Origin of the sequence: Burkholderia territorii (assembly GCF_902833055.1) — a bacterium.
GTDB lineage: Bacteria > Pseudomonadota > Gammaproteobacteria > Burkholderiales > Burkholderiaceae > Burkholderia > Burkholderia territorii.
Window position 1 is genome coordinate 112,987 of the sequence record NZ_CADFEJ010000004.1, and the last position, 114,018, is coordinate 227,004.

Here is a 114,018-nt window from a genome sequence, read left to right on the forward strand (position 1 = left end):
GCGACCTGCACGGTCGCGCCTGCCTTCGTCAGCAGCCGGGTGAGCTCGGCGATCTTGTAGCAGGCGATGCCGCCCGTCAGGCCGAGAACGAGGTGTTTTCCTGCGAGTTCTGCGTGTGCCAACTCAGGCCTCCAAGGGTCAAACGGAACGGCCGGCGCGAAGCCGGCCGTCGACACCGAGTATGCGCGCTCAGCGCGAGCCGCGCACGCGACGCAGTTCGTCGTAGATCAGCAGCACCGCACCGATCGTGATCGCGGAATCGGCGAGGTTGAACGCCGGGAAGTGCCAGGCGCCGAGGTGGAAATCGAGAAAGTCGATCACGTGGCCGTAGATCAGCCGGTCGATCACGTTGCCGAGCGCGCCGCCGAGGATCAGCGCGAGCGACAGGCTGAACAGCCGTTGATGGCCGTGGCGGCGCAGCAGGAAGCAGATCACGAGCGTCGCGCCGACGCCGAGCGCGGTGAACGCCCAGCGCTGCCAGCCGCTCGCGGTCGACAGGAAGCCGAACGCGGCGCCGCGGTTGTACACCAGCACGAGGTTGAAGAACGACGTCAGCGCATGCTGCGCGCCGTACGCGAACGTTTTCAGGATCGCGATCTTCGACAGCTGGTCGAACAGGATCACGATCAGCGAAATGCCGAGCCAGGGCGCGAGCGCGCCGCTGGCCGGTTTCGACACAGTCTTCGCCATATTCAAGCAGCGCTCCGGTTTTCGCCGTTTTCAAACAGGTTCGAGAAGCAGCGGCCGCACAGCGTCGGATGATCGGCGTGCGCGCCGACGTCCTCGCGATAGTGCCAGCAGCGTTCGCACTTCTGGTACTTCGACGCCGCGACGTCGACGCTTTCCTGCGCTTCGTCGTCGACCTTCACGACCGTTGCCGCCGACGTGATCAGCACGAACTTCAGGTCGTCGCCGAGGCTCGCGAGTGCGTCGTAGCGCGCGCCGCTCGCATGCACGGCCACTTCGGCCTGCAGCGACGAACCGATGCGGTTCGCGGTGCGTGCCTCCTCGAGCGCTTTCGTCACGTTGCCGCGCACTTCGCGCAGCAGCGCCCACTTGTCGATCAGCGCGGCCGCGCCGGCGACTTCCGGATACGTGTAGTAGGTTTCCGTGAACACGGTGTCGCTGGCCGGCTGGAACACCTTCCACGCTTCTTCCGCGGTGAACGACAGGAACGGCGCGAGCACGCGCAGCAGCCCTTGCGTCAGGTGGTACAGCGCCGTCTGCGCGGAGCGGCGTGCGCGCGAGTCGGGCGCGCTCGTGTACAGGCGGTCCTTCAGCACGTCGAGGTAGAAGCCGCCGAGATCTTCCGAGCAGTACGTCTGCAGCTTCGCGACGACCGGATGGAACTCGTACTTCTCGTAGTGGCCCAGCAGTTCCGCCTGCAGTTGCGTGGAAAACGCGACCGCGTAACGGTCGATCTCGAGCCATTCGTCGACCGGCACCGCGTGCTGCGAGAAGTCGAAGTCCGACAGGTTCGCGAGCAGGAAGCGCAGCGTGTTGCGGATGCGGCGATAGCCTTCCGTCACGCGCTTCAGGATTTCCTCGGAGATCGCCAGTTCGCCCGAATAGTCGGTCGACGCGATCCACAGGCGGATGATTTCCGCGCCGAGACGGTTCGCGACTTCATGCGGGTCGATGCCGTTGCCGAGCGACTTGCTCATCTTGCGGCCTTCGCCATCGACCGTGAAGCCGTGCGTGAGCAGGCCCTTGTACGGCGCGCGGCCGTCGATCATCGACGCGGTCAGCAGCGACGAGTGGAACCAGCCGCGGTGCTGGTCCGAGCCTTCGAGGTACAGGTCGGCCGGGAACTGCAGCTGATCCTTGTGCGAGCCGCGCAGCACGTGCCAGTGCGTCGTGCCCGAGTCGAACCACACGTCGAGCGTGTCGCGGTTCTTTTCGTACAGGTTCGCGTCGTCGCCGATCAGCTCGCGCGGGTCGAGCGTCTGCCACGCCTCGATGCCCGACTGCTCGACGCGTTTCGCGACTTCCTCGAGCAGCTCGAGCGTGCGCGGGTGCAGCTCGCCGGTTTCCTTGTGCACGAAGAACGCCATCGGCACGCCCCACTGGCGCTGGCGCGACAGCGTCCAGTCCGGGCGGTTCGCGATCATGCTGAACAGGCGCTGCTTGCCCCACGACGGGTAGAACGCGGTCGCCTCGATGCCTTCGAGCGCGGTTTCGCGCAGCGTCTTGCCGCCTTCGCGCGGCGTCACGTCCATGCCGGCGAACCACTGCGACGTCGCGCGGTAGATGATCGGCGTCTTGTGGCGCCAGCAGTGCATGTAGCTGTGCTTGTAGTGCTCGCTGCGCAGCAGCGAGCCGGCCTCGCGCAGCGCGTCGACGACCTTCGGGTTCGCGTCCCAGATCGACAGGCCGCCGAACAGCGGCAGCGATTCGATGTAGCGGCCGTCGCCCATCACCGGGTTGATGATGTCCGAGTCGGTCATCCCGTGCGCCTTGCACGACTGGAAGTCCTCGATGCCGTAGGCGGGCGACGAGTGCACGACGCCGGTACCGGTGTCGGTCGTCACGTAGTCGCCGAGGTAGACGGGCGCGGTGCGCTTGTAGCCGGGGTGGGCCGACGCGAGCGGGTGGTGGAAGCGCAGGTTCGCGAGCTTCACGCCCGGCGTGGTCGCGATGACGCGGCCCGTCAGCTTGAAGTCGGTCATGCAGGCTTCGACGCGTTCTTCCGCGATGATCAGCAGCCCGCGCTCGGTGTCGACCAGCGCGTAGACGATTTCCGGATGGAGGTTCAGCGCCTGGTTGGCGGGGATCGTCCACGGCGTGGTGGTCCAGATCACGATGCCGCCGTCGGCGCGCGGCAGCGCCGGCAGGCCGAACGCCTGCGCGGTCTTTTCCGGTTCCGCGAACGCGAACATCACGTCGATCGTCGGGTCGGTACGGTCCTTGTACTCGACTTCCGCCTCGGCGAGCGCCGAGCCGCAGTCGAAGCACCAGTTCACCGGCTTCAGCCCGCGATACACGTAGCCCTTCTCGATGATCTTGCCGAGCGCGCGGATCTCTTCCGCCTCGTTCACGAAGTTCATCGTCTTGTACGGGTTCGCCCAGTCGCCGAGCACGCCGAGGCGCTTGAAGCCGACCTTCTGCTTCTCGATCTGCTCGGTCGCGTATGCGCGCGCCTTGCTCATCACTTCGGCCGCCGGCAGCGACTTGCCGAACTGCTTCTCGATCTGGATCTCGATCGGCATCCCGTGGCAATCCCAGCCCGGCACGTACGGCGCGTCGAAGCCGGCCATGTTGCGCGACTTGACGACGATGTCCTTCAGGATCTTGTTGACCGCGTGACCGAGGTGGATGTCGCCGTTCGCATACGGGGGGCCGTCGTGCAGGATGAACTTCGGCCGGCCCTTGCTGGCTGCGCGGACCTTCTCGTAGATGCCGCGCTCTTCCCATTCCTTGACCCACTGCGGCTCGCGCTTGGGCAGGTCGCCGCGCATCGGGAACGGCGTGTCGAGCAGGTTGACCGGATACTTGGCCTGCGGTTTCGAATCGGCTTTCTTGTTGCTCATGATGGGATCGCTATCTAAATCGGGGGACGCTCGTGCGTCGTGAATCGGGGATGCGCGCGTGTGGGCGGCGCGACGGGGCGGCGCGCGGCGCCGCCGGCCGGATCAGCTAATTCGGTCGGTCGCCGACGTCGAGAAGCCGGTCGCGCGGCTGCCCGGCGCGCGCTCGCGCTCGATGAAGTACGCGCGCGCGTTCGCGACGTCCAGCGCGATCGCGCGCGACAGCGCCTCGAGATCGTCGAACTTCGCCTCGTCGCGCAGCTTCTTCAGGAATTCGACGCGGATGAGCTTGCCGTACGCGTTGCCGTGCCAGTCGAGCAGATGGACTTCGAGCAGCACGCGGCCGGAATCGTCGACGGTCGGGCGCAGCCCGAGGCTCGCGACGCCCGGCAGCGGGGCAGGGCCGAGGCCGTGCACCTGCACGACGAAGATGCCCTTGAGCGCCGGCCGCTTGTGCGCGATCGGCAGGTTCAGGGTCGGGAAGCCGAGGTCGCGGCCGAGCTTGAGCCCGTGTGCGACGTGGCCGCTGATCGCGTAGCCGTGGCCGAGCGCCTGCGCGGCCGCGTCGAGATCGCCCGCGGTGAGCGCGGCGCGCACGCCGGAGCTGGAGATGCGCGTGCCGTCGCTGCCGGCGACCGTGCCCATCTGCTCGACCTCGAAGCCGTATTGCTCGCCGGCCGCCTTCAGCGTGTCGAAGGTGCCCGCGCGCTTCGCGCCGTAGCAGAAATCGTCGCCGACCATCATCCAGCGCGTGTGCAGCCCGCCGACCAGCGTGCGTTCGACGAACGCCTGCGGCGACTGGCTCGCGAACGTGTGGTTGAAGTGCTCGACGACGACGCGGTCGACCCCGTGTTCGCGCAGCGCCTCCAGCTTGTCGCGCAGCATCGCGATGCGCGGCGGCGCGCCGGCCGGGTTGAAGAATTCACGCGGATGCGGCTCGAAGGTCATCACGCACACGGGCAGGCCGCGCGCGTCCGCTGCCGCGCGCACGCGCGCGAGCAGGGCCTGGTGGCCGCGATGGACACCGTCGAAGTTGCCGATCGTCAGCGCGCACGGCGCGCGGCTCTCGGCGTTGGGCAGGCCGCGGAAGACTTTCACGATAGCGGATGCAGCGTCGGGGAATGGGCGGTGGGATGCCGCAAAGCAGAAGATTATAAACGTTCGGGCGGCCCGGCGGCCGAGAAGGCGGGAAACGCGGGGGCGAATGGTAAAATTCGCGGATGAAAAAACTCGTGATCCTGATTTCCGGTCGCGGCAGCAACATGGAGGCCATCGTCCGCGCGTGCGCGCAGGAACGCTGGCCGGCCGAGGTCGCCGCCGTGATCGCCAACCGGCCCGACGCGGCCGGCCTGGCCTTTGCCGCATCGCACGGGGTGGCGACCGCGGTGGTCGACCATCGGTCGTTCGACAGCCGCGACAGCTTCGACGCGGCGCTCGCCGCCGAGATCGACCGCTTCGCGCCCGATCTCGTCGTGCTCGCCGGCTTCATGCGCATCCTCACGCCCGAATTCGTCAGACGATACGAGGGCCGGCTGCTGAACATCCACCCGTCGCTGCTGCCGAGCTTCAAGGGCATCCACACGCACCAGCAGGCGCTGGATGCCGGCGTCGCGCTGCATGGCGCGAGCGTGCATTTCGTGATTCCCGAACTCGACAGCGGTGCGATCGTCGCGCAGGGCGCCGTGCCCGTGCGTGCCGGCGATGACGCGGCCGCGCTTGCGCAGCGCGTGCTGACGGTCGAGCACGTGCTGTATCCGCGTGCGGTGCGGTGGTTCGTCGAGGGGCGCCTGCGCCTCGAGAACGGCCGGGCAGTGGTGGCGCCGGAAGAGGCGCGCTGGATTTTCGCGGATCAACCGCATACCGAAACGAGCGAGGGCGTATGAAGCTGCACGGATTCCTGATTGGCCAGACCGAGACCTTGCTCGCCGAGGTGCTGAAGTTCGCGGGCCCCGCCGACGCGACGACGAGCCGGTTCTTCCGCGCGCATCCGAAGCTCGGCCATGCCGAGCGCGGCGTGATCGCCGAGGCGGTGTTCGCGGTGCTGCGCCGGAAGATGGAGTTTTCGCACCTTGCCGAAAGCGGCACGGGCAGCCCCGCACGGCGCCTGACGCTGCTCGGCCTGATGCAGACGCTCGGCCGCAATGCGCTGAAGCCGTTCGTGTCCGACACCGAGGCCGCGTGGCTCGAGCACGTGTCGAAGATCGATCCGGCGAGCCTGCCGGTGCGCGTGCGCACGAACCTGCCTGACTGGATCTACCAGGCGCTGTCGGCCCGTTTCGACGCCGAGGAGCTCGCGCAGCTCGCCGCGGCGCTGAACTATCCGGCGCCGCTCGACCTGCGCGCCAACGTGCAGAAGGCGACGCGCGAGCAGGTGATCGATGCGCTGCGCGCGAACGGCATCGATGCGGGCGAGACGCCGTTCGCGCCGCACGGCGTGCGCGTGGTCGGCAAGCCGGCGCTCACGCGCCTGAAGTTGTTCGAGGAAGGCCAGATCGAGGTGCAGGACGAAGGCAGCCAGCTGCTGTGCTCGCTGGTCGCGCCGCGTCGCGGCGAGATGGTCGTCGATTTCTGCGCGGGGGCCGGCGGCAAGACGCTCGCGCTCGGCGCGATGATGCGCTCGACCGGGCGCCTGTATGCGTTCGACGTGTCGGAAAAGCGTCTCGCGAAGCTGAAGCCGCGCCTCGCGCGCAGCGGGCTGTCGAACGTGAATCCGGTGCTGATCGACAGCGAGCACGACGCGAAGATCAAGCGGCTCGCCGGCAAGATCGACCGCGTGCTGGTCGACGCGCCGTGCAGCGGGCTCGGCACGCTGCGCCGCAACCCCGATCTCAAGTGGCGCCAGACGCGCACGTCGATCGAGGAGCTCACGCCGAAGCAGGCGTCGATCCTTGCGAGCGCCGCGCGTCTCGTGAAGAAGGGCGGCCGGCTCGTCTACGCGACCTGCAGCGTGCTCGACGCGGAGAACGAAGCGATCGTCGAGCAGTTCCTGGCCGACCATCCGGACTTCGCGCTGGTGCCGGCGCAGAAGGTGCTGGCCGACCAGCGCATCGCGCTCGAGACCGGCGACTACCTGTCGCTGTGGCCGCACCGCCATGCGACCGACGGCTTCTTCGCCGCGGTCCTCGAACGGCGCGCGCAGTAACGGCAGCCGGGACCAACGATGGAGAATTTGCAGAGCCGCCTGCTGTCGCACCGGCTGGCGTCGGTGATCCGGGATTTCCACCAGCCCGTGATGATCTGGCAGGCGGCGATCCTGGTCGGCGCATTGTGCTTCGCATGGGTTGCCGCGCGCTTCGTTCATGGCCGCATCGATGCGCGGCGCCGGGCGGCCGGCCGCGCGCCCGGCGCAGGCGCGCAAAGCCTGAAGCGTGCGTTGTTTCCGCTGTTCGGCGGCGTCTTCGTGGGGATCGCGCAGCTCGCGTTCGATCCGTTCATGTCGACGTCGCTGCTGTCGCTCGCGCTCGTGCCGCTGTTCGGCATCGGGCTCATCTACGTGCTGTTCTTTTTCGCGCGGCGCGTATTCGCGCGCGACGGGCACACGCATGCGTGGCTGTCGATCGTCGAGAAGATCGTGTCGACCGTCGTGTGGGTCGCGATGGTGCTGACCGTGCTCGGTATCCAGCGCGACGTGCTCGGCTGGCTCGACAGCGTGCAATTCCGCGTCGCGAATGCCCACCTGACTTTGCTGTCGGTGATTTCGGGCGCGCTGTGGGTATGCGTGACGCTGATGGTCGCGATGTGGCTCGGCTCGGTCCTCGAGGATCGCCTCACGCGCGCGACCACGCTCGACGCGAACCTGAAGGTCGTGCTGTCGCGGGTCGGCCGCGCGCTGCTCGTGTTCGCGGCGATCCTGATCGGGCTGTCGCTCGTCGGCATCGATGTGACGGTGCTCGGCGTGTTCGGCGGCGCGGTGGGCGTCGGCCTCGGCTTCGGGCTGCAGAAGATCGCCAGCAACTACGTATCGGGCTTCATCATCCTGCTCGACCGCTCGCTGCGGCTCGGCGACGCGATCAGCGTCGGCGGGCTGCAGGGCGTCGTCACGCAGATTCGCACGCGTTATACGGTCGTGCGCGGCCTCGACGGCAACGAGACGCTGATCCCGAACGAGAAACTGATCACCGACGTCGTGCAGAACCAGTCGTCGTACCTCACGCGCGGCTACGCGAAGGTGGCCGTGCAGGTTGCCTATACGAGCGACGTCGAGCAGGCGCTGGCGGTGCTCGCGGAAGCCGCGAACGGCGTGCCGCGCGTGCTCGCGGAGCCGGCGCCGACCCCGTACCTGGTCGGCTTCGGCGCGGACGGGATCGATCTGGAGCTCGGCTTCTGGATCGAGGATGCGGCGAAAGGCACGTCGGGCGTGCGTTCGTCGGTGAACCGCAACATCTGGCGGCTGTTCGCCGAACATGGAATTTCCATTCCGTTCCCGCAGCGCGAGGTGCGCGTGGTCGGCCTGCCGGACGGCCTGGCCGCGACCGGCGCGGTGGCCGGCGGCGTGCCCGTGGCGGCGGGCGGCGATGCGATGGACGGGCGCGCGTCGGCCGCGTAGATGCAACCTGGACGAAGCGGGCGGCCGAAACCGGATCGACAGGCCTTCCCGGTCCGCCGATGGACTGTCCGCGTTGCGTCAAGACAAGAAAATATTCATTTTTTACAAAGACTTGGAACGGTTGAAGTAAAATTCCGGTCTACACGCGGTATGCTTTCATTTTTATGACGTCGGCCTGCGCCGGCATCGCTCTCACCACAGGTAACTGCCTTGTTGAATTCCCTGCTCGATTTTCTTTCCCACGGGCTCCTGCGTTTTTCGTGGTGGCAGGTCGCGTTGTTCGCGCTCGCCGTCACGCACGTCACGATCATCGGCGTGACGGTCTACCTGCACCGCTGCCAGGCGCACCGCGCGCTGGAGCTGCATCCGATCGCAAGTCATTTCTTCCGTGCCTGGTTGTGGATGACGACCGGCATGCTGACCGGCCAGTGGGCCGCGATCCATCGCAAGCACCACGCGAAGTGCGAAACCGAGGAAGATCCGCACAGTCCGCAGACGCGCGGCATCTGGAAGGTGTTCCTCGAAGGCGCCGAGCTGTATCGCGCGGAGGCGAGGAACGAGGAAACGATGCGCAAGTTCAGTCACGGCACGCCGAATGACTGGATCGAGCGCAATCTCTACTCGAAGTACCCGATCCTCGGCGTGAGCCTGATGATGGTGATCGACGTCGCGCTGTTCGGCGTGCTCGGCCTGACCGTGTGGGCCGTGCAGATGGTCTGGATTCCGTTCTGGGCAGCGGGTGTCGTGAACGGTTTCGGCCACTTCTGGGGCTACCGCAACTTCAACTCGGCCGACGCGAGCACGAACCTGTTTCCGTGGGGCATCGTGATCGGCGGCGAAGAGCTGCACAACAACCATCACACGTTCGCGACGTCGGCGAAGCTGTCGAACAAGTGGTACGAATTCGACATCGGCTGGATGTACATCCGCATCATGTCGGCATTCGGTCTCGCGAAGGTGAAGAAGGTCGCGCCGACGCCGCGTCTGAACAAGCCGAAGACGGTGCTCGACCAGGAAACGCTGCAGGCCGTGCTGTCGAACCGCTACGAAGTGATGGCGCGCTACGGCAAGGCCGTGAAGCGCGCGTATCGCCAGGAGCTCGCGCACCTGAAGGAACTCGGTTCGAGCGAGAAGTACCAGCTGATGCGCAGCGCGCGCAAGTGGTTCCACAAGGACGCAGACGGCCTCGACGAGCCGCAGAAGAAGCTGCTGCCCGAGATCTTCGCGAACAGCCAGAAGCTGCATACGTACTTCCAGCTGCGCCAGGATCTGGCCGCGATCTGGGATCGTTCGACCGCGTCGCGCGAACAGCTGCTCGCGCAATTGCAGGATTGGTGCCACCGCGCGGAACAAAGCGGCATCAAGGCGCTACAGGAATTTGCGACACGCCTGCGTCGCTACGCCTGATTCGAAATCGATTAGAATCTCAGGACGTCACAAACCCCGCGTTGGCGGGGTTTTTTCATTTGGGCGGCCGGTTTTCCAGAGACAACCGGACGCGCCGGAATTCGTGTGAGGTTTGGGGCCGCGCCGACGTGGCGCCCCGGGCAAGCGGAGAGGATCGGCCCGAGCATGCGCTGGAGCGATGATTCCGGGCTACCGCGAAGCATGGGACCAGAGTAAGTGGTAAAGCGCTAACTCTGGGCTACCGCGAAGCATGGGACCAGAGTAAGTGGTAAAGCGCTAACTCTGGGCTACCGCGAAGCATGGGACCAGAGTAACCGCTAAAGCGCTAACTCTGGTCGACCGCGAAGCATGGGACCAGAGTAAGCGCTGAAGCGCTAACTCTGGTCGACAGGAGATATGGAGATGCAATCGACGATCAAATCCGTCGAGTACGACCGGCCAGTCTCGGCCGGGACCGTCTGCGGCGTGGGCCAGGCATGGGCCAAGGTGCCCGAAGCACCGTCCGCCGAAGAACGCGCCGCGCTGAAGGCACGCATCAAGGCGCTGCTCGCGCGTGAAAAGGCCGTGCTCGTCGCTCACTACTACGTGGATGCCGAGCTGCAGGAGCTGGCCGACGAAACCGGCGGCTGCGTCGCCGATTCGCTCGAAATGGCCCGCTTCGGCCGCGACCACGACGCGCAGACGCTCGTCGTCGCCGGCGTGCGCTTCATGGGCGAAACCGCGAAGATCCTGAGCCCCGGCAAACGCGTTCTGATGCCCGATCTCGACGCGACCTGCTCGCTCGATCTCGGCTGCCCGGTCGACGAATTCTCCGCGTTCTGCGATGCGCATCCCGACCGCACCGTCGTCGTCTATGCGAACACCAGCGCCGCCGTGAAGGCGCGCGCCGACTGGATGGTCACGTCGTCGATCGGCCTCGAGATCGTCGCCGACCTGCACGCGCGCGGCGAGAAGATCATCTGGGCACCCGATCGCCATCTCGGCAGCTACATCCAGAAGAAAACCGGCGCCGACATGCTGCTGTGGCAGGGCTCGTGCCTCGTCCACGACGAATTCAAGGGCATCGAGCTCGACCTGCTGCGCGCCGAGTATCCGGACGCGAAGGTGCTCGTGCATCCCGAGTCGCCGGAAAGCGTCGTCGCGCAGGCGGACGTCGTCGGCTCGACGACGCAGCTGATCGACGCCGCCGTGAAGTTCGACGCGACGCACTTCATCGTCGCGACCGACCTCGGCATCCTGCACAAGATGCAGCTCGCCGCACCCGGCAAGACCTTCATCGCCGCGCCGACGGCCGGCAACAGCGCGACCTGCAAGAGCTGCGCCCATTGCCCGTGGATGGCGATGAACGGCCTCGCGAACCTCGCCGACGTGCTCGAGCGCGGTCACAACGAGATCTTCGTCGATCCCGCGATCGGCGTGCGCGCGCGCGTGCCGATCGACCGGATGCTGGATTTCGCAGCGGCGCACAAGAAGCGCGTGCAGGCGAGCGGCGATCTGCAGCGGGATCAGCAACTGTTCGCGAACGTGGGGGCGGCATGACAAGCGCAGTCTCTCCGCTGTTCGAAGCCGTGCGCGCCCAATACGGCGCGGCATTCGACGAAGCGATCGCGCGCAACGTCGCCGATGCGATCGCCGAAGACGTCGGCACCGGCGATCAGACCGGGCGGCTCGTGCCGGCCGGCGAGCGGCGCCGTGCGCGCATCATCGTGCGAGAGGAAGCGGTGTTGTGCGGCGTGCCGTGGTTCGAGGCCGTCGTCGCGCGCATCGATCCGTCGATCGTCGTGCAGTGGCGGTATCGCGAAGGCGACCGGATGACACCGGATTCGACGGTCTGCGAGCTCGAAGGGCCGGCGCGTGCACTGCTGACGGCCGAGCGCAACGGGCTGAATTTCCTGCAACTGCTGTCGGGTGTCGCGAGCGCGACGCGTCGTTACGTCGATCGCGTCGAAGGCACGCGCGCGAAGATCCTCGATACGCGCAAGACACTGCCGGGCTTGCGGCTCGCGCAGAAGTACGCGGTGCGGGTCGGCGGCGGCGAGAACCAGCGTCTCGCGCTGTACGACGGCATCCTGATCAAGGAAAACCATATCGCGGCGGCCGGCGGTGTCGGCGAAGCGCTCGATGCGGCGTTCGCGCTCGGTGCCGGCGTGCCGGTGCAGATCGAAGTCGAGACGCTCGCGCAGCTCGACACGGCGCTCGCGCACGGCGCGCAGTCGGTGCTGCTCGACAACTTCACGCTCGACATGATGCGCGAAGCGGTGCGCGTCGCTTCCGGCAAGGCCGTGCTGGAAGTGTCGGGCGGCGTCAATTTCGATACGGTACGCACGTTCGCGGAGACGGGCGTGGACCGCATTTCGATCGGCGCGCTGACGAAGGACGTGCGCGCGACCGACTATTCGATGCGGATCATCGACTGACCGGGCGATAGGCCGTTTGACGAGAAAAGCCGCTGGCGCGCAAACGCCAGCGGCTTTTTCGTGGGCCGCAACCCCGGAAGGGCGCGCCGCTCAGCGGCGCGAGCGCGGTGTGAGCACGCTCGGCAGCGCCTTCGGCAGCGTGTGCGGCCAGTCGCGGCTGTAGTGCAGCCCGCGGCTTTCGCGGCGCGAGTACGCGCTCTTCACGATTAGCGTCGCGACGTCGACGAGATTGCGCAGTTCGAGCAGGTCGCGCGTCACGCGGAAGTTCGCGTAGTACTCGTGGATCTCGTCGCGCAGCAGCGACAACCGGTGCTTCGCGCGCTCAAGGCGCTTGTCGGTACGCACGATGCCGACGTAGTTCCACATCAGCCGGCGCAGTTCGTCCCAGTTGTGCGCGACGACGACTTCCTCGTCCGCATCCGACACACGGCTTTCGTCCCATGCGGGTAGCGTGCCCGGCGTTTCTGCGTCGAAGCCGGCCGCCTCGATTGCCTCGGCCGCCGCACGGCCGATCACGAGGCATTCGAGCAGCGAGTTGCTCGCGAGCCGGTTCGCGCCGTGCAGCCCCGTGTACGACGTTTCGCCGACCGCATACAGTCCCGCGAGGTCGGTGCGCCCCGCGAGGTCGGTGACGACGCCGCCGCACGTGTAGTGCGCGGCCGGCACGACCGGGATCGGCTGCTTCGCGATGTCGATGCCGAATTCGAGGCAGCGCGCGTGGATCGTCGGGAAGTGCTCGCGCAGGAATGCTTCCGGCTGGTGGCTGATGTCGAGATATACGCAATCGATCCCGTGCTTCTTGATTTCGAAGTCGATCGCGCGCGCGACGATGTCGCGGGGCGCGAGTTCCGCGCGCGGGTCGTGCGCGGGCATGAAGCGCGTGCCGTCCGGTAGCTTTAGCAGGCCGCCTTCGCCGCGCACGGCTTCCGAAATCAGGAACGATTTCGCGTACGGATGGAACAGGCAGGTCGGATGGAACTGGATGAATTCCATGTTCGACACGCGGCACCCCGCGCGCCACGCCATCGCGATGCCGTCACCGGTCGCGGTGTCGGGGTTGGTCGTGTAGAGGTAGACCTTGCCGGCGCCGCCGGTCGCGAGCACCGTGTGCGGCGCCTCGATCGTGATCGTTCGATCGTTGTCGACGTCGAGCGCATACAGGCCGTGGCAGCGGCGGCCGGGCAGTCCGAGCCGGTCCGACGTGATCAGGTCGATCGCATGATGGTTTTCGAAGAACGTGATGTTCGGATGCTGGCGCGCGCGATCGGACAGCGTCGCGAGCACCGCATGGCCGGTCGCGTCGGCCGCGTGGATGATGCGGCGGTGACTGTGGCCGCCTTCGCGCGTCAGATGGAAACCGAGCTCGGCCGCGTCGTCCTTCGTGAACGGCACGCCCTGCGAGATCAGCCATTCGATCGCTTCGCGCCCATGCTCGACGATGTAGCGCGTCGCGCCTTCGTCGCACAGCCCGCCGCCGGCGACCAGCGTGTCACCGACGTGGTTCTCGATGCTGTCCGCCGAATCGAGGACGGCCGCGATGCCGCCTTGCGCGTAATCGCTTGCCCCCTCCATCATCGAACGTTTCGCGATCAGCGCGACACGTCGCGTGCTGGCCAGGTTCAGTGCGACCGACAGCCCTGCCAGGCCGCTGCCGACGATCGCCACGTCGAATTTCATGCTGCATCTCCATCGTTACGCTTTGGTTCTTGTGCGTTCCGTCGGCCGTGGCCGCGGAAAGGGGAGAGCATACCGCGTCGGGCCCGTGCGTGCGCGCAAAACAAAAAGCCCCGCATGTGCGGGGCTTTTCGGTCGCCGTCAGGCTTGCAGAAACCGGAGATTACTTGATCTTGGTTTCTTTGTATTCCACATGCTTGCGGACGACGGGATCGAACTTCTTGATCGCCATCTTTTCCGGCATGTTGCGCTTGTTCTTCGTGGTCGTGTAGAAGTGACCCGTACCAGCGGTCGACTCGAGCTTGATCTTGTCGCGTGCGCCTTTTGCCATGATTGTGCTCCTTGGGCTTAGGCTTCGCCGCGTGCGCGCAGGTCAGCGAGCACGGAATCGATGCCGTTCTTGTCGATCAGGCGCAGGCCGGCGTTCGAGACGCGCAGGCGCACCCAGCGGTTTTCGCTCTCCACCCAGAACCGGCGGTTTTGCAGGTTCGGCAGGAAGCGGCGCTTCGTCTTGTTGTTTGCGTGGGAAACGTTGTTGCCGCTCATCGGCGCTTTCCCAGTTACTTGGCATACGCGTGCCATGAGAGCACTCCTAATACGCTAAATTCGGGGTTCGATCGCCGATGAAGGTTCCATCGTACCGCCACGTGATCCATGGCCGCACTCAGAACGCCAAAGCCTGTACAGACAAGGCCCTTCGATGGCTAGAACTGGTTGGAAAAAAGACAGACGACGATTCTAGCAGAAAAAGTTCAGAAAAATCAAACCCAATTTCGCCTCGTCGTTGCGGCGCACCCGGGGCGGGTCGCCGGGCCACAGTCTACAGCCAACCGGCGCGTGCGAACGAAAATGTATCGTCGCTGCCGACGACGACGTGATCGAGCAGCTTCGCGTCGACGAGCGTAAGCGCTTCGTGCAGCATGCGTGTCAGGCGGCGATCCTCCGCGCTCGGCTGCACCGCGCCGGACGGATGATTGTGCGCGATGATCAGCGCCGCGGCATTGAGCATGAGCGCGCGCCGCACGATTTCGCGCGGGTAGACGACCATCCGCGTCAGCGAGCCGCGCGCGCTCTCTTCCACGTCGATCAGGCCGTGACGGGCATCCAGGTACAGCGTGACGAAAACCTCGTGCGCCCGTGTGCCGATCCTGAGCCGCAGATAATCCTCGACCGCGCCTGGCGAGCCGATCTGCATTCGCTTGCGGGCTTTCTCGGCCAGCGCGCGCCGCACGATCTCGGTCACCGCGATCAGCACCGCCGAGCGGGCGGGGCCGATGCCCGGATGCATGGCGAACGCGTCGGGCTGCGCGTCGAGCATGTCGCGCAGCGAATCGCCGAAACGTGCGAGCAGCGCGCGGGCGCTGGCGAACACGTCGTGGCCGCCGCCGCCCGTGCCGAGCAGCAACGCGACGAGTTCCGCGTCGGTGAGCGCGGCCGGGCCGCGCTCCAGCAACCGCTCGCGCGGCAGATGGGATTTCCAGTTTCGCGGGCGGCGCTTGCGCGACGGCCCGGCTGCGTCTATGCGGCGGGCCGCGGCAACCGTTGCATCGGCCGTGTCGCGACATTCGGTCGCCGCGGCGGCGGGACAGGGGGACAGCATGATCCAGAACTCCATTGGCGGCGGGCATGAGCGCGATGTCGTCGCACTTTCAGCCTTGCGCGCTCAGGTGACTTACAATATTGGCTTTGCGCCGGGCCTTTCGGCCAGTTCGGGCGCCGACGAACACGAGTCATTCATGAGCATCATCGATCTATCCGAAGTGAAGCCCGGTTCCCATGTGACGCTGCATTACCGGCTTGCACTGGCCGACGGCGCCGACATCGTCAACACCTTCTCCGACAAGCCCGCCACGCTGCTGCTCGGCGCCGGCCAACTGGCGCCCTCGCTGGAACAGATTCTGATCGGGCTCAAGGTGGGTGACCATTCGACTTATCAGCTAACGCCCGAGCAAGGGTTCGGTCCCCGCAATCCCGACATGCTCCAGCGCGTGACGTTGTCGACGCTGCGCGAGAACGGGATGCTCGGCGAGGATTTCACGCCGGGCGACCTGATCGAATTCAACGCGCCGGACGGCGGCCGCTATGCAGGGGTGCTGAAGGAAGTCAGCGAAACCTCGGCGCTGTTCGACTTCAATCATCCGCTCGCGGGCCAAGCGCTCACGTTCGAAGTGAAAATCATCGGAATCCTGTAATCATGAGCACCACCGATACGCTGTCCGGGCAGACCGTCGCCGCCGATGCCGAAATCCTGCTGGCCCAGCCGCGTGGCTTCTGCGCGGGCGTCGATCGCGCGATCGAGATCGTCGAGCGCGCAATCGCGATGCACGGGGCGCCGATCTACGTGCGCCACGAGATCGTCCACAACAAGTACGTGGTCGAGGACCTGAAGAAGAAAGGCGCGATCTTCGTCGAGGAACTCGAGGAAGTACCGGCCGGCAACACCGTGATCTTCAGTGCGCACGGCGTGTCGAAGGCCGTGCGCGACGAGGCCGACGTGCGCGGGTTGCGCATTTACGACGCAACCTGCCCGCTCGTCACGAAGGTACACGTCGAAGTGGCGAAGATGCGCCAGGACGGCGTCGACATCGTGATGATCGGCCACAAGGGCCACCCGGAAGTCGAAGGCACGATGGGGCAGGTCGAGCGCGGCATGCATCTCGTCGAAAGCGTCGAGGACGTGCAGAAGCTCGAGCTCGCCGATCCCGAGCGCATCGCGCTCGTCACGCAGACGACGCTGTCCGTCGACGACGCCGCCGAGATCATCGGCGCGCTGAAGGCGAAGTATCCGAAGATTCGCGAACCGAAGAAGCAGGACATCTGCTACGCGACGCAAAACCGCCAGGACGCGGTGAAGTTCATGGCGCCGCAGTGCGACGTCGTGATCGTCGTCGGCAGCCCGAACAGCTCGAATTCGAGCCGTCTGCGCGAAGTGGCGGAGAAGCGCGGCGTGGCCGCATACATGGTCGATGCACCCGAGCAGATCGATCCGGCATGGGTCGCCGGCAAGCGCCGCATCGGCGTGACGGCCGGCGCATCGGCGCCGGAAGTGCTCGCCCAGGCCGTGATCGCGCGGCTGCGTGAGCTCGGCGTGCGCAACGTCCGCGCACTCGACGGCATCGAGGAAAACGTGTCGTTTCCGCTGCCGCGCGGGCTGAACCTGCCGCCTGCCGCCTGATTGCCGCATCGCACCCGAGGTACTCCAAAGCGCGCCGCTTGGCGCGCTTTTTTTTGCGCTGCGAAAATGACATCGCAACCATTGTTCACATCAATGGTGCAACCGGGTTGCTATCGATGCGCGCAGCCGTTTCTCAAAATTGGTTGCAATGCAGGAAAACCCCATCGAATCAGGATTATTGGCGTCCTATAAATGGAGTTACAATGCGCCCGTTTTCAGGCCGGAATGGCTTTGAAATCGGGTTTTGGCAAGGCGCGGGAGACCTACTCGATGCATGTGAAGTTGGCTTACGCCATGTCCGTCACCGCACCGGTTGCAATGCTTGCCGGCTGCAGCAAAAAGAGCGACGACGAGGCGGGCAGGGACGCTGCGGCACGCGCGGTACCGGCAGTCAGCAACATGCGTGCTGCCGGAACCGGTCGTGCGGCGCCGTCGGTGTGCCGCATTGCGCAATGGGACTGTGACAAGGACAACGGGGCACGTTTGACGATCGAGGAATTCAACGCGCAGGGCTCGAAGATCGGCATGCATTCCGCACGGCGCGCAGCACATGCCGGCGGCGCTGCCATCGACCGGGCGACGGGCACGCCGATTGCCCGGCAGCGAGCCGCGCAACGTGATGCGGCAATGACGGGGCGCGCCGAGCGACGGACGCCCGGATTTCGGGGCAACGCGGGCGACGTGCAGATGTCGGCGACCCTTCATTTCGATTCGACGAAACAGCGTATCGCCGCGACCCATCGCGTCGCGGCAGGCGGCCTGCTTCGTTTCGATGATTCCGATGCAGTCCTGACGAAAGTCGGGCGCAGCCTGCGCGATGCCGGTTCGGGCGCCGCGCGGGTGGCGACGCACGGCCCGCTTGCCGCGCAGGCGACGGCGTCCGGCATCGGAGCACAAATCCTTGGCGACAACGGCATGTGCGCCGCCAAGGTGGTCGAGCCCGCGGGCGACGCGGCGCGGAACCTGATCTGCCCGGAGGCGGGGTTCGCCCCGGCCCGGACGGAAAAAGGCATGGCGTTCGGGAAACCGGACACCGGCCGTTGCGGCACGCTGCCCTACGACTTCAAGGAGGCCAAGTACACCGTCCTCGATGTCGTGACGATTTAGCGACGGGACTCACGATGGCACCGGAACAGTGCGGTGCCGTTTCTGTATCCGCTCCGGCGGCAGGTCCGGCCGTACAGGCCGGGCGGCGCGCGCCGGGACGATCCACCCTTACCGGTATCGACTAGTACCCGCAGTGTCGCCGAGAAGGCGCGATTCCTCGCTTACCCGCGGGGCGCAACGTCCTCCGGCAGCATGGGCCAAGGAGCTTTAAATGGATATTTTCATCCAGCAGATCCTCAACGGGCTGGTGCTCGGCAGTGTGTACGCCATCATCGCGTTGGGTTACACGATGGTGTACGGCATTCTCGGCATCATCAACTTCGCGCACGGCGACGTGCTGATGATCGGCGCGATGGTCGCCCTGTCGGCGATCACCGTGCTGCAGAACCATTTCCCCGAACTCGGCAACGTCGCGACGCTGACGATCGGTCTTGGCATCGCGGCGGTCGTCTGCGCGTGCGTGGGCTACACGATCGAGCGGGTCGCGTACCGGCCGCTGCGCCGCGCGCCGCGTCTCGCCCCGCTGATCACCGCGATCGGCGTGTCGATCCTGCTGCAGACGGCCGCGATGATCATCTGGTCGCGCAACCCGCTGCCGTTCCCGCAACTGCTGCCGACCGATCCGATCAACGTGATCAAGGCGACCGACACGACGCCCGGCGCCGTGATCTCGGTGACTGAAATCGTGATCATCGCGGTGGCGTTCATCGTGATGGCCGGCCTCCTGCTGCTCGTGCACAAGACCAAGCTCGGCCGTGCAATGCGTGCGATCGCCGAAAGCCCGAACACCGCGAGCCTGATGGGCGTGAACCCGAACTTCGTGATTTCGGCGACGTTCATGATCGGCTCCGCGCTCGCCGCGCTGGCCGGCGTGATGATCGCGTCCGAATACGGCAACGTGCACTTCTACATGGGCTTCATCCCCGGCATGAAGGCGTTCACGGCGGCGGTGCTCGGCGGGATCGGCAACCTCGGCGGCGCGATGGTCGGCGGCGTGGTGCTCGGCCTGATCGAGCAGCTCGGCGCGGGCTACATCGGCAACCTCACGGGCGGCGTATTCGGCAGTAACTACCAGGACGTGTTCGCATTCATCGTGCTGATCATCGTGCTGGTGTTCCGTCCGTCGGGCCTGCTGGGCGAACGTGTCGCGGACCGCGCGTAACGGAAGGGGAGCAAACAACATGACATCCATTCAACCGATCGAATCCTCGACGTCGCTCGTCGAAGAGCGCAACACGACCAAGACGGTCATCATCGGCATCCTGACCGCGGCGTTCGTGATCGCGGCGCCGATCATCATCGGCTCGGCGGGCGGCAACTACTGGGTCCGCGTGCTCGACTTCGCGATGCTGTACGTGATGCTCGCGCTCGGCCTGAACGTGGTGGTCGGCTTCGCCGGCCTGCTCGACCTCGGCTACATCGCGTTTTACGCGGTGGGCGCGTACACGGCGGCACTGCTGAGCTCGCCGCACCTGACCTCGCAGTTCGAGTGGATCGCGGCGCTCGCGCCGAACGGCCTGCACATCCCGTTCCTGATCATCGTGCCGATCGCGATGGCGCTCGCGGCGACCTTCGGGATTCTGCTGGGCGCGCCGACGCTGCGCCTGCGCGGCGACTACCTGGCGATCGTGACGCTCGGCTTTGGTGAAATCGTCCGGATCTTCATGAACAACCTCGACCGTCCGGTGAACATCACCAACGGCCCGAAGGGGATCACGGGCATCGATCCGGTGCACGTCGGCGGCTTCAACCTGTCGCAGACGCATTCGATCTTCGGCTTCCAGCTGCCGTCGGTGTACATGTACTACTACCTGTTCGTGCTCTGCGCGCTGCTGGTGATCTGGGTCTGTACGCGCCTGCAGCACTCGCGTATCGGCCGTGCATGGGCCGCGATCCGCGAAGACGAAATCGCCGCGAAGGCGATGGGCATCAACACCCGTAACGTGAAGCTGCTCGCGTTCGCGATGGGCGCGTCGTTCGGCGGCCTGTCGGGTGCGATGTTCGGTGCGTTCCAGGGCTTCGTGTCGCCCGAGTCGTTCACGTTCTGGGAATCGATCGTCGTGCTCGCGTGCGTGGTGCTCGGCGGCATGGGCCACATCCCCGGCGTGATCCTCGGCGCGGTGCTGCTCGCGATCTTCCCGGAATTCCTGCGCTCGACGATGAGCCCGCTGCAGCACGCGCTGTTCGGCCATGACATCGTCGATACCGAAGTGATCCGTCAGGCGCTGTACGGCCTCGCGATGGTGATCATCATGCTGTATCGCTCGGAAGGCCTGTGGCCGGCGCCGAAGCATGAGGACAAGATCGCGAAACTGGCGAAGCGCAACAGCAAGAAGCCGGTGCGCGCTTAACCAACGGACAAGGGGATATCACACATGAGCGACAAGCAAATCCGACTGTCCGTCAAAGGCGTGAACAAGCGCTTCGGCGGCTTGCAGGCACTGTCCGACGTCGGCCTCGAGATCAAGGAAGGCGAGATCTACGGCCTGATCGGCCCGAACGGCGCCGGCAAGACGACGTTCTTCAACGTGATCACGGGCCTTTACACGCCGGACTCCGGCGAGTTCAAGCTCGACGGCACGGAATACAAGCCGACCGCGGTGCACCAGGTTGCGAAGACGGGCATCGCGCGCACGTTCCAGAACATTCGCCTGTTCGGCGGGATGACCGCACTCGAAAACGTGATGGTGGGCCGCCACGTGCGCACCAAGCACGGGCTGCTGGGCGCGGTGTTCCAGACGCCGGCCGAACGCCAGGAAGAGCGCGAGATCAAGGAACGCGCGATCGAGCTGCTCGAATACGTCGGCGTGCTGCAGTACGCGGACTACACGTCGCGCAACCTGTCGTACGGTCACCAGCGCCGGCTGGAAATCGCCCGGGCGCTTGCGACCGACCCGAAGCTGCTCGCGCTCGACGAGCCGGCGGCCGGGATGAACGCGACCGAGAAGGTCGAACTCACGCGCCTGCTCGACAAGATCCGCTCGGACGGCCGCACGATCCTGCTGATCGAGCACGACGTGAAGCTCGTGATGGGATTGTGCAACCGGATGACGGTGCTCGATTACGGCAAGGTGATCGCCGAGGGTCTGCCGCAGGACGTGCAGAAGAATCCGAAGGTGATTGAGGCATATCTCGGCGCAGGGGTGCACTGATGGCAGCGGCAATGTTGAAAATCAAGGGCTTGCAGGTCAACTACGGCGGCATTCAGGCCGTCAAGGGTGTTGACATGGAAGTCCGTCAGGGCGAACTCGTGACGCTGATCGGCGCGAACGGTGCCGGCAAGACCACGACGATGAAGGCGATCACCGGCCTGAAGCCGTACTCGGCGGGCGACATCGAGTACGACGGCAAGTCGATCAAAGGCATCCCGCCGCACGAGCTGCTCAAGCGCGGCCTCGCGATGGTGCCGGAAGGCCGCGGGATCTTCGCGCGGATGTCGATCGTCGAGAACATGCAGATGGGCGCGTACCTGCGCAGCGACAAGGAGCAGATCAAGAAGGACGTCGACCGGATGTTCGGCTTCTTCCCACGCCTGAAGGAGCGTGCGACGCAGCTCGCGGGCACGCTGTCGGGCGGCGAGCAGCAGATGCTGGCGATGTCGCGCGCGATTCTGTCGAAGCCGAAGTTGCTGCTGCTCGACGAGCCGTCGATGGGCCTGTCGCCGATCATGGTCGAGAAGATCTTCGAAGTGGTGCGCGAGATCTCGAAGGAGGGCATCACGGTGCTGCTGGTCGAGCAGAACGCGCGCCTCGCGCTGCAGGCGGCCGACCGCGGTTACGTGATGGACTCGGGCACGGTCACGATGGAAGGTGACGCGAAGCAGATGCTCGACGATCCGAAGGTGCGGGCCGCGTATCTGGGCGAATGAGCGGGCCGGCGCGGCGCGGCGGCGGATGCCGGCGTGCCGCGCAAGGGCTTTCGAAAAGCTGTCACGGGATGCCGTGGCAGCTTTTTTTTCGTGCGGCGCGCGCGGCGACGAACTGTGCGTGCGGATGCGACTCCATGCATTCAGCGGTGACGCCGACCATGCGGCGCGGGACCCGGGAGCGGAGCGTCCGAAACCGGCCGTCCGCGACCGGCCGTCCGAAACCGGCCGTCCGCAACCGCTCGTCCGCAAACCGACACGCGGGCTGCGTAGCATGGTCGATCCATCGGGACACGGAGGGCACGAATGAGTCTGGACTACGGTTTCGTGAAGGCGAAGGTGACGTCGGTGGCGCGGCTGAAGGGCTCCCCGCACGGCAGCGAAATCCAGTATCACATCCACCTGACGCTCGCATTGCCGACCGGCGACTGGGACGTCGCGATCAACGTCGGCACCAACGACGCGGACGACCTGCTCAACTACAAGCTCGTCTACGATTTCCATCATCCCATCACGGCGACGCTCGCGGCCGCGGCCGAAGGCTACACCGATCTCACCGGACACACCGCGCTGCCCGCGCTCGACTATCTGCGCAGCGACATCCTGAACGAGACGGGCGCATGGCGCGCCAGCGCGGTGATGGACGGCACCGAGAACGCGGAGCCGATTCCGTCGCTGCTGCGGCTCGTCAACGCCGCGCAGTCGCAGGGGCTCGACGTCGTCGTGTTCGGCCGCACGTATTCGGAAGGCAACGGCATCCACGACACGCACATGAACCAGGGCTCGACGGGCCCGAACTACCTGCACCGCGCGGGCGACGACCACAACGATCACAACGACGTCTGGCAGGACGGCGCGCTGATCGTGCGCGTGAGCGACACGCAGTGGGCCGCGTATTTCGCGGCGTTCGAGCAGCAGGCCGTGCCGACCGACGCGCTCGGCAATCCGCTGCCGGACGCGGGGCCGATCACGCGCTGATGGAGGGTGCTGCCGGCGGCGTCAGGCGGCCGGCAGCGTCTTGCCGAACGAGATGCGTTCCTCGACGCGATAGCCGAGTGCCGCATAGAAGCGGCATGCGTCGTCGTTGCCGGGCAGCACCTGCAGATTGACTTTCAGGCAGCCGCGCGCGGCGAGCGCGCGTTCCGCATGCGCGATCAGCGCGCGGCCGATGCCGAGTCGCCGTGCATCGTTCGACACGCCGAACGAGTAGAGCCAGCCGCGATGTCCGTCGAAACCCGCCATCAGCGTGCCGACGACCCGCGCGCCGCTGGTCGCGACGAAGAACAGCTCCGGCTGCGTCGCGAGCTTCAGCTCGATCGATCGCAACGGATCGCGGTGCGGCGGCGCGCCGGGCTCGTCGTACTGCGGGAACGCGTCGCGCCAGACCGCGAGCACGGCATCGGTGTCGGCCCGTTCGAACGGGCGGATAGCGACAGCATCGGCGGCGGCGTCCATCGCGGCGGTCTCCTTAGAGCGTGTCGAGAACCGACCGCAGCATCGCCATCATCTGGTCGATTTCCTCGGTCGTGACGTTCAGCGCGGGCATGAAGCGCAGCAGGTTCGGGCGCGCCGCGTTCAGCAGCAGGCCGTCGGGCTGCATGTCGCGCGCCTTCTCGACGATCTGCGGGCCGATGTCCTTGCCGAGCAGCAGCGCGCGCAGCAACCCTTCGCCGCGCTCGCCTTCGAAGCCGCGCTCCTCCGACAGTTCGAGCAACCTGCGCTTCAGGTATTCGCCACGCGCACGCACCCCTTCGAGGAAACCGGGCGCGACGAGTTGCGAGATCACCGAATGGCCGACTGCCGTCATCAGCGGGTTGCCGTTGTACGTGCCGCCCTGGTCGCCGGCCTCGAACACCGCGACGTCTGCCTTCGACAGCAGCGCGCCGAGCGGTGCGCCGCCGCCGATGCCCTTCGCGAGCGTCATGATGTCCGGTTCGATGCCGGACAGCTCATACGCGAACAGCGTGCCCGCCCGGCCGCAGCCGCTCTGCACTTCGTCGACGATCAGCAGCAGGTCGTGCTGCTTCGTCAGCGCGCGCAGCGCCTGCATGAACTCGCGCGTTGCCGGAATCACGCCGCCTTCGCCCTGGATCGGCTCGAGCATCACCGCGACGGTCTTGTCGGTGATCAGTTTCTCCACCGAGTTGATGTCGTTCAGCTCGGCCTTCGGGAATCCCGGCACCTGCGGTGCGTAGAGCGTGTCCCAGCCCGGCTTGCCGCTGGCCGACATCGTCGCGAGCGTGCGGCCGTGGAAGCTGTGGTCGAACGTGATGATCTCGTACGCGCCGTTCTTGAACTTGCGGCCCCACTTGCGCGCGAGCTTGATCGCGCCTTCGTTCGCTTCCGCGCCGCTGTTCGTGAAGAACACCTTGTCGAACACGCTGTGCTGCGTGAGCAGGCCCGCGAGCTTCGCCATCGGTTCGTTGTAGAACGCGGGCGACGGGTTCAGCAGCTTCTCGGCCTGCGTCTTCAGCGCTTCGACGATGCCGTCGTTGCAGTGGCCGAGGCTGTTGACGGCCCAGCCCTGGATGAAGTCCAGATAGCGCTTGCCCGTGTGATCGTAGAGCCACGAACCCTTGCCGTGCGTAAACACGATGTCGGGGCGGTTCGTGATGTACATCAGCGAGTCGATCGGGTAATCGTTCATGGGCATGGCAGCAGACTCCAGCGGGCGGTGAAAGGGAAACGGGCAATAAAAAAGCCACGGAAGGCCGTGGCTGGTAGGTCGAACAGCTTGTGCGTAACCGGTGAAGCGGAGGAGGGTTACGCGCGAGTCCGTGACGAGCCGGCGGCATCCGGGCGGAGCGGCGAGCGGCGACGTCGGAGAGCGGACAGGAAGCGGTTCATGTGCGCAAGCATAAGGCATCCCGCGTCCCACTGTAAACCGCCGCGATGCCACGGATGTGACACGGCGGCGCGCAGCAGCGGACGCGGGCGCGCCCGGTGCTCAGACCGGATGGGCGAGATCCGCGGCGCTCGTAAACGAGTCCGCGTAGAACTCGTCTGCGGGCAGCGCGTGGTGCTGCGTGAAGTCGCGCTGCGCGGATTCGACCATCACCGGCGCGCCGCATGCGTATACCTGGTAGCCCGACAGGTCGGGCAGGTCCTCGATCACCGCGCGATGGACGAAGCCGGTGCGGCCCGTCCACTGGTCGGCGTCGTCCGGCTCGGACAACACCGGCACGTACTTGAAGTTCGGAATCTCGCGCGCCCATTGCTCGGCGAGCTCGCCGAGATAGATGTCCTTCTTGCGGCGCGCGCCCCAGTAGAGCGTCATCGGTCGCGTGATGCCCGTGTGCTTCACGTGTTCGATGATCGCCTTGATCGGTGCGAAGCCGGTGCCCGATGCGAGCAGCACGATCGGCTTGTCGGACTCCTCGCGCAGGAAGAACGTGCCGAGCGGGCCTTCGAAGCGCAGGATGTCGCGCTCCTTCATCGCGCCGAACACGTGGTCGGTGAACTTGCCGCCCGGCATGTGGCGGATGTGCAGCTCGATCGGACCTTCCTCGTGCGGCGCGTTCGCCATCGAGTAGCTGCGGCGTGAACCGTCCTTCAGGATGAACTCGACGTACTGGCCCGCGAGGTATTGCAGGCGTTCGTTGGCGGGCAACTGCAACTTCACGACCATCACGTCGTCCGCCTTGCGTTCGAGCGCAGCGATCCGGCACGGCAGCTTCTTCACCTGCACGCCGTCGACGCCGGCGATCTCACGCACGTCGATCTCGAGGTCGCATTGCGCCTTCGAGCAGCAAAGCAGCGCGAGGCCGCGCGTGCGTTCGTCGTTGGACAGTGCCGACGCGGCGTGCGGGCCCTGTTCGATCTGGCCCGATACGATCTGGCCCTTGCAGGAGCCGCACGCGCCGTTCTTGCATCCATACGGCAGATGGACGTTCTGGCGCAGCGCCGCCGCCAGCACGGTTTCGTCCGATTCGACCTGGAACTGCCGGCCGCTTTGCTTGAGAGTAACGTTGAATGCCATAGAACCAAATAGAACAAAATGTGGGGACCGTGCATGTCGGCACGGCAGCTACAATGCAAACCCGTTGCGCGCCGCGCAACGGTGGCTACTGATTTCGCAACCAACATGATCGCGACTCGAATCCTGCGCCGGCCGCGCGCACTGATCGTCGGCTGCGGCGACGTCGGCCTGCGCTGCGTCGCGCAATGGCGCGCCGCCCGCGGCAACCTGCGCATCGTCGCGCTGACGAGCCACCCGGGCCGCTGCGACGAATTGCGCGCGGCAGGCGCGACGCCGATCGTCGGCGACCTCGATCGCCGCGCGACGCTCGGACGTATCGCGGGGCTCGCCCGGACGATCCTGCATCTCGCGCCGCCGCAATCCGCCGGCCGCGACGATCGCCGCACCCGCGCGCTGATCGCCGCATTGTCCGTGCCTGCACGGCGGCCATTCGCGCCGCCGGTGTCGTCGGTCGGCCGCCTGCGCGCGCTGCGTGCCGCGACCCGACAGGCCGGCGTGCCGGCGCGGGCAGCTATTGTACCCGACGCCCCTCGCGTGCCGACGCTCGTCTACGCGAGCACGACGGGCGTCTACGGCGATTGCGGCGGGACGCGCATCGCCGAAACGCAGCCGCTGCGCCCCGCGAACGAGCGCGCATTCCGGCGCGTGTCGGCCGAGCGTCAGCTGCGCGCGGCGACGGCGCGCGGCGTGCTGTCCGCGCGCATCGTGCGCATTCCCGGCATCTATGCGGCGAACCGGCTGCCGCTCGCGCGGCTCGAGCGCGGCACGCCGGCGCTCGACGCGGCCGACGACGTCTACACGAACCATATCCATGCGGACGACCTCGCGGCGATCCTGCGGTGCGCGGCCGTACGCGGCAAGCCGGCGCGCGCCGTGCACGCGTCGGACGACAGCGAACTGCGGATGGGAGAATATTTCGACCGGGTCGCGCAGGCGTTCGGCCTGCCGTTGCCGCCGCGGATCAGCCGCGTGGACGCCGAGCGTCGGCTCGAGCCGACGCTTCTGTCGTTCATGCGCGAGTCGCGCCGCCTGTCCAATGCGCGGCTCAAGGCCGAATTGTGCGTGACGTTGCGCTATCCGACCGTAGACGAATTCCTTCAAACGCTCGCGCCGCCCGGCGCGTCAGGTGAGCGCCGGTAACGCCTCGATCAGCAGGAAGCACAGCAACGCGCCGATCAGCGCACCGATCAGGTTCGGATGATATTTGTGCTTCATGTGCATCGTGGCCAGCAGGGCGCCGATCACGATCGCACCCATGATCGCGAAGGCGATTATCACGTACGACAGTTCGAAAGAATGGTTGATGTTCATGATGTCTCCCCTGCATCGCTGCTCGTACAGCTTGTGATTTCAGTATAGCGGGGGATCGTGCGGCCGCGACGCGGTCCGGCACCGAACGATCGTGCGGATTTTCCCTTACAGGGTTTTGACGGGATTGCGCAGCGCTGAAAGGTCGTCTTCCCCGAGCCAGCGCCACGCACCGGGCGCCAGGTCGTCCGGCAGCGCGAAACCGCCGATGCTTTCGCGGTGCAGCGCCTCGACGCGGTTGCTGGCCGCGGCGACCATGCGTTTCACCTGATGATATTTGCCCTCGAGGACGGTCAGCGCGAGCATGTGCGTGTCGCGCGCGTCGGCGCCGACCGCCGCGATCGGCTTCGGCTCGCCGTGCAGCTGCACGCCTGCGCGCAGTGCGTTCAGTTGGGCGTCGTCGAGCGGGTGGCGCACGGTCGCGATGTACGTCTTCGGCACCTTGCGCTTCGGCGACGCGTACGCGTGCACGAACTGGCCGTCGTCGGACAGCAGCAGCAGGCCCGTCGTGTCCTGGTCGAGGCGGCCGACGCACTGCACGCCGCGCGCGACGAGCGGCGCGGGCAGCAGGCTGAACACGCTCGCGTGGTGTTGCGGCTCGCGCGAGCATTCGTAACCCGCCGGTTTGTTGAGTGCGAGATACGCGCGGGCGTGGAACGGCCACGCGGTGTCGTCGACCGTGAACACGAGGCCGTCGGTGTCGAACGACGCGTCGGGGTCGGTCGCGCGCGCGCCCGCGACGGTGACGCGGCCCGTTTCGATCAGGCCGCGGCACTGGCGGCGCGAGCCGAAGCCCTGCGTATAGAGAATGCTTTCGAGGTCCATAGCGCGCGCATTCTATCAAGCGGCGCGCCGGCATCGGCACGAACCCGTCCGCGCTGGTAAGCTGCAGGGCGCCGCGCACGACGCGGCGCACGTTCCGGCTTCACGGAAAAGGCGGTGTCAGCGTGAAGTTGCGCCACGGCGGCGGCAGGTCCGTGCAACGGCTGCCGCCGTTTCCTTCCGACACGGAGTTTGCCGCATGAGTCCGACGACGCTCGATGCACTCGCCGATTTTCCCCGCCAGCTCGAAGCCCATTTCGCCGCCGTGCCGGACGGCTATGCGCGCTGGACCCCCGCCGACTGGACCGGCATACCGAGCGAGCACTTCTCGCCGCTCGGACAACTCTGCCACGTGCGCGACATCGAGATCGACGGCTACCACGTGCGGTTGAGGCGGATGCTCGGTGAGAATCATCCGCTGCTCGAGTCGGTCGATGGCGATGCGCTCGCGATCAAGCGCCGCTACGACGACGCGCACGCGTCCGATGTGCTGGCGGCGATTCGCGACGCGCGGCGCCAGACGCTCGACGTCGTATCGCGCCTGACGCACGAGCAATATGCGCGCACCGCCGAATTCGAAGGCTATGGCGTGCTGACCGTGCGCGGGCTCCTGCATTATCTGTGCAGCCACGACCAGCAGCATCTGGCCGGCATGCAGTGGCTGCTCGGCAAGATCGACGCGGCGCTTTACGCACGCTGATCCGCGCGCATGCAGCGGCGGCGCGACGTGCCGCGTCGAGCAGATTTCGCCGCCCGCGTCGGTGCGGCATCCGACCATTCCCGATGCCTGATTGGATCGCTTTTCTGGATAATCCATCCAGCCCCGCGCGGCTGACCGGAGCGTGCCGCGTGCCTACACTCCTAGCTTCATTCAACGCAAAAAGGAGTCAACCGTGGCTACTCACACGCTCGCAGACAAGGTCGTCCTGATCGCAGGCGGCGCCAAGAATCTCGGCGGGCTGATCGCCCGGGATCTGGCCGGCCACGGCGCGAAGGCGGTGGCGATCCACTACAACAGCGCGGCATCGCAGGCGCAGGCGGAGGAGACGGCCGCCGCCGTGCGCGCGGCCGGCGCGCAAGCCGCGACGTTCCAGGCCGACCTGACGACGGCTGCCGCGGTCGAGAAGCTGTTCGGCGACGCGAAGCAGCGCTTCGGCAAGATCGACATTGCGATCAATACCGTCGGCAAGGTGTTGAAGAAGCCGTTCACCGAAATCTCCGAAGCCGAATACGACGAAATGTTCGCGGTGAACAGCAAGTCGGCATTTTTCTTCATCAAGGAAGCGGGGCGGCACCTCGAGGATCACGGCAAGCTCGTCACGCTCGTGACGTCGCTGCTCGGCGCGTTCACGCCGTTCTATGCGGCCTACGAAGGATCGAAGGCACCGGTCGAGCACTTCACGCGCGCGGCGTCGAAGGAATACGGCGCGCGCGGCATCTCGGTGACGGCGGTCGGGCCGGGCCCGATGGACACGCCGTTCTTCTATCCGGCCGAAGGCGCCGATGCTGTCGCATACCACAAGACGGCGGCGGCGCTCTCGCCGTTCAGCAAGACCGGCCTCACCGACATCGAGGACGTCGTGCCGTTCATCCGCCATCTCGTGACCGACGGCTGGTGGATCACCGGCCAGACGATCCTGATCAACGGCGGCTATACGACCAAGTAACACGCTGTCCGGACGGTCGTCGAGCACGCGCGGCGCTCGCAATGGCGCGTTTGCATGGACAATGGGCGGGTGCGCGGATACAACGCCGCGCGCCCGTTTTCCTTGTGCCGCCGGGCCGGCCGCGACGTGCGGCGCTTGCCGGTGACGATCGTTCGAACCCACGTTTTCCGCCCGCCGATGGACAAGCTGGACCAGGTCAGAATCTTCCTTCAGGTAGCCGAGATGGGCAGCTTCATCAAGGCTGCGCATGCGCTCGACGTGCCGCGCGCGACCGTGTCGGCGGCCGTCCAGCAACTGGAGGCCGCGCTCGGCGCGCGGCTGCTGCATCGCACGACCCGGCAGGTGCAGCTGACGGCCGACGGCGCGCTGCTGCTCGAGCGCGGCCGGCGGCTGCTCGCGGAGGCCGACGACCTCGATCGCCTGTTCCGCCGGCGCGAGCGCGACGTGATCGGGCGCCTGAGTGTCGACGTGCCGAGCCGGATCGCGCGACGCGTGATCGCGCCCGCGTTGCCGTCGCTGTTCCGCCGCTACCCGAAGCTCCAGCTGTCGCTTGGCTCGACGGACCGCTCGATCGATCTCGTGCAGGAGGGTGTCGACTGCGCGATCCGCGTCGGGCGGCTCGCGGACAGCAGCCTCGTGGTCAGGCCCCTTGGCCGGTTCGCGCTGATCAACTGCGCGAGCCCCGACTATCTGCGCGAATGCGGCGTGCCCGACCATCCGGATGCGCTCGCGCACGGGCACTGGGCGATCGGCTATGCGTCGCCGACGACGGGGCGCGAACTCGCATGGGAATACTGCATGGACGGCGACCGGCACGTGCTGACGCTGCCGAGCCGCGTGATCGTGAACAACGCGGAGACCTATATCGCGAGCTGCATCGCCGGGCTGGGCCTAATCCAGATTCCGCGCTTCGATGTCCAGCATCTGCTCGACGGCGGCGCGCTCGTCGAGGTGATGCCTGGCTACCGCGCCGCGCCGATGGACGTGTCGGCCGTGTATCCGCATCGTCGGCACCGGTCGCGGCGGCTCAACGCGTTCGTCGACTGGTTCGGCGAGTTGATGGCGGAAGCGTTGAACGACGTCGGCGGCGCGGCCGGCAGCGGCGACTGAAAGCGGCGTCGTTTCCCAGCCCTCAAATCGTTCGCCATTCGCCCGCCGGTGACTCCGAGCGATCGGCATAGGTGCGACGCGGCAGGCGCGGCACGTCCGCTGCGCGCGGCCATCGCGCCGCGCGTTCAGGCGGCGAACCGGCGCGTGCGCCCGGTCGCGCGCACCGCGTCGATCAGCGCGGCGCCGGCGCCGCCGGGTTTCGACGCGAATGCGTAGAAGCGCGCGGCCGGCAGCGTCGGCAGTCCGTCTTGCACGCCGCATTCGCGCAGGCCGTCGCGCAACTGGCTGCGTGCGAGCGCCGTCACCGCGAAGCCGGCGAGCGCGGCCGACACGCAGCCGGCCATGCTGCCGCTTTCGAACAGCACGCGAAACGGCCGCAGCGCGGCGGCGAGCGCGGCCACCGCGGCTTCCCGATACACGCACGGCTCCGGAAACAGCGCGAGCGGCACGCCGCCGTCGGCGTCGAGGGCCGTATCCGCCGCGAAAGCCCACACCAGCGGTTCCTCCCACAGCGGTTCGCCGGGCGTGTCGACCAGCCGGCATTGCTTGCCGAACACGACATCGAGCCGGCCCAGCGCTTGCTCCCGCAGCAGCGACGCGGTGATGCCGACCTTCAGTTCGATCGACGTGCGCGGATGGCTGTCGCGGAACGCGCGCAGCACCTGCGGCAGCCACGTGCCGGCGAAATCCTCCGACGCGCCGACGCGCAGCGGGCCGTGCGCCGGCGCGCCGCGCAGCCGGGCGCGCACTTCGCGCTCCATGTCGACGATGTTGCGTGCGTACGCATACAGCGTGTCGCCGGCCGGCGTGAGCGCGACGCGGCGCGTGGTGCGCGCGAGCAGCAGCGTGCCGGCCGCCTGCTCGAGCCGCTTGATGTGGCCGCTGACCGCAGATGGCGTCAGCGCGAGACGTTCGGCGGCCGGCGCGAAGCCGTGGCGATCGACCACCTCGAGGAAGGTGCGGAGCAGCGTGATGTCGAGCGCGGTCGACGCGGGATCGGTCGGCGGTTCCATCGATGCATTCAACGTGATATTCGAACAATGAATCATGATACTCCGCGAATCGTGATGAGATCGGGATCTACCATCGATCTCAGGACTGAACCTGGAGGAGGGCACGATGACTGTTTATCGGCATGCGATGACCGCGTCGCTCGACGTCGCCTATCTGGAATGGAATCCGCGAGGCGAGCGGGTGGCCGTGTTGCTGCACGGCTGGCCGGACAGCCCGGCCGGGTGGGAAGCCGTGGCGCAAACGCTGAGCCTGCGCGGCTATCGCGTGCTGGCGCCGGCATTGCGCGGCTTTGCGCCGACCCGTTTTCGCGATCCGGCGACCCCGCGTAGCGGCCGGCTCGCGGCGCTCGGCCGCGACCTGCTCGAGTTCGTCGACGCGCTCGGCGTCGAGCGGCCGGTCCTGGTCGGGCATGACTGGGGCGCCCGCGCGGTAGCGAACGCGTGTGGCTTGCGCGACGGGGCGGCGTCGCATCTGGTGATGCTGTCGGTCGGGTACGGCACGAACGATCCGGCTCAGCCGCTGTCGCTGCAGCAGGCGCGCAACTACTGGTACCACTGGTATATGGCGACGCCGCGCGGCGAGCAGGCGTTGCGCGACGATCGCCGCGCGTTCGCGCGCCTGATGTGGGACACATGGTCGCCGGCCGGCTGGTACGACGAACGTGACTTCGACGCGGCCGCCGACGCGTTCGACGGGCCTGACTGGATCGACGTGGTGCTGCATTCGTATCGTTATCGTTGGGGATTCGTCGACGGTGGGGCCGCGTATGCGGAAGACGAAGCGAAACTGACGCCGGCGCCGGTGCTGTCGCTTCCGACGCTGGTGCTGCACGGCGCCGCGGACGCCTGCAATGGGCCCGAGACTTCCGCCGGGCGCGAGCGATTCTTTACCGGCCGCTACGAGCGCGCCGTGCTCGACGGCGTCGGGCATTTTCCGCAGCGCGAGGCGCCGCGAGCGGTCGCGGATGCGATCCTGCAGTTCTGCGAGCATGGCTGAGCGCGCGGCGCGTACATTGGGGCGGGGTGGTCGAATCGATCACTCGGTGCGGTGCGGAACGTTGTCCGGGAACGGGTAGGGCGCATGCGGCCCGGGCCAGTCAGGCACGGGCGGCTGACGGAGCAGGTCGCATCCGCCCAGCATGATCGACAGCAATGCGACCAGCATGCCTCGGCCAATCCGGCTCGAAATGACGCGCGTGGACATGGGCGGCCTCCGTGCTTGCGTGTCCCGATGCTTGGACCGCTGGCGGAGGGCAGGCGTTGCGCTGCGCGATGCGCACGGAAAACGGCGCGGGAAAAACAAAAAACCCGCGAAGCGGCGAGCTTGCGCGGGTTTCGACAGATGCAGCGCATGACGCTGCGAAATACTGGTGCCAGGGCCGGAATGGAAAAGCTCTTGCAATCGTACACAGGTGGCCGATCTGTCATTCAATCACGCGCTAGATACCACCAAAAATACCACCGGACATAGATCGCTGATGTTGGGCCGTCCCCACTGGAGTCTCGACGAGATGGAAAGATGGTGCCAGAGCGTGGTACGAAATTCCAAGGCGGTTTGGCCAACACCAGACTCAGCTATTTTGTTGATATGAGGGGGGGCAAAATGGCTCGAAATGTGGCAATCATATGCTGGCTCGATCGATAACGAGGCTTGGTTCTATGGCGTAAAAATACACTAGATCGTGCCTGGAACGACCGGCAAATGACCGGATGATGTTCGGGGCTTTGCCGCTAATCCAAAGGATCGATAGGAGACGACTGCCAAGGAGATAGCTCTCTGTGCTGTCATTGACCGCAGCTAGACCAGCAACGGACCGGATCGATTTGACTACTGCGTACTTCGGCGCGTGCTCAGCCAGATCGGCATCACGAGCACGAGGATCGGTGTTCTTGAACACCGAGGCGGTGGTTTTGCCGAAGCCCTATCCATTCGACCAGCAGAACAGTGCCATGTCCCAGCTAATCTGGCAATCGCACTGGCGGAATATTTGCTGGAATGTCGTCGATAAGCTGAGACGGTAGCGGGGCGTGGTGGGGCGATCGCCTGTTCTTCAGCGTAATCGGAATAACTCTTCTCGAACTCGCTGCAGCGTGTTCCCACGCTCGATCTGAATGCGTACGGGAATGACGAGTTCGGTGCACGCGGGCAGGTTGGACGCATGCGCCGAAAACCGAATAGCGCCGCTAGCAGTGTCTCCGGTTGTGGTATCGAGGCGGACGATGATCTCGAGGATATGAGGTTCATGCTGATGCCGAAACGCGTCACACTCAAGCCCCCATTCTTTAGATTCGCTAATTGGACGGGGAAACGTGCACGGGAATGACGAATTCGGTACGACCCGGCAAGTTCGAGGCGTGCGTCGAGCAACGAATGGCGCAGCGTGAGGGCTGCGCAGGTGTAAAATGCGACTGCACCTCATTTAGAAAAGTGGAAGCGTCGCGCACGGGGTAAGGCGGGGCATGAGACTTCCGTCATTGGCTGGATAGAATTGCATTGAAAACGAGAAAACGACTAATGAACCGTATCCACGGTCTTCCTGATAGATTTTCCCTGACCAAGCTATCGGGATTCAACTTTGGTGAGCCGGACGGCAAGGATGACCCCCCTGCTCGAGGCTTGTATGCTCCCAATAACTCCAGTCGTCGAATTTCTTGAGGAGAGCAAATCCATCGTGGTTGGCGACAGGGGAACCGGAAAGACAGCTCTGTTCCGACTTCTTACGGCACGGAAGCTCGAGTTCAAGTCAACAGGAAAGTTCGCGCAATTCTACGTTCCAATCGATGAAGAGCTTGCATACAAGACGCTGAAGGAGCATGTCACGTCTCACGTGCGCGACCCCGTCAACACGCTCGACGCTCCACATCGCATTGTTTGGGAGATATTCCTTCTGAGCAGATGCTTGGAGGCCCTCAGCACTCATTTTTCTGATGATAAGGACTTCCTCTCGATAAGGGATGGTTTCTTTCGGACCCTCGGGAAAAACTCCGAACAGAAGCTGGGCATCCTTGATCTATTCAAGAACACCAAGAAGACGGTAGGGGTGAAGCTCGAGGGCGGCCATTTGGGCCTGGTTATCCCGAATTTCTATACGAGCATTGAGCCGACAACCAGCCCATTCAGCAATGAAATTGATGAGAATCAATTAATTGATGTTCCGTCGATCAAGTCTGAACTTAATGTATTTCTTAAGCAAAAGAAATGCATCGCCTATCTTCTTGTTGATAAAATAGATGAGTTTGTTGCTGGTGACGAATATAAGACGCAAAAGGCTATCTTGCAAGCCCTTCTGCATTGCTGGCGCGACTACCAGTCCTATCCGCAGTTGAGGCCGAAACTTTTCTTGAGGCGAGATTTGTTCGAGCGCCTGGATTTTTCTGCAATTGGTCGAGACAAAATAGATCCGAAAAAGATTGAGCTGAAATGGTCCCAAGAAGATATTCGTCAGTTTATGGCGGTGCGTATACTTCATAATTTGGCCGAAGCCCTCGGTCGTCGAAACCTTAAATTCCAGTATGACGCTGAATCTCTTCGTCTAGATAAGAGGCTCCTCAGCTCTCTAGACGCTAACTGTGATCACGATGAGAGTGCCTCCACCCTCATGCGAAGTCTCAGAATGCTCGTTTTGAATATTCGCATGAAATTAAATTTGAGTAGGCGAGACGAATATGATGCACATAATACGAGTATGTATGATGCGGCTTTCAAGGCTTTGATTGCGGCCATCTTTCCCAGAAAGGTCACGCATCTGATGAAGGGTGGAAAATCATCAACCATTGATTTGACGGACTATCTTTCGACGCACTTTCATTTTTCTGGTGGGCACGCAACGCCTCGTGTGATGCTTCAATTTCTGAATTCGTGTGTTGCGAAGGTGCGTGAGTATTATCGTAATAATCCAGATCAATCGATCACGTTAACCGAAAAGGGTGAATATCCGCTTGTTTTGCGTGAGCATGTTTCTGCGGCATACGAAGAAACGGGAGGAATTTGTTTAAATGCGCTGATTGGTTTGAGCGATGATTTTAAGCGTCCTGCTATGCTATTGATGCAAGCGGTGTCGCGATCGAGGGGCTCTACTCGATTTAGTTCGGGGGATGTCCGGCGGCATATCGGAAAAGCGTTGGCGGCAAAAGGTGATCTTGATGAGCGGCTGGGACACTTTCTCGCGTTTTACGAGCATGCTGGATTATTTCGATGTGTCAATCGAGCACAAGTGCTGTCTCAGCGGGTCTACGAACTCCCGATTATATTTCAGCAGATTCGACCCCTCGAAATTTGAGGGTGAGTGGAGATTACCGGAATAGCCGGGTTTGCGAACTTGCATGAGCTGTGTGAGGCGGTTTGGGAAGGTGATTCTATCGGAAGGAAACGACGCGCTGGATGAGGAAAATTGCTCCATTGCAGATGGAGCATGATCGTTATGCTTGGGGTTGCTGGAGGACGTGCAGGACGAGGTGAGGTGTCTGAAGAGTAGCTTCCGTATTCCGGGTAAACTCTACTCGCCGAGATCGAAATAATCGTCATACATTGACCGCGTAGTAAAAATTGACCATCTTCTAGGAGAGGTGTTGATGACTACGGGTAAAAAAGACGCATCGTTGGCAAGTAAGCAGCTTGCCAACAAAAAAAGTACGCCTGCTCAGAAGTCTGTTGCAGGCTCCGATCTGGCTCAGGCGAAAAAACCACCGGCACCTAAATCGAAACCGAAGGGTAAATAGGTATTGCTGGAACCCAGACCCGCTTCGGCGGGTTTTCTATGTGCCTCGGACATCTGTGATTGTGCGATGGTGAGTTCAAGCACATCGCTGGCCATCTAATCAATCGCATCGACGAGCTGATGCCGTGGAACGTGGCGCCGTCACTGCTGTTACATGTCGCTCCTCAAGACCGAGTAATCCGATCAAGCTCGCGTGGGCCACTACGGCTTCGATGCCTGTCGCTCGGACGAGGTTTCCTAGAGATGGGCGATACGCGCAACATAGCGTGACCATAGTGCCTCGAATACTTCAAACGAAATCTTTGCGCCTCGAACTCCGGATCGGCGTTGATCTCGATCAATGAAGGCATTGGAACTGTTCCCAGTTCCGTTTCTGGCGAGGAGCCTGTTTCGTCGGCAAATCCCACACTGCCATCACGGAAGAATTCGAGCTTACGTACCTCGTAACGGTCCCCGTCAAGCGCGGAGACGAGCCTGATCGGCTCATCTTTGTGGGTATGCTTCCGCGCGACGTCGATAGCAACCAGCGCATTTTCCATGGGCTTTTCTGCACAAGCGTTAAAGTAGCTGTTTTCAGTGTTCGGCTGCGGGATCTGCCGTCGAGCAATCACTCCTTGATCAGAAAACGATCTCGATTCTTTGCGTCCTTGATCCATGCAGGCGCGCGACCTCGGCCGGACCATGTTGCGCCAGTCTTTGGATCGAGATACTTCGCTTCCGCCGTCGATTTGGCCGTCTGGATGCGATGCCTACCGAAAATGTCTTTCTCGGTGATGCCGTACTCGGCGACCTTCGCGCGAACTTCTTCGAGGACTGCTTGAAATTCAGCAAGTCGTGCGGCCTCAGCTTTCTCCGCTAGTGCCGCAGCCTGTGCTTTCAATTCCTTGTATGTCGCCATATTTTCCTCCGCTGGTTATCGTCGACGTAGGATAGCTGCTTTGATTGGAGAGCGGAGGCACACCAGTTTATAGTCGACGATCCAGGTGGCACTTTCGGCTACGTTGCGATGGGGAAAACTCAAAGCGTCGAGATCATGGGCATTGCATTGATCATGGGAAACGTCTTTGTAATAGAGCCGTCTGAACCTGCTTGATCTTGGTAATTTTTGACATCGTTGGCACTTCGTTTGTTTAGACTGGGTTTTTTTGCTTAAACCATCTCTTGCTTTCTGGGGTTAGCAATAGTGCTAGGGCAGCTATAAAGAGAGAGTCTACGATGCCAAATCTAAATTGAACAGTGTGGGTGAAAATCGATAGCAGCCGAAAAAATAGGTCGACTGATAGCAAGCCCAGTGTCCATTTCATTGCCCATTTTTTTTGGTGATATAGGTTGAATATGAGTGCCGCTCCAATCACCGGAAATAGTGATAGAAATATAGTGGATGCTGCGATGAGCGAGTGCGATTCTATCTTTCCGTGAATTGTGAGTGTTGGGTGGTCGATCGTGTATAATATATCTCTAAATATTCCAAAAAATATAAGACACCAGGCGGAAAAAAGTGCAATCAGTACCCCAATTACTGATTTTGGGGTTCCATCTAAAAAGAATGCAGATTTTCTATTGGTTTGGTTTTTTTTCATTGCCAACGCTCCTGGGTGCGGGGTGGAATGTTGCGATGGGGGCCGAGGCGAATATATCCCAGATGCTACTTGTCAAGGGAAATCGGTTGCGGAGTTCGCCAATATTTATATTCACCCGAGGACCTATATATCGTTGCCAGATGCTGGCTTCCTAAAGGGAGGCTAGATCTTCGGAAGAAACTTGTAAAGGGGGTGTTGGCTAGTGCTATCATTCAAAAAATTACAAAAAGCATTCTTTGGCATAACAAATTCCATTCGGTTGATCCAAGATTTCTTGATCTTGACTTCATCGATGGTGTGCATTTCCCTGCGACTCGTCGGCTAGCAGGCCGTTGAAATACCCATCGACCGGATTCAGATCACTCTCGCAAATGACATGAATTCGCTCAACGGCTCGGCAATTTTGTTGCGTCACGCCGGGTTCAGCGGCAGAGCCCGGCCGGCGAAGGTATTTCCTGCCAGATTTCCTGCATTACGCGCCCTGCGGACGCACGAATCCCAACGTTCTCAGCCGCGTCAGGTTGTAGGCCGCCATCGTCAGCGTGAGCAACTGATCAACTTTCTCCAAGCCTCTCACCATCACCTGCCGGATCGGCCCGATCCGTTTGCCCCAGCCGAAGCACTGTTCGATGCATTTCCATTTGCGCTGGCTCAGCGCGTAACCGAGATGCCGCGTCGTCCGACCATCGATTGCACTTCCGCCGGTGCGCTTCGTGTTGCGTGCGACGTGCGGCGTCACGTTGTATTCGCGGCCGGCCTTCACAAATCCACGCGTGTCGTACGCCTTGTCTGCGCCCACCGTAATACGCACGTCCGAACCCGACACATCGCGCAGCATGTCCGTCGCCACTTTGCGTTCCGCTCGGCCATTCGCCTGGCTGGCCTGAACGTTCACGACCAGACCGTGCCGGTTATCCGTCAGCACATGGCCCAGGTAACTCCGCAAGGCTGGCGCGGCATTGCTCTTGCGATAGAGCCGGCTCTCACCGTCGCTCTTAGATTCGTGCGTTTCATTACTGCGCGATTCGCCATGCCAATTGTCAGGCGGACGATCATCGTCCCCGCCATCCTTGCGCCGGATGCTCTTGTGGCTGGCCCACGCATGGATCAAGGTGCCGTCCACACTGAAGTGCTCGCCCGACAGCAAGCCGCGTTTATGCGCCGTTTCCACCGTCGCGTTGAACAGGTCAGTCACTGCGTCGAACTCGATCAGTCGATCCCGGTTCTTGCTGAACACCGAGTGATTCCACACCGCGTCTTCGATCGACAGGCCGACGAACCAACGGAACAAAAGGTTGTACGAGATCTGCTCGACCAGTTGCCGCTCGTTGCGAATGCTGTATAGCACCTGAAGTAGCATCGCCCGCATCAGCTTCTCCGGCGCAATGCTCGGCCGACCGCCTTTGATGTCCGCTTCGTACATCGCCGAGAATTTGGCATCCATATTCGACAGCGCCTCGTTCATCCAAGTCCGGATCGGGCGCAGCGGATGCGTTTGCGGTACGAACTCCTCCAGTCTGACTGTACTGAACAGGGATTCGTTGTAGCTGTCGGTGCCTCGCATGCTGCCTTCGTGCTTTGGGATCGGGTGCGCTACATCGTGACGGATCGGCGGGGGTATTTCAACGGCCTGCTAGTATGGATTTCTCTACGGTAAATTTCATTTGACATACTTAACATTACTAAATGTAATAAAAAATATATTGACAAGGTGTGGGCGCTGGTCATAGATTTTCAGGGCATTTTTTACAAAACATACGAAAGAGAGTTGCCGAGGGAAAATGAAAATTACTGAAATATCGGGGATCGTCGTCACCTACCGAGCGACGTTATGGTGTATGTGCACTATAAGAAACTCGGGGTCTGCCCAATTCAAACTGAGCTGCCCGCCTCATTGATAACGCCTCTCCTTGAGGCTCCTCCCGAATTTTTTTGATGCCGGTGCCTGATTGGCTACTGGCAGCGATTCATTCTGTCGCGCCAGTGGATTCCGATAGGAATTTGCATGAGGCTATCGCGACGGTCAAGTATCTGACGGAATCCAACCTGTTTCGGCATCTCTCGAAGTTGCCAGTCGCGAGATTGCGGCATGGTGTTCCGAGCGATCTCAATATTGTTAGCAATCTCTTGTTCGTGGGGGTGTGGAATGGCTTTCAAACCCATATTTAACGACGTGATGACGCTTATCAGAGATACCGAGGGGTTGATCGGTCACGTCGGCGATCTTCCGAACTTACCACCAGGTACGCTGCAGCAAGATGGCGGACAGGTGGTAGTGGACTTGACGACGGTTGTTGGGGATATGCTGACGGCAGTACCTGGATCTGCAGTGGCTGCGGCAATGATTGCGGGTGCGACTCAGTCGGCGACAGGTGATGTGCAAAGTGCGACTGATGCATACAATCACCTGGTCGAAGATGCGCAGTCGGAACAATGGGAACTTGATCCTGCTCAGATACAGGACTTGACAAATACGGACTTGCGCCAATTCGAGGCGGCAGCAGGTCAACTGATTATGATGGCTGGCATTACGGCGACTGCTACTGGTTTCCCGGAGGCCGGGTTGCCACTCGTAGCTATCGGCGCGTTAATCAAGTACATGGGAAGCCGTGATTTCATCGACGTAGACACTGCGATGGCCGCGATAAAACAGTGGCTTGACGGTAACGGCGATGATCCTCCGGGTGGGGCTTCTGGCGCTACTGGTGATGCTGAACGCCAACTTAGGATGGCAAACGGGGAAGTCGATCCTGTTGTGCTCGACTTGTCAGGTACGGGATTGAACCTTACATCACTCACTGGCTCCACGACGTATTTCGATTTTAGTGATGACGGATTTGCTCAACGCACATCTTGGGTTGGAGAAGGGACAGGTATTCTGTGTTTGGTGAATCCAGGGGGAACTGTTCAGAACGGTAGCGATCTGATCGAGTCGTTTGGTGAACTCCAGAAATTGGCTGGTGGTGTTCAAATACTGGATGCGTCTAATTCGCTTTACAGTCAGCTTCGAGTATGGGTCTCTGCCGGGGCAACAGGGAATGTCAAGGGCTCTGGAAAGCTGTTGACCTTGAGTGAGTTAGGTATCACATCGATCAATCTTGGGGCGAGTGCAGTTGATCAAGCTATCGCTGGCAACCATGTGACGGCGATCACAAGCTACACGCTCTCTGATGGTTCAACACGCGAAATCGCATCTGTTACACTAAACCAGAATACCGCAGATACAGTTCCCGATGTGGCTGTAGTAATTCCCGACAGCATTGCTGCTTTGCCGCAAGTAGAAGGTAGCGGGACCATTCGTGACCTAAGGTCGGCGATGGCAGGGAATACAACGCTAGCCAGTCTTGTTCAGCAGTTCGTTGCGCTGTCCGCTACAGCAGATGCCACAACGATCGGAGAGGACATTCGATCGATTATGTACGAATGGGCTGGTGCGACAAACATTAATCCGACTTCACGAGGTGGTAACGTTGACGCTCGGCAGCTAGCCTTTGTTGAGGCCTATCTGGGTCAGCATTATCAGAATGAACAGTACGGAAGCAATCCAATTTACCACGCTGGACCAGGCGTCAACGCAGCATGGAACGATCTGTATTCGAGTGTCTTTGCTCAGTTGGTTCTGCAATCTCCCAACCTGGCATCAGAGGTTTCAGAGTTTCAATGGCTGGATGGGAGTGTGGTGTCATTGCAAGGATTTGATGCTATCAAGGCAGCCTATAGTCGTCTAGGTGATCTGACTGCTCAAAATCTAGACGAGTGGGAAACATTTCTGCGTATCGCAGACGCTTTCCGTTTGGAAAGTGGGATGTCATTGGATTGGTTCGAACGAATTGTCGCAATGCAAAGCAGCGACACGATTGGATCTCTAGGCAACGCGATCGCTGCCAACCTCAAAGTCACTTTCGACGCTAACGGTATCTCGGAAATTGGTACCCCGTTGAACGACGTTTTCTACGCAGGCAAGGGTGTATCCCTGCTGGTCGGGAACGGGGGCGGGGCCAGCTATGATGATTTGTCTGGACAATACGATACGTTCGTTTATAACAAAGGGGATGGGTCGGTCGAAATCCAGGAGCTTGACTATATCGGGCTCAACCCAACGAATACCCTGAAGCTAGGGGCCGGTATTGATCCGTCTTCGGTACGCGTTTCATCTAGCAACGACGACATCATCTTGACGTTGTCTTCAGGCGATACGATTCGACTTGACTCAATGGTTGGTAAGGTCAATAACGGCGTTCAGTACGTTGTGTTTGAAGACGGCACGCAATGGACACGCAACGCCATTATCGAACTTTCGAAGGGGGCGTTGGGAGCAATCCCGATCCTTGGTACGACTGGAGCAGACAGGTTGGATGCCGGGGCGGGGAATCACTACGCAATCGGCCTTGGTGGCAACGATACGTTCGTTTTCGACGCGGGTTACGGGAAACTTGAAATTGACGAATCCGACTCATCGGCCGCGCGTCAGAATTCGTTGCAACTATTGGGGGAAATTGCACCAGACGACGTGAAGGTTACGTCGAACAAGTCTGGTGATGTGATCTTGACGATTGGTTCTGGTGGGGATCTTGTCAAGGTGGATGGCATGTTGGCGACTGCCGGAGCCGGCGTCCAGCAAATTCAGTTCAGCTCAGGGGTGACGTGGGACATCCACGATGTGATTGCACACGAAATTGAAAGCGCTAGTACAGGTGGCGATAACCTTTACGGCTCCCGCTCTGCAGAGATGTTTGACGGGAAAGGAGGTAGCGACTTCGTGACCGGAGGTGGTGGCGGAGATACGTTCGTTTTCAACGCGGGTTATGGTTCTCTCGAGATCGGCGAAACAGAAACGAGCGGCAGTATCAACGTCTTGAGGCTAGGCACCGGGATAAGCTTGTCGTCTCTATCCGTTCAGGCGGACAGCCTTGGCGACATCATTTTGTCCGATGGTGTTTCCGGTGATCACATTCAGCTCGATGGCATGTTTTCGAGCAATGGGATGGGTGTTCAACGTGTCGAGTTTGCAGATGGAACCTCGCTGACGCGACAGCAGCTTATACAAGCTGAAGCGTCCGGCTCAACCGGATCTGATACCTTGTACGGGACATCGGGTGCTGATGTTTTCGACGGAAAAGGGGGAGGCGATTTTGTGTCCGGTGGGGGCGGTGCAGATACCTTCGTCTATAACTCGGGCTACGGCCGACTTGAGATCGATGAATCCAATTACGGAAGCGTCGAAAGCGTTTTGAAGTTGGGTGCGGGTATCGATGAAACGTCGACAACAGTTCGTTCGAACGGAAGCGATCTTGAAATTTCCGACGGCATTGCCGGAGATGTGGTTACGATTGATAGAGGGCTGCTTGGCAAAGCGTACGGTGTTGGGGTAGTGCAGTTTGCCGACGGCACAACTTGGACGTATGAGCAACTCATTCAGCGACAAGGAATTGGCACCACTGGAGCCGACAAGTTGTATGGAACGAATACGGTACAACTCTTCGACGGCAATGGAGGAGACGATTATGTATCCGGTGGTGGAGGGGCGGATACCTTCATCTACAACAGCGGGTACGGCAACCTGGAGATCACGGAATATGACCTTACGGGCAGTGATCGCAGTGTCCTGAGGTTGGGTCCTGGAATCTCTGAGTCATCAATTGTCGTGCGTTCGAATGGCAGTGATCTGGAGATAAGCGATGGCGTTGCCGGTGACAAGATTACGCTCGACGATGCATTGTATTCGAGGCGAAGCGGTGTCAGCTCCGTTGAGTTCTCGGATGGCGTCGTATGGTCACGCGAGCAGTTGATTCAGGCCGAAGGGATCGGTTCAGTTGGATCAGACACGCTATATGGAGCAAGCGGGGCAGAATTCTTCGATGGGAAGGGAGGGGGCGACTACATTGTCGGCGGCGGAGCAGATACATTCGTGTTCAATCAAGGGTACGGCTCCCTCACGATCAATGAGTTCGATATCGCGAGCACCCCATCTAGCATTTTGAGACTTGGCGCGGGTATCGACGAGTCATCGGTTCGCGTCCGATCGGACAGCTACGAGCTTGAAATTACCGATGGAGTGGATGGTGATGCCATCCATCTCCTCAGCATGGGGTATGAATCCCATAGCGGAGTGCAAAGTATCCAGTTCGCAGATGGAGTGACTTGGTCGCGGGAGCAGATATTGCAGGCGTCTGTGACCGGGGGGGCGGGCGCGGACACTGTATATGGGGTGGAAGGTCAGCCTGACTATATTGACGGCAAAGGCGGCGGCGACCTTGAGTATGGCCGTGGCGGGAACGACACTTTCGTTTATAACGCCGGATATGGACTGCTTGAGATAAACGAAACGGCAAGTACGTCAGCAGACGTCAACGTACTTGAGTTCGGTGCCGGTATCGACCCGTCCTCAATCTCGGTCCGACAAGCGGCTTGGGGATTGATCTTGACGGATGGTGTTGCCGGAGACCAGATAACGCTGGATCTCATGCTGAACGATCAATCCAAGGGGGTGCAGGAAGTTCGCTTCTCCGACGGTACGAAGTGGACGCGCCAGCAACTTATCCGGATGGCGACCACCGGGACATCGGGTGCGGATACGATTTGGGGGACGTCCGGGGCGGATCTTATCGATGGTAAAGGGGGGGGCGATGAAGAAATTGGTGCTGGCGGAAATGACACATTTGTGTTCAACCAGGGCTATGGTCAACTTCTTATTGATGGGGTGCTGGGAAAACCGAGTGACGTCACCGTGCTCCAGCTTGGTCCGGGCATCGTTCCAGCGGGTGTGAAGGTCAAAGCAGGCAATGGGGAGCTGATTTTGACCGATGGTGTTTCAGGCGATGGTATTACCCTTTGGGGAGAGCTTTCCGGCTTTGGAGTAAGTGAGGTTCATTTTGCCGACGGCACAGTTTGGTCCCGTCAGGACCTGATTCTGATGGTGACGTCAGCCGGAACTACCGGTAACGATTCGCTATACGGCTCAGCTGGTGCTGATCGCATAGACGGAAAGGGCGGAAACGACTACATCTCAGGTGGCGGCGGAAACGACACCTTCGTCTTTAACGCGGGCTACGGTCAGCTGGAGATCAGCGAGGTTGACTGGGGCACATCTCCGGCTAACATTCTTGAGTTGGGAGGCATTGATCTCGCATCAATAAAAGTTAGTGCCAGTCAGGATGGTGGCGATCTAGTGCTTACGGATGGAATCGCAGGAGACAAAATCACGCTCGACAGCATGCTTGGCTCGCGATCGTCCCAGTCTGGGGTTCAAGAAGTGCGCTTCTCGGATGGTGCGACGCTAACGGCACAGCAGTTGATTCAGATGTCACTTGCTGGCACGACGGGTAGCGACTCAATGTATGGCGGATCCGGGGCCGAGGTTTTCGACGGCAAAGGGGGAAGTGACTACGAAGTTGGGAATGGAGGATCTGACACCTTTATTTTTGCGTCAGGGTACGGAAAACTCGAGATTAGCGAATCGATAAAGAAAGGTGACTTATCTACGCTACGAATTAAGGGAATTAAAGAATCCGACATTGTTGTCGGAAGCAATAGCGGTCATAGTCTCGTTCTGACCGATGGCGTCAACGGTGATCAGGTAACGGTTGATGCAATGCTCGGGCAATATGGAACATCGGGGCAAGGTGTTGCACAGATCCAATTTGATGACGGCGCCATTTGGACGTGGGACCAATTGATAAAGATGGCTGCCATCGGGACAAGTGGAAACGATTCGATATATGGGGGCGCCGAGCCCGTCATATATGACGGAAAAGGGGGGAGTGACTATATCGCCTCGTATGGGGATTCTGACACTTTCAACTTTAATCTGGGCTACGGTCGCCTTGAGATAAACGAATGGAATACCTATGGTTTTGGCCGGAATGTATTGCAGTTTGGTGCGGGTATCGATCCGACATCAATCAAGGTGACGGCGTCACGGTCCGGGGCATTGATTCTGACAAACACCGTAAACGGAGATTCTGTTGTTGTTGACTCAGAAGTTGTTAATATTAATTCTGGAGTCGACAGGGTGAATTTTTCAGATGGAACCGTATGGACGCGCGATGATATTCTACAGAAAGTTTACGCAATTCCAGCGACCACCGGAAGCGATGTTTTGTTCAGAGCCTCGCCATCGGAATTAATTGATGGTCTCGGGGGTGATGATTACATTCATGGTACTGGTGGAGCGGATACTTTCATGTTTAATTCCGGATATGGGAATCTGGAAGTGTCTGAGTCTGGATCATCGGCGACGTTGAAGTTGGGTGTCGGAATAAGTGCTTCGTCGATTAAGGTGTTTCATAACAACAATGGAATTGTTTTGACAGATGGGGTAGTAGGAGATCGTATTACTCTAGATGGTCAGAACCAGTGGTCGAATACTGGCGTGCAGACGATCCAATTTTCGGATGGCACGACATGGGGTGCACAGGATATCGTTTCTAGGGTCGGCGGTGTAGTTGGAACCTCTGGGAACGATCAAATCTTTAGCCTGGGTACGCCGCATCAAGTCTATGATGGTGAGGGTGGAAACGATACGCTATATGGATCTGGCGGAGGTGATACTTTCATTTTCAATGCGGGATATGGTCATCTCGAGATCTCTGAGTATGAGCCTGCTTCTGCAGTCAATGTGTTGCGACTGGGCGTCGGCATTAATGCAGACTCCGTCAACGTATCGGTTAATGCGAATGGTGGATTGACACTGACAGACGGAGTCGCAGGGGATCAAATTGATCTTGATGTGGCGTACACCATGACGCAGTTCGGTGTTCAACAGGTACAGTTCGCCGATGGTTCGACGTGGTCGGCCGAGCAGTTGAGGCAAAAGATAGGTTCCGCACCTGCAACGCCGGGCGACGACACGATAACGCGCGGTGCGGGGCCAGATCTGATCGATGGCCTGGGCGGTAACGATTACGTGACTGGAGGCGGTGGAGGAGATACGTTCATATTCAATGCCGGTTACGGGCATTTGCAGATTCACGAACTCGAGTCAGGAACGGCGACCAACGTCCTGAAGTTAGGGGTGGGTATTGATGCGTCGTCCGTTAAGGTCAGCGGTGCGCAATCGGTTTCAGGCCTTACGTTGACAGATGGCATTGCTGGAGATCAGATCATCCTTGATTGGACACTACTTTCGCCAATTGCTGGAGTACAGCAGGTGCAGTTCTCTGACGGAACGACGTGGACGCGCGATCAAATGCTCCAAATGGCAGCAACAGGCAGTGCTGGCGACGATACGTTGTCCGGGTCGAGCGGAAATGACGTGCTTGATGGCAAGGGCGGCAACGATGTCGCCTACGGTCTCGCGGGTGACGATACCTATGTGCTGCAGCCAGGATATGGCGCGCTGACGATTGTCAACGGATACGCTCCGAACGGACCCGTTGGTGACCTAGCTATCGGCGATGTGAATCCTGAAAACATCTGGCTGGAACAAGTCGGAAATGATCTGCATGTAGACATTATGGGCACGTCGACCGAGGCGACCATTCAGAATTGGTTTGGCGCGAGTGCTGATCCTTTACGCGAACTCTCATTGAATGGCGGCTCGGGAGGGGGGCGAGTTCTTGATGGTCAAATCAACCAGTTGATTCAAGCGATGGCGGCTTTTTCGGCAAATCATCCAGGATTCGATCCGACCTCGACAGTGAATCCCTCAATCACCGACGCACCGTTGCTGTCCGTGGTCAATAGCAGCTGGCATCAATAACGAAAGAAGCGTGACAGCAGACCGGCGATGCTGGTCTGCCTGATGTTGCGCGCATGAGATTTACTACGGGTGACCAAGAAGTGACTGCACCATCTGATGAGTTCACCGCCGATCCTGGGCTTGCGGCGCTCGTCCTAATTGCCCGTATGCATGGTGTTGCTGCTGATGCCAGTCAGTTACGACATACCGCTGGGTTGCCGTCAGGGAGACTCGGTGAGAACGAGTTGATCCTGTTGGCACGAACGCTCGGACTTAAAGTGCGCAAGGTACACGCTTCCGCACAGAGACTTGCCAAAACGCCACTTCCTGCACTTCTTCTCGATCAATCCGGCCAGCACTGTGTGCTGGCCGGTTGTGATGCAAGTCGGGCAATGATATTGGAGTGCGGCGCCGCTACCCCGACCATCTGTACACCTTCCGACGTTATGCAGCGCAGCGGTGGCTGTTTGCTGTTGTTTGCGTCGAGAGCGTCACTTGCTGGGGAGCTTTCGCGATTCGACTTCTCGTGGTTTGTGCCAGCGATTGTGAAATATCGTCGCTTGCTCGCGGAGGTCCTGCTTGTTTCTGTAATCTTGCAGCTCTTCGGCTTAGTCTCGCCGTTGATGTTCCAGGTTGTGATGGACAAAGTTCTCGTCAACCGCGCTTACAGCACTTTGAACGTCGTTTGCGTTGCACTTCTTGTGAGTTCGGTGTTCGAGGTATTGCTATCAGGATTGCGAAACTACGTGTTCTCCCACACGACCAATCGTATCGACGTGGAGCTAGGGGCGAAGCTTTTCAGGCACTTGATGACGCTTCCACTTGCATACTTCGAAGCGAGGCGGGTCGGCGATACGGTAGCTCGCGTGCGCGAACTGGAGAACATTCGCAATTTCTTGACCGGTCAAGCGTTGACTGCCGCAATAGACTTTGTGTTCTCGGTGATCTTCCTTGGCGTAATGTGCATCTACAGTGTGCGCCTTACGCTTATCGTAGCGCTCTCCTTACCGCTGTACGCAGCCGTGTCGTTTCTGGTCAACCCGGCACTCCGTGAGCGACTCAACTACAAATTTGCGCGCGGCGCAGACAATCAGGCATTTCTCGTGGAGGCTGTATCGGGAGTGCAGACCGTCAAGGCAATGGCGGTCGAGCCGCAATTCACAAGACACTGGGACAATCAGTTGGCGGGGTACGTCAACGCAAGTTTCGGTGTCGGTCAACTTGGAAACATTGGCCAGCAACTGATTCAGGCGATCGGCAAGTTCGTGTCAGTAGCAACGCTGTTCGTCGGTGCGAGACTTGTTATCGACGGCCGACTTACGGTCGGCGAACTTGTCGCATTCAACATGATGTCGCAACGAGTCGCCGGGCCGGTGTTGCGTCTGGCTCAGCTCTGGCAGGATTTTCAGCAAATCGGCATTTCGATGCAACGTCTCGGCGACATTCTGAACACACGAGGAGAAGCGCAGCAACAGAAGCAGGCGTTGCCCCCTATCAAGGGCGATGTCAGTTTCGAGAGTGTCCGGTTTCGGTATCGCGCCGATGGTCCTTTGGTTCTGAGCGGAGTCGATCTCTCGATCGCTGCGGGTACGGTTATTGGGATCGTCGGTCGATCGGGGTCGGGGAAAAGCACCTTAACGAAGCTCCTTCAGAGGCTGTACATACCAGAGCAAGGGCGCGTCCGTATTGATGGAGTCGATCTTGCGCTTGCCGATCCTGCATGGCTGAGGCGTCAGATCGGTGTCGTTCTTCAGGAAAATCTGCTATTCAACCGGTCGATTCGGGACAACATCGCAGTGACTGATCCTGGCGCGCCGCTCGAACGAATTGTGCATGCAGCAAAACTTGCAGGCGCGCATGAGTTCATCAGCGAGTTTCCAGAGGGTTACGACACGGTTGTCGGAGAACACGGTTCGACGTTGTCCGGTGGGCAACGTCAGCGCATTGCGATTGCACGAGCGTTGATCACGAATCCACGAATTCTGATTTTCGATGAAGCAACGAGCGCATTGGACTTCGAGACGGAGCGAATCATTCAGAGAAATATGCGAGCCATGTGTGACGGGCGAACCGTTGTAATCATTGCACACAGACTGACTGCCGTCAGACACGCTGACCAGATCATCGCCATGGATAAAGGGCAGGTTGTCGAACGAGGTAGTCACGATCAACTGCTTGCCAACGGTGGCTACTACGCCCACCTCGTTGCACTGCAGAACGGTTGAGCGATGATCACAATGAAAATTCAGGCACTCGGCGATCTGCTGCGGCGCTATCGGTCCGTATTCGGTGCTGCATGGGCCGTGCGAGCTCAAATGGACGGTGAGCATCGCAGCAAGCAAGAGCTCGCGTTTTTGCCGGCCAGCCTCGAGTTGATCGAAACGCCGTGTCACCCTGCGCCACGCTGGACCTTGCGCATCATCATGGTGCTCGCGCTCCTTGCATTACTTATTGCGATTTTCGGTCGACTCGATATCGTCGTCAGTGCGAAGGGAAAGTTGATACCCGGTGAGCGCGTGAAGATCATCCAGCCAGCGGTAACAGGTGTAGTGAGAAGAATATTTGTCAACGATGGCGAGCGGGTCAACGCTGGGCAACCTCTTATTGTGCTCGATGCTACTCAAGCTGCGGCAGATGCAGACAAGGCTCGCTCGAGCAGGGTTGATGCGGCGCTCTCGCGGGCGCGCGCACAAGCCCTTTTGGGGGCTCTGACGTCGGGGCGATCACCCGTGTTGTACGCTGTGCCGGATGTTCCGTTGGACCAGCAGCAACAGGCACAGCGCTTCGCGGACGGAATCTATCTTGAGTATCGCAACAAACTGGAAGGCGCGGAAGCCGAACAGCTTAAGCGCGTGGCCGAATTGGCTACGACCCGGAGGGAAATCGACAAGCTTCGAGCAACTGCGCCGTTGGCGCGTGATGAGGCTAATGCATACCGCTCGCTCGCAGGCGATCGCTATGTCGCGCAGTACGACTATTTGCGCAAAGAACAGACGGCGATTGAACAGGAGCATGATCTTGCTGCTCAGCAAAGCCATGCACGCGAGATCGCGGCAGCAATAGCTGAGCAACGTGCAATGGTTGGGCAGATCACCGCGCAGTTCAAGCGGGAGCAACTAGATGCACTCGACAAGGCCAACCAGCAATTCGCGCAGAGCAGCGATGAAGAGACCAAGGCCGTGACGCGGCAGAAGCTGCTGACGTTGACCGCGCCGGTCGCTGGTACGGTCCAACAACTGAGCGCGCATACGCTGGGTGGCGTTGTGACGGCGGCTCAAGCGGTCATGGAGATCGTCCCCGACGATGCGGTGGAGGTCGAAGCCTACGTTGAGAACAAGGATGTTGGCTTCGTCGATGCTGGCCAGGACGTCACTGTCAAAGTTGAGGCGTTTCCCTATACGCGCTACGGATACGTGAAAGGGACCATTGAGTCCGTATCCAATGACGCCGTTCAGGATCGTAAGCGCGGACTGACATTCATGGCTCGTGTCAAACTCGAACACAGCAGAATGAGAATCGAAAACAAGTGGATTGATCTTACCCCTGGCATGGAAGTGACCGCCGAGGTAAAGACAGGGCGCCGCAGTGTCGCGGGGTATTTTCTCGATCCTCTGATCCGGACAGCATCGGAGAGCCTGCATGAACGATAAGGCTGCGATGCAGGCGATTCAACGGGGGATGTATGGACGCGGTTTCCGAGCCGGTTATGCGCTCGTCGTTGCGATGTTCGGTATTTTTTCGAACGTTGCCTTTGCGTTCGATATATTTCGAACACAAGCAGATGTCTCTGAAACATCCGCCACGTCATCCTTGACGGCAGCGCGTGGAGTGCCGTGTCGGTTCGGTACATCCGACTTGTCCGCATCGAGTCGGCTGCATCTGGACGAAGCAATCGATCGAGCGCTGTGCAACAACCCGAAGACGCGCGAAGCGTGGGCAAACGTGAAGGTCGAGGCTGCGAATGTCGGTGCAGCGAAAGCGGCGTATCTTCCGAGCGTGACTGCGAATTGGCAACGCATCAAGGACAATTCCGTCACCGACATTACCGGACACCCTGCGCTCAGCTCGGCTTACCGTTCGACGGTCGGTGCCGAGTCTGTCTCTCTCAACTGGGTGTTGTATGACTTTGGCGGTCGTCGAGCAGCACTGGCTAGTGCGCGTGCCCTGCTCACCGCTGCGCGTGCGAATCAGGACAGCCAGCTGGAGGCGGTCTTTGAAAAAACAGCAACTGATTACTATGCCGCACAAGCAGCTGTCGGCAAGAAGGACACGGCAGTCGAGAGCGAGCGTGCAGCGCGAGATTCGTTTGATGTTGCGCAAACACGAGTGAATCGTGGGATCGCGGCAATCTCCGATCAGCTCCAAGCGCAGACCTCTTACGCCCAAGCGACCTTCAACCGCGTTAAGGCTGAGAGTGACTTGGCCGTTGCGCTTGGAACTCTTGCGACTGACATGGGCATTCGGCCTGATCAGCAACTCATTCTTCCCGATGTCGAGGACGGTATGCAGCCGGATACTGAATTTAACGAGTCTGTCGCGGCGCTGATAGACGATGTAGAGCGTCAGCACCCCAGTGTTAGGGCTGCACGTGCGCAACGAGATGCAGCGCTGGAGAAGGTGAAGCAGGTCCGTTCGCAGGGGTTGCCGAATCTCAACTTCGTGGCGAAGTACAGCAGAAACAATCAGCCTGTTAGTCTGGGACTAGGTGAGCCGCAGTTTCCGGCGACCGGACATGACTGGTATTTCGGCATTCAGGTACAGATTCCGTTGTTTGAAGGATTTGGCCGGAGTTACCAGGTCAGCGCTGCAAAAGCACAGGCGGAAGCTCAACAGTACGCACTTGACGAGGCTGTACAGAAAGTCGGTTTAGACGTCTGGACGACCTATCAGACCTTGATAGCGAATGGTCGAAATGTAGGCAATACGGTGTCTATCCTGGATGTCGCGCAGCGATCGTTCGATGCGGCGCTCAAGCGATACCGGGTCGGGGTCGGAAGCATCGTTGAATTGCTCAATGCACAGTCGGCACTCGCGGATGCGCGCAAGCAGCGTGTGCAGGCGCTGACCGATTGGCGAGCAGCGCGGCTTCAGCTCGCTGCAAGAATGGGAAGATTGGACTCTCGGGATGCTATCTTCGAAACAAACGGGATGTCTGGTGGCGACGAGGAGGGGCGGCCATGAACATCGTTTTCATCCACCAGAATATCCCTGCACAGTTCCGATATTTGCTGTTTCATTTCGGACGCGATCCCAATTTCAATGTTATTGCAATTGCAGATCACACCCGACTTCGCGCCAACCTGAAACAACCGATCCCTGGTGTTCGCTTTGTTGGGTATGACTTTACTCCCACGCCCCGCGATCGAGTGTCTCGCGATCTATGGTCGATCGACAACGCGTTGAGACGTGGGCGTGAAGTCGCGAAATGCTTGAAAGGCTTGGAACGCGCTGGTTTTCGACCAGATCTGGTGTACGGTCATCCTGGATGGGGCGAGATGCTCCATGTTCGAGACGTGTTTCCAGATGCGCGGGTCGTTCAATATTGTGAGTTCTACTTCAATCGAGAGGGACAGGATTTCGGTTTCGATCCGGAGTTCCCCGATGTCGAGCCAGAAGGCTTGAGACTCCGCTCGGAAAATATGACTCAGCTTGCGAGTCTTGTAGACGCCCACGCAGGTATCAGTCCGACCGAGTGGCAGCGTTCACGTTACCCGGCGTCAATTCGAGAAAAGATTTCGGTTTGCCACGACGGCATCGACCTTGAGATCGTCAGGCCGGATCCATCAGTGCGAATGCATTTGCCCAGTCGATCTCTTACCTTGTCGTTCGGGCAACAAATCATTACCTACGTCGCCCGAAATCTAGAGCCGTACCGTGGATTCCACAGATTTATGCGGGCGCTGCCGGAGATCCAACGTCGCCTACCCGACGCACACGTGGTCATTGTCGGAGGTGATGATGTTTCGTACGGACGCCCGACAAGCAGTGGTTCCTATCGCGCTCGGTATCTCGCGGAAGTTGGGTCGCGATTGGATCCTTCACGCATACACTTTCTTGGCCGTCTTTCGTATCTCGATTACTTGCGCGTTTTGAGGTTGTCGACCGCCCATGTGTACTTGACGTATCCATTCGTGCTTTCGTGGTCGATGCTGGAAGCAATGGCGACAGGGGCTTTGGTGATCGGTTCAGCTACCGCTCCGGTTGAGGAGGTGATCGAAGATGGGCGAAATGGTCTTCTTGTCGACTTTTTTTCTACCGACGCAATTGTCGACGCGGTGGTGCGTGGATGCACCGAAAACGTTGCCCGGGCGGAGATGCGCAAGACAGGGATCGAAACAGTCCGAGAGAGATTCAGTTTGCGAGATCAATGTTTGCCGGGGATCGTTCGTTTGTTGACGGAGGGCTGGTAAACAATTGTGGATTGAATTATAAATCGGAGGCGCGCGATGAGGCGGATTGAAGATGAAAAAATAAGCAAAATTGCTAAGGCCTATTTTTCTAGGAATGAAAAATGGATCTTATTTTTAGGTCTTTATGCCATTTTGGTCGTGTCGAGTAATTCTGGCCCATCGTTGCCGATTGGGGTTAGGTTGATCAGTGGTGTTGTGGCTGCGTTTATTTTATTGAAAGTGTGCTGGGGAGCTGCGCGGACTTCGACCATTTCTGCTACGGTCGTTGTTGGGGTAATTGTGGCAACGCTAACATGGTTGTTTTATGAATATGGAATTGGAGCACTATTTTTGCTGCCGTATCCGTTCGGTGGCGGGCATATTGGAGCGATTTAATTTTAGAGAGTGGAGGGGCGTGAGGTCTAGATCCTTTGTGTCAGCGCCGACTTGATAGGTCGAGTCTTAGTCATTGGCGGGACGCGGAACTGGCACCGCCGTGAATATTTGCTAATGTATGGCTGCAACGAGAAATGGACCGGCCAGAGTTTCATAGACACTCACGAGCCGTTTAACGCGTAGCGCCGCTCGAACTCAATCGGTGAAAGATCGCCGGCGGAACCATGCCGACGAATCGGGTTATAAAACATTTCGATGTAATCGAACAGGTCCGAGGTCGCCGCCGCCCGACTCGGATAGATGCGCCGCTTGATTCGCTCCTTTTTTAGGGCGCTGAAGAAGCTCTCGGCCACGGCATTGTCGTGGCAATTACCGCGCCGACTCATGCTTGGCACCATATGGTGTGCCTTCAGGAATGACTGCCAGTCATCGCTCTTGAATTGACTGCCCTGGTCGGAATGCACCATGACACCGGGTCCCGGTTTGCGTTTCCAAACCGCAGCCAACAGCGCCTGTAAAACCAGATCGCTGGTCATCGTCGAGCGCGTAGCCCAACCGACGATCTGGCGCGAGTACAGATCCATAACAGCCGCCAGATACAGCCAGCCCTCGTAGGTCCGGATGTACGTGATGTCCGTTACCCAGACCCGGTTCGGTGCGGTTGGCGCGAACTCACGGTTCAACACGTTGGCGATTACGCCGACCGGACCACCCCGATAGCGGGGCTTGCTGCCATAGCCCACTTCTGCCCGCAGACCTTCGCCTCTCATGAGGCGATGGACGCGGTGACGGCTGCACGTTTCGCCCGATTCACGCAAATCCATCGTGACCTTGCGGTAGCCATAGACGCCGCCGCTGGTCAGCCACGCATGCTTGATCAGACCGAGCAATCGCTCATCCTCACGCTTGCGGGCCCCGACTGTCTGCCGCTGCCCGACGTAATAGCCGCTACGATGCACGCCAAGGACCCGGCACATCGAGTACAGGCGGAACTCGCCGAGATGGGCTCGCATGAACGCGTACCTTGCCGCTATCCCTTTGCAAAGTACGCGGCGGCTTTTTTTAGAATGTCGCGCTCCTCGGTCACGCGTTTGAGCTCGGCCTTCAGTCGCCGAACCTCGGCGCTCTGATCCAGCTTCGCTTGCCGCACGACGTCGGGCCTGCCGAACTTCAGTTTCCAGGCGTAAAGGCTGTGGGTCGTGATGCCCAGCCGCTGCGCCACATCCGCCACCGAATGACCCCGTTCGGTTACCTGTTTGACTGCCTCGATCTTGAACTCATCCGTGTACCGCTTGCCGCTCATCCTGACCTCCTCGGTTGCCATAAATTATGGCTCGAAGATGTCTACGAAAGGCTGGCCGGTCCAGACTGACGCAACTAGGAAGCCGCTTGAGGGCGTCACCTCAGTTCATATACAGGCTGCGTCGCTCGCATGTACTCATGCACGTAGCGGCCTCCTCGAATTTCGTACACCGGCTGCGAGGCAGACATGTACTTGTGAATGTAGTCACCTCGAATTTCGTACACGGGCTGAGACGCGCTCATATACTTGTAGATGTAGCTTCCCCGCACCTCAAATTCTGCCTGCGCGGCAGACATGTACTTGTGCAGCTTCTTACCGTTGTATGACATTGCTCACCCCGTAAGTCTTGTTGTTACCGGCTATCGGCTGCCGTCTGATGCAGCGCCTTACCTAACCACTCGCGCTTGATGGGGAGGCTATACCCCTTGCCGTACCCCGCAGCTTCGCCCTTGGTCGCCCACCCGCCAATCGAGTGGCGAACCTCCGTAGGGCAGCCAACATCACGTAGACGGTCAGCCATCGTATGCCGGAACTCATGTGCCGTGTGCTCCCATTTGTTTGCCCGTAGCCAGCCCGCAACGGTGGCCGATGCGCTGTCAGCGTTGCAGCCTTTGGCGTCTGACGTGTAACGCGGAAAGGCGAACTTCTGCCCAGGCTTTGCTGATGCCTTCACCCGCTGAGCCGCCCAGAGCGAATGGCCAAGGAGGGGGACCTCCCGCTCACTCGGACCACCAGCGCCACCCTTTACGGTTCTCCAGGGCTGGTCCTTGATGACGATATGCGGCACCGGACCATCCAGCACAATCTCATCCAGCGTGAGCCCAGTGACCTCCGCGATGCGCGCGCCTGTGTCTGACGGCAGAGCCACCAACCAGCGGATGTCATCGTCCATTTCCACGCACTTCGTTTGTACAGCGGCGAGCTCGCCGGGGGTGAAGGGGATTCTCCCCTTCGTGTCCTTGCCCTCACCGGCAATCTGAAGGGACTCGAACGGGTTCGTCCGCATCAGTTCTTTTTCCCTGATGTAGGAGGCAAAGACCGCGCTGATAGTGCTGATGCGGCGGCGCACTGTCCCGGTCTTCAGGCCGGTGGCGAGTTGGCTGTCAACGTACTTGCGGGCGTCTTCCCGCGTGGCCTTGGCAAACGGTTTATCGCCAACAACATCGGTCAAGGTCTTGAATGCCGCCCGCGAGAAACCCGTGAACTTCTCATCGTCACGCTTCTTGTGGTGGCTGATATACAGCTCCAGGGCATCGCTGAGCGAATCCTCTAAGGTCCCGGCCACCATCTGCGCAGCCGTTGCCTCCACTGCCGTGAGGTATTCCGCTCCGCTTGCTTCGCGGTACACCTGTTCATCACCGTCAGCATGGGCGGTGCGCTTCTTCTCAAGGTGGTCGTGGAATAACTGCACGGCCATTTCCGTGGTCTCGTCGCGCTCTGCGCTGGGAACGATGCCCCAGGAAGCTAGGAACGCCTCAGCGTGCTTCCTGGTGGCTTTCAGGGACGATTCCGGATCAGCCCGCAGCATCCGCCACTCTTCCTCATACCGCTTGTTGAGGGCGTCAATCATGTGCGCCGCTTGGCCAACGTCAGAGGTCTTGAGGTTTATCTTTACGGTTTTCTTACCGTAGTGGTGGTGGAGGTCGCGGGGGATAGGGCGCTGGAAATAGTAGATGTCCCCGCGCAGATAGCTGTTCTTCAAGGTGAAGGTGAGCGCGCCTAGGCGTAGCTTCATAGAATGGTAACCACAGAAGTTACCACAGAAACACGCCGGGAATTACTGGAGGGCCTTACTGGATAAGGCTCTGAAGGAATTTGATGGTGCCCAGGGCCGGAATCGAACCGGCACGCCTTGCGGCGGGGGATTTTGAGTCCCCTGCGTCTACCAATTTCACCACCTGGGCTTTGATCCTGGCCGCGCATGCGATTGTGCGCGGCGAAACGCGAATTATGGCGGAAAACGGGGCGCCGGGCAAGCTGTCCGGCGCCGTCCGTGCGTTACTGACTCAGGTAGACGAACTGGCCGTGTTTCACGATTCCCATCACGCTCGCGCGTTGATCGAGCCCGACGTGATCCTTGTCGCTGGTGTTGACGACGCCGTTCGGCACGACGAGCTCGTGCGCGCGTTCGAGCTCGCGCCGCAGCGCCGCGCGGAAGGCCGGCGTACCGGGCTGCGCCGCCTTGAGCGCGCGGCCGACCGCGTCGGCGAGGCGCGGGAACACGCCCGCCGCATCGCCCGCGAACTGCGTGACGGTGCCGGCGCCGTATTTCGCCTCGTATGCATCCACGAACGCAAGCGCGGCCTTGCGCGCCGGATGGTCGGCGGGCAGCGTGCGTGCGACGACGACCGGCTGCGTCGGGAACAGCGTCCCGTCGACGTCCTTGCCGCCGAGCTTGATGAATTCAGGCGTCGCGATCCCGTGCGTCTGGTAGATCGCGCCCTTGTAGCCGCGCTCGATCAGCGTGCGCTGCGGCAGCACGGCCGGTGTGCCCGAGCCCGCGATCAGGATCGCGTCCGGCTTTGCCGCGATCAGCTTCAGCGACTGGCCGGTGACGCTCGCGTCGGTGCGGTTGAAGCGCTCCGTCGCGATCACGCGGATCTTGCGGACTTCCGCGAAGCGGGTGAACTCGTTCAGCCAGCTGTCGCCGTAGCTGTCCGCGAAGCCGATGAAGCCGACCGTCTTCACGCCGTGGTTGGCCATGTAGCGCGTCATCACATCGGCCATCGCGCTGTCGCTCTGTGCCATCTTGAATGCCCAGGTCCGCGCGCCTTCCTGCGGCTCGACGATCGCGCCGGAGCCGACCAGCGTGATCATCGGCGTCTGGGCGGCCGCTACCGCATCGAGCGCCGCGAGCGCGGCCGGCGTGATGTTCGGCCCGACCACGACGTCGACGTGATCCTCGTCGACCAGCTTGCGGATGTTGCGCACGGCGGCGCCCGGGTCGGACGCGTCGTCGAGCACCGTCACCTGCAGCGGCTGCCCGGCGATGGTCTTCGGCCACATCAGGATCGCGTTCTTGCTGGTGATGCCGATCGCGGCGGCCGGGCCGGTCGACGACAGGTCGACGCCGACCTTCAGGTCGGCATGCGCGGCCGCGCAGGCGAGCACGAGAGCGGCGCCTGCGGCGCGGCGCAACATGGCGGGAAGCGTCATGCGGAGATCTCCGTCGGGCAATAAAAAGGGGCGCGATTTGCGCCCCTGTGTTTATACCTGTCCTTCAAAGCTCGTACGATTCGGATTCGCCCTTGAGCGCCTGTTCGATCAGCTTGCGGTTCAGCGTCGGCGACAGCAGCTCGACGAGCGTATACACATAGCTGCGCAGGTAGGCGCCCTGCTTGAGCGCGACGCGCGTCACGTTGCTGCCGAACAGATGGCCGACCGGAATCAGCCGCAGGTTGCGGTCGCGCTCCGGGTTGAATGCGATGTCGGCCATGATGCCGACGCCGAGGCCGAGTTCGACGTAGGTCTTGATCACGTCGGCGTCGATCGCCTCGAGCACGATGTCCGGCGACAGCCCGCGCAGCGCGAATGCGTGGTTGATCTTCTTGCGGCCGGCGAACGCGTCGTCGTACGTGATCAGCGGATATTGCGCGAGATCGTCCAGCGTGACCGGCTTGCGCTCGAGCAGCGGGTGGTCGGCGGGCACGACCGCCGCGTGATGCCACTGGAAGCAGGGCAACGACACGAGTTCCTTGTAGTCGGCGATTGCCTCGGTCGCGATCGCAAGATCGGCCTGGTCGTGGATCACCATTTCGGCGACCTGCGTCGGGCTGCCCTGCAGGATCGACAGGTGCACCTTCGGGAAGCGCTTCTTGAACTCGGCGATCGCGGCCGGCAGCGAGTAGCGGGCCTGCGTGTGGGTGGCGGCGATCGTCAGGTTGCCCTGATCCTGTGCCGCATAATCTTTTCCGACCCTTTTAAGGCTTTCGACTTCCTGCAGGATCCGCTCGACCGACGCGAGGATGATCCGGCCCGGCTCGGTGAGCGAGCGCACGCGCTTGCCGTGCCGCGTGAAGATCTCCACGCCCAGTTCGTCCTCCAGCTCGATGATCGCCTTCGACACCCCCGGTTGCGACGTGTAGAGCGCCTTGGCGGCCTCGGTGAGGTTGAAATTCTGCCGGACGGCCTCGCGCACGAAGCGAAATTGGTGCAGGTTCATTTATAACCCTTCCGCATATCAACAGAATTTTTTAGTCGTTTGAAATATAAGGCGAGTTTATTACGATTCACCGGAGTTTTTCAAATATGGATATCTGTTTTCGTCATTAGCAATCCAGCCGGGCAGCGGAAGGCCTGCGATGGCGGCGGAATGGAGATCCGGGCGCGACGTGGCTAGGACGTCGCGCGGTCATCACGAAAACCCTGGGGTCCCCGAATGTATCAGTACGACCAGTACGACCAGACGATCGTCGACGAGCGAGTCGCGCAGTACCGCGATCAGGTGCGCCGCCGCCTGTCGGGTGAGTTGAGCGAGGACGAGTTCCGTCCGCTGCGCCTGCAGAACGGCCTGTACATGCAGCGCCACGCGTACATGCACCGCATCGCGATTCCGTACGGCAACCTGCGCAGCGACCAACTGCGCATGCTGGCGCGCATCGCGCGCGAACACGACCGCGGCTACGGCCATTTCTCCACGCGCTCGAACATCCAGTTCAACTGGGTCCAGCTCGAAGAAACGCCCGAGATCCTCGCGAAGCTCGCGTCGGTGCAGATGCACGCGATCCAGACGTCGGGCAACTGCATTCGCAACATCACGGCCGACCAGTTCGCCGGCGTCGCGCAGGACGAGGAGATCGATCCGCGTCCGTGGTCGGAAATCCTGCGCCAGTGGTCGACGTTCCATCCCGAATTCGCATGGCTGCCGCGCAAGTTCAAGATCGCGGTGTCCGGCTCGAAGCACGATCGCGCGGCCGTGCAGATCCACGACCTCGGCGTGTACCTCAAGAAGAACGCGCAGGGCGAAGTGGTGGCCAGCATCCTCGCGGGGGGCGGCCTCGGCCGCACGCCGATCGTCGGCGCGGTGATCAAGGAAGACCTGCCGTGGCAGCACCTGCTGACCTACTGCGAAGCCGTGCTGCGCGTATATAACCGCTACGGCCGCCGCGACAACCTGTACAAGGCGCGTATCAAGATCCTCGTGAAGGCGCTGTCGCCCGCGAAGTTCGCGCAGCAGGTCGAGGAAGAGTGGCAGCACCTGAAGGACGGCCCGTCGACGCTCACGCAGGCGGAAGTCGACCGCGTGTCGCAGTTCTTCAAGCCGCCCGTCTACGAGAAGCTCGCCGACACCGACGCGTCGTTCGAACAGCACCTGCTCGAGAACAAGGCGTTCGCGCGCTGGGTCGAGCGCAACGTCGCGCCGCACAAGGTGCCGGGTTATGCCGCCGTCACGCTGTCGCTGAAGGATCACCGCGTGGCCCCGGGCGACGCGACCGATGCGCAGATGGACCTCGTAGCCGACTGGGCCGACGCATACTCGTTCGGCGAACTGCGCGTGTCGCACGAGCAGAACCTGATTCTCGCGAACGTGAAGAAGCGCGACCTGTTCGCGTTGTGGGAAAAGGCGAAGGCGGCCGGTTTCGCGACGCCGAACATCGGCCTGCTGACCGACATCATCGCGTGCCCGGGCGGCGACTTCTGCTCGCTCGCGAACGCGAAGTCGATCCCGATCGCGCTGGCGATCCAGCAGCGTTTCGACGATCTCGACTACGTGTACGACCTGGGCGACCTGTCGCTGAACATTTCCGGTTGCATGAACTCGTGCGGCCACCATCACGTCGGCAACATCGGCATCCTCGGCGTCGACAAGGACGGCGCCGAGTGGTACCAGGTGTCGCTCGGCGGCGAGCAGGGCACGGGCCGCAACGGCGCGCGCCTCGGCCGCGTGATCGGGCCGTCGTTCTCCGCGGAGGAAGTGCCGGACGTGATCGCGAAGCTGATCGACACGTTCGTCGAGTCGCGCATCGACGGCGAGCGCTTCATCGACACGTACGACCGCATCGGCATCGCGCCGTTCAAGGAGCGCGTGTATGCGGCGCGCCAGGCAGTGAACGCGTAACCAACCGGGTAGAAGGAATTTGCAGATGGCTTCGATTATCAAGAACCGCGCAGTGATCGACGATGCATGGCAGGTTGTGCGCGCGTCGGAAGACGGTGCGCTGCCCGCGGTCGACGCGTTGCCGGCCGGCAAGGTGCTGGTGCCGTTCGCGCTGTGGCAGGCCGAGCGCGCGGCGCTCGTCGCCGCGAAGACGAAGGACGAACTCGGCGTGTGGCTCGCGCCGGACAGCGAGCCGGCCGATCTCGTGGCCGACTTCGGTGCGATCTCGCTGATCGCCGTCGATTTCCCGCGCTTCGCGGACGGCCGCGGCTACAGCATCGCACGCCTGCTGCGCGAGCGTCACGGCTGGACGGGCGAGCTGCGCGCGATCGGCGACGTGCTGCGCGACCAGCTGCTGTACATGTCGCGTTGCGGCTTCGACGCGTTCGCGGTGCGTGCCGACAAGGACATCCGCGACGCGCTGAATGCGTTCGGCGAATTCACGCAGCGTTACCAGGGCGCGTTCGACGAGCCGGCACCGCTGTTCCGCCGCCGCGACGCCGCCGCCGACGCGAAGGTGAGCGCATGAGCACCGCGACCGCACTCACGCCCGAACTCGCCGCGAAGGTCGAGCGCCTCGACGCGCTGCTCGCGCAGATCGGCGCACGCCACGAGAAGGTGAAGTTGGCGAGCAGCCTTGCCGCGGAAGACATGCTGCTCACGCACGCGATCCTCGCGAAGGGCGTGTCGATCGGCATCTTCTCGCTGAACACCGGCCGCCTGCACGCGGAAACGCTGGGCATGATCGACCGCGTGCGCGAGCGCTACGGCTACGAGATCGAGCAGTTTCATCCGCGCCAGGACGCGATCGACCAGTACGTCGCCGAGCACGGCCTGAACGCGTTCTACGAAAGCGTCGAGCTGCGCAAGTCGTGCTGCCATATCCGCAAGGTCGAGCCGCTGAACCGCGCGCTGGCCGACGTCGGCGCATGGGTCACGGGCCAGCGCCGCGAGCAGTCGGTCACGCGAGCGGAGCTGCACGAGGAAGAGCGGGACGAAGCGCGCGGAATCGCGAAATACAACCCGCTCGCCGACTGGACGGAAGCCGACGTGTGGGCGTACCTGAAGGCGTTCGACGTGCCGGTCAACCCGCTGCATGCGCGCGGCTACCCGAGCATCGGCTGCGAGCCGTGCACGCGCGCGATCCGTCCCGGCGAGGACAGCCGCGCGGGCCGCTGGTGGTGGGAATCGCGCGACACGAAGGAATGCGGGCTGCACATCACGATCACGCCGATTCCCGCGAATGCCGAAGCCGGCGCCGCGCACTGAAAGCCGACAAGAAACCGAATATTGCGTCGCCCGCGCGAGCGGGCGGCACGAACCCAGAAGAGAAGGACTGAAATCATGAGCACGACGCTCGAGCAATCCGCCTTTGCCCCGCCCACCGGTGCCGACAGCCGCATGGGCCACCTCGACTGGCTCGAAGCCGAGTCGATCCACATCCTGCGCGAACTCGTTGCCGAATGCAGCAAGCCGGCGCTGTTGTTCTCGGGCGGCAAGGACTCGGTCGTCGTGCTGCACCTCGCGCTGAAGGCGTTCGGCCTCGGCGCGAACCGCAGGACGACGCTGCCGTTCCCGCTCGTGCACATCGACACGGGCCACAACTACGAGGAAGTGATCGACTTCCGCGATCGCCGCGCGCAGGAGCTCGGCGCCGAGCTGGTGGTCGGCCACGTCGAGGATTCGATCAAGCGCGGCACGGTCGTGCTGCGCCGCGAAACCGATTCGCGCAACGCCGCGCAGGCCGTCACGCTGCTCGAGACGATCGAGCAGCACGGCTACACGGCGCTGATCGGCGGCGCGCGCCGCGACGAAGAGAAGGCGCGCGCGAAGGAGCGGATCTTCTCGTTCCGCGACGAATTCGGCCAGTGGGACCCGAAGGCGCAGCGCCCGGAACTGTGGAGCCTGTACAACGCACGCCTGCACAACGGCGAGCACCTGCGCGTGTTTCCGATCTCGAACTGGACCGAGCTCGACGTGTGGCAGTACATCGCGCGCGAGAACCTCGAACTGCCGTCGATCTACTACGCGCACCAGCGCGAGATCGTGCGCCGCAACGGTCTGCTCGTGCCGGTCACGCCGCTCACGCCGATGCGTGACGGCGAGACGAGCGAGCTCGCGCAGGTGCGCTTCCGCACGGTCGGCGACATCAGCTGCACGTGCCCGGTCGAGAGCGACGCGGACGACGTCGAGAAGATCATCGCCGAGACGGCGGTGACCGAGATCACCGAACGCGGCGCGACCCGGATGGACGACCAGGCATCCGAAGCCGCGATGGAACAGCGCAAGAAGCAAGGTTATTTCTGAAGCACACGAGGACATTCACATCATGAGCATCATCGAGAACACCGAAGACCTCGGCGTGTTGCGCTTCATCACCGCGGGCAGCGTCGACGACGGCAAGAGCACGCTGATCGGCCGCCTGCTGTACGACAGCAAGGCCGTGCTGTCCGACCAGCTGTCCGCGCTGTCGCGCGCGAAGAACAAGCGCACGGTCGGCGACGAGATCGACCTCGCGCTGCTGACGGACGGTCTCGAAGCCGAGCGCGAGCAGGGCATCACGATCGACGTCGCGTACCGCTACTTCGCGACCGCGAAGCGCAAGTTCATCATCGCCGATACGCCGGGCCACGAGCAGTACACGCGCAACATGGTGACGGGCGCATCGACCGCGCACGCGGCGATCATCCTGGTCGATGCGACGCGCGTGACGGTCGAGAACGGCGTCGCGCAACTGCTGCCGCAAACGAAGCGCCACAGCGCGATCGTGAAGCTGCTCGCGTTGCAGCACGTGATCGTCGCGATCAACAAGATGGACCTCGTCGACTACAGCGAAGCGCGCTTCAACGAGATTCGCGACGCATATGTCGCGCTCGCGAAGCAGCTCGGCCTGAAGGACGTGCGGTTCGTGCCGGTGTCGGCGCTGAAGGGCGACAACATCGTCGGCGCGAGCGAGCGCATGCCGTGGTACGCGGGCGAGCCGCTGCTCGACGTGCTCGAATCGCTGCCGGTCGAGACGCAGGCGCATGACGCGCTGCGTTTCCCGGTCCAGTGGGTCGCACGCCAGGACGGCAGTTCGGCCGACGATTTCCGCGGCTACATGGGCCGCATCGAATCGGGCGAAGTGAAGGTCGGCGACGAAATCGTCGTGCTGCCGTCGAACCGCACCGCGACGGTCGCCGAGATCATCGCGCCGGTGCCCGGCGGCACCGCGTCGGTCGCGCATGCGTTCGCGGGCCAGACGGTGACGATCCGTCTCGAAGAGGACGTCGACGTGTCGCGCGGCGACATGTTCGTCACGACCGCCGAGACGGTCGCGCCCGCGAAGAAGCTCGAGGCGGACCTGTGCTGGTTCGACGAGACGCCGCTGTCGCCGCAGCGCAAGTACCTGCTGAAGCAGACCACGAGCACGGTGTTCGCGAAGATCGGCGCGGTCAAGGAAGTGCTCGACGTGCATACGCTGTCGCACGCGACCGACCGTCAGGAACTGAAGATGAACGACATCGGCCGCGTGGCGCTGACGCTGCAGAAGCCGATCGTGTGCGATACGTACGACGCGCACCCGGGCACGGGCGCATTCGTGCTGATCGACGAGGCGACGCATCACACGGTCGCCGCCGGCATGATCCGGGCGTTCTCGGCGTAACCGGCGTTCGGCGCCGCCCATGCGGGCGGCGCGCGCCGGTCGCCGTCCACGAGCAGGACAAGTGAAGCGACAAACATGGGCAAGGTGTATCTGATCGGAGCGGGGCCGGGTGCCGCGGACCTCATCACGGTGCGTGGCGCGCGGCTGCTCGAGCAAGCCGACGTCGTGCTGCACGACGCGCTCGTCGAGCCGGCGATGCTCGACTACGCACCGAACGCGCGGAAGATCGCGGTCGGCAAGCGCTGCGGGCAGCGTTCGACCGCGCAGCACTTCATCAACAAGCAGATCGTCGATGCGGCGCGCGAGCACGCGTGCGTGGTGCGCCTGAAGGGCGGCGATCCGATGCTGTTCGGTCGCGCCGAAGAGGAAATGCGCGCGCTCGAGGCGGCCGGCATCGAATACGAAGTGGTGCCGGGCATCACCGCGGCGCTCGCCGGCGCGGCGACGCTGAAGCGCTCGCTGACGTTGCGCGGCGTGTCGCGCAGCGTCGCGTTCGCGACGCACAGCCGCGCGCCGGGCAGCGACGAGATTCGCGAGGCCGCGCGCGCCGATTCGATCGTGTACTACATGGGTCGCGACAGCGCGCCGGGCATCGCCCGCGAACTGATCGACGCGGGCCGCGCGCCGGCGACGCCCGTCGCGATCGTCGAAGCGTGCAGCACCGCGCGCGAACGCACGCTGACGCTCACGCTCGCGCAGATGGCGGCGGGCGACGCGCAGGCGTGGCTCGACCCGGCGGAGCCGAGCCTGCTGATGATCGGCGACGCATTCGCCGAACGCGTGCGGCACGTGAAAGAGGGCGATGCGTTGCAGGACGCCGCTTGAGTCGATCGCGCGGTTCGCAGACGAAAAAAGCGCTGGCTTCGGAAGCCAGCGCTTTTTTGTTTGGGCTCGCCGCTTCAGCCGGCGATTCGCTTACGCGTCGCGGCCGATCTGGTCGATGCAGTAGCGCGCGATCGCATCGAGCACGCCGTCGTCTTCCCCGACGGCCGTCGCGCAACGGATTTCGATGCCCGGATGCGCGGCGCGGCACGCGTCGACGAGCTGCGGCAGGTCGCGGCGCACATGCCCGCCCTGACCGAAGAACACGGGCACCACGGTGATGCGCGTGCAGCCGGCCGCGACCTGCGCGGCAACGGCCGTATCGAGCGACGGCGTCATCAGTTCGAGAAACGCGAGCGACACGTGCGGGGCAGCGGAGCCGGCCCCGCGCAGCCGCGCGGCGAGCCGCTCGAACGGCTCGGCCCAGCGCGGATCGCGTGCGCCGTGGCCGAACAGGACGATGCCGTGCGAACTCATGTCGAAGCCTCCGTCTTGACGGCGCTCAGTGCCGGTCGACCCACTTGAGCGCGAACAGGCCGAGCGCGAGATAGATGAGGCCCGGCGTCGCAGCGGTCAGCGGCGCGGGCCACGTGTTCAGCGTGCCGATGTGCGAGAACAGCGTGTTGAGCAGCTGGAAGCTCATGCCGAGCATGATGCCGCCGAACACCTTCACGCCGACCACGCCGGCACGCGTATGCAGGTACGCGAACGGCAGCGACAGCACGAGCATCACGAACACCGCGAACGGGTAGAGCAGCTTGCGCCACAGTGCGATGTCGTAGCGCTGCGTGTCCTGCTGGTTTTCGCGCAAGTGCTGGATGTAGCGGAACAGGTTGATGATCGACATCCGTTCCGGCGACACGAGCAGCACTGACAGGATCTGCGGCGTCAGGTCCGAGCGCAGCCGGTATTCGGGCAGCGTCACCTGCTGCGACCGGTACACCGGGTTCAGCGCGTCGGCCGGTTCGCCGCTGACCGGCTTGATCGGCGTCAGTTCGGTTTCCGTCACGCCCTTGAGCAGCCAGTGGCCGGGCGGCTCGTAGCGGCCCGTTTGCGCGATCCGCACGTTCTGCAACTGGAATTTCGAGTCGAATTCGTAGATGCGCACGTTGCTGATCGTCGAATCGGGCGACAGGCTGCCGACGTTGACGAAGCGCGTGACCTGCTCGCCGTTCTCGCGGGCCGCGAGCGTGTCCTTCACCCACACGCCGGACTGGAAGTTCGACGACACCGACGCGCCGAGCGCCTGCAGCCGCACGCGTTCGGACAGCTGATCGGCGTACGGGCCGACGAATTCGCCGATCAGGTAGGTGACGATCACGAGCGGCACGCCGATCTTCAGCAGCGAGCGCAGCGCCTGGTTGGTCGCGAGGCCCGACACGCGGAAGATCGTGAATTCCGAGTTCGCGGCCATCTGCGCGAACACGTAGATCGCGCTGATCAGCGCCGCGACCGGGATGATCTCGTAGAAGCGCGACGGCGTCTGCAGCGCGACGCGCAGCACCGCGTAGCCGAACTTGTAGTTGCCGTGCCCGACCGAATTCAGTTCGCTGATCAGGTCGAAGAAGAAGAACAGGCCCGAGAACGCGAACAGGATGAAGACGAACGTGACGTAGATCTGCCGCGCGAAGTATTTTTCATAGAGCCGCATCGATCATGCTCCCGAGCGGCCGAACAGCGCGCGTGTAAACAGCGGACGATTGCGCACGCGCAACCAGAAGATGAACGCGACGATCGCCGCGACGATCAGGTGCAGGCCGACGAGGCCGACGCCGAACGACATCTTGCCCTGCTCGATCTGCGCCTGCACGACGTTCAGCAGGTTCGAATACGTGAGGTAGATCAGCACGGCCATCACGAGGTTGATCGTGCGGCTGCGGCGCGGATTCTGGTACGACAGCGGAATGCCGAGCACCATCAGGTTGATCGCGATCAGCGGCAGCCCCGCGCGCCACGCGAATTCCGCGAGATTGTCGCGCGTCGGGTTGCGCAGCAGGTCGGGCGTCGGCGTGCTGTTGGTGGTCGGCACGTTGGTGACCGGCGTGCTCGTGATCTTCACGCCGTAGCGCTGGAACTCCATGATCTTGAAGTTCGGCTGGCCGGGCGTGCCGTCGTAGCGGCGGCCGTCCTCCAGTACGACGAAGCGATCGCCGTCCTTTGTTTCCGTGTGGCCCGTGTGCGACACCACGACGTTGACCTTGCCGTTCTCGGTGGACGTGACGAACACGTTCTGCACCTTGCTCTGGTCCGGCGACATCTTCTCGATGAAGAACACGCGATGGTTCGCGGCCGATTCGCGGAACTGGCCGGGCGCGAGCAGCGAGATCTCGTCGCGCTGCTGGAAGCGCGCCTTGATCATCTTGCTCTGCTGGTTCGACCACGGCCAGCCGACGAAAGCGAAGAATGCGATCAGCAGGACGATCGGCGTGGCGAACACGCCGATCGGCTTGATCAGGCGCGTGAGGCTCACGCCCGAGGCGAGCCACACGACCATTTCGGAGTCCCGGTACCACCGGGTCAGCACGAACAGGATCGACACGAACAGCGTGACGACGAGCATCACGGCGAGATAGCCGATCACGGTCAGGCCGATCAGCACGAGCACGTCGCGCGGATCGATTTCGCCGGACGCGGCATAGCCGACGATGCGGATCATCATCGTCGTGAGCATGATCGTGAGCAGCACCATGAACACGGCGCCAGCCGTATACGCAAGCTCGCGCTGGAGGGAGCGTTCGAAGATCATTCTTGATGAGAAGAGGGCGGGAGGCTGCGCACGCGTGGTGGAGCGCTCGCGCCGCCACGGGAAAAATAGCGGATAATTGCGGCTTTCATCCTTAGCCCAGATTTTATCCGAGGACAAGCGCGATGGACTTTAGCATAAAAGGCTGTGATTGGAGCAAAGGCGAGGCCAAGGGGTTCCTGACCGGGAAGTCCGACTGCATCGTGCTCGGCATCTTCGAGGCGCAGACTCTCTCGGGCGCGGCGCTCGACATCGACACGGCCACCAAGGGGCTGATCTCGCGCGTGGTGAAGGCCGGCGACATGGACGGCAAGCGCGGCAAGACGCTGTTCCTGCACGAAGTATCGGGCATCGGCGCGTCGCGCGTGCTGCTCGTCGGTCTCGGCAAGCAGGATGCTTTCAATCAGAAAGCCTACAACGACGCGGCGACGGCCGCTTGGCGCGCGCTGCTGGCGACCAAGGTCGTCCAGGTCACGTTCACGCTCGCGCAGCTGCCGGTCGACGAGCGCGGCTCGGACTGGGGCGTGCGCGCGGCGATTCTCGCGCTGCGCAACGAGACCTACCGTTTCACGCAGATGAAGAGCAAGCCGGAACCGGCGTCGCACACGCTCAAGCGTGTCGTGTTCAGCGTCGATCCGGCCGATGAAAAGGCGGCCAAGCTGGCGGTCAAGCAGGCCGTCGCGCTGGCGAACGGGATGGACCTCACGCGCGACCTCGGCAACCTGCCGGGCAACGTGTGCACGCCGACCTATCTCGGCAACACCGCGAAGAAGATCGCGAAGGATTGGGGTCTGAAGGTCGAGGTGCTCGGCCTGAAGCAGATCCAGGCGCTCAAGATGGGCTCGTTCCTGTCGGTCGCGCGCGCGTCGGTCGAGCCGCCGCAATTCATCGTGCTGCATTACCAGGGCGCCGCCGCGAAGGCCGCGCCGGTCGTGCTGGTCGGCAAGGGCATCACGTTCGACACGGGCGGCATCTCGCTGAAGCCGGGCGAGGCCATGGACGAGATGAAGTACGACATGTGCGGCGCGGGCTCGGTGCTCGGCACGATGCGTGCGGTTGCCGAAATGGGCCTGAAGATCAACGTCGTCGCGATCGTGCCGACCTGCGAGAACATGCCGGGCGGCAACGCGACGAAGCCGGGCGATATCGTCACCAGCATGAAGGGGTTGACGATCGAAGTGCTCAACACCGACGCCGAAGGCCGCCTGATCCTGTGCGACGCGCTCACTTATGCCGAACGCTTCAAGCCGGCCGCGGTGATCGACGTGGCGACGCTGACGGGTGCCTGCGTGATCGCGCTCGGCGCGCACAACAGCGGGCTGTTCTCGAAGGACGACGCGCTCGCGGGCGAACTGCTCGACGCGTCGCGCGAAGCGAACGATCCGGCGTGGCGCATGCCGCTCGACGACGAATACCAGGATCAGCTGAAGTCGAACTTCGCGGACATCGCGAACATCGGCGGGCGTCCGGCCGGCGCCGTGACGGCGGCGTGCTTCCTGTCGCGCTTCACGGAAAGCTATCCGTGGGCGCACCTGGACATCGCCGGCACCGCGTGGAAGGGCGGCGCGGCGAAGGGCGCGACCGGCCGTCCGGTGCCGCTGCTCGCGCAGTTCCTGATCGATCGCGCCGGCCAGTGATGGCGGGTCTCACGACGATGCGGGTGCGCGGGCAATGACGCGGATCGATTTTCATTCGAACGTCGGCGATTCGCTCGCGTATGCGTGCCGGCTGCTGCGCAAGGCCTATCAGGCGGGGCAGCCGGTCGTCGTGCTCGCGGAGCCCGCGCGCCTGCGCGCGCTCGACGAGCGGCTCTGGACGTTCTCGCCGCTCGATTTCATTCCGCACTGCGGCGTCGACAGCGCGCACGCGGCCGACACGCCGATCGTGCTGACCGCGGATCTCGACCAGGCGCCGCATCATCACGTCCTGCTGAACCTCGGCGCGGCCGTGCCCGCGCAGTTCGCCCGCTTCGAGCGCCTGCTCGAGGTGGTCGGCAATGCGCCGGACGAGCTGGCCGCGGGCCGCGAGCGCTACCGCTTCTACCGCGATCGCGGATACGCGCTGAACAACTACAAGCAAGGCAGCTAGCCGAAACCGTCGACGGAGCGTCCCCGTGACACAAGCCGAATCCTCTTCGATTCCGACGCTGACCGACGTGCTGGTGCCCGGCAAGCCGGTGCCGGCGCGTTCGTCCGCGACCGATGCGCCGCCGCGCGACGATGCCGCCGTGCCGGTGCTGACCGACGTGGTCGCGCCAGGCCATCCAGCCGGGGCATCCGCCGCGCCGGAATACCAACGAACCGACCCCGAATACGTGACGATCGAGCCGGTGCCGACGCCTGACGTCCCGGCGGTCGAACTGCCGGGCGACAGCGATGCGCCGGCACAACCCGGTGCGGCCGGGCACGTCGTTGCCGAGGAGTCGGCCGCGGCGCAGGCGCCGTTGCGCTCCGCGCTGATAGATGACGAAGGTCATCAGGCCGTCGTCGCCGGGACGCCGCGCGATGCGGGTGAAGCGATGCCGTCTCAAGCGATCGCACCGGCCGCCGACGCGTTGGCCACCGATCATCTTGCACACGCAGCGCACGCGGAGTCGCAGTCGATCGCCGCGCTGACGCCGCAGGACGCGCAACATGTCGCCGAGCGTCTGCGCAACCGGCTGACGAATTATCTGACCGGGCAAGGGCGCGAGGCCATCGAGGCCCGCTGCCGGGAGGCGCTGCACGACCATACGGCGTGGCTCGTCGGCCAGATCACGCGCGAGGTGGCGCTGGCGCTTGAAACCGAAGTGATGGAGTGGGTTCGCGACGCGATCGACGAAGAGATCGCTCGCCGCCGGTCCACGCATTCAGGCTGAGTGCACGGCGGATTTCGCGGGCTGGCGCCGCGGGCGCGGCTCCGTCTTCGTCGCCGACGATCCACGATCCGGTTGCAACGACCGGCGTGGAATCGTGTGAGCGCTCGCACCGCACGGTGCGCGTGCGCGCCTCTTTATCGAGTTCAGCGCAACGACAGCACCCACTGCGCGAGCGTGTGCGCTTCGACGCTCGTCAACTGCGTATTGGCGGGCATCGGCACGCCGCCCCACAACCCGACGCTGCCCTTCACGATCGATTGCGCGAGGTAATCGGCGGCATCGGCGCGTGCGCCGTACTTGCCGGCGATGTCGTGGAACGACGGGCCCATCAGCGGCTTGCCGACCGCATGGCAGGCCATGCAGTTCTTGCGCTGCGCGAGCATGAGCCCGTCGGCGGCCGGGTCGGCGTGCGCCGTCGCCGCGCCGCCGGTCAGCAGCGCCACGAGCAGCGCGCGCGATATCGTCTGTTTCATGCGGTTCTCCGCCGGCAGGAACGGCCGGCTTCACGGTCCGCGCATTATAAAAGCAAAGGGAAAGCGCGTTTTGCGCGTTCCCCCGGCGGCCGTGCGCAATGGGGTCGCATGACACGCGCGCCGCATCAGCCGGTGACGGCCCCCTTGTTTGCGGGGCGGGCCAGCGCCGCATACTTCGCGAGCACGCCGCGCGTGTAGCGCGGGGCAGGTTGCTTCCACGCGGCGCGCCGACGGGCGAGTTCGGCATCGTCGACATTCAATTGCAGCAGCAGCCGGTGCGCATCGATCGTGATCGAGTCGCCTTCCTGCACCAGCGCGATCGTGCCGCCGACGAAGGCCTCGGGCGCGACGTGCCCGACCACCATCCCCCAGGTGCCGCCCGAGAAGCGTCCGTCGGTGATGAAGCCGACCGATTCACCGAGGCCCTTGCCGATGATCGCCGACGTCGGCGCGAGCATTTCCGGCATGCCGGGGCCGCCCTGCGGGCCGAGATAGCGCAACACCAGCACGTCGCCCGCGCGGATCCGGTCGCCGAGGATCGCGTCCATCGCGCTTTGCTCGTCGTCGAACACGCGCGCCGGGCCCGTGATCACCGGGTTCTTCAGGCCGGTGATCTTCGCGACCGCACCGTCTTCAGCAAGATTGCCCTTCAGGATCGCGAGATGCCCTTCCTTGTACAGCGCGCGATCGATCGGGAAGATCACCTTCTGGTCCGCGCGCGGCACGCCCGGCACGTCCTTGAGCTCCTCGGCGATCGTGCGGCCGGTGATCGTCATGCACTCGCCGTGCAGCAGCCCCGCATCGAGCAGGATCCGCAACACCTGCGGGATGCCGCCGGCCTGGTGCAGGTCGGTCGCGACGTACTGGCCCGACGGCTTCAGGTCGCAGATCACCGGCACGCGCTTGCGGATGCGCTCGAAGTCGTCGATCGTCCAGTCGACCTCGGCGGCGTGCGCGATCGCGAGATAGTGCAGGACCGCGTTGGTCGAGCCGCCGGTCGCCATGATCAGCGACACCGCATTCTCGATCGATTCGCGCGTAATGATGTCGCGCGGCTTCAGGTCGCGCTTCACGGCCTCGACCAGCACGCGCGCCGATTCGGCGGCCGAGTCGACCTTCTCCTGATCGGGGTTCGCCATCGTCGACGAATACATCAGCGACATGCCGAGCGCCTCGAACGACGAGCTCATCGTGTTCGCGGTGTACATCCCGCCGCACGATCCGGACGTCGGGCACGCATTCTTCTCGACCCCTTCGAAATCTTCCTGCGACATCCGGCCCGCGGTGAACTCGCCGACCGCCTCGAACGACGACACGATCGTCAGGTCCCGGCCCTTCCAGTGGCCCGGCCGGATCGTGCCGCCGTACACGTAGATGCCCGGCACGTTCAGGCGCGCGAGCGCGATCATCCCGCCCGGCATGTTCTTGTCGCAGCCGCCGACCACCACCACGCCGTCCATCCACTGGCCCTGCACGCAGGTCTCGATGCAGTCGGCGATCACTTCGCGCGACACGAGCGAGTACTTCATGCCTTCGGTGCCCATCGACATGCCGTCCGAGATCGTCGGCGTGCCGAAGATCTGCGGGTTCGCATCGGCGGCCTTCACCGCCGCGACCGCCGCGTCCGACAGCCGCTGCAGGCCCGAGTTGCACGGCGTGATCGTCGAGTGGCCGTTCGCGATGCCGATCATCGGCTTGTCGAAATCCTCCTTCTGATAGCCGAGGGCGTAATACATCGAGCGATTCGGCGAACGGGCCACGCCTTGCGTGATGTGCTTCGAGCGACGGTTGTACGGCATGGGGGACTCCATCGTTGTATGGCGACGCCCGCGAACGGCGCGCCGGTTCGGATCAATCAAGAATGGCGTTTCCGGTTTGTGATGTCCAATATATTATTTGTGGCCTATTGAGTCGTTTTTCGAATGAGTGAAGCATGGCCGACCCGACACCCGATCTGCGCCAGTGGCGCTATTTCGTGACCGTCGCCGACGAGCGCCATTTCGGCCGCGCGGCCGAGCGCCTGTCGATGACGCAGCCGCCGCTGTCGCAAGCGATTCGGGCGCTGGAGGACGCGCTCGGCGTCGCGCTGTTCGCGCGTACCAAGCGCTCGGTCGCGCTGACGGCGGTCGGTGCGGCGCTGTTGCCCGACGTGCGCCGGCTGCTCGCGGCGGCCGACGCGCTGCCGCCGCTCGCGCGGCGTCTCGCGCGCGGCGAAGCCGGCTCGCTGTCGCTCGCGTTCGTGTCGACCGCCGACTACGGGCTGCTGCCGTCGCTGCTGCGCGCGTTCGGCGCACGCTATCCGCAGGTGCGGCTGCAGCTCGCGGAGGCGACGAGCGACGTGCAGATCGACGAACTCGTCGCGGGCCGCATCGACGCGGGGCTCGTGATTCCGCCGGTGCCGCCGCGCCACGCGGCCGCGCTGTCGTACCTGCCGGTCGTGCGCGAGCCGCTGGTGGTCGCGATGCCGGCGGCCGCGGCGCCCTGCGTAGCCGAAGACGAACCGGTGCATCTGGCCGAGCTGGCCGCGCTGCCGCTCGTCATCTTCCCGCGCCGTTTGGCGCCCGGCTTTTATGACATCATTACGGGCTGCTACGGCGCGGCGGGGGAAACTCCGCGCATCGGCCAGGAGGCGATCCAGATGCAGACGATCGTCAGCCTCGTGTCGGCCGGCATGGGCGTCGCACTGGTGCCGCAGTCGTTGCGTAACCTGCGGCGCACCGGCGTGGTCTACCGGCCGCTCGCCGGCGACGCGCCGGTGGTCGAGACGGGCCTCGTGTGGCGCACGGGCGATGTCAGCCCGGTGCTCGCCGGTTTCATCGACGTCGTGCGCGCGCACGGTCTCGCCGCATGATGCGAACGATGGCGCGCGGGCGCCGTCCAACGCGCGGTGCGGCGCCGGTGCGAGCGCCGTACCGCATTCGAAAACTTCATCGCTAATCCATGATCATTCACCCGAATTTCGACCCCGTAGCGATCCATCTCGGGCCGCTGGCCGTGCGCTGGTATGGCCTCATGTATCTCGTCGGCTTCATCGCGGCGATCGTCGTCGGCCGGATCCGCCTGAAGTTGCCGCACGTCGCGGCGCAGGGCTGGACCGCGAAGGACATCGACGACATGATGTTCTACGGCGTGCTCGGCACCGTGCTCGGCGGCCGGCTCGGCTACGTGCTGTTCTACAAGGCCGACTTCTACTTCTCGCATCCGCTCGACGTGTTCAAGGTGTGGGAAGGCGGGATGTCGTTCCACGGCGGCTTCCTCGGCGTGACGCTCGCGATGGTGCTGTTCGCATGGCAGCGCAAGCGCCACTGGCTGCAGGTCACCGATTTCGTCGCGCCGATGGTGCCGACCGGGCTCGCGGCCGGCCGGCTCGGCAACTTCATCAACGGCGAGCTGTGGGGCCGTGTGACCGATCCGAATGCGCCGTGGGCGATGTTGTTCCCGGGCGCAATGCGCGACGACGCGGCGTGGCTGCCGCAGCATCCGGCGCTCGTCGAGAAGTGGCACCTGGCCGACGTGTTCATGCAGTACCAGATGCTGCCGCGCCATCCTTCGCAGCTCTACGAAATCGCGCTCGAAGGCATTGCGCTGTTCTTCGTGCTGTTCTTCTTCTCGCGCAAGCCGCGCCCGATGGGCGCGATATCCGCGCTGTTCCTGATCGGCTACGGGCTCGCGCGCTTCACGGTCGAATTCGCGCGCGAACCGGACGACTTCCTCGGCCTGCTCGCCCTCGGCCTGTCGATGGGGCAGTGGCTGTCGCTGCCGATGATTCTCGCGGGCATCGCGCTGCTGGTGTGGGCGTATCGCCGCCGCGAGGCGAGCGCGGTTGCGTAATGTCGAGGCGTCATGCGGTTGCGTCGTGCGCGAGCCGTGCGATGCATGACGCATGACGCGATATCGATGCGCACGTTCGGCGTGCGCATCGCCCGCAGGATCCCGAACGAAAAACGCCGGCCCGAAGGCCGGCGTTCTTGCATCTGCCGCGTGTTGCGCGTCGTGCGTTACTTCATCTGCACCGAGCCGTTGACGGTGACCGACACCGTCGCCTTGCCGCCTTCGACCGAGATCGGCGCGCTCATCTTCGCGCTGTCCATCGGTGCCGCGGCCATCGCCATCATGCGCGGGTACGGCTGCACGTTGCGGCTGCCGCCGACGTTCACGTCGCGGATCGAGTAGCTGTTGTAGCCGAAGGCCTTCGCGGCTTCGTCCGCGCGCGCGCGGAACGACTTGATCGCTTCGGTCGTGAGCTTCTGCTCGGCCGCGCGTTGTGCTTCGGGCGACAGCGAGAACTCGACGTTCGCGACCTGCATCTGGTTCGACAGCTGGCCCGCGAGCTTGGACGCCGCCGAGAAGTCGCGCGATTCGAGCACGACCTCGGTACGGCCGCGCCACGCGGAGATCTTGCCGTCGCGATCGGTGCTCGGATACACGGAGAACGCGCCGGTGCGCGCGGTGACGCCCGATACACCCTTCGCCTGCGCGAGCGCCGCGTCTGCCCGCTGGTTCAGCGCGGACGTCAGGCTGCCCGGGTCCTTCGCCTGCTGTTCGTAGAACAACGTGATGTGAATGATGTCCTGCGGCACGTCGGCGCTCGCCTGCGACGACAGCGACAGCACGCCCGCCGGTTCCGGAAAGTGCGGGTTGGCGGTTTGCGCGTGCGCGGCCGGCGACGCGAGCGTCAGCGCGACGGGCACGGCGGCGGCGAGTGCGAGCGATAGCGCGAGTGCGGATTTCTTGGTCATTGTTGGACTCCTTGTGCGAGGGCGCGCATGCGGATCTCGCGTGCGCGACGCGGGCGTACCGCGCGACGAAAAAACGGCCGCCGTCCCGATCGGGCGACAGCGGTTGCTTAGGCTGCGCGAATGCAGCGCGAGTTCCGTGGCTGCGGCGTGTATTGACCGGATTTGACCTTTTGCGCGTGTCCGGCACGCGTGCGCGTACTGCGCGCGCACATTGCGTACGCCTACTTCATCAGCTTTTCGGTGATGAAGCGCCATTCGGCGCGCGTGACGGGCGTGATCGACAGCCGGTTGCCGCGCGCGAGCACACGCATGTCGGCGAGTTCGTCATGCTCGCGCAGCGCGGCGAGCGGCACGAGCGGCGATTTCTTCACGAAGCGCACGTCGACGAGCAGCCAGCGCGGTGTTTCCTGCGTCGACTTCGGATCGTAATACGGGCTTTTCGGATCGAACTGCGTCGGGTCGGGGTACGGCGTCGACGAGACTTCGGCGAGGCCGGCAATGCCCGGCTCGGGGCAGCTCGAGTGATAAAACAGCACGCCGTCGCCGATCTTCATCGTGTCGCGCATGAAATTGCGCGCCTGATAGTTGCGCACGCCGGTCCAGGGCAGCGATTGCTGCGGCGCGTTCGCGAGATCGTCGATGCTTGCTTCGTCCGGTTCGGACTTCATCAGCCAGTATTGCATGGATCGTAATCGACGCAGACAGGGCATGAAGGCCTGCCTGCATGTTTCGCATGCAGACAGGCGCTGAAAAAGGAAACGGCATCGGGGTTCCCCGATGCCGTTGGATAGGCCCCCACCTTGGCCGCTAGGCCGGCATCCTGAACCTGAGGTTCAGAATTGGTCGCAGTTAGCAGCACTTCGGGTACATCAGACAGAGTGACGCGCGCGCCCGTGCTACAAATTTCCGCAACCGTGCACATGGCATTGGTTCAAGGAATATATGACCTTGGCGAACCAGGCAGGGAAGCTGACTGAACTGTGTTTCGTTGCGCCAATTTGACCACCGTTGATCGCCGAGATCAAGGGGAATCGACGCATCGATCAAACGTTATTGCGTCTCGTGCTGTGCGAGCACCGCGCCGAGCTGTTCGTTCATCTGGTGCATTGTACGACGGATTTCTTCCGCCGGAAATGCTTCACCGTGACGCACGCTCGTTTGCAGTCGCAGCAATTCGGACGCGAGCGACAGTGCGGCCATCACCGCGATACGGTCGGTGCCGCGCACCGAACTGTTCGCGCGGATCTTCGACATTTCGGCGTCGACGCGGGCGACGGCCTCGAGCAGCGCCGCTTCGGTCTCGGCCGAGCAGGCGAGCCGATAGGGCTGACCGAGAATCGAGACTTCGATCTGCTTGGTGCTCATGCATGTTCTCCGTGGCTGGCCGCGTCGTCGCCATCCGTGCGCGCCTGCGCATCCAGCAGGTCGAGCTGGTTATCGGCTTGCTCCGCGCTCTTCGTGCGCGGCAGCTTTTCGAGAATCGCGTTCAGTTTGACCTGGGCGTCGTCGATCTTCGCCGACAGCGTGTCGCGCTCGGCCGCGAGCGCATTGCGTTCGTCACGCAGTTGCGCGAGTTCCGCGCGGACCGTGTCCGCATCCGCGCGCAGTTGCGCGACTTGCTCCTCGAGCGCGAGCCGTTCCGAGTGATAGCGCTTGTTCAGCGAGATCAAACGGCCAATATTTTGAGATAAGGTTTCGAGTTCGTTGAGCATTTGCTGCGTCCTCTAAAGACCCAGCATTTTAGCGCGGAATAACGCGCATTCCGACATCTGTAACGTTTCCAGTCGTAACACCCCCGCTTCTTGCCGCGAATATGCGGCCCCCGGCATGTTCGCGGCGCGCTCCCGGCATGCGTTCGGCCGTTTTCTTGACGCTCGCGCGACCGGCTCCTAAACTGGCGCCGCCTCGGTGCTCGCGCGCGTGTCGCGCGGTTAAACGGGAAGCAGGGCGCGCGCTCCGCATGGAGATCGCCAACCTGCGCTGCCCCCGCAACGGTAAGCGGCCGCGTCGGACGACGCAGGCCGGCTCGGGCGCGTTTCGCGTGCAGGTCGCATGCGGGGCGCGGGCCACTGCGCGTGATACGCGCGGGAAGGCGAGCCGGTACGCCGCCAGCCCGGATACCGGCCGAGGTGAGGAGCCTGCACGGCTTCATGACGCGCGGCCTGCGGGGAAGCGGGCGCGCCGTGCTCCACGGGATTCGTCTTCGATGCTGACCCCAATCGTCCGTACGGCCTTCGGCGCGCACCGCGGTGTGCCGCGCCGCGCCGTCGCGCATACTGCGACGGCGGCCGGTTCGCCCGGGCCGGCGGCGACGCGCGCGGTCGCGGCGCCCGAACCTGTCGGGCCGTGCGCCGCGTCGCCGTTGCCGCCGGAAGTCGCGGCCGCCGCGCGGACCGAGCCCCGCCGCGACGCGCTCGCGGTGCCGATCGACCCGATGCGGCGCCTTCCACTATATTGCGCAGAAGGCCGGCCGCATGCGGGGGCGGCTCGACCGAGCGTGGTCGTGTCACGCCGGCGCCGACGCTCGGCCGTGCGCCCGCTTGCGCGACGCGATCGGCGACACGCAGCAATCCGGCCGACGATCGTGGCGCGCGCTGTTGTGCGCCGCCGGCCGTGCATTGCGCGCGGTGCCGCACTCGGCCTTGGCATCCGCGCCGCGCGCGAGGTGGCATCAACCAGCGGCGGTTCGTCCGTGCACACATCCACAATCTGTTCGACGAGGAAGACAAGCTTGCGTATGCCTGAAACACGCCGGCGCGCGACGCCGGTGCCGCGCCCGGCCGGCAACGACGGTCAACGCAAGCATCGTGCGTCGTGCGCGATGCCGTGCGGCGCATGAACGCCGCGCGTGCCGCCGCGATCTGGGCCGCGCTCGCTGCCGCGGTCGCGTTGCTGTTGATCGCATCGCTGTCGATCGGCAGCGTGCCGATGTCGCCGTGGCAGGCGCTCTCGTCGCTCGTGCCGCGCGGCGGCGACGCGCTGCTCGCCGACATCGTGCGCACGCTGCGGCTGCCGCGTGCGCTCGCCGGGTTCGCGTGCGGCGCGCTGCTTGCGCTGGCCGGCGCGTTGCTGCAGGTGCTGCTGCGCAATCCGCTCGCGGAGCCATATGTGCTCGGCGTGTCCGGCGGCGCGGCGGGCTTCGCGCTCGTCACGATGATCGCGGGCGGCGCGTGGTGGCTCGTCGATGCGTCCGCGTTCGCCGGTTCGCTCGTGTCGGTCGCGCTCGTGCTCGGGCTGGCTCGCCGCGAGCTGTGGCGCGGCGACACGCGCGACGCGTCGCCGCGCCTGCTGCTCACGGGCGTGGTGATCGCGGCCGGGTGGGGCGCGCTCGTCACGCTGCTGCTGTCGCTCGCGCCCGATGCGCGACTGCGCGGCATAATCTTCTGGCTGACGGGCGACCTGAACGGCGTGACGACGCCGTGGTTCGCATTGGGCGCGCTGCTGGTGGCCGCATGCGTGGCGCTGCCGGCCGCGCAGCAGCTCAACGTGCTGCTGCGCGGCGACGCGACCGCACTCGCACTCGGCGTGCCGGTCGCGCGAGTGCGCATGCGGATCTACCTCGTCGCGTCGCTGGCCGCTGCAGCCGCGGTGACGACGGCCGGCACGATCGGTTTCGTCGGCCTCGTCGTGCCGCACGCGTTGCGGCTCGCATTCGGCAACGATCAGCGCATGCTGCTGCCCGCCGCGATGCTCGCGGGCGGCGGCGGCGTGATGGCGGCCGACCTGCTCGCGCGCACCGTGATCGCGCCCGCGCAATTGCCGGTCGGCGTGATGACCGCGTTGATCGGCGTGCCGGTGTTCCTTTGGATGTTGCTGAGGAGGCCGATGCGATGACGCACGCCGTACCGCACTGCGCAGGCGACATGACGTTTGCGGCGCTCGATCTTACGCTGAAGGCCGGTGACCGGACGCTGCTCGGCGGCTTCACGCAGGTGTTCTGTCCTGGCGAGATATGGTGCATCGCGGGGCCGAACGGCGCGGGCAAGACGACGCTGCTCGCGACGCTCGCGGGCCTGCGGCGGCCAGCCGGCGGCCACGTCGAGATCGACGGCAGGCCGCTTGCCGCATGGCCGCCCGAACAGCTCGCACGGCGCCGTGCGCTGATGCCGCAGCAGCTGCACGACGCGTTCAGCGCGACAGTATTCGACACGGTGCTGCTCAACCGCTTCCCGTATCTCGACGGCTGGGGCTGGGAGCGCGATGGCGACCGCGCGGCTGCGCGCGACGCGCTCGCGACGTTCGGCCTGACCGCACTTGCGTCGCGCGACGTGCTGTCGTTGTCGGGCGGCGAACGACAGCGCGTCGCGCTGGCCGCGACGCTGTGCCAGGACGCGCCGCTGATGCTGCTCGACGAACCGCTCGCCCATCTCGACCTGCATCACCAGATCGAAGGGCTGACCGCGCTGAGCGCATGGCTCGACGCGGGCCCGCGCACGGTGCTGTTCTCATGCCACGACCTGAATCTCGCGCGGCGCTTCGCGACGCACGCGCTATTGCTCGACGGCCGCGGCCATGCGTGGGCGGGCCTTGTGCACGACGTCCTCACGCCGGCGCGCGCGAGCGACGCGTTCGGCTATCCGCTCGTGCTGATCCGCGAGAACGGCCGCGACGCGCTGTTGCCCGCGTGGCCCGAGCGGCGATGAACTTCCTTCTTTCGATGCGCGGCCTCGGCTGCGCCAACGAGGCTACTTTTCGATGACGAAGCCGACCACCGACTTCCCGCCCGCGATCGCGCCGCTCGACGACACGCTGCGCAAGCGCCTGCAGCACGTGATCGATCACAAGACCAAGCCGCCCGGCAGTCTCGGCCAGCTCGAGGCGCTCGCGCTGCAGATCGGACTGATCCAGCGCACCGAGACGCCGCACGTGCAGCGGCCGGTGACGATCGTGTTCGCGGGCGACCACGGGATCGCGGCCGAGGGCGTGAGTCCGTATCCGCAGGCAGTCACCGCGCAGATGGTCGCGAACTTCCTGGCCGGCGGCGCGGCGATCAACGCGTTCTCGGGCGTCGCGCAGAGCGTGCTCGAAATCGTCGACGCGGGCGTCGCGTCGCCGCTGCCGGTGTCCGACCGGCTCGTGTCGCTGCCGGTCGCGCGCGGCACGCGCAACTTCGCGGCCGAACCCGCGATGACGCTCGACGAGGCGAAGACGGCGCTCGCTGCCGGCGCGGCGCGCGTGCGCCTGCACGCATCGCTCGGCACGAACGTGATCGGCTTCGGTGAAATGGGGATCGCGAACACGTCGTCGGCCGCATGCCTGATGAGCCGACTGCTCGACGTGCCGATCGACGCATCCGTCGGGCGCGGCACGGGCCTCGACGACCAGGGGCTCGCGCACAAGCGCGCGGTGCTCGGCCGCGCGCTCGTCCGGCATTCGCATGCGATCGCGCCGCTCGATGTGCTCGCGACGTTCGGCGGCTTCGAGATCGCGATGATGACGGGCGCGTATCTCGCGGCCGCGAGCGAGCGGATGACGATCCTCGTCGACGGCTTCATCGCGACGGCGGCGCTGCTGGTCGCCGAGCGCATCGCACCCGGCGTGCGCGACTACTGCGTGTTCTCGCACGCATCGCACGAGGCCGGGCATCGGCGCATGCTCGAGCATTTCGGCGCGAAGCCGCTGCTCGCGCTCGACCTGCGCCTCGGCGAAGGCACGGGCGCCGCGCTCGCGCTGCCGCTGGTGCGCGCGGCCGTCGCGTTCCTCACGGAGATGGCGAGCTTCGAATCCGCGGGCGTCGACAATCGTGACGCCTGAACGCGCGAGCGGCATGCGCGCCGAACTGCGCTATTTTTTCGTCGCGCTCGGTTATTTCACGCGCGTGCCGGTGCCGCGCGCGATCGGCTACGCGGCCGGCGATCTCGACCAGGCCGCGCGTTACTTTCCGCTGGTCGGCGCGTGCGTCGGCGCGTGGGGCGCGCTCGTCTATCTCGCGGCGCTGCGCGTGTTGCCGGCGTCGATCGCGGTCGGCCTGTCGATGGCCGCGACGCTGCTCGCGACCGGCGCGTTCCACGAGGATGGCCTCGCCGACAGCTGCGATGCGTTCGGCGGCGGCTACGCGCGCGACGACGTGCTGCGCATCATGCACGATTCGCGAATCGGCACGTTCGGCGCGGCGGCACTCGTGATCGTGCTCGGCCTGAAGTGGCAGGCGCTCTCGGCCATGCCGCCGCTGCGCGCCGCGTGGACGATGATCGCCGCGCATGCGGCGAGCCGCGCGGGGGCCGTGAGCCTCCTGATGTCGCTCGACTACGTGCGACCGGAGGGCAAGGCGAAGCCGGTCGCGCAGCGCATGGGCGCACGCGCGGCGTCGGTCGCGGCCGCATTCGGGCTGCCGTGGCTGTTCTGGCCTGACTGGCGCGCGGGTCTCGCCGCGTTCGTCGCGCTCTTGCTCGTACGCGCATGGGCGGCCCGCTATTTCGTGAAGCGGATCGGCGGCTATACGGGCGACTGTCTCGGCTTCGCGCAGCAGTTGTGCGAGCTGGCGATCTATCTCGTGGTGCTCGGATGGATCTCGTCCTGATTCGCCATCCGGCCGTCGCTGTCGAACCGGGCATCTGCTACGGACGCAGCGACGTGCCGCTCGCCGCATCGGCGGAGGCCGCAGCGCGGGCCGTGCGCGCGCGTCTGGCGGCCCTCGGGGCGCCGTTGCCCGAGCAGGTCTGGACGAGCCCGCTCACGCGTTGCGCGTCGGTCGCCGAGCGGCTCGCGCAGGCGTTCGACGTGCCGTTGCGGTGCGATGCCGGCTGGCAGGAGATGGACTTCGGCACGTGGGAGCTGCGGCGCTGGGACGATATCGATCGCGCGGCGCTCGATGCGTGGGCGGCCGACCTGATGCATGCGTGCGCGCATGGCGGCGAAAGCGTCGCACGGTTCGCCGCGCGCGTCGCACGCGTCGCGGATGCGCTCACGCGGACCGACGCGCCACAATGGGCGCTCACGCACGCGGGCGTGATTCGCGCATTCGCATCGTATGCGTTGCGCGTGCCGCTCGATACGCTGTTGTCGCGACCGGTGCCCACGGGCGGCGTCGTCTGGTTGCGAACGCAGGATGCCGCGCGCACGTGGGAAGTCGTCCAGTGGGACGACTAGGCGAGCGCTTGCTCGCCAGACATTCGCAGCGGCATCGAAGCGCGAAAATCAGCGCGCCGGACGCCGCGACCGCGCGGCGTCGAGATCCTCGCACAGCGCGGCCGCGCCTTGCGCGATCCGCGGCGACGGCCGGGTCAGCAGATCGCCGTCGATCGCGAACAGGTTGCTGCGCGCCACGGCCGTCAGCGCGGGCCATGCACGCCAGCGTGCGAGGCTCGGCAGCGGCGCGTCGGAACGCGTCGCGCCGGCGCTCGTCGTCACGATCGCTTCCGGATTTGCGGCCAGCACGGCTTCGTCGGTGACGGTCGGCGCGAGCGGTTTCAGCGCCGCGAACACGTTGCGGCCGCCGCACAGCGCGATCACTTCGTTGAACAGGTGTGTGCCGTTGAGCGTCGTCAGCGGGCGGTCCCATACCTGGAAGAACATCGTGACGGGCGGGCGTGCCGCGTAACGCGCGCGCAGCGCCGCGATATCGCGCGAGAACGATGTCGCGGCCGCGTCGGCGACCGGTTCGGTGCCGAGCAGCGTGCCGAGCCGGCGCAGCGACGTGGCCACGTCGTCGAGATGTTTCGGTTCACTGAAGAACAGCGGAATGTGCAGCGCACGCAGCGCGTCGGTCTGCCGCTCGGCGTTGCCGTGTCGCCATACCACGATGAGATCGGGCTTCAGCGCGGCGATGCGCTCGAGATCGAGCGCCTTGTTGTCGCCGATTCGCGGCACGGCCTGCGCGGCAGGCGGGTAGTCGCTGTACGTGACCGTGCCGACAAGTTTCGCGCCGCCGCCGGCCGCGTAGACCAGCTCGGTCGCATGCGGCGCGAGGCTGATCACGCGTTGCGCCGGCACGGGCAGCGTGACCGTATTGCCGGCATCGTCACGGGCCGTCACGGCGGCGTGAGCGAACGGTACGTGCGCGAGCGCGACGAGCGACGCGAGCGATGCGAAGGCCGGCAGCCGGCCGAACGGGCGGGCGCTCATGCGCACGCCTGCGGCAGCGCCGGGACGCACTGCGCAAGTGCGTCGGCGATGCGCCGCCATTCGGCTTCGTTGCCCGGCAGGCCGATGCGCACGCTCGACGGTTGCGCGAAATGCCGCGTCCAGATTCCGCGGGCGGCGAGCGCCGCGTGCAGCGCGGCCGCGCGCGGATCGTCGGTCCAGCTGAACAGCGGCGTCGCGTGCACCGCGAAGCCGTGCGTGCGCAGCAGCGCGGCGAGGCGTTCGCCGTCGGCCGCGAGCCGCGCGCGCGCGGCGCTCTGCCACGCGTGGTCGGCGAACGCGGCGACGACCGCGTGACGCGCGGGGCCGCTGACGGTCCACGCGCCGAGCATGTCGCGCAACGCGGCGACCCACTCGGGGCGGGCGAGCGCGAAACCGGCGCGAATGCCGGCCAGACCGAAGAACTTGCCGACCGAACGCAGCACGACGAGGCCCGGACGATCGGTGAGATGCGCGAGCGATGGCGCGACGCCCGTGTCCGCGAATGCCTCGTCGACGATCAGCGTGCCGCCGCGCGCCGACAGCTGCGCATGCCAGCCGAGCAGCCGCTCGGCCGGAACGATCTCGGCGGTCGGATTATTCGGATTCCCGATGATGACGTGGCGCAACGACGCCGGCAGCACGTCCGCGGCGATGTCGAGCGTGACGACGCGATGGCCATGACGCGCGAATGCAGGCGCATATTCGCCATATGCGAGCGCCGCGACCCCGGCGTCGCCCTTCGGCAGCAGCGCGGGCAATGCGCGGATCGCGGCCTGGCTGCCGGCAACGGGCAGCACGTGCGCGGCGTCGGGCGCGCGATAGTAGCCGGCCGCGCATGCGGCGAGCGCATCGCCGTCGTCGGGGAGCCGGCGCCAGGCGTCGGCCGGGACCGGCGGCACCGGATAGCCGACCGGATTGATGCCGGTCGACAGGTCGAGCCAGGTGTCGTACGGAATGCCGTGGCGGCGCGCGGCTTCGTGCAGGTTGCCGCCGTGCGTGATGCGTGCGTCAGACATGATGGGTAGCGAGGATGAGTGCGCCGCTCGCGACGAGCAGCGCGAGCCACAGCGCGAGCGTGCGCGTGACGAGCGACAGCGCGGCGACGACATGCACGGCCGTCGCCTGCGCGCCGGTGCCGAGCGCGGGACGTTCTTCGATTTCGCCGTGATAGACGGCCGGGCCGCCGAGCTGCACGTTGAGGCTGCCGGCGCCGGCGGCCATCACGGGGCCCGCGTTCGGGCTGTCCCAGTGGCGCGCCTGCGTGCGCCAGCAGCGCCATGCGGCGGCCGTGTCGCCGAGCAGCGCGTAGCTCGCGGCGGTGAGGCGCGCGGGAATCCAGTTGAGCGCGTCGTCGATGCGCGCGGCCGCCCAGCCGAACGTCAGGAAGCGCGGCGTGCGGTAGCCCCACATCGCGTCGAGCGTGTTCGCGAGCCGGAACAGCAGCGCGCCGGGGCCGCCGGCGACGACGAACCAGAAGAGCGCGCCGAAGATCGCGTCGTTGCCGTTTTCCAGCGCCGATTCGACGGCCGCGCGCGACAGCGCGCCTTCGTCGGCTTCGCTCGTGTCGCGCGATACGATCCGCGCGGTCAGCGCACGCGCGGCATCGAGGTCGTGCCGTAGCAGCGCGGCGGCAATCGGCGCGACATGCTCGGCGAGGCTCTTCGCGCCGAGCGCGAACCACAGCAGCGCGACGTGCAGCGCGGCCGCGAGCGGCCACGGCAGCACGGCCGCGAGCCACGCCGCGACGGCCACCGGCGGCGCCACCGCCGCGAGCCACGCGGCGACGCCGATCACGCGGCCGCGCCGGCCCGTGTTCAGCGCACCTTCGATGCGGGCGGCGAGCCGGCCGAACGCGACGAGCGGATGCCAGCCGGCCGGCTCGCCGACGATGCGATCGACGATCGTGGCCGCGACCGCGAGCATCGCGACGACCGGCAGCGACAGCATCAGCATGACGGCGCTCCGCCCTTCAGTTCGAGCGGCAGGCCGGCGACCAGCAGCGTCACGCGCGTCGCGAGCGCCGCGACCCGCTGGTTCAGGCGCCCGAGCTCGTCGACGTAGCGGCGCGTGACCGACCCGAGCGGCACGACGCCGAGCCCGATTTCGTTGCTGACGACGATCACCTTCGCGCGCGCACCGCGCAACGCGTGCTCGAGCCGCTCGACCTGTGCCGCATACTGCGCATCGTCGAGCGGTTCGCCGTCGAGCGGGCACAGCAGGTTCGTGAGCCACAGCGTCAGGCAGTCGACGAGCAGGCATGCGCGCGGATCGTCGAGGCGCGCGAGCGTGCCGGCGAGGTCGACGGGTGCGTCGGCGAAGCCCCAGTCTGCCGGGCGGCGCGCGCGGTGATGCGCGATGCGCCGTTCGAATTCGGCGTCGGCGGCGGACGCGGCCGCAGTCGCGATGTAGGTGACGGGACGGCCGCTGTCGGCGGCGAGCCGCTCGGCGTACGCGCTCTTGCCCGAGCGCGCGCCGCCGAGGACGAAGGTGATGTCGTGCGGAATCATCGCGTGATTGTAACGGCGCACGCGTGGCGGCGCGGGCGATAATGCGGCCTTTGCTTCGCCATGACTTGCATACGATGAACGCACCCGAACCGCAGCCGCGCGGCACGTTGATGATCCAGGGCACGACGTCCGACGCGGGCAAGAGCACGCTCGTCGCGGGCCTGTGCCGCCTCGCGCGCCGCGCGGGCGCGCGCGTCGCGCCGTTCAAGCCGCAGAACATGGCGCTGAACAGCGCGGTGACGGCCGATGGCGGCGAGATCGGCCGCGCGCAGGCGTTGCAGGCGCTCGCCGCGGGTGTCGCGCCGCACACCGATTTCAACCCGGTGCTGCTGAAGCCGACGAGCGATCGCGGCGCGCAGGTGATCATCCACGGCAAGGCGCGCATGAACCTCGATGCGCGTGCGTACCACGACTACAAGCCGGTCGCGTTCGACGCGGTGCTCGAGTCGTACGCGCGGCTGCGTGCGCGCTACGACACGGTGCTGGTCGAAGGCGCGGGCAGCCCGGCCGAGATCAACCTGCGCGAAGGCGACATCGCGAACATGGGCTTCGCGGAACGCGTGGATTGCCCGGTCGTGCTGGTGGCGGACATCGATCGCGGCGGCGTGTTCGCGCATCTGGTCGGCACGCTCGCGTGCCTGTCGGACAGCGAGCGCGCGCGCGTGCGCGGCTTCGTCATCAACCGCTTTCGCGGCGACATCAAGCTGCTCGAACCGGGCCTCGACTGGCTGCGCGCGCAGACGGGCAAGCCGGTGTTCGGCGTACTGCCGTACCTGCACGGATTGACGCTCGATGCCGAGGACATGCTGCCGTCGCAGGCGCGCAGCGCCGCCGCGCGGGCCGATGCCGGTGTGCTGCGGGTAGTCGTGCCGGCGCTGCCGCGGATCAGCAACCATACCGATTTCGATCCGCTGCGCGCGCATCCGCAGGTCGAGTTCACGTACTGGAAGAGCGGCCCCGTGCCCGATGCCGACCTGCTGATCCTGCCGGGCTCGAAAAGCGTGCAGCGCGATCTCGCGTGGTTGCGCGACACGGGCTGGGACGCGCTGATTCGCCGGCACCTGCGCTATGGCGGCAAGGTGATCGGCATCTGCGGCGGCATGCAGATGCTCGGCCGCACGCTGGATGATCCGCTCGGCCTCGAAGGCCCGCCCGGCAGCGTGCCGGGCCTCGGGCTGCTCGATTTCGACACGACGCTGCAGCCCGACAAGACGCTGAAGAACGTGACCGGACATCTCGCGCTGCCGGGCGCGGCCGCCGTGCACGGCTACGAGATCCACATGGGCGACACGCGCGGCCCCGCGCTCGCGGCGCCCGCGCTCGAGCTGGCGGCGGCCGACGCCCCGGGCGGCGTGCGTTCGGACGGCGCCCGCTCGGCCGACGGGCAGATCCTCGCGACCTACGTGCACGGGCTGTTCGACGCGCCCGACGCGTGTGCGGCACTCCTCGCGTGGGCGGGGCTCGACCGCGCGGAGCGCATCGACTATCCGGCGCTGCGCGAGGCGTCGCTGGAGCGGCTGGCAGATTCCTTTGCCGAGCATCTCGATCTGCGCGCACTGTACGCCGAGTTCCGCTGACGCAGGGCCTGCCCGGCCTGGCATTTTGCGACGAATCGCGTACAACTCAGATGGGCGGCGTTCCGCCCGAAGGAGCGCGACGATGAAGGCTCGATGGTGGTTGAGCGTGCTGCTCGCGGCGCTGCTGGGCGCGTCGGCGGTTGCGCACGCATGTGACTCGTACACACCGGGCGGCGGCCCGGCCGGCTCGGGTGACGCTGCGTCAGGCAAAAGCGGCGGCTGAGGTTCGCGGCCAATGCGGGCAGCGGGGGCATGATCGGTCATGCCCCTTTTTTCGACCTGATTCGTTCCTGCGGAGAATCAGTTAAAGCCGAGATGCGTGTTTATTGGCCGAATCGATTCGAATAGAGTGCGATCCATTCTCATCCACTCATGAAGGAATTCGCCATGAATCCCAATCGCCTCAACGATCTCGGCGCGGCGCTGTTGCGCGTCGCACTCGGCGTGCTGTACCTCGCGCACGTCGCGCAGAAGGTGTTCGTCTTCACGCTGCCCGGCACCGCGCAGTTCTTCGCGTCGATCGGCCTGCCGGGCTGGCTCGCGTATGTGACGACGTTCGTCGAGCTGATCTGCGGCCTTGCGCTGCTCGCGGGCTTTCGCGTGCGAGTCGCCGCGCTGGTGCTGCTGCCGTTCATGCTCGGTGCGGTGTCCGCGCATCTGCCCAACGGCTGGAGCTTCGCGTCGCCGAACGGTGGCTGGGAATACCCGGCTTTCTGGGCCGTCACGCTGGCCGTGCAGGCGCTGCTGGGCGGCGGCGCATTCGCGCTCGGCGCACCGCGCGCCGCGACGCGCCCCGCATAAAAGGGACGGCCATCGGCGTAACCCGTTCCGGTGACCCCCCGTTTGCCGATATCATCGCTCCCTGTATCCGCAATCGAGCGGCGCCAGCCAGACGGCCGGCGCCGCGTGGCTTTCTCGGGGGAATTCATGACGGTCATCGTGGTGGCGAATCCGAAGGGCGGCGTGGGGAAGAGCACGTTGTCCACCAATCTTGCCGGCTATTTCGCGGCGCAGGGCGCATGGGTGGCGCTCGCCGATCTGGACCGGCAGCAGTCCGCGCACGCGTGGCTCGACCTGCGGCCGGCCGGGCTGCCGGCGATCGAGGCGTGGGAGCTCGATCCGGACGCGTCGTCGAAGCCGCCGCGCGGCCTCGAATATGCGGTGATCGATACGCCGGCCGGGCTGCACGGCAACCGGCTCAACGTCGCGCTCCAGCTTGCCGACAAGGTGATCGTGCCGTTGCAGCCGTCGATGTTCGATATTCTCGCGACCCAGCAGTTTCTCGAGCGCCTGGCCAGCGAGAAGGCCGTGCGCAAGGGCAGCGTCGAGGTCGGGATCGTCGGGATGCGGGTCGACGCGCGCACGCGCTCGTCCGACCAGCTGCACCGTTTCGTCGAAGGGCTCGGCCTGCCGGTGCTCGGCTACGTGCGCGACACGCAGAATTACGTGCAGATCGCCGCGCACGGCCTGACGCTGTGGGACGTCGCGAAAAGCCGCGTCGAGAAGGATCTCGAACAGTGGCGGCCGATCGTCGAATGGGCCGAGCGTCGCGCGCCGAAGGCGGAGAAGGTCGCGAAGGCGTCTTGATCGCTGATGGCCGGACACCCGGCGATGCGGTTACGCCAGGGTGAATGAAGAAGGGCCTGATCCGGCATCGTGCCGGAGCAGGCCCTTCTTGCATATGCGGGCGCGGCGCCGGCCGTCACGGCGCACGAGCACGCCGACGCAACGGCCCGGCGCATCGCGACACGCCGGATGCCGCGCGGATCAGGTCCAGCTCTGCGTCGGCACGTGATCGCGGTGGCCCTTGATCTTGTTGCCCTCGTCGATGAACACGAGCTTCGGCTTCCACCCGGCCTGCAGTTCGGCTTCGTCGACCATCGCGAACGCCGCGATGATCACCAGATCGCCCAGTTGAGCGCGGCGCGCGGCCGAGCCGTTCAGCGAAATCATCCCGCTGCCGCGCTCGCCCTTGATCGCATACGTCGAGAAGCGCTCGCCGTTGTTGATGTTCCAGATGTCGATCCGTTCGTTCTCGATGAGGCCCGCCGCTTCGAGCAGGTCTTCGTCGATCGCGCACGAGCCTTCGTAATGCAGCTCGCAGTGCGTGACGGCCGCGCGGTGGATCTTCGATTTGAGCATGTGGCGCTGCATGGTATCTCCGTGATGCGTGAGAGGCGAGGGCGGGCGGCCCGTCAGATTTCCAGGTTGTCGATCAGGCGCGTCGCGCCGAGCTTGGCGGCCGCGAGCACGACGAGCGGCTCGCCGGCTTCGAGCTCGGCGGCGCTCGGCGCGATCAGGTTCGCGCGGCGGCGGATCGCGATGTAGTCGGGCACCCAGCCGCGCTCGGCCAGGTGCGCGTGCGCGTGCTGCTCGAGCTTGCCGAGGTCGCGTTCGCCGCCGAGCACGCTGTCGCGCACGCGCTGCAGCGTCTTCGCGAGTTCGGGGGCTTCCTTGCGCTCGTCCGCCGTCAGATAACGGTTGCGCGACGACAGCGCGAGGCCGTCCTCGTCGCGCACGGTTTCGGCCGCGATGATCTCGACCGGCAGCGCGAGCTGCTGGCACATCCGGCGCACGATCATCAGCTGCTGGTAATCCTTCTTGCCGAACACGGCGACGCGCGGCTGCACGCAGGACATCAGCTTCGTGACGACCGTGCACACGCCGGCGAAGAAGCCGGGGCGGAACTCGCCTTCGAGAATCCCGCCGAGGTCGTCCGGCGGCAGCACGCGGTACTCCTGCGGCTCGGGGTACATGTCGCGCTCGGTCGGCGCGAACAGCACGTAGACGTTTTCCTTCTGCAGCTTCTCGATGTCGTCCTGCAGCGTGCGCGGATATTTGTCGAAATCCTCGTTCGGGCCGAACTGCAGCCGGTTGACGAAGATGCTCGCCACGACCGGGTCGCCGTGCTGGCGCGCGAGGCGCATCAACGACAGGTGACCTTCGTGCAGGTTGCCCATCGTCGGCACGAACGCCGTGCGGTTCTGTCCGCGCAACTGGTCGCGCAGTTCCTGGATCGAGCTGATGACTTTCATGATCGGGTAGCGGGTTCCTCGCGCGAGGCGCGCGTTGGCGCCGCAACAGCGGCGTCGGGGTCGAAGCGGAGAACGCCGGCGCGCGGGCGGCGCATCGGGCGTCGGCGGATTGTAGAGGATTTGGCCGCCGGGCGCATTGAAAAAAGTACGATCGTTCACTTTTTATGCGGGCGCGCCGCGAGCGGGCCGCGCTGGCGCGGCCGGCGGCGGGATGCGATGTCTTTCGGTGTGCGGGATGGCGGGCGCGGTGGCGCGCGTTACGCCGGCAGGTAGGCGAGGCGCACGTAGATCGGCGCGAACGGTTCGGCCTGCGTGATCTCGACGAGCGATTCGCGCGCGAGTTCGAGCATCGCGATGAAGTTCACGACGACGACCGGCACGCCGCGCGACGTGTCGAACAGCTCGGCGAACTCCATGAAGCGTGCGTTCTGCAGCCGGCGCAGGATCAGGCTCATGTGCTCGCGTACCGACAGCTCCTCGCGGGAGATCTTGTGATGCTGGACGAGCTTCGCGCGCTTGAGCACGTCGGCCCATGCGGCGCGCAGGTCGTCCGAATTGACGTCCGGGAAGCGCGGCGTGATGCTCTGCTCGATGTAGACCTCGGCGCGCAGGAAGTCGCGGCCGAGCTGCGGCAACTGGTCGAGGCGTTGCGCGGCGAGCTTCATCTGCTCGTATTCGAGCAGGCGGCGCACGAGTTCCGCGCGCGGATCCTCGGCTTCCTCGCCGGTATCGGCCTTCTTGACCGGCAGCAGCATGCGCGACTTGATCTCGATCAGCATCGCGGCCATCAGCAGGTATTCGGCCGCCAGCTCGAGGTTCGACGTGCGGATCTGGTCGACGTAGCCCAGATATTGCGCGGTGACCTGCGCCATCGGGATGTCGAGCACGTTGAAGTTCTGCTTGCGGATCAGGTACAGCAGCAGGTCGAGCGGGCCTTCGAACGTCTCGAGAAACACCTCGAGCGCATCGGGCGGGATGTAGAGATCCTGCGGCAGCTTGAAGAGCGGCTCGCCGTACAGGCGTGCGAACGCCGCGACACCGTCGACGGTGTCGGGCGTCGAATCGGCGCCCGCGGGCGCGGCGATCGCGTCGTCCTGCCGGGCGGCGCTGGCCTCGTCGGCGGCGCTCACGTCGTCAGAAGTTCTGGTAGTAGACGTACGGCGTTTGCTTCACGCGCGATTCCTGCTGCTCGGCGCGCTCGTCGAGGTCGATCGGCTGCTTGTCCCACAGCAGCGAACGGCCCTTGCGCTGCTCTTCTTCGAGCGTCGGCTTCTGTTGCTTGAGCTGGTTCAGGAATTGCGTGACGTCGGACTGGTACGGCATGGCTTTGCTTTCCGTTTCGGGCGGCGCACGATGCGCCGGGTTCGCGATGGCGGGATTTTACCGCATCGCGGGGAACAGCCGGCGGCAATCGCGCGTCGAATCCGCTGGCCGGCACCCACGGCGCGACCGGCCGGGCCCGCGCGCGCCTCGTTGCGTCCAGGCATCAAAGCGGCACCCGTGCGGGCAGGGCCGCCGCCCTGTGGTCAAATACGGGGTTTTCCACACAATCACGACAACCGAGGGCGAGGTCATAGTTGGCGGGTCAGGTGAACCAGCAGGCACATACGGCGCACGAAGCGAGCCCGCGCGGGCCGCGCGCCCCCGCTCGGCGCGCGCGGCGCGGCGCCGCCGCGGCGGCCCGGGCAGCCCTCGCGGGTTGCCTCGCCGCGTTCGTCGCGCTGCCGGCCTACGCGAAGTACGACGTCGAGATCGACGCGCCGCGCGCGATCCGCAAGCTTCTCAACGCCCATCTCGACATCGCGCGTTTCGCGAAGCGCGACGACATCAGCGACGACCAGTTCGACTTCCTCGTGACCGCCACCCCGCAGCAGGTGCGCGACCTGACCGCGACGGCCGGCTATTTCTCGCCGGTCGTGCGCACCGACGTGCGCACGCGCGACGGCAAACGCGACGTGCGGGTCGCCGTCGATCCGGGGCCGCAGACCGTCGTGTCGACGGTCGACCTGGCGTTCAAGGGCCCGGTCGGCACCGAGGATCCGAAGCAGGAGGCCGCGACCCGCTTCGCGTTTTCGCTGAAGCCGGGCGATCCGTTTACGCAGTCCGACTGGGACGGCGCGAAGAGCGCGGCGCTCAGGCAACTGCAGTCGCGCCGCTACCTAGGCGCGAAGATCGCGTCGTCGGAGGCGCGCATCGATCCGCGCACGCAACGCGCGACGCTGGCCGTCACGTTCGACAGCGGCCCGACATTCACGATCGGCAAGGTCGACGTCGACGGCGTGCGCCGCTACCCGGAATGGATCGTCACGAACGTCAATCCGCTGTCCGAAGGCGAGATCTACGACGTGCAGCGGATCACCGAGCTGCAGCGGCAGCTGCAGAACACGCCGTACTACGCGAGCGTCGCGATCGACGTCGGCGACGATACGGCCAAGCCCGAGCGCACGCCCGTGCACGTGAAGGTCAGCGAGTTTCCGTACAACAGCATTCGCGGCGGCGTCGGCTATGCGACCGACACGGGCCCGCACGTGCAGGGCTCCTACACGTATCTCGACACGTTCGGCGCCGCGTGGCCGCTCACTGTCTCGGGCCGGCTCGACCAGATCCAGCAGTACGGCCAGGTCCAGCTGTCGATGCCGCCCGGCGAGAAAGGGTGGACCAACAGCGTGCTCGCGTCGTACACGAACACCAACGTGTCGGACACGCGCATCTACAGTGCGCGGGTCGGCGCGCAGCGCACGCGCACCGGTCAGTTCATCGACTACGCATACTCGCTGATGTTCTACCAGGACCGGCTCGACCAGAATGGCGCGGGCCCGACCACGAGCCGCGCGCTGGTGCCGCAGTGGGCATGGACGCGCCGCAACGTCGACGATCCGCTGTTCCCGCGCTCGGGCAACCTGATCCACGCCGAGGCCGGCTTCGCGATCAAGGGCGTGCTGACCGACCAGACCTTCATCCGCGGTTACGCACGCGGCCAGCAGTACCTGCCGGTCGGCAAGCGCGACCTGTTCGTGTTCCGCGCGGAGCTCGGCGGCGTGTTCACGAGCGGAAGCTCGAACGGCGTGCCGGCGTCGCTGCTGTTCCGCGCGGGCGGCTCGAACTCGGTGCGCGGCTACGGCTACCAGAGCATCGGCAACAGCGTCGACGGCTCCGTGCTGCCGACCAAGTACCTGGTGACGGGCACCGCCGAATACCAGCACTGGTTCAACCGCGACTGGGGCGCCGCGACCTTCTTCGACATCGGGACCGCGACCGATGCGTGGGGCGAGCGCGTGTTTTATCCGGGTGTCGGCATCGGCGCGCGCTGGCGCAGCCCCGTCGGCCCGATCAACGTCGACGTCGCGTACGGACTGCGCAACCATAGCGTGCGCCCGTACCTGACGCTCGGCATCGCTTTCTGAACGTGTTGCACCCGCCACGACGAACCGCATGACGAAGGATCCGAACGACACGCCGCCGCCTCACGACCCGGACGCCCCCGAGCGCGCGCCCGACGCGCCGCAGCCCGCGCCGCGCCGCGCGCGTGCGGGCCGGATCGTCGCGTGGACGCTCGTGACGATCGTGCTGCTCGCCGTGCTTGCAGCCGGGCTCGTACTGGCCGCGGCGACGACCGAGCGCGGCACGCGGCTGGCGTGGCAGACCGCCGTGCGCGTGCTGGGCGGCCGGCTGACCGGCACGCTGGACGGCGGCGCGCTGGCGACGGGCGTGCGGCTGCGCGGCTTCGCGTGGACGAGCCCCGGCGGCGCCGGCACCGAAGTGCGGATCGACCGGCTCGACGGCCGCTGGGCGCTGACCCGCGCGCCGTGGCGGCTGACCGTCGACTACCTTCGCGCGGGCACGGTCGACGTGCGGATCGCGCCGGGTCCGTCGACGCCGTCCACGACGCCGCAGGACCTGAGCCTGCCGCTGCAGTTGCGGATCGACGACCTGCGCGTCGATCACCTGGCGATTCACGAAGGCGGCTCGACGACGCAGCTCGACCATCTCGCGCTGAGCGGTCGCAGCGACGGCCGTCACCATGAGCTTGCACTCGACGGCGTCGACACGCCGTACGGCGCGCTGACCGCGCGCGCGAACCTCGACGGCGTGAAGCCGTTCGCGCTGACGGGCACCGCGACCTACGCGGGCAAGCTCGCCGACGAACCGGTGAATGCGAGCGCGAACGTATCGGGCTCGCTCGAAGCGCTCGTCGCCGACGTCACCGCGAGCGGGATGAAGCTGAACGGGCGTGCGCACGTCGAGGCCGCGCCGTTCGGCGCGGTGCCGCTCACCCGCGCGTCGCTTGCGTTCGATCACGTGAACCCGCAGGCGATCTCGCCCGGCGCGCCGGCCGCCGATCTCGCGGTGCGCGCGGAGCTGGCGCCCGTGACCGCGCCGGCCAAAGGATTCGCGGTGACCGGCCCGGTGTCGATCGTCAATGCGAAGCCCGGCACGCTCGGCGAGCATCTGCTGCCGGTCGTCGACGCACATGCGACCGTCAATCTCGATGCACACGCGCAGCGGATCGACGGCCTCGCGCTGAAGCTGATCCGCGACGGCAACGTGACCGGCGGCGGCACGCTGACCGGCGGCAAGGGCCGCTTCGACCTGAAGGTCGCGAACCTCGATCTCAACGCGTTCGTCGTCGAGTTGCGGCCGATGCGCCTCGGCGGCCCGCTCGGCGTGACGCTCGCCGGCGATGCGACGACCGTCGACTTCGATCTGAACGATCCGAAGCTGGCGCTCGGCGCGCGCGCGAAGGTCGCGCTGACGCAGCAGCAGACGGTGCTGACCGATGCGCGCGTGACGGCTGGCAAGGGCCGGATCGACCTGACCGGCGTGTTCCGCCACGACGCGCATTCGAGCTACGACGCGAAGGCGACGCTGACCGCGTTCGATCCGCTGCTGCTGGCCGCGATGAGCGCGCCGGGCGCGGGCGGCGGCAAGCCGGCCGCCAAAACGGCGAAGGCAACGGCGAAGGCGCCGGCCCGGCGCGGCGAGACGCGCGTATCGGGCACGTTGACGGCCTCCGGTGCGTTCGCGCCGCAAATGTCGACGAAGGCGACCTTCAAGCTCGGCGACAGCCTCTACGACGGCGTGCCGCTGACCGGCGCCGGCGTCGTGCAGCTCGTCGGCGCGCGGATCCTGCCGAGCAACGCGAACCTGTCGATCGCGGGCAACCATGTCGAGCTGCGCGGCAGTTTCGGCGCGCCGGGCGACCGGCTGCGCTTCGTCGTCGACGCGCCCGAGCTCGATCGACTCGGCTTCGGCGTGCAGGGGCTCGTGCAGGCGCAGGGCGAGCTGACCGGCAGCTTCGCGCATCCGAACGTGACGGGCACCTACAAGGCCCAGCACGTCGTGGTGGGCTCGAACCGGATCGGTGCCGCGCAGGGGCGCGCCGACATCCGCGACGGCGCGCACGGCGCGCTCGTATTCACGACCGACGCGACCGACATCGCGCTCGGCTCGCTGCAATTGAAATCGCTGCGCGCGAACCTCGACGGCACGCGCGCGAAGCACACGCTCGACGCGTCGGCGCTCGGGGCGGCCGACGGCCGCGTGATCGACCTGACGCTCGCGGCGAACGGTGGCGTGATCGAGAACCGCGACGGGATGCGCTGGGACGGTACCGTCACGCGCCTCGCGAACCGCGGCACGCCGGCGGTGGCGCTCCAGTCGCCGCTCGCCGTGTCGGCTGGCGCCGGCCGCGTGACGCTCGGCGCGACGCGGCTCACGCTCGAGGGCGCGGAGATCGACCTGAAGTCGTTCGTGTTCGATCACGGCCAGATGCGCTCGGCAGGCGCCGTGCGCGGCGCGTCGGTCGCGCGCTTCCTCGAGATCCGCCAGGAGCTGACGGGCCAGCGGCCGCCGGTGCGCACCGACGTCGTGCTCGATGCCGACTGGGATTTCTCGCTCGGCGCGAACGCGACGGGTTACGTGCAGGTGAAGCGGCGCGGCGGCGACGTGACGATCGAGACCGGCCGCGGCATCGCGTCGCTTGGCCTGACCGACCTGTCGGCGCGCGCGAGCTTTGCGCCCGGCAACCGGCTCAACGTGGTGGCGCTCGCGAAGGCGAACCGGGTCGGCACGCTCGATGCGAACGTCACCGTGCCGTTCGCGCTGCGCGACGGCGTGTTCGGCGTCGTCGACGACGGCCCGCTCGCCGGCCGCATCGACGCCGACATCCCGTCGCTGAAGGCGACCGGCAACCTGTTCGGGCCGAGCTACCTGCTCGGCGGGCGCGCGGCGCTGAAGCTGACGATCGCGGGCACGCCGGTGAAGCCGAACGTGTCGGGGATGCTGACGGGAGATGACCTGTCCGCGACGCTCGTCGACCAGGGCGTGCAGCTGAAGGACGGCATCGTGCGCGTGAAGCTCGCGGAGAACCTCGTCGAATTCCAGCAGGTCGAGTTCCACGGCGGCGACGGCACGTTGCGCGCGATCGGCCGCGTGCGTCTCGACGGCGAGGCGCCGGACCTGACCGCGAGCATCGTCGCGGACAAGCTCGAACTGTTCGCGGCGCCCGATCGCAAGCTGTCGCTGTCGGGCAAGGCGACCGTCGCGAACGACGGGCCGCGCGGCGCGCTGTCGATCGACGGCAAGTTCGTCGTGGATCGTGCGTTGTTCGACCTGCCGGAGGACGCGGCGCCGCACTTGTCCGACGACGTCGTCGTGGTGCGCCCGGACGGGACGGTGCGCGGCGAGACGCCCACCGGCACGGCGGTCGCGAAGCCGCAGAAGGTCGACAACAAGCCGGCACCGTCGCTCGCGCCGCGCGCGAACATCGACATCGGCCTCGGCAACAACTTCCGCTTCAAGGGGCACGGCGCGGATCTCGGGCTGCGCGGCACGATCACCGTGATGAGCGCGCCGGGCGTGCCGCTGCGCGCGGTCGGCAACGTGCGCGTGACCGAAGGGTCCACGTATACGTCGTTCGGCCGCAAGCTCGCGGTCGAGAACGGCTTCTTCACGTTCAACGGCCCCGTGTCGAATCCGGGCGTGAACATTCTCGCGATGCGGCGCAACCAGGAGGTCGAGGCCGGCGTGCAGGTCACCGGCACGATCCAGGCGCTGACGGTCAAGCTGGTGTCGGAGCCGAACGTCACCGACAACGAAAAACTGTCGTGGCTGCTGTTCGGGCACGGCACCGACCAGGGCAACAACGTCGGCCAGCAGGGCACGATGACGGCGGCGCTCGCGCTGCTGGGCAGCGTGACCGGCAAGCGTGTCGCGCAGACCTTCGGGCTCGACGAATTCTCGATCGGCCGCAGCGATGTCGGGCTGACCGATCCGCAGGTCATCCAGGTGTCGAAGGCGATCAACGAACGCTTCGTGCTCGGCTTCGAGCAGGGCCTGCAGTCGGCGAGCAACGCGTTCAAGGCGACGATCAACCTGACGCGCTTCTGGTCGGTGTCCGCATACGGCGGCACGTTCCAGGGCGTCGACCTAAACTACACGCGGCGCTTCGATCGCTGGTTCAGCCAGCGGTGACGCTGCCGTACGCCGGCACGCGCCGGGTTCGTCGTCGTCGCTCGCATCGCTTTCCGTCGGCCCGGTGCGGGCATAAAAAAACCCCGCACGCGATCGGTGCGGGGTGTCTCGTGCAAGCGGCCGTGCGTGCGGCTTACTTCACGCGCATGCCGGGCTTCGCGCCGCTGTGCGGCTCGAGGATGTAGAGGCCCGGCTCGGCCTTCTCGTCGGCAGCCGACGCGGCGAGCACCATCCCTTCGGACAGCCCGAACTTCATCTTGCGCGGCGCGAGGTTCGCGACCATCACCGTCAGCTTGCCGACGAGCTGCTCGGGCTGGTACGCCGACTTGATGCCGGAGAACACGTTGCGGGTCTTTTCCTCGCCGATGTCGAGCGTGAGCTGCAGCAGCTTGTCCGAGCCTTCGACGGCCTGGCACGCGACGATCTTCGCGATGCGCAGGTCGACCTTCGCGAAATCGTCGATCGAGATCGGACCGTCGTCGGCTGCGTTCGCGGCGGCCGGCTTTGCGTTCGCCTTGGCGTTCTTGCCCGCCTTCGCGGCGTTGGCGGTGGCGGTGGCCGTGCCCGCGGCAGCAGCGCCGGCAGCGTCGGCCTGCAGCGAATCGCGGTTCGCCGCGAGCAGCGCGTCGATCTGCTTCGGATCGACCCGCGTCATCAGGTGCTGGTACGCCTTGATCGGCTGCGCGGACGACAGCGGCTTCGCGGCGTCGGCCCACGTGAGCGGCGCGATCCCGAAGAAGGCCTCGACGGCTTCGGCCACGCGCGGCATCACCGGCTTCAGCGCGAGCGACAGCAGGCGGAATGCCTCGAGGCTCACGCTGCAGGTTTCGTGCAGCGCGACCGCGTTGGCCGGATCCTTCGCGAGTTCCCACGGCTTCGCGCCGTCGACGTACGCGTTCACTTCGTCGGCGAGTTCCATCGTCTGGCGCAGCGCGCGGCTGTATTCACGCGCCTCGTAGTGCGACGCGATCGCGGGAATCGCACCGCGCAGCTTCGCGACGAGCGGATGATTCATCGCGCTGTCCTGCACGCGGCCGTCGAAGCGCTTGAGCAGGAAGCCCGCCGCCCGGCTCGCGATGTTCACGTACTTGCCGACGAGATCGCTGTTCACGCGCGCCTGGAAGTCGTCGAGGTTCAGGTCGATGTCTTCCATCGTCGCGTTCAGCTTCGCGGCGAAGTAGTAGCGCAGCCATTCCGGGTTCAGGCCGGTGTCGATGTAGCTCTGCGCGGTGATGAACGTGCCGCGCGACTTCGACATCTTCGCGCCGTCGACCGTCAGGAAGCCGTGCGCGAACACGTTGGTCGGCGTGCGATGGCCCGAGAATTCGAGCATCGCCGGCCAGAACAGCGTGTGGAAATACAGGATGTCCTTGCCGATGAAGTGGTACTGCTCGGCGCTCGAGCCCGACCGGATCCACGCGTCGAAGTCGATGCCCTTGCGGTCGCACAGGTTCTTGAAGCTCGCGTAATAGCCGACCGGCGCGTCCAGCCACACGTAGAAGTACTTGCCGGGGGCGCCCGGGATCTCGAAGCCGAAGTACGGCGCGTCGCGCGAGATGTCCCAGTCGGCGAGCTTCGCCTCGCCGGCGTCGCCGAGCCATTCGCGCATCTTGTTGGTGGCTTCGGGCTGGGCGAGGCCGCTGACCCATTCGCGCAAGAACGATTCGCAGCGCGGGTCCGACAGGCGGAAGAAGTAGTGCGTCGACGTCTTGCGCACCGGCGTCGCACCGGACACGACCGAGTACGGGTTCAGCAGTTCGGTCGGCAGGTAGGTCGAACCGCACACTTCGCAGTTGTCGCCGTATTGGTCCTTCGCGTGGCACTTCGGGCATTCGCCCTTGATGAAACGGTCCGGCAGGAACATTTCCTTGACCGGGTCGTACGCCTGCTCGATCTCGCGCTCGGCGATCAGGTCGTTGTCCTTCAGCGCGAGGTAGATCTTCTCGCTCAGCACGCGGTTCTCGTCCGAGTCGGTCGAGTAGAAGTTGTCGAACGACACGCCGAAGCTGTCGAAATCGCGCTTGTGTTCGGTCCATACACGCTCGATCAGCTGCTTCGGCGTGAGGCCTTCCTTTTCCGCGCGCAGCATGACCGGCGTGCCGTGCGTGTCGTCGGCGCCGATGTAGTAGACCTCGTGGCCGTGCATTCGCAGCGTCCGCACCCAGATGTCGGTCTGGATGTACTCGACCAGATGGCCGATATGGATCTGGCCGTTGGCGTAGGGCAGTGCGGACGTAACGAGGATCTGGCGGCGGCCTTGCGGCGCCGCGGCCTGCACGGAAGTGAGGTCGGTTGCGGACATAGGGTCTGTAGAAGAACGGCTGAAACGACGGAAACTGCGATTCTAGCAGGGGCGCGGGCAGGTCAGCCGGCGCGGGCGCCGTGGAGCGGGCGCCGGAAGGAGCGGGCCGCCGTGGCGGCGTGCCCGGCGGTGCGATGCTGCAACGCAGCACACAAATTCCGGGCAAAAAAAACCGGGGCGGATACGGCCCCGGAGCAACAACGACAAGAGGAGAATGGTGACGCGCCGGCTGCGCCAGCCGCGTACCGTAAAGACAGACCGCGGGCCGCGACAGAAGTTCGAATTTTTTTTCGATTTGTTACGGGCCCCGCTGGAAGCCTTGTGCGACGGGGGCGTGCGCCCCCGTTTGCTCCTCTCGCGGCGGTGCTTACTGCTGCGCTGCGCGCAGGTAGATCTCGACGCGGCGGTTTTGCGCGCGGCCGGCTTCGGTCGCGTTGTCCGCGATCGGGTTCGACGGGCCCATGCCTTGTGCCGACAGGCGGCCGCCGGCGACGCCGCGCTGCACCAGCGCGTTCACGACGCTCTGCGCACGGTTCTGCGACAGCGTCTGGTTCAGCTGTGCCGAGCCCGTGCTGTCCGTGTAGCCGATGATCGATGCGGTCACTTGCGGGTTCTGGTTCAGCGTCGTCGCCAGGTCGTTCAGCAGCGGCGTGAACGCCGGCGTGATCGCGTACTGGTTCGTCGCGAACGTCACCGAGCTCGGCACGTTCAGCTTCAGCGAGCCGTCCGGCTGCTCGGTCACCTGCGTGCCCGTCTTGGCTGCCGACGGCGCGAGCTTGTTCTTGATCGCTTGCCAGTTGTAACCCGTCACGCCGCCGACCAGTGCGCCGACGCCCGCGCCGATCGCCGCGCCCTTGCCGCCACCGGCCAGCGCGCCGATGCCCGCGCCCAGCGCCGCACCCGTGCCGGTGCCCACGGCCGTATTGTTGCCTTGCTGCGTGGCGCAGCCTGCCAGCAGCGCGCCGGCGAGTGCGAAGACGGACAGGCGAGTCGCGATTTTCATGTTCATCTTGGATTCCTCTCTTGGTTGAACGAGTCGACAACGACGACAAACAACAGTTACGGCTCCCTGCACGGACACCCGAAAAAGGAAGGGCGAGCCCGTGCCCGCGGCAGCCGTCGAGGCGGCCGCATGCCCTGTTCGTCAGCGGGGCTGTTCCGGACAGGGCAACGCATCAGCCTCTACAATATAGGCGGTTGGCGGCCGATTTGGCCCCATAGCATGCCGCACGCGAAGATTGCTCCGACGCGCGCGTTCGCGCAATGGCGTGCAACAGATTCTTTCACTTTTCCCGATTTTCGCAGCGTTATTTGATATTTCTTGACGTTTGCGCGAGAGAAAAACGATTTCACGGAGTTTCGATGAGCATTGATCGGGCACACGTCGACGCCGCACTGGCGGCAGTCGTCGATCCCAATACCGGCCGTCCGTACGCGGCGAACAAGGGCGTGCGCAACGTCGCGATCGACGGCGACGCCGTGGCGGTCGACGTGGTGCTCGGCTATCCCGCGCGCAGCCAGCACGACGACGTGCGCGCGCGCATCGCCGATGCGCTGAAGGCCGTGCCGGGCGTGCGCGACGCGCGCGTCGCCGTGTCGCAGGAGATCGTCGCGCACACGGTCCAGCGCGGCGTGAAGCTGCTGCCGAACGTGAAGAACATCGTCGCGGTCGCATCGGGCAAGGGCGGCGTCGGCAAGAGCACGACGGCCGTGAACCTCGCGCTCGCGCTCGCCGCCGAAGGCGCGTCGGTCGGCATTCTCGACGCCGACATCTACGGGCCGTCGCTGCCGACCATGCTCGGCATCCACGGCCAGCGCCCCGAGTCGCCGGACAACCAGTCGATGAATCCGCTGGTCGGTCATGGACTGCAGGCGAACTCGATCGGTTTCCTGATCGAGGAGGACAACCCGATGGTGTGGCGCGGCCCGATGGCGACGTCGGCGCTCGAGCAGCTGCTGCGGCAGACCAACTGGCGCGAGCTCGACTATCTGATCGTCGACATGCCGCCGGGCACCGGCGACATCCAGCTCACGCTCGCGCAGCGCGTGCCGGTGACGGGCGCCGTGATCGTGACGACGCCGCAGGACATCGCGCTGCTCGATGCGAAGAAGGGCCTGAAGATGTTCGAGAAGGTCGGGATTCCGATCCTCGGGATCGTCGAGAACATGAGCATCCACATCTGCTCGAACTGCGGCCACGAAGAGCACATCTTCGGCGCGGGCGGCGCCGAGCGGATGGCGCAGGATTACGGCGTGACCGTGCTCGGCAGCCTGCCGCTCGACATCGCGATCCGCGAGCGCGCCGACAGCGGCACGCCGACGGTCGTGGCCGAACCGGATGGCGCGCTGGCGCGGCGCTACCGCGACATCGCGCGCGGGGTCGCGCTGGCGATCGCCGAGCGCGCGCGCGACATGACGTCGAAGTTCCCGTCGATCGTTGTTCAAAATACGTAAAACCCTTGCGGGGCGGGGCCTCACGCTGTTTACGGCATCGCGAGGCGCGGTATCATGGCGACTTTTCCCGGGTCCCTTTACCCGCCCGGCACGGCAGCCGTCTCGAACGGCCGCCAGCCGGCATGAGGATCGAATGAACCAACGACATCACGGCGTGCATGCCGGCCGCGCGCGGCGCGCGCTGCTGGCCGCCGCCGCGCTGGGCCTGCTGGCCGGCTGTGCCTCTTTTTCCTCGTCGCACGAGAAGCGCGCCGACGCGCAATTGCAGCCGACCGTCGGCTCGCAGGCGCACGGCGCGGTCACGTTCGTCGAGCGTCCCGACGGCGTGCAGGTCACCTACAACCTCGTCGGGCTGCCGCCGAACAGCGATCACGCACTGCAGGTGCACGAGCGCGGCGACTGCAACGCGGGCGACGGCTCGAGCGCCGGCCAGGTGTTCGCGCCGGCCGCCGACCGGCTGCGCGCCGGTGCGCGCGTCGCCGGCGATCTCGGCAACATCCATGCGGACGCGAACGGCGTCGCGGCCGGTTTCATCGTCGCGCCCGATCTGGCCCTCGACGGCGTGCGCTCCGCGCTGAATCGCGCGGCACTGGTGCACCGCGACCCGAGCGACCCGGCGTTTCCGCAGCATGGAGCGGGCCCCGCGCTGGCCTGCGGCGTGATCCGGTGACGGCCGCCGCGTGCGCGAGCCGATGATCGCGTAAAATGTGCGCCTTTCCCGGCCGCCGCCTCGCGGGCGCGGCCCTCACCGACTGTCACGCAGCGTTTCCAGGCGCCCTGATATGAGCATCAAGTCCGACAAATGGATTCGGCGCATGGCCGAAGAACACAAGATGATCGAGCCGTTCGTGCCCGATCAGGTTCGCGCGTCCGAGGACGGTCGCAGGATCGTCAGCTACGGCACGTCGAGCTACGGCTACGACATCCGCTGCGCGGACGAATTCAAGATCTTCACGAACATCAACTCGACGATCGTCGATCCGAAGAACTTCGACGAAGGTTCGTTTGTCGATTTCAAGGGCGACGTGTGCATCATCCCGCCGAACTCGTTCGCGCTGGCCCGCACCGTCGAATATTTCCGCATTCCGCGCACCGTGCTCACCGTCTGCCTCGGCAAGTCGACGTATGCGCGCTGCGGGATCATCGTCAACGTGACGCCGTTCGAACCCGAGTGGGAAGGCTACGTCACGCTGGAATTCTCGAATACCACGCCGCTGCCCGCGAAGATCTACGCGAACGAAGGTGTCGCGCAGGTGCTGTTCTTCGAAAGCGACGAAGTGTGCGACGTGTCGTACGCCGATCGCGGCGGCAAGTATCAGGGTCAGCGCGGTGTCACGCTGCCGAAAACCTGATCTGGTTGCATAACGTCTCACCAGTTTCCGGGTGACCGCTGCGCGTGACGCGCCGCGGTCGTTCTTTTTGGAGAATCGCCCATGAAGTTTCGTTTCCCCGTCGTTATCATCGACGAAGATTTCCGCTCCGAGAACATCTCGGGCTCCGGCATCCGGGCGTTGGCCGAAGCGATCGAGAAGGAGGGCGTCGAAGTCCTCGGCCTCACGAGCTACGGCGATCTGACGTCGTTCGCGCAGCAGTCGAGCCGCGCGTCGTGCTTCATCCTGTCGATCGACGACGACGAACTCATGCTCGGCGAAACGGGCCCGGACGGCGAGCTGCCGGAACTCGCGACCGCGATCATCGAGTTGCGCGCGTTCGTCGCCGAAGTGCGCCGCCGCAACGCGGACATCCCGATCTTCCTGTACGGCGAGACGCGCACGTCGCGCCACCTGCCGAACGACATCCTGCGCGAGCTGCACGGCTTCATCCACATGTTCGAGGACACGCCGGAGTTCGTCGCGCGCCACATCATCCGCGAGGCGAAGGTCTATCTCGACTCGCTCGCGCCGCCGTTCTTCAAGGAGCTGGTGAAGTACGCGGACGAAGGCTCGTACTCGTGGCACTGCCCGGGCCACTCGGGCGGCGTCGCGTTCCTGAAGAACCCGCTCGGCCAGATGTTCCACCAGTTCTTCGGCGAGAACATGCTGCGCGCGGACGTCTGCAACGCCGTCGACGAACTCGGCCAGCTGCTCGATCACACGGGCCCGGTCGCGGCGTCCGAGCGCAATGCGGCGCGCATCTTCAGCGCGGATCACCTGTTCTTCGTGACCAACGGCACGTCGACGTCGAACAAGATCGTCTGGCATGCGACGGTCGCACCCGGCGACATCGTGCTGGTCGACCGCAACTGCCACAAGTCGATCCTGCACGCGATCACGATGACGGGCGCGATTCCGGTGTTCCTCACGCCGACGCGCAACCACTTCGGCATCATCGGGCCGATCCCGCGCGACGAATTCAAGCCGGAGAACATCCGCAAGAAGATCGAGGCGAACCCGTTCGCACGCGAGGCGATGCGCGAGAACCCGGACCTGAAACCGCGCATCCTGACGATCACGCAGAGCACGTACGACGGCGTGGTCTACAACGTCGAGATGATCAAGGACCTGCTCGGCGACCTGCTCGACACGCTGCACTTCGACGAAGCGTGGCTGCCGCACGCGACGTTCCACCCGTTCTACCGCGACATGCACGCGATCGGCGACGGCCGTCCGCGTACGGGCGCGCTCGTGTTCGCGACGCATTCGACGCACAAGCTGCTCGCGGGCATCTCGCAGGCGTCGCAGATCGTCGTGCAGGATTCGGAGAACCGCACGTTCGACAAGCATCGCTTCAACGAGGCGTACCTGATGCACACGTCGACGAGCCCGCAGTACGCGATCATCGCGTCGTGCGACGTCGCGGCTGCGATGATGGAGCCGCCGGGCGGCACCGCGCTCGTCGAGGAATCGATCGCCGAGGCGATCGACTTCCGTCGCGCGATGCGCAAGGTCGACGCCGAATACGGCGACGACTGGTTCTTCAGCGTGTGGGGGCCGGACGACCTGTCGGAAGAAGGCATCGGCTCGCGCGAGGACTGGATGCTCAAGCCGAACGACCACTGGCACGGCTTCGGCCCGCTGGCGGAAGGCTTCAACATGCTCGACCCGATCAAGGCGACGATCATCACGCCGGGGCTCGACGTCGACGGCGAGTTCGGCGAGACGGGCATTCCGGCCGCGATCGTCACGAAGTACCTGGCCGAGCACGGGATCATCGTCGAGAAGACCGGCCTGTATTCGTTCTTCATCATGTTTACGATCGGCATCACGAAGGGCCGCTGGAACTCGATGGTGACCGAGCTGCAGCAGTTCAAGGACGACTACGACAACAACCAGCCGCTGTGGCGCGTGCTGCCGGAATTCGTCGCGCAGCATCCGCGTTACGAGCGTGTCGGCCTGCGCGACCTCTGCACGCAGATCCACGACGTGTACCGTGCGAACGACATCGCGCGCCTGACGACGGAGATGTACCTGTCGGACATGGAGCCCGCGATGAAGCCGTCGGACGCGTTCGCGAAGCTCGCGCACCGCAAGATCGACCGCGTGCCGCTCGACGAACTCGAAGGCCGCGTGACGAGCATCCTGCTCACGCCGTACCCGCCGGGCATTCCGCTCTTGATCCCGGGCGAGCGCTTCAACAAGACGATCGTGAACTACCTGCGGTTCGCGCGCGACTTCAACGAGCGCTTCCCGGGCTTCCACACCGACATCCACGGTCTCGTCGCGGAAGAAGTGAACGGCCGCGTCGAGTACTTCGTCGACTGCGTGCGCGACTGATGGCGGCGCAGGGACGAATCCGGACGATGCGCGCGGCGCTGGCCGCGCTCGTCGTCTGGGCGAGCGGGTTCGCAGGGCTTGCGGGGCTGAACGTCGCGCATGCGGAGGTGGCGGCGGCCGACCCGATCGACGTTGCGATGCGGCAGTGTCTCGCGCGGCGCGACCGGTCGTCGACGGCCGGCCAGATCCAGTGCATGGGCGAAGCGCAGCAGCAATGGCAGGCGGTGATGGACAGCGCGTACCAGCGCCTGTCGAACGACGCGCCGGCCGACGTGAAGCGCGGCTGGCAGGACAGCCAGCGCCACTGGGTCACGTGGCGCAAGGACGAGGTTCATCTGCTGAAGGCCGTATACGACACGACGCGCGGCACCGCGTATGCGATGTCGAGCGCCGACCTGCAGCTGCAGCCCGTGCGCGATCGCGCATTGGCGCTGCGCGCGGCGGCCGACCGCTATGCGCCGCCGCCCGCCGCCGTGCCGGTCGCGGCCACGAGCCGTGCGCAAGGCGACACCGCGAGCGGTGCGGGCAAGGCGCCGGGCACGGCCGCGGCAGCCACCGGCAAGCCGGCGAACGTACCGCGCGATCCGGCGATACGCCGCGTGCGGCCGTGCGTGCAGGATGCCGCGTGCGAACACGCGCTGTTCGATTTGAATCGCTATTACCAGAAGCTGCGTCGCAAGATGCCCGCGCATTCGGCCGCGACGCTCGTGCGTGCGCAACGCGCGTGGGTGGCGTTCCGCGATGCGACGGCGCCGCTCGTCGGCGAGGACGGACGCGTCGACCTGATCGGCGCGCGCATCGCGACGATGAAGCGGCTGTCGGAGACGGCCGGCAACAACTGACGAGCGTCGCGACGCCGGTCATGCGGCGCGGTAACGGAAAACGGGCACCCGAGGGTGCCCGTTCGCATGTGGCGTGTCGCGAGGTGCCTACGCCGGCTGCTGCGTGTCCATGCGGCCGAACCACGACGGCACGAGCGCGACTGCATCGTCGAGCGATGCGAGCACGTGCAGGCTCAGCGCGACGATCTCGGGCGTCGGCGCCTTCAGGTCGGGCACGGTGACGACCGATGCGCCCGCGCCGGCGGCCGATTGCGCGCCGAAGTCGCTGTCCTCGAACGCAACGCACGCGTGCGCCGGCACGCCGAGGCGTTCGGCCGCGAGCCGGTACACGGCCGGGTCGGGCTTGCCGCGCGCGACTTCGTCGCCGCCCGCGATCGCGCGGAAGAACGGCAGCACGCCGACCGCGTCGAGCCGCGCACGGATCACGTCGCGCGCGGACGACGATGCGACCGCGCACGGAATGCCTGCCTGCGCGAGCGTCTCGAGCAGCGCCAGCGCGCCGGATTTCAGCGGAAACTTCGGATGAGGTTCGGGCGCGGCCAGCTGCTCGCGCACGCGGGTGCGCACGGCGTCGAACGTGTCGGCGTCGCCGATGAGCCGCGCGAGAATCACCTGGCCCTCGGCGAACGAGCGGCCGACGATTTGCAGATAATCGATTTCGGTCAGCACGACGCCGTGCGCACTCGACACGTCGATCCACGTGTTCATGATGGTCCGCTCGGAATCGACGAGCAGGCCGTCCATGTCGAAGAGCGCGGCGGAGAAGGTCATCGGCGGTATCCGGGAAGCGGGAAAGGCGTCGAGCGGCACGACGGCCGCCCGAGGGAAGGACGGACGCGCCAGGCGCCCGTGCATGCCGGCAGGCTTACTTGCCGAGCGCGGCGCGAGCGGCCTTGACCGCCGCACGCACTTGGTCGGGCGCGGTGCCGCCCGGGTGGTTGCGGCTCGCGACCGAACCTTCGAGCGTCAGGTAGCCGAACACGTCGTCGCCGATCAGGTGCGCGACGTTCGGCAGTTCCCGCTTCATTTCGTCGAGCGTCAGGTCGGCGAGGTCGATGCCGCGGTCGTCGCAGATCTTCACCGCGTGCGCGACGGCTTCATGCGCATCGCGGAACGGCAGCCCGCGCTTCACGAGATAGTCGGCGAGGTCGGTCGCGGTCGAGAAGCCCTGCAGCGCGGCCGCGCGCATCGCATCCGGCTTCACGGTGATGCCGGCGACCATCTCGGCGAAGATGCGCAGCGTGTCGGCGACGGTGTCGACCGTGTCGAACAGCGGCTCCTTGTCTTCCTGGTTGTCCTTGTTGTACGCGAGCGGCTGGCCCTTCATCAGCGTAAGAAGCGCCATCAGGTGGCCGTTGACGCGGCCCGTCTTGCCGCGCGCGAGCTCGGGCACGTCCGGGTTCTTCTTCTGCGGCATGATCGAGCTGCCGGTGCAGAAGCGGTCGGCGATGTCGATGAAGCCGACGCGCGGGCTCATCCACAGCACGAGTTCTTCGGAGAAACGCGATACGTGCGTCATCACGAGCGCCGATGCCGCCGTGAATTCGATCGCGAAGTCGCGATCCGACACCGCGTCGAGCGAGTTCGCGCAGATGCCGTCGAAGCCGAGCGTCTTCGCGACGGCGTGACGGTCGATCGGGTAGCTCGTGCCGGCGAGCGCGGCCGCGCCGAGCGGCAGGCGGTTCACGCGGGTGCGGCAGTCGCGCATGCGCTCGGCGTCGCGCGTGAACATCTCGACGTACGCGAGCAGGTGGTGGCCGAACGTGACCGGCTGCGCGACCTGCAGGTGCGTGAAGCCCGGCATGATCGTGTCCGCGTTCTTTTCCGCGAGGTCGATCAGCGCGCCGCGCAGGTCGTTCAGCAGGCCGCCGATGCGGTCGATCTCGCCGCGCAGCCACAGACGGATGTCGGTCGCGACCTGGTCGTTGCGCGAGCGGCCCGTGTGCAGGCGCTTGCCGGCATCGCCGATCAGCGCGGTCAGGCGCGCCTCGATGTTCAGGTGGACGTCCTCGAGATCCAGCTGCCATTCGAATTCGCCGCGCTCGATCTCGCCCTTGATCTGCGTCATCCCGCGTTCGATCGCGGCGAGGTCGTCGGCGCTGATGATCTTCTGCGCCGCGAGCATGCTCGCGTGCGCGAGCGAGCCGGCGATGTCGACGAGCGCGAGGCGCTTGTCGAAAAACACCGACGACGTGTAGCGCTTGACCAGCTCCGACATCGGTTCCGAGAAGCGGGCCGACCAGGCCTCGCCCTTTTTGTGCAGTTGGGACGTCATGGCGATTCTTCGAAGGGGAGTTGGGCGGCGTGCGCCGCCGAGGGAATCCCGCGATTCTAACATTCGCGGCGCCCGCGGCCGGCGAGCGCGCAGGCCGCCCGCAGGCGCGGATCAACGCGGGCCGCAGGTCAGCGGGCCGATGCGCGGCAGCGTGCCGTCGTCCGGGCGCCGGTACGCGAATTCGACCGCGCAGTCGCGGCCGCCGCCGGAGATTTCGAGGTGATTGTTCGCGACGAGGCCGTCGACGAAGGTCAGGCCGTCGTAGCCGACGATCGTGCGCTGGCCGCTTTCGACGTGGCGGACCTCGAGTCCGGGCGGCAGCGGCGTGCCGTCCGGCGCGCGCAGCGCGATCGACGCGGCGCTGTAGCGCGTCACCGCGAAGTGCGCGAGCACGCCGGAGCGCGCCTGCGGCACGACGTCGAGCGTCGTGTCGGCGATCCGCGCGTCGGCGGGCAGCGCCGTGCCGTCGATCGCGACGCGATTGCTCTGGTACGCATTCAGGTCGGGCACGAGCAGGTAGCCGGCCCGGTCCGTCTCGCCGATCAGCCGGTTCTGGTGCAGCACGGGCACGCGCCCGGTGTCGGTCGAGACGAGCGCGAAGCCGTCGTCGACGCGGCGCGCGGTCATCAGCCGGCCGTCCATCAGCACGAACGCGCCCGTGACGTCGACCGACGCGTTGCCGCGCCCGTCGAACGATTGCGCGAGCAGCGTGACCTGGCCGGCGCGGCCGAGATACTGCAGTTGCCCCTGCGCGTAGCGCAGGCCCGCGTTGGCGCCCGCCTGCACGTTCCAGCCGACGCCGCCGCCGTAATCCGGCGGACGCGTCGCGTTCAGCGTGTAGGTCGAGTCGCCGTTCTGCCGGCCGGCGTTCGCCGAGACGGACGTGTTGCCGCCGAGCCCGACGCTCAGGCTCACGAAGAACCCGCGTGCGTCGTGCTGCCGGAAGTCCTGGAAGCCGCTGAACGTGATCGAAGTGAGCCCGCCGAGATTGACGAGGTACGCGATCGAGCCGATCCGCGACGGGACGATGCCCGGATACTTGAGGCCGAGATAGCTGAACGACAGCGTCTGCGCGCGCAGGAACGGGAACGAGACCGTGACGCGGTCGGTGGCGCGCGAGACCGGCACGCCTTCGCGGCTGCCGAGATCGCCGTAGTCGCCGAACGCGCGCAGCGTCTGCGCATCGATCGAGAAGCGCGGCGTCACGTACTGGTAGCCGACGCCGGCCTGCACGCCCGTGCGGCCCGGCGCGCTTACCGCCAGCGACGCGTTCGCGACGCCGCGTTCGCCGAGGCGGGCGAGCGCGCCGGCACCGGCGTTGTAGACGCCGGCCGTCGCTTCCGCGTGCGCCTCGACGGTCAGCCGCTCGCTGATGCCGTAGCGCAGCGAGCCGCTTGCGGCCGGCGTGCGCGCATAGTCGAACGAATCGTTGCCATATGCGCGGCGCAGGAACCCGGCTTCCGCCGAATAGCTGGCGAGGCCGGGCGCGAGCAGGCGCGTGTCGACGTACAGCGGAATGGTCGTCGCGATCGAGCGGCCGAGCGCGTCGCGCGTGACGACCGTCGCGTTGCCCGCGCCGGTGATGCCGGGCACGCTGTTGATCACGAACGGGCCGCTCGGCACGTCGCCGCTGAACTGGCGCACGTTGTTCACATACAAGTCGACCGAGGTGGGCACGACCGCGCTGCCGGACAGCGCAGGCACCGGAAACGTGACGAGGTCGGGGCGCAGGCCGAAGTTGCTGCGCCACTGCACGCCGCCGAGGCGCAGCGAGCGGGTCCACGACAACGACGACGAAATCGTGTCGCCGATCTGGGTCGTCGTGAGCGTGCCGGGGTTCGAGTGGCTCCACGACGTGTCGTAGCGCACGTAGCGGCGGCGGTCGTCGTACAGGTAGGCGATGCCGGTGCTGCTGAATACGCCGGCCGGATCGAAGTAGCGCGCCTCGCTCCAGACCGCGAGCGGTGCGTGGGCGAGGGTCTGCGCGTACGCGTCGTAGTTCAGCACGAAGCCGCGGCCGGAGCTGGCCGGCGGCGTGGCCGCGAGTGCGCGCGTATCGAACGTGTGCGGGATGCGCAGCGCATCGGGCACGCGCAGGTCGAGCGTTTGCCGCGCCGCATCGTAGTCGTAGCGCAGCCCCGCGAGCGTATCGAGCGCGACGAGCGTGTTCGACGACTCGTGCGCACGGTCGCCCGTGGCGACGCCCAGGTCGTTCAGGTCGGCTGACGCCGCGTACAGCCGGCCGTCGATTCTTTGAAAACGGGCGATGCGGTGCGTCGGCTCACCGTTGAGCGACACGTCGAGAAACAGTGTGTCGGGTGCGGGCACCGGCACCGGCCCCGGCGCAGGCGCAGGCGCAGGCGCAGGCGCAGGCACCGGCACGGGCACGGGCACGGGCACGGGCACGCCTGCCGCGGCCGCCTGCACCGGCACCGCCTGCGCACGGGCGGCGCAAGCATGCAGCGCCAGCGCCGCCGCGAGTGCAAGCACGGCAGCGGCGGGCGCGGCGTGTCGTGCGGCGCAGGCAGCCCGGAGGGCCGTGCTCGTCGTCGGAACGGGCAACGTCGTGCGATCCTCCGGCACGGATCAGGGCGGTGCCAGCCGCGCTTCGACCGGTTGCGCGTTCACGGTCGCCTGGATCCTGACGAACCCGGCCGCGCCCGCATCCAGCTTGAGCGGCCAGCGCCGCGTGCTGCCCGCGAGCGCGTAGCCGAGCA

General features: G+C 64.8%; 100 protein-coding genes, 1 tRNA gene, 1 other RNA gene and 1 riboswitch (2 of these 103 cut by a window edge). Of the genes, 54 read left to right on the plus strand and 48 right to left on the minus strand.

Going from position 1 to position 114,018, the window contains the following annotated elements; translation table 11 throughout:
- The 4 genes from coaBC to HW466_RS10355 all read right to left on the minus strand — a co-directional run.
- Positions 1–122, minus strand: partial view of a bifunctional phosphopantothenoylcysteine decarboxylase/phosphopantothenate--cysteine ligase CoaBC gene (gene coaBC / locus HW466_RS10340; protein ID WP_059508160.1) — the start only. The gene continues 1,090 nt to the left of window position 1, outside the view; 122 of the gene's 1,212 nt are visible here — the first part of the coding sequence; it begins with the start codon at positions 120–122; its stop codon lies beyond the left edge, outside the window.
- Positions 123–189: 67 nt separating this feature from the next.
- The gene (gene lspA / locus HW466_RS10345) at positions 190–690 is read right to left on the minus strand and encodes a signal peptidase II (protein WP_059508161.1); all 501 of its coding nucleotides are present in this window, start codon (positions 688–690) and stop codon (positions 190–192) included.
- Between the two features lie 2 nt (positions 691–692).
- The gene (ileS, locus tag HW466_RS10350; RefSeq protein ID WP_151004805.1) at positions 693–3,530 is read right to left on the minus strand and encodes an isoleucine--tRNA ligase; all 2,838 of its coding nucleotides are present in this window, start codon (positions 3,528–3,530) and stop codon (positions 693–695) included.
- 102 nt (positions 3,531–3,632) lie between these two features.
- Positions 3,633–4,625: a bifunctional riboflavin kinase/FAD synthetase gene (locus HW466_RS10355; protein WP_059450932.1), complete on the minus strand. Its 993-nt coding sequence runs from the start codon at positions 4,623–4,625 to the stop codon at positions 3,633–3,635.
- Between the two features lie 122 nt (positions 4,626–4,747).
- On the opposite strand from HW466_RS10355, the gene purN reads away from it, so the two are divergent.
- The 6 genes from purN to nadC all read left to right on the plus strand — a co-directional run bounded on the left by purN (position 4,748) and on the right by nadC (position 11,897).
- A complete protein-coding gene (gene purN, locus HW466_RS10360) occupies positions 4,748–5,410 on the plus strand; it encodes a phosphoribosylglycinamide formyltransferase (RefSeq protein WP_059450933.1) in 663 nt (220 codons plus the stop codon).
- The gene (locus tag HW466_RS10365) at positions 5,407–6,669 is read left to right on the plus strand and encodes an RsmB/NOP family class I SAM-dependent RNA methyltransferase (protein WP_151006319.1); all 1,263 of its coding nucleotides are present in this window, start codon (positions 5,407–5,409) and stop codon (positions 6,667–6,669) included. The genes purN and HW466_RS10365 overlap by 4 nt, the downstream gene beginning before the upstream one ends.
- Before the next feature lie 18 nt (positions 6,670–6,687).
- The gene (locus HW466_RS10370) at positions 6,688–8,073 is read left to right on the plus strand and encodes a mechanosensitive ion channel family protein (protein WP_174905834.1); all 1,386 of its coding nucleotides are present in this window, start codon (positions 6,688–6,690) and stop codon (positions 8,071–8,073) included.
- 210 nt (positions 8,074–8,283) lie between these two features.
- Positions 8,284–9,480 carry a DesA family fatty acid desaturase gene (locus tag HW466_RS10375; protein ID WP_151004270.1) on the plus strand — a complete coding sequence of 399 codons (1,197 nt, stop codon included), beginning with the start codon at positions 8,284–8,286 and terminating at the stop codon, positions 9,478–9,480.
- 402 nt (positions 9,481–9,882) lie between these two features.
- Positions 9,883–11,019, plus strand: a complete 1,137-nt coding sequence (nadA, locus tag HW466_RS10380; protein WP_059451029.1) for a quinolinate synthase NadA — start codon at positions 9,883–9,885, stop codon at positions 11,017–11,019.
- On the plus strand, positions 11,016–11,897 hold the full coding sequence (gene nadC / locus HW466_RS10385; RefSeq protein ID WP_059450937.1) for a carboxylating nicotinate-nucleotide diphosphorylase: 882 nt from the start codon (positions 11,016–11,018) through the stop codon (positions 11,895–11,897). Before nadA ends, nadC begins: the two co-directional genes overlap by 4 nt.
- Positions 11,898–11,987: 90 nt before the next feature.
- Here nadC and nadB read toward each other — a convergent pair whose 3' ends face one another.
- The 4 genes from nadB to radC all read right to left on the minus strand — a co-directional run bounded on the left by nadB (position 11,988) and on the right by radC (position 15,171).
- Entirely contained in the window at positions 11,988–13,574 is a 1,587-nt protein-coding gene (gene nadB / locus HW466_RS10390; RefSeq protein ID WP_059450938.1) for an L-aspartate oxidase, read from the minus strand.
- Between the two features lie 160 nt (positions 13,575–13,734).
- Complete coding sequence (rpmG, locus tag HW466_RS10395; RefSeq protein WP_006478046.1) at positions 13,735–13,902, minus strand: 50S ribosomal protein L33; 168 nt, start codon at positions 13,900–13,902, stop codon at positions 13,735–13,737.
- Positions 13,903–13,919: 17 nt separating this feature from the next.
- On the minus strand, positions 13,920–14,153 hold the full coding sequence (rpmB, locus tag HW466_RS10400) for a 50S ribosomal protein L28 (protein ID WP_004186391.1): 234 nt from the start codon (positions 14,151–14,153) through the stop codon (positions 13,920–13,922).
- A 238-nt stretch (positions 14,154–14,391) separates the two neighbouring features.
- Positions 14,392–15,171: a RadC family protein gene (radC, locus tag HW466_RS10405; protein ID WP_059769717.1), complete on the minus strand. Its 780-nt coding sequence runs from the start codon at positions 15,169–15,171 to the stop codon at positions 14,392–14,394.
- Positions 15,172–15,307: 136 nt separating this feature from the next.
- On the opposite strand from radC, the gene HW466_RS10410 reads away from it, so the two are divergent.
- The 8 genes from HW466_RS10410 (at position 15,308) to HW466_RS10445 (ending at position 22,696) form a co-directional block, all read left to right on the plus strand.
- Positions 15,308–15,763, plus strand: a complete 456-nt coding sequence (locus tag HW466_RS10410) for an FKBP-type peptidyl-prolyl cis-trans isomerase (RefSeq protein ID WP_151004273.1) — start codon at positions 15,308–15,310, stop codon at positions 15,761–15,763.
- Between the two features lie 2 nt (positions 15,764–15,765).
- Entirely contained in the window at positions 15,766–16,746 is a 981-nt protein-coding gene (gene ispH / locus HW466_RS10415; protein ID WP_057926066.1) for a 4-hydroxy-3-methylbut-2-enyl diphosphate reductase, read from the plus strand.
- A 270-nt stretch (positions 16,747–17,016) separates the two neighbouring features.
- Positions 17,017–17,853 (plus strand): type 1 periplasmic-binding domain-containing protein, encoded by an 837-nt coding sequence (locus HW466_RS10420; protein ID WP_151004268.1) that lies wholly within the window; start codon positions 17,017–17,019, stop codon positions 17,851–17,853.
- A gap of 211 nt (positions 17,854–18,064) precedes the next feature.
- Positions 18,065–19,015: a branched-chain amino acid ABC transporter permease gene (locus tag HW466_RS10425; RefSeq protein WP_059450941.1), complete on the plus strand. Its 951-nt coding sequence runs from the start codon at positions 18,065–18,067 to the stop codon at positions 19,013–19,015.
- 19 nt (positions 19,016–19,034) lie between these two features.
- On the plus strand, positions 19,035–20,204 hold the full coding sequence (locus tag HW466_RS10430) for an ABC transporter permease subunit (RefSeq protein WP_059450942.1): 1,170 nt from the start codon (positions 19,035–19,037) through the stop codon (positions 20,202–20,204).
- A 24-nt stretch (positions 20,205–20,228) separates the two neighbouring features.
- Positions 20,229–21,005 (plus strand): ABC transporter ATP-binding protein, encoded by a 777-nt coding sequence (locus tag HW466_RS10435; RefSeq protein ID WP_011352945.1) that lies wholly within the window; start codon positions 20,229–20,231, stop codon positions 21,003–21,005.
- A complete protein-coding gene (locus HW466_RS10440) occupies positions 21,005–21,721 on the plus strand; it encodes an ABC transporter ATP-binding protein (protein ID WP_059508166.1) in 717 nt (238 codons plus the stop codon). The genes HW466_RS10435 and HW466_RS10440 overlap by 1 nt, the downstream gene beginning before the upstream one ends.
- A 303-nt stretch (positions 21,722–22,024) precedes the next feature.
- The gene (locus HW466_RS10445) at positions 22,025–22,696 is read left to right on the plus strand and encodes a DUF2278 family protein (protein WP_059945329.1); all 672 of its coding nucleotides are present in this window, start codon (positions 22,025–22,027) and stop codon (positions 22,694–22,696) included.
- Between the two features lie 21 nt (positions 22,697–22,717).
- On the opposite strand, the gene HW466_RS10450 is transcribed toward HW466_RS10445, so the two are convergent.
- The 3 genes from HW466_RS10450 to HW466_RS10460 all read right to left on the minus strand — a co-directional run bounded on the left by HW466_RS10450 (position 22,718) and on the right by HW466_RS10460 (position 25,697).
- A complete protein-coding gene (locus HW466_RS10450; RefSeq protein WP_059450945.1) occupies positions 22,718–23,173 on the minus strand; it encodes a GNAT family acetyltransferase in 456 nt (151 codons plus the stop codon).
- A gap of 13 nt (positions 23,174–23,186) precedes the next feature.
- Entirely contained in the window at positions 23,187–24,371 is a 1,185-nt protein-coding gene (locus tag HW466_RS10455) for an acetylornithine transaminase (RefSeq protein WP_059450946.1), read from the minus strand.
- Positions 24,372–24,665: 294 nt separating this feature from the next.
- Positions 24,666–25,697, minus strand: coding sequence for a CDP-6-deoxy-delta-3,4-glucoseen reductase (locus tag HW466_RS10460; RefSeq protein WP_059450947.1), 1,032 nt, complete (start codon positions 25,695–25,697; stop codon positions 24,666–24,668).
- A 105-nt stretch (positions 25,698–25,802) separates the two neighbouring features.
- On the opposite strand from HW466_RS10460, the gene HW466_RS10465 reads away from it, so the two are divergent.
- Positions 25,803–26,837 (plus strand): NAD-dependent epimerase/dehydratase family protein, encoded by a 1,035-nt coding sequence (locus HW466_RS10465; RefSeq protein ID WP_174905833.1) that lies wholly within the window; start codon positions 25,803–25,805, stop codon positions 26,835–26,837.
- Here HW466_RS10465 and HW466_RS10470 read toward each other — a convergent pair.
- The gene (locus tag HW466_RS10470; protein ID WP_151006498.1) at positions 26,820–27,008 is read right to left on the minus strand and encodes a hypothetical protein; all 189 of its coding nucleotides are present in this window, start codon (positions 27,006–27,008) and stop codon (positions 26,820–26,822) included. The genes HW466_RS10465 and HW466_RS10470 overlap by 18 nt on opposite strands.
- A gap of 105 nt (positions 27,009–27,113) precedes the next feature.
- Positions 27,114–27,830 carry a pseudouridine synthase gene (locus tag HW466_RS10475; protein WP_151006497.1) on the minus strand — a complete coding sequence of 239 codons (717 nt, stop codon included), beginning with the start codon at positions 27,828–27,830 and terminating at the stop codon, positions 27,114–27,116.
- Between the two features lie 196 nt (positions 27,831–28,026).
- On the opposite strand from HW466_RS10475, the gene HW466_RS10480 reads away from it, so the two are divergent.
- The 3 genes from HW466_RS10480 (at position 28,027) to HW466_RS10490 (ending at position 30,604) form a co-directional block, all read left to right on the plus strand.
- Complete coding sequence (locus tag HW466_RS10480) at positions 28,027–28,527, plus strand: DinB family protein (RefSeq protein ID WP_151006496.1); 501 nt, start codon at positions 28,027–28,029, stop codon at positions 28,525–28,527.
- Between the two features lie 193 nt (positions 28,528–28,720).
- Positions 28,721–29,494 carry an SDR family oxidoreductase gene (locus HW466_RS10485; RefSeq protein WP_059450952.1) on the plus strand — a complete coding sequence of 258 codons (774 nt, stop codon included), beginning with the start codon at positions 28,721–28,723 and terminating at the stop codon, positions 29,492–29,494.
- Between the two features lie 177 nt (positions 29,495–29,671).
- Complete coding sequence (locus tag HW466_RS10490) at positions 29,672–30,604, plus strand: LysR family transcriptional regulator (protein WP_174905832.1); 933 nt, start codon at positions 29,672–29,674, stop codon at positions 30,602–30,604.
- Between the two features lie 125 nt (positions 30,605–30,729).
- On the opposite strand, the gene HW466_RS10495 is transcribed toward HW466_RS10490, so the two are convergent.
- Positions 30,730–31,617 carry a LysR family transcriptional regulator gene (locus HW466_RS10495; protein ID WP_060346665.1) on the minus strand — a complete coding sequence of 296 codons (888 nt, stop codon included), beginning with the start codon at positions 31,615–31,617 and terminating at the stop codon, positions 30,730–30,732.
- Between the two features lie 106 nt (positions 31,618–31,723).
- On the opposite strand from HW466_RS10495, the gene HW466_RS10500 reads away from it, so the two are divergent.
- Positions 31,724–32,614 carry an alpha/beta fold hydrolase gene (locus HW466_RS10500; RefSeq protein ID WP_059945335.1) on the plus strand — a complete coding sequence of 297 codons (891 nt, stop codon included), beginning with the start codon at positions 31,724–31,726 and terminating at the stop codon, positions 32,612–32,614.
- 39 nt (positions 32,615–32,653) lie between these two features.
- Here HW466_RS10500 and HW466_RS10505 read toward each other — a convergent pair whose 3' ends face one another.
- Positions 32,654–32,821, minus strand: a complete 168-nt coding sequence (locus tag HW466_RS10505) for a hypothetical protein (protein WP_170296630.1) — start codon at positions 32,819–32,821, stop codon at positions 32,654–32,656.
- Positions 32,822–34,214: 1,393 nt separating this feature from the next.
- Between HW466_RS10505 and HW466_RS10510 the strand changes: the two genes are divergently transcribed.
- Positions 34,215–35,897, plus strand: a complete 1,683-nt coding sequence (locus HW466_RS10510) for a P-loop ATPase, Sll1717 family (protein WP_151003795.1) — start codon at positions 34,215–34,217, stop codon at positions 35,895–35,897.
- A gap of 292 nt (positions 35,898–36,189) precedes the next feature.
- Positions 36,190–36,336 carry a hypothetical protein gene (locus HW466_RS10515; protein WP_170296629.1) on the plus strand — a complete coding sequence of 49 codons (147 nt, stop codon included), beginning with the start codon at positions 36,190–36,192 and terminating at the stop codon, positions 36,334–36,336.
- Between the two features lie 163 nt (positions 36,337–36,499).
- On the opposite strand, the gene HW466_RS10520 is transcribed toward HW466_RS10515, so the two are convergent.
- The 4 genes from HW466_RS10520 to HW466_RS10535 form a co-directional block, all read right to left on the minus strand.
- Positions 36,500–36,991, minus strand: coding sequence for a DUF6881 domain-containing protein (locus HW466_RS10520; RefSeq protein WP_151003793.1), 492 nt, complete (start codon positions 36,989–36,991; stop codon positions 36,500–36,502).
- Entirely contained in the window at positions 36,943–37,233 is a 291-nt protein-coding gene (locus HW466_RS10525) for an H-NS histone family protein (RefSeq protein WP_151003791.1), read from the minus strand. Before HW466_RS10525 ends, HW466_RS10520 begins: the two co-directional genes overlap by 49 nt.
- A 232-nt stretch (positions 37,234–37,465) precedes the next feature.
- Complete coding sequence (locus HW466_RS10530; protein ID WP_151003789.1) at positions 37,466–37,915, minus strand: hypothetical protein; 450 nt, start codon at positions 37,913–37,915, stop codon at positions 37,466–37,468.
- A gap of 472 nt (positions 37,916–38,387) precedes the next feature.
- Positions 38,388–39,479, minus strand: coding sequence for an IS5 family transposase (locus HW466_RS10535; protein WP_151003787.1), 1,092 nt, complete (start codon positions 39,477–39,479; stop codon positions 38,388–38,390).
- A 525-nt stretch (positions 39,480–40,004) separates the two neighbouring features.
- Between HW466_RS10535 and HW466_RS10540 the strand changes: the two genes are divergently transcribed.
- Genes HW466_RS10540 through HW466_RS10565 form a run of 6 tightly spaced genes read left to right on the plus strand, consistent with a single transcriptional unit; the run spans position 40,005 to position 54,379 of the window.
- Positions 40,005–47,615 (plus strand): calcium-binding protein, encoded by a 7,611-nt coding sequence (locus HW466_RS10540; RefSeq protein ID WP_151003785.1) that lies wholly within the window; start codon positions 40,005–40,007, stop codon positions 47,613–47,615.
- A 53-nt stretch (positions 47,616–47,668) separates the two neighbouring features.
- On the plus strand, positions 47,669–49,819 hold the full coding sequence (locus HW466_RS10545) for a type I secretion system permease/ATPase (RefSeq protein WP_151003784.1): 2,151 nt from the start codon (positions 47,669–47,671) through the stop codon (positions 49,817–49,819).
- Between the two features lie 3 nt (positions 49,820–49,822).
- Entirely contained in the window at positions 49,823–51,244 is a 1,422-nt protein-coding gene (locus HW466_RS10550) for an HlyD family type I secretion periplasmic adaptor subunit (protein WP_174905831.1), read from the plus strand.
- Positions 51,234–52,775 carry a TolC family protein gene (locus tag HW466_RS10555; protein WP_239005969.1) on the plus strand — a complete coding sequence of 514 codons (1,542 nt, stop codon included), beginning with the start codon at positions 51,234–51,236 and terminating at the stop codon, positions 52,773–52,775. The genes HW466_RS10550 and HW466_RS10555 overlap by 11 nt, the downstream gene beginning before the upstream one ends.
- A complete protein-coding gene (locus HW466_RS10560) occupies positions 52,772–54,004 on the plus strand; it encodes a glycosyltransferase (protein WP_151003782.1) in 1,233 nt (410 codons plus the stop codon). Before HW466_RS10555 ends, HW466_RS10560 begins: the two co-directional genes overlap by 4 nt.
- Positions 54,005–54,040: 36 nt before the next feature.
- Positions 54,041–54,379: a hypothetical protein gene (locus tag HW466_RS10565; RefSeq protein WP_151003780.1), complete on the plus strand. Its 339-nt coding sequence runs from the start codon at positions 54,041–54,043 to the stop codon at positions 54,377–54,379.
- A 161-nt stretch (positions 54,380–54,540) separates the two neighbouring features.
- Here HW466_RS10565 and HW466_RS10570 read toward each other — a convergent pair.
- The 5 genes from HW466_RS10570 to HW466_RS10590 all read right to left on the minus strand — a co-directional run bounded on the left by HW466_RS10570 (position 54,541) and on the right by HW466_RS10590 (position 59,844).
- Positions 54,541–55,682, minus strand: a protein-coding gene (locus HW466_RS10570; protein WP_170296628.1) for an IS3 family transposase whose coding sequence is annotated in 2 segments (ribosomal slippage) — positions 54,541–55,445 and positions 55,445–55,682 — 1,143 coding nt in all. Because the reading frame shifts where the segments join, the coding sequence is not laid out codon by codon here.
- Positions 55,683–56,034: 352 nt separating this feature from the next.
- Complete coding sequence (locus HW466_RS10575) at positions 56,035–57,417, minus strand: DUF6538 domain-containing protein (RefSeq protein ID WP_151003774.1); 1,383 nt, start codon at positions 57,415–57,417, stop codon at positions 56,035–56,037.
- 84 nt (positions 57,418–57,501) lie between these two features.
- Positions 57,502–57,586, minus strand: a tRNA-Leu gene (locus HW466_RS10580).
- A gap of 94 nt (positions 57,587–57,680) precedes the next feature.
- Complete coding sequence (locus tag HW466_RS10585) at positions 57,681–58,838, minus strand: ABC transporter substrate-binding protein (protein ID WP_174905830.1); 1,158 nt, start codon at positions 58,836–58,838, stop codon at positions 57,681–57,683.
- A 64-nt stretch (positions 58,839–58,902) separates the two neighbouring features.
- Positions 58,903–59,844 (minus strand): CysB family HTH-type transcriptional regulator, encoded by a 942-nt coding sequence (locus tag HW466_RS10590; protein WP_009689198.1) that lies wholly within the window; start codon positions 59,842–59,844, stop codon positions 58,903–58,905.
- 216 nt (positions 59,845–60,060) lie between these two features.
- Here HW466_RS10590 and HW466_RS10595 point away from each other — a divergent pair, with 216 nt between their 5' ends.
- The 6 genes from HW466_RS10595 to cobA all read left to right on the plus strand — a co-directional run bounded on the left by HW466_RS10595 (position 60,061) and on the right by cobA (position 66,250).
- Entirely contained in the window at positions 60,061–61,740 is a 1,680-nt protein-coding gene (locus tag HW466_RS10595) for a nitrite/sulfite reductase (protein WP_059508179.1), read from the plus strand.
- 25 nt (positions 61,741–61,765) lie between these two features.
- Complete coding sequence (locus tag HW466_RS10600) at positions 61,766–62,308, plus strand: DUF934 domain-containing protein (RefSeq protein WP_059508180.1); 543 nt, start codon at positions 61,766–61,768, stop codon at positions 62,306–62,308.
- Positions 62,305–63,048 (plus strand): phosphoadenylyl-sulfate reductase, encoded by a 744-nt coding sequence (locus HW466_RS10605; protein ID WP_151005571.1) that lies wholly within the window; start codon positions 62,305–62,307, stop codon positions 63,046–63,048. The genes HW466_RS10600 and HW466_RS10605 overlap by 4 nt, the downstream gene beginning before the upstream one ends.
- Positions 63,049–63,123: 75 nt before the next feature.
- Positions 63,124–64,086 carry a sulfate adenylyltransferase subunit CysD gene (gene cysD, locus HW466_RS10610; protein WP_151005573.1) on the plus strand — a complete coding sequence of 321 codons (963 nt, stop codon included), beginning with the start codon at positions 63,124–63,126 and terminating at the stop codon, positions 64,084–64,086.
- 22 nt (positions 64,087–64,108) lie between these two features.
- A complete protein-coding gene (locus tag HW466_RS10615; protein ID WP_059450974.1) occupies positions 64,109–65,425 on the plus strand; it encodes a sulfate adenylyltransferase subunit 1 in 1,317 nt (438 codons plus the stop codon).
- 75 nt (positions 65,426–65,500) lie between these two features.
- Complete coding sequence (gene cobA, locus HW466_RS10620) at positions 65,501–66,250, plus strand: uroporphyrinogen-III C-methyltransferase (protein WP_059450975.1); 750 nt, start codon at positions 65,501–65,503, stop codon at positions 66,248–66,250.
- 90 nt (positions 66,251–66,340) lie between these two features.
- Here cobA and HW466_RS10625 read toward each other — a convergent pair whose 3' ends face one another.
- The 3 genes from HW466_RS10625 to lptF are packed head-to-tail and all read right to left on the minus strand — an operon-like array spanning position 66,341 to position 68,993.
- Positions 66,341–66,724, minus strand: a complete 384-nt coding sequence (locus HW466_RS10625; protein WP_059450976.1) for a sirohydrochlorin chelatase — start codon at positions 66,722–66,724, stop codon at positions 66,341–66,343.
- A gap of 25 nt (positions 66,725–66,749) precedes the next feature.
- The gene (gene lptG / locus HW466_RS10630; protein ID WP_059450977.1) at positions 66,750–67,898 is read right to left on the minus strand and encodes an LPS export ABC transporter permease LptG; all 1,149 of its coding nucleotides are present in this window, start codon (positions 67,896–67,898) and stop codon (positions 66,750–66,752) included.
- 3 nt (positions 67,899–67,901) lie between these two features.
- Positions 67,902–68,993, minus strand: coding sequence for an LPS export ABC transporter permease LptF (lptF, locus tag HW466_RS10635; protein WP_059450978.1), 1,092 nt, complete (start codon positions 68,991–68,993; stop codon positions 67,902–67,904).
- Positions 68,994–69,115: 122 nt separating this feature from the next.
- Here lptF and HW466_RS10640 point away from each other — a divergent pair, with 122 nt between their 5' ends.
- From HW466_RS10640 to HW466_RS10650, 3 genes are read left to right on the plus strand one after another with little or no spacing between them, the layout of a single operon-like run.
- Entirely contained in the window at positions 69,116–70,627 is a 1,512-nt protein-coding gene (locus HW466_RS10640; RefSeq protein WP_059450979.1) for a leucyl aminopeptidase, read from the plus strand.
- 34 nt (positions 70,628–70,661) lie between these two features.
- Positions 70,662–71,078 (plus strand): DNA polymerase III subunit chi, encoded by a 417-nt coding sequence (locus tag HW466_RS10645; protein ID WP_059450980.1) that lies wholly within the window; start codon positions 70,662–70,664, stop codon positions 71,076–71,078.
- 25 nt (positions 71,079–71,103) lie between these two features.
- Positions 71,104–71,847, plus strand: a complete 744-nt coding sequence (locus HW466_RS10650) for a DUF2486 family protein (RefSeq protein ID WP_151005438.1) — start codon at positions 71,104–71,106, stop codon at positions 71,845–71,847.
- A 143-nt stretch (positions 71,848–71,990) separates the two neighbouring features.
- On the opposite strand, the gene HW466_RS10655 is transcribed toward HW466_RS10650, so the two are convergent.
- Positions 71,991–72,320, minus strand: a complete 330-nt coding sequence (locus tag HW466_RS10655; protein WP_151005436.1) for a c-type cytochrome — start codon at positions 72,318–72,320, stop codon at positions 71,991–71,993.
- A gap of 125 nt (positions 72,321–72,445) precedes the next feature.
- Complete coding sequence (gene ilvD / locus HW466_RS10660; protein WP_059450983.1) at positions 72,446–74,119, minus strand: dihydroxy-acid dehydratase; 1,674 nt, start codon at positions 74,117–74,119, stop codon at positions 72,446–72,448.
- 134 nt (positions 74,120–74,253) lie between these two features.
- Between ilvD and HW466_RS10665 the strand changes: the two genes are divergently transcribed.
- Positions 74,254–75,171 carry a LysR family transcriptional regulator gene (locus HW466_RS10665; protein WP_174905829.1) on the plus strand — a complete coding sequence of 306 codons (918 nt, stop codon included), beginning with the start codon at positions 74,254–74,256 and terminating at the stop codon, positions 75,169–75,171.
- A gap of 89 nt (positions 75,172–75,260) precedes the next feature.
- A complete protein-coding gene (lgt, locus tag HW466_RS10670; RefSeq protein WP_059450985.1) occupies positions 75,261–76,151 on the plus strand; it encodes a prolipoprotein diacylglyceryl transferase in 891 nt (296 codons plus the stop codon).
- Positions 76,152–76,318: 167 nt separating this feature from the next.
- Here the strand turns inward: lgt and HW466_RS10675 are convergent, their stop codons facing one another.
- The 5 genes from HW466_RS10675 to HW466_RS10695 all read right to left on the minus strand — a co-directional run bounded on the left by HW466_RS10675 (position 76,319) and on the right by HW466_RS10695 (position 78,771).
- Positions 76,319–77,059: an SIMPL domain-containing protein gene (locus HW466_RS10675; RefSeq protein ID WP_059450986.1), complete on the minus strand. Its 741-nt coding sequence runs from the start codon at positions 77,057–77,059 to the stop codon at positions 76,319–76,321.
- 221 nt (positions 77,060–77,280) lie between these two features.
- On the minus strand, positions 77,281–77,742 hold the full coding sequence (locus HW466_RS10680; protein ID WP_060329201.1) for an EVE domain-containing protein: 462 nt from the start codon (positions 77,740–77,742) through the stop codon (positions 77,281–77,283).
- A 105-nt stretch (positions 77,743–77,847) separates the two neighbouring features.
- A non-coding RNA gene (ssrS, locus tag HW466_RS10685) (6S RNA) lies at positions 77,848–78,029 on the minus strand.
- A gap of 80 nt (positions 78,030–78,109) precedes the next feature.
- The gene (locus tag HW466_RS10690) at positions 78,110–78,424 is read right to left on the minus strand and encodes a cell division protein ZapA (RefSeq protein WP_011885730.1); all 315 of its coding nucleotides are present in this window, start codon (positions 78,422–78,424) and stop codon (positions 78,110–78,112) included.
- Positions 78,421–78,771 carry a hypothetical protein gene (locus HW466_RS10695; RefSeq protein ID WP_059450988.1) on the minus strand — a complete coding sequence of 117 codons (351 nt, stop codon included), beginning with the start codon at positions 78,769–78,771 and terminating at the stop codon, positions 78,421–78,423. Before HW466_RS10695 ends, HW466_RS10690 begins: the two co-directional genes overlap by 4 nt.
- A gap of 177 nt (positions 78,772–78,948) precedes the next feature.
- Positions 78,949–79,202: riboswitch (cobalamin riboswitch) on the plus strand.
- 692 nt (positions 79,203–79,894) lie between these two features.
- Here HW466_RS10695 and HW466_RS10700 point away from each other — a divergent pair.
- Genes HW466_RS10700 through cobC form a run of 5 tightly spaced genes read left to right on the plus strand, consistent with a single transcriptional unit; the run spans position 79,895 to position 84,148 of the window.
- On the plus strand, positions 79,895–80,893 hold the full coding sequence (locus tag HW466_RS10700; RefSeq protein WP_174906088.1) for a FecCD family ABC transporter permease: 999 nt from the start codon (positions 79,895–79,897) through the stop codon (positions 80,891–80,893).
- Positions 80,890–81,702: an ABC transporter ATP-binding protein gene (locus HW466_RS10705; protein WP_151006530.1), complete on the plus strand. Its 813-nt coding sequence runs from the start codon at positions 80,890–80,892 to the stop codon at positions 81,700–81,702. Before HW466_RS10700 ends, HW466_RS10705 begins: the two co-directional genes overlap by 4 nt.
- Positions 81,703–81,754: 52 nt before the next feature.
- Positions 81,755–82,813 (plus strand): nicotinate-nucleotide--dimethylbenzimidazole phosphoribosyltransferase, encoded by a 1,059-nt coding sequence (cobT, locus tag HW466_RS10710; RefSeq protein WP_151006531.1) that lies wholly within the window; start codon positions 81,755–81,757, stop codon positions 82,811–82,813.
- Positions 82,803–83,579: an adenosylcobinamide-GDP ribazoletransferase gene (locus HW466_RS10715; protein WP_230944504.1), complete on the plus strand. Its 777-nt coding sequence runs from the start codon at positions 82,803–82,805 to the stop codon at positions 83,577–83,579. The genes cobT and HW466_RS10715 overlap by 11 nt, the downstream gene beginning before the upstream one ends.
- Positions 83,564–84,148 (plus strand): alpha-ribazole phosphatase, encoded by a 585-nt coding sequence (cobC, locus tag HW466_RS10720; protein ID WP_174906087.1) that lies wholly within the window; start codon positions 83,564–83,566, stop codon positions 84,146–84,148. Before HW466_RS10715 ends, cobC begins: the two co-directional genes overlap by 16 nt.
- A gap of 48 nt (positions 84,149–84,196) precedes the next feature.
- Here the strand turns inward: cobC and HW466_RS10725 are convergent, their stop codons facing one another.
- Genes HW466_RS10725 through cobU form a run of 4 tightly spaced genes read right to left on the minus strand, consistent with a single transcriptional unit; the run spans position 84,197 to position 87,630 of the window.
- Positions 84,197–85,123 (minus strand): cobalamin-binding protein, encoded by a 927-nt coding sequence (locus HW466_RS10725; protein WP_174906086.1) that lies wholly within the window; start codon positions 85,121–85,123, stop codon positions 84,197–84,199.
- Complete coding sequence (cobD, locus tag HW466_RS10730) at positions 85,120–86,139, minus strand: threonine-phosphate decarboxylase CobD (RefSeq protein WP_174906085.1); 1,020 nt, start codon at positions 86,137–86,139, stop codon at positions 85,120–85,122. Before cobD ends, HW466_RS10725 begins: the two co-directional genes overlap by 4 nt.
- Positions 86,132–87,076 carry an adenosylcobinamide-phosphate synthase CbiB gene (gene cbiB / locus HW466_RS10735; protein ID WP_174906084.1) on the minus strand — a complete coding sequence of 315 codons (945 nt, stop codon included), beginning with the start codon at positions 87,074–87,076 and terminating at the stop codon, positions 86,132–86,134. Before cbiB ends, cobD begins: the two co-directional genes overlap by 8 nt.
- Positions 87,070–87,630, minus strand: a complete 561-nt coding sequence (cobU, locus tag HW466_RS10740; RefSeq protein ID WP_059540738.1) for a bifunctional adenosylcobinamide kinase/adenosylcobinamide-phosphate guanylyltransferase — start codon at positions 87,628–87,630, stop codon at positions 87,070–87,072. The genes cbiB and cobU overlap by 7 nt, the downstream gene beginning before the upstream one ends.
- A 74-nt stretch (positions 87,631–87,704) precedes the next feature.
- Here cobU and HW466_RS10745 point away from each other — a divergent pair, with 74 nt between their 5' ends.
- The 4 genes from HW466_RS10745 (at position 87,705) to HW466_RS10760 (ending at position 90,794) form a co-directional block, all read left to right on the plus strand.
- Positions 87,705–89,207, plus strand: a complete 1,503-nt coding sequence (locus HW466_RS10745; RefSeq protein ID WP_059868825.1) for a cobyric acid synthase — start codon at positions 87,705–87,707, stop codon at positions 89,205–89,207.
- Positions 89,208–89,289: 82 nt separating this feature from the next.
- Positions 89,290–89,430 (plus strand): hypothetical protein, encoded by a 141-nt coding sequence (locus HW466_RS10750; protein WP_170296729.1) that lies wholly within the window; start codon positions 89,290–89,292, stop codon positions 89,428–89,430.
- A 164-nt stretch (positions 89,431–89,594) separates the two neighbouring features.
- Positions 89,595–90,008, plus strand: a complete 414-nt coding sequence (locus HW466_RS10755) for a DoxX family protein (protein WP_151006250.1) — start codon at positions 89,595–89,597, stop codon at positions 90,006–90,008.
- A gap of 126 nt (positions 90,009–90,134) precedes the next feature.
- Positions 90,135–90,794, plus strand: a complete 660-nt coding sequence (locus HW466_RS10760) for a ParA family protein (RefSeq protein WP_151006249.1) — start codon at positions 90,135–90,137, stop codon at positions 90,792–90,794.
- 180 nt (positions 90,795–90,974) lie between these two features.
- On the opposite strand, the gene panD is transcribed toward HW466_RS10760, so the two are convergent.
- From panD to HW466_RS10780, 4 genes are all read right to left on the minus strand, one after another.
- Positions 90,975–91,361, minus strand: a complete 387-nt coding sequence (panD, locus tag HW466_RS10765) for an aspartate 1-decarboxylase (RefSeq protein WP_011885716.1) — start codon at positions 91,359–91,361, stop codon at positions 90,975–90,977.
- 41 nt (positions 91,362–91,402) lie between these two features.
- Positions 91,403–92,242, minus strand: coding sequence for a pantoate--beta-alanine ligase (gene panC, locus HW466_RS10770; protein ID WP_059450995.1), 840 nt, complete (start codon positions 92,240–92,242; stop codon positions 91,403–91,405).
- 257 nt (positions 92,243–92,499) lie between these two features.
- On the minus strand, positions 92,500–93,372 hold the full coding sequence (locus HW466_RS10775; protein ID WP_151006248.1) for a segregation and condensation protein A: 873 nt from the start codon (positions 93,370–93,372) through the stop codon (positions 92,500–92,502).
- Between the two features lie 4 nt (positions 93,373–93,376).
- Positions 93,377–93,565, minus strand: a complete 189-nt coding sequence (locus HW466_RS10780) for a DUF3460 family protein (RefSeq protein ID WP_009692996.1) — start codon at positions 93,563–93,565, stop codon at positions 93,377–93,379.
- Positions 93,566–93,819: 254 nt separating this feature from the next.
- Here HW466_RS10780 and HW466_RS10785 point away from each other — a divergent pair, with 254 nt between their 5' ends.
- Together HW466_RS10785 and HW466_RS10790 are read left to right on the plus strand one after the other, a co-directional pair.
- On the plus strand, positions 93,820–95,646 hold the full coding sequence (locus HW466_RS10785; protein ID WP_176316077.1) for an autotransporter assembly complex protein TamA: 1,827 nt from the start codon (positions 93,820–93,822) through the stop codon (positions 95,644–95,646).
- A 28-nt stretch (positions 95,647–95,674) separates the two neighbouring features.
- Positions 95,675–99,715, plus strand: coding sequence for a translocation/assembly module TamB domain-containing protein (locus HW466_RS10790; RefSeq protein ID WP_176316078.1), 4,041 nt, complete (start codon positions 95,675–95,677; stop codon positions 99,713–99,715).
- A gap of 133 nt (positions 99,716–99,848) precedes the next feature.
- On the opposite strand, the gene metG is transcribed toward HW466_RS10790, so the two are convergent.
- Positions 99,849–102,017, minus strand: a complete 2,169-nt coding sequence (gene metG, locus HW466_RS10795) for a methionine--tRNA ligase (RefSeq protein ID WP_060024295.1) — start codon at positions 102,015–102,017, stop codon at positions 99,849–99,851.
- Positions 102,018–102,384: 367 nt separating this feature from the next.
- Positions 102,385–103,026 (minus strand): YiaD family glycine zipper/OmpA-like lipoprotein, encoded by a 642-nt coding sequence (locus HW466_RS10800; RefSeq protein WP_059508196.1) that lies wholly within the window; start codon positions 103,024–103,026, stop codon positions 102,385–102,387.
- A 353-nt stretch (positions 103,027–103,379) separates the two neighbouring features.
- Here HW466_RS10800 and apbC point away from each other — a divergent pair, with 353 nt between their 5' ends.
- The 5 genes from apbC to HW466_RS10825 all read left to right on the plus strand — a co-directional run bounded on the left by apbC (position 103,380) and on the right by HW466_RS10825 (position 109,026).
- A complete protein-coding gene (gene apbC, locus HW466_RS10805) occupies positions 103,380–104,471 on the plus strand; it encodes an iron-sulfur cluster carrier protein ApbC (RefSeq protein ID WP_059540703.1) in 1,092 nt (363 codons plus the stop codon).
- A 133-nt stretch (positions 104,472–104,604) separates the two neighbouring features.
- Entirely contained in the window at positions 104,605–105,141 is a 537-nt protein-coding gene (sodC, locus tag HW466_RS10810; protein WP_060121722.1) for a superoxide dismutase [Cu-Zn], read from the plus strand.
- A 112-nt stretch (positions 105,142–105,253) separates the two neighbouring features.
- Positions 105,254–105,823, plus strand: coding sequence for a dCTP deaminase (dcd, locus tag HW466_RS10815; RefSeq protein WP_006398615.1), 570 nt, complete (start codon positions 105,254–105,256; stop codon positions 105,821–105,823).
- A gap of 81 nt (positions 105,824–105,904) precedes the next feature.
- A complete protein-coding gene (locus HW466_RS10820; protein ID WP_059451003.1) occupies positions 105,905–108,184 on the plus strand; it encodes an arginine/lysine/ornithine decarboxylase in 2,280 nt (759 codons plus the stop codon).
- On the plus strand, positions 108,184–109,026 hold the full coding sequence (locus HW466_RS10825) for a lysozyme inhibitor LprI family protein (protein WP_059791636.1): 843 nt from the start codon (positions 108,184–108,186) through the stop codon (positions 109,024–109,026). Before HW466_RS10820 ends, HW466_RS10825 begins: the two co-directional genes overlap by 1 nt.
- An 87-nt stretch (positions 109,027–109,113) precedes the next feature.
- Here HW466_RS10825 and HW466_RS10830 read toward each other — a convergent pair whose 3' ends face one another.
- From HW466_RS10830 to HW466_RS10845, 4 genes are all read right to left on the minus strand, one after another.
- Entirely contained in the window at positions 109,114–109,797 is a 684-nt protein-coding gene (locus tag HW466_RS10830; protein WP_059508199.1) for an HAD family hydrolase, read from the minus strand.
- A 94-nt stretch (positions 109,798–109,891) separates the two neighbouring features.
- A complete protein-coding gene (gene argH / locus HW466_RS10835; RefSeq protein WP_151006933.1) occupies positions 109,892–111,301 on the minus strand; it encodes an argininosuccinate lyase in 1,410 nt (469 codons plus the stop codon).
- Between the two features lie 111 nt (positions 111,302–111,412).
- Positions 111,413–113,863, minus strand: a complete 2,451-nt coding sequence (locus HW466_RS10840) for a fimbria/pilus outer membrane usher protein (RefSeq protein WP_176316079.1) — start codon at positions 113,861–113,863, stop codon at positions 111,413–111,415.
- A 24-nt stretch (positions 113,864–113,887) separates the two neighbouring features.
- A protein-coding gene (locus tag HW466_RS10845; protein ID WP_151006605.1) for a fimbrial biogenesis chaperone crosses the window boundary here: on the minus strand, positions 113,888–114,018 show its 3' end. 583 nt of this gene lie beyond the right edge of the window; the window shows 131 of its 714 coding nt (coding positions 584–714); the start codon falls outside the window, past its right edge; its stop codon occupies positions 113,888–113,890.

What these genes read in the sequence shown, in the direction of transcription:
- lspA (WP_059508161.1), bottom strand. Translation starts at nt 690, where the DNA reads ATGGCGAAGACTGTGTCGAAACCGGCCAGCGGCGCGCTCGCGCCCTGG.
- ileS (WP_151004805.1), bottom strand. Translation starts at nt 3,530, where the DNA reads ATGAGCAACAAGAAAGCCGATTCGAAACCGCAGGCCAAGTATCCGGTC.
- purN (WP_059450933.1), top strand. Translation starts at nt 4,748, where the DNA reads ATGAAAAAACTCGTGATCCTGATTTCCGGTCGCGGCAGCAACATGGAG.
- HW466_RS10365 (WP_151006319.1), top strand. Translation starts at nt 5,407, where the DNA reads ATGAAGCTGCACGGATTCCTGATTGGCCAGACCGAGACCTTGCTCGCC.
- HW466_RS10370 (WP_174905834.1), top strand. Translation starts at nt 6,688, where the DNA reads ATGGAGAATTTGCAGAGCCGCCTGCTGTCGCACCGGCTGGCGTCGGTG.
- nadA (WP_059451029.1), top strand. Translation starts at nt 9,883, where the DNA reads ATGCAATCGACGATCAAATCCGTCGAGTACGACCGGCCAGTCTCGGCC.
- nadC (WP_059450937.1), top strand. Translation starts at nt 11,016, where the DNA reads ATGACAAGCGCAGTCTCTCCGCTGTTCGAAGCCGTGCGCGCCCAATAC.
- nadB (WP_059450938.1), bottom strand. Translation starts at nt 13,574, where the DNA reads ATGAAATTCGACGTGGCGATCGTCGGCAGCGGCCTGGCAGGGCTGTCG.
- rpmG (WP_006478046.1), bottom strand. Translation starts at nt 13,902, where the DNA reads ATGGCAAAAGGCGCACGCGACAAGATCAAGCTCGAGTCGACCGCTGGT.
- rpmB (WP_004186391.1), bottom strand. Translation starts at nt 14,153, where the DNA reads ATGGCACGCGTATGCCAAGTAACTGGGAAAGCGCCGATGAGCGGCAAC.
- radC (WP_059769717.1), bottom strand. Translation starts at nt 15,171, where the DNA reads ATGCTGTCCCCCTGTCCCGCCGCCGCGGCGACCGAATGTCGCGACACG.
- HW466_RS10410 (WP_151004273.1), top strand. Translation starts at nt 15,308, where the DNA reads ATGAGCATCATCGATCTATCCGAAGTGAAGCCCGGTTCCCATGTGACG.
- ispH (WP_057926066.1), top strand. Translation starts at nt 15,766, where the DNA reads ATGAGCACCACCGATACGCTGTCCGGGCAGACCGTCGCCGCCGATGCC.
- HW466_RS10420 (WP_151004268.1), top strand. Translation starts at nt 17,017, where the DNA reads ATGCATGTGAAGTTGGCTTACGCCATGTCCGTCACCGCACCGGTTGCA.
- HW466_RS10425 (WP_059450941.1), top strand. Translation starts at nt 18,065, where the DNA reads ATGGATATTTTCATCCAGCAGATCCTCAACGGGCTGGTGCTCGGCAGT.
- HW466_RS10430 (WP_059450942.1), top strand. Translation starts at nt 19,035, where the DNA reads ATGACATCCATTCAACCGATCGAATCCTCGACGTCGCTCGTCGAAGAG.
- HW466_RS10435 (WP_011352945.1), top strand. Translation starts at nt 20,229, where the DNA reads ATGAGCGACAAGCAAATCCGACTGTCCGTCAAAGGCGTGAACAAGCGC.
- HW466_RS10440 (WP_059508166.1), top strand. Translation starts at nt 21,005, where the DNA reads ATGGCAGCGGCAATGTTGAAAATCAAGGGCTTGCAGGTCAACTACGGC.
- HW466_RS10445 (WP_059945329.1), top strand. Translation starts at nt 22,025, where the DNA reads ATGAGTCTGGACTACGGTTTCGTGAAGGCGAAGGTGACGTCGGTGGCG.
- HW466_RS10450 (WP_059450945.1), bottom strand. Translation starts at nt 23,173, where the DNA reads ATGGACGCCGCCGCCGATGCTGTCGCTATCCGCCCGTTCGAACGGGCC.
- HW466_RS10455 (WP_059450946.1), bottom strand. Translation starts at nt 24,371, where the DNA reads ATGCCCATGAACGATTACCCGATCGACTCGCTGATGTACATCACGAAC.
- HW466_RS10460 (WP_059450947.1), bottom strand. Translation starts at nt 25,697, where the DNA reads ATGGCATTCAACGTTACTCTCAAGCAAAGCGGCCGGCAGTTCCAGGTC.
- HW466_RS10465 (WP_174905833.1), top strand. Translation starts at nt 25,803, where the DNA reads ATGATCGCGACTCGAATCCTGCGCCGGCCGCGCGCACTGATCGTCGGC.
- HW466_RS10470 (WP_151006498.1), bottom strand. Translation starts at nt 27,008, where the DNA reads ATGAACATCAACCATTCTTTCGAACTGTCGTACGTGATAATCGCCTTC.
- HW466_RS10475 (WP_151006497.1), bottom strand. Translation starts at nt 27,830, where the DNA reads ATGGACCTCGAAAGCATTCTCTATACGCAGGGCTTCGGCTCGCGCCGC.
- HW466_RS10480 (WP_151006496.1), top strand. Translation starts at nt 28,027, where the DNA reads ATGAGTCCGACGACGCTCGATGCACTCGCCGATTTTCCCCGCCAGCTC.
- HW466_RS10490 (WP_174905832.1), top strand. Translation starts at nt 29,672, where the DNA reads ATGGACAAGCTGGACCAGGTCAGAATCTTCCTTCAGGTAGCCGAGATG.
- HW466_RS10495 (WP_060346665.1), bottom strand. Translation starts at nt 31,617, where the DNA reads ATGGAACCGCCGACCGATCCCGCGTCGACCGCGCTCGACATCACGCTG.
- HW466_RS10500 (WP_059945335.1), top strand. Translation starts at nt 31,724, where the DNA reads ATGACTGTTTATCGGCATGCGATGACCGCGTCGCTCGACGTCGCCTAT.
- HW466_RS10505 (WP_170296630.1), bottom strand. Translation starts at nt 32,821, where the DNA reads ATGTCCACGCGCGTCATTTCGAGCCGGATTGGCCGAGGCATGCTGGTC.
- HW466_RS10510 (WP_151003795.1), top strand. Translation starts at nt 34,215, where the DNA reads ATGACCCCCCTGCTCGAGGCTTGTATGCTCCCAATAACTCCAGTCGTC.
- HW466_RS10515 (WP_170296629.1), top strand. Translation starts at nt 36,190, where the DNA reads ATGACTACGGGTAAAAAAGACGCATCGTTGGCAAGTAAGCAGCTTGCC.
- HW466_RS10520 (WP_151003793.1), bottom strand. Translation starts at nt 36,991, where the DNA reads ATGGATCAAGGACGCAAAGAATCGAGATCGTTTTCTGATCAAGGAGTG.
- HW466_RS10525 (WP_151003791.1), bottom strand. Translation starts at nt 37,233, where the DNA reads ATGGCGACATACAAGGAATTGAAAGCACAGGCTGCGGCACTAGCGGAG.
- HW466_RS10530 (WP_151003789.1), bottom strand. Translation starts at nt 37,915, where the DNA reads ATGAAAAAAAACCAAACCAATAGAAAATCTGCATTCTTTTTAGATGGA.
- HW466_RS10535 (WP_151003787.1), bottom strand. Translation starts at nt 39,479, where the DNA reads ATGCGAGGCACCGACAGCTACAACGAATCCCTGTTCAGTACAGTCAGA.
- HW466_RS10540 (WP_151003785.1), top strand. Translation starts at nt 40,005, where the DNA reads ATGGTGTTCCGAGCGATCTCAATATTGTTAGCAATCTCTTGTTCGTGG.
- HW466_RS10545 (WP_151003784.1), top strand. Translation starts at nt 47,669, where the DNA reads ATGAGATTTACTACGGGTGACCAAGAAGTGACTGCACCATCTGATGAG.
- HW466_RS10550 (WP_174905831.1), top strand. Translation starts at nt 49,823, where the DNA reads ATGATCACAATGAAAATTCAGGCACTCGGCGATCTGCTGCGGCGCTAT.
- HW466_RS10555 (WP_239005969.1), top strand. Translation starts at nt 51,234, where the DNA reads ATGAACGATAAGGCTGCGATGCAGGCGATTCAACGGGGGATGTATGGA.
- HW466_RS10560 (WP_151003782.1), top strand. Translation starts at nt 52,772, where the DNA reads ATGAACATCGTTTTCATCCACCAGAATATCCCTGCACAGTTCCGATAT.
- HW466_RS10565 (WP_151003780.1), top strand. Translation starts at nt 54,041, where the DNA reads ATGAGGCGGATTGAAGATGAAAAAATAAGCAAAATTGCTAAGGCCTAT.
- HW466_RS10575 (WP_151003774.1), bottom strand. Translation starts at nt 57,417, where the DNA reads ATGAAGCTACGCCTAGGCGCGCTCACCTTCACCTTGAAGAACAGCTAT.
- HW466_RS10585 (WP_174905830.1), bottom strand. Translation starts at nt 58,838, where the DNA reads ATGACGCTTCCCGCCATGTTGCGCCGCGCCGCAGGCGCCGCTCTCGTG.
- HW466_RS10590 (WP_009689198.1), bottom strand. Translation starts at nt 59,844, where the DNA reads ATGAACCTGCACCAATTTCGCTTCGTGCGCGAGGCCGTCCGGCAGAAT.
- HW466_RS10595 (WP_059508179.1), top strand. Translation starts at nt 60,061, where the DNA reads ATGTATCAGTACGACCAGTACGACCAGACGATCGTCGACGAGCGAGTC.
- HW466_RS10600 (WP_059508180.1), top strand. Translation starts at nt 61,766, where the DNA reads ATGGCTTCGATTATCAAGAACCGCGCAGTGATCGACGATGCATGGCAG.
- HW466_RS10605 (WP_151005571.1), top strand. Translation starts at nt 62,305, where the DNA reads ATGAGCACCGCGACCGCACTCACGCCCGAACTCGCCGCGAAGGTCGAG.
- cysD (WP_151005573.1), top strand. Translation starts at nt 63,124, where the DNA reads ATGAGCACGACGCTCGAGCAATCCGCCTTTGCCCCGCCCACCGGTGCC.
- HW466_RS10615 (WP_059450974.1), top strand. Translation starts at nt 64,109, where the DNA reads ATGAGCATCATCGAGAACACCGAAGACCTCGGCGTGTTGCGCTTCATC.
- cobA (WP_059450975.1), top strand. Translation starts at nt 65,501, where the DNA reads ATGGGCAAGGTGTATCTGATCGGAGCGGGGCCGGGTGCCGCGGACCTC.
- HW466_RS10625 (WP_059450976.1), bottom strand. Translation starts at nt 66,724, where the DNA reads ATGAGTTCGCACGGCATCGTCCTGTTCGGCCACGGCGCACGCGATCCG.
- lptG (WP_059450977.1), bottom strand. Translation starts at nt 67,898, where the DNA reads ATGCGGCTCTATGAAAAATACTTCGCGCGGCAGATCTACGTCACGTTC.
- lptF (WP_059450978.1), bottom strand. Translation starts at nt 68,993, where the DNA reads ATGATCTTCGAACGCTCCCTCCAGCGCGAGCTTGCGTATACGGCTGGC.
- HW466_RS10640 (WP_059450979.1), top strand. Translation starts at nt 69,116, where the DNA reads ATGGACTTTAGCATAAAAGGCTGTGATTGGAGCAAAGGCGAGGCCAAG.
- HW466_RS10645 (WP_059450980.1), top strand. Translation starts at nt 70,662, where the DNA reads ATGACGCGGATCGATTTTCATTCGAACGTCGGCGATTCGCTCGCGTAT.
- HW466_RS10655 (WP_151005436.1), bottom strand. Translation starts at nt 72,320, where the DNA reads ATGAAACAGACGATATCGCGCGCGCTGCTCGTGGCGCTGCTGACCGGC.
- ilvD (WP_059450983.1), bottom strand. Translation starts at nt 74,119, where the DNA reads ATGCCGTACAACCGTCGCTCGAAGCACATCACGCAAGGCGTGGCCCGT.
- HW466_RS10665 (WP_174905829.1), top strand. Translation starts at nt 74,254, where the DNA reads ATGGCCGACCCGACACCCGATCTGCGCCAGTGGCGCTATTTCGTGACC.
- lgt (WP_059450985.1), top strand. Translation starts at nt 75,261, where the DNA reads ATGATCATTCACCCGAATTTCGACCCCGTAGCGATCCATCTCGGGCCG.
- HW466_RS10675 (WP_059450986.1), bottom strand. Translation starts at nt 77,059, where the DNA reads ATGACCAAGAAATCCGCACTCGCGCTATCGCTCGCACTCGCCGCCGCC.
- HW466_RS10680 (WP_060329201.1), bottom strand. Translation starts at nt 77,742, where the DNA reads ATGCAATACTGGCTGATGAAGTCCGAACCGGACGAAGCAAGCATCGAC.
- HW466_RS10690 (WP_011885730.1), bottom strand. Translation starts at nt 78,424, where the DNA reads ATGAGCACCAAGCAGATCGAAGTCTCGATTCTCGGTCAGCCCTATCGG.
- HW466_RS10695 (WP_059450988.1), bottom strand. Translation starts at nt 78,771, where the DNA reads ATGCTCAACGAACTCGAAACCTTATCTCAAAATATTGGCCGTTTGATC.
- HW466_RS10700 (WP_174906088.1), top strand. Translation starts at nt 79,895, where the DNA reads ATGAACGCCGCGCGTGCCGCCGCGATCTGGGCCGCGCTCGCTGCCGCG.
- HW466_RS10705 (WP_151006530.1), top strand. Translation starts at nt 80,890, where the DNA reads ATGACGCACGCCGTACCGCACTGCGCAGGCGACATGACGTTTGCGGCG.
- cobT (WP_151006531.1), top strand. Translation starts at nt 81,755, where the DNA reads ATGACGAAGCCGACCACCGACTTCCCGCCCGCGATCGCGCCGCTCGAC.
- cobC (WP_174906087.1), top strand. Translation starts at nt 83,564, where the DNA reads ATGGATCTCGTCCTGATTCGCCATCCGGCCGTCGCTGTCGAACCGGGC.
- HW466_RS10725 (WP_174906086.1), bottom strand. Translation starts at nt 85,123, where the DNA reads ATGAGCGCCCGCCCGTTCGGCCGGCTGCCGGCCTTCGCATCGCTCGCG.
- cobD (WP_174906085.1), bottom strand. Translation starts at nt 86,139, where the DNA reads ATGTCTGACGCACGCATCACGCACGGCGGCAACCTGCACGAAGCCGCG.
- cbiB (WP_174906084.1), bottom strand. Translation starts at nt 87,076, where the DNA reads ATGCTGATGCTGTCGCTGCCGGTCGTCGCGATGCTCGCGGTCGCGGCC.
- cobU (WP_059540738.1), bottom strand. Translation starts at nt 87,630, where the DNA reads ATGATTCCGCACGACATCACCTTCGTCCTCGGCGGCGCGCGCTCGGGC.
- HW466_RS10745 (WP_059868825.1), top strand. Translation starts at nt 87,705, where the DNA reads ATGAACGCACCCGAACCGCAGCCGCGCGGCACGTTGATGATCCAGGGC.
- HW466_RS10750 (WP_170296729.1), top strand. Translation starts at nt 89,290, where the DNA reads ATGAAGGCTCGATGGTGGTTGAGCGTGCTGCTCGCGGCGCTGCTGGGC.
- HW466_RS10755 (WP_151006250.1), top strand. Translation starts at nt 89,595, where the DNA reads ATGAATCCCAATCGCCTCAACGATCTCGGCGCGGCGCTGTTGCGCGTC.
- HW466_RS10760 (WP_151006249.1), top strand. Translation starts at nt 90,135, where the DNA reads ATGACGGTCATCGTGGTGGCGAATCCGAAGGGCGGCGTGGGGAAGAGC.
- panD (WP_011885716.1), bottom strand. Translation starts at nt 91,361, where the DNA reads ATGCAGCGCCACATGCTCAAATCGAAGATCCACCGCGCGGCCGTCACG.
- panC (WP_059450995.1), bottom strand. Translation starts at nt 92,242, where the DNA reads ATGAAAGTCATCAGCTCGATCCAGGAACTGCGCGACCAGTTGCGCGGA.
- HW466_RS10780 (WP_009692996.1), bottom strand. Translation starts at nt 93,565, where the DNA reads ATGCCGTACCAGTCCGACGTCACGCAATTCCTGAACCAGCTCAAGCAA.
- HW466_RS10790 (WP_176316078.1), top strand. Translation starts at nt 95,675, where the DNA reads ATGACGAAGGATCCGAACGACACGCCGCCGCCTCACGACCCGGACGCC.
- metG (WP_060024295.1), bottom strand. Translation starts at nt 102,017, where the DNA reads ATGTCCGCAACCGACCTCACTTCCGTGCAGGCCGCGGCGCCGCAAGGC.
- HW466_RS10800 (WP_059508196.1), bottom strand. Translation starts at nt 103,026, where the DNA reads ATGAACATGAAAATCGCGACTCGCCTGTCCGTCTTCGCACTCGCCGGC.
- apbC (WP_059540703.1), top strand. Translation starts at nt 103,380, where the DNA reads ATGAGCATTGATCGGGCACACGTCGACGCCGCACTGGCGGCAGTCGTC.
- sodC (WP_060121722.1), top strand. Translation starts at nt 104,605, where the DNA reads ATGAACCAACGACATCACGGCGTGCATGCCGGCCGCGCGCGGCGCGCG.
- dcd (WP_006398615.1), top strand. Translation starts at nt 105,254, where the DNA reads ATGAGCATCAAGTCCGACAAATGGATTCGGCGCATGGCCGAAGAACAC.
- HW466_RS10820 (WP_059451003.1), top strand. Translation starts at nt 105,905, where the DNA reads ATGAAGTTTCGTTTCCCCGTCGTTATCATCGACGAAGATTTCCGCTCC.
- HW466_RS10825 (WP_059791636.1), top strand. Translation starts at nt 108,184, where the DNA reads ATGGCGGCGCAGGGACGAATCCGGACGATGCGCGCGGCGCTGGCCGCG.
- HW466_RS10830 (WP_059508199.1), bottom strand. Translation starts at nt 109,797, where the DNA reads ATGACCTTCTCCGCCGCGCTCTTCGACATGGACGGCCTGCTCGTCGAT.
- argH (WP_151006933.1), bottom strand. Translation starts at nt 111,301, where the DNA reads ATGACGTCCCAACTGCACAAAAAGGGCGAGGCCTGGTCGGCCCGCTTC.